The sequence below is a fragment of the Flavobacterium sp. SM15 genome (genome assembly GCF_022012335.1).
Taxonomy (GTDB): Bacteria; Bacteroidota; Bacteroidia; order Flavobacteriales; family Flavobacteriaceae; genus Flavobacterium.
On sequence record NZ_JAKLTO010000007.1, the window covers coordinates 1 to 115,343 of the forward strand.

At 39.7% G+C, this 115,343-nt stretch carries 96 protein-coding genes and 3 tRNA genes (1 of these 99 running past the window's edge); 40 read left to right on the forward strand and 59 right to left on the reverse strand.

Going from position 1 to position 115,343, the window contains the following annotated elements:
- Positions 1–2,542, reverse strand: a 2,542-nt coding sequence (locus tag LZZ90_RS11660; RefSeq protein WP_237790876.1) for a PKD domain-containing protein, incomplete at its 3' end; no start/stop codon positions are given.
- An 11-nt stretch (positions 2,543–2,553) separates the two neighbouring features.
- Positions 2,554–2,862, reverse strand: coding sequence for a hypothetical protein (locus tag LZZ90_RS11665; RefSeq protein ID WP_237790877.1), 309 nt, complete (start codon positions 2,860–2,862; stop codon positions 2,554–2,556).
- A 518-nt stretch (positions 2,863–3,380) separates the two neighbouring features.
- Here LZZ90_RS11665 and LZZ90_RS11670 point away from each other — a divergent pair.
- Positions 3,381–4,139: a UDP-2,3-diacylglucosamine diphosphatase gene (locus tag LZZ90_RS11670; RefSeq protein WP_237790878.1), complete on the forward strand. Its 759-nt coding sequence runs from the start codon at positions 3,381–3,383 to the stop codon at positions 4,137–4,139.
- Here LZZ90_RS11670 and LZZ90_RS11675 read toward each other — a convergent pair.
- From LZZ90_RS11675 to LZZ90_RS11685, 3 genes are all read right to left on the reverse strand, one after another.
- Positions 4,136–4,591, reverse strand: coding sequence for a hypothetical protein (locus tag LZZ90_RS11675; protein ID WP_237790879.1), 456 nt, complete (start codon positions 4,589–4,591; stop codon positions 4,136–4,138). The genes LZZ90_RS11670 and LZZ90_RS11675 overlap by 4 nt on opposite strands.
- Before the next feature lie 164 nt (positions 4,592–4,755).
- Entirely contained in the window at positions 4,756–6,066 is a 1,311-nt protein-coding gene (locus LZZ90_RS11680) for an HTTM domain-containing protein (RefSeq protein ID WP_237790880.1), read from the reverse strand.
- Positions 6,059–7,000 carry a bifunctional riboflavin kinase/FAD synthetase gene (locus LZZ90_RS11685; RefSeq protein ID WP_237790881.1) on the reverse strand — a complete coding sequence of 314 codons (942 nt, stop codon included), beginning with the start codon at positions 6,998–7,000 and terminating at the stop codon, positions 6,059–6,061. The genes LZZ90_RS11680 and LZZ90_RS11685 overlap by 8 nt, the downstream gene beginning before the upstream one ends.
- Before the next feature lie 149 nt (positions 7,001–7,149).
- Between LZZ90_RS11685 and LZZ90_RS11690 the strand changes: the two genes are divergently transcribed.
- Positions 7,150–10,518, forward strand: coding sequence for a reprolysin-like metallopeptidase (locus tag LZZ90_RS11690; protein WP_237790882.1), 3,369 nt, complete (start codon positions 7,150–7,152; stop codon positions 10,516–10,518).
- 128 nt (positions 10,519–10,646) lie between these two features.
- Entirely contained in the window at positions 10,647–13,340 is a 2,694-nt protein-coding gene (locus LZZ90_RS11695) for a reprolysin-like metallopeptidase (protein WP_237790883.1), read from the forward strand.
- A 48-nt stretch (positions 13,341–13,388) separates the two neighbouring features.
- Here the strand turns inward: LZZ90_RS11695 and LZZ90_RS11700 are convergent, their stop codons facing one another.
- From LZZ90_RS11700 to LZZ90_RS11715, 4 genes are all read right to left on the reverse strand, one after another.
- A complete protein-coding gene (locus LZZ90_RS11700) occupies positions 13,389–13,916 on the reverse strand; it encodes a hypothetical protein (RefSeq protein ID WP_237790884.1) in 528 nt (175 codons plus the stop codon).
- A 40-nt stretch (positions 13,917–13,956) separates the two neighbouring features.
- A complete protein-coding gene (gene pth, locus LZZ90_RS11705; protein WP_237790885.1) occupies positions 13,957–14,631 on the reverse strand; it encodes an aminoacyl-tRNA hydrolase in 675 nt (224 codons plus the stop codon).
- 216 nt (positions 14,632–14,847) lie between these two features.
- The gene (locus tag LZZ90_RS11710; RefSeq protein ID WP_237790886.1) at positions 14,848–15,456 is read right to left on the reverse strand and encodes a 50S ribosomal protein L25/general stress protein Ctc; all 609 of its coding nucleotides are present in this window, start codon (positions 15,454–15,456) and stop codon (positions 14,848–14,850) included.
- Between the two features lie 29 nt (positions 15,457–15,485).
- On the reverse strand, positions 15,486–16,427 hold the full coding sequence (locus LZZ90_RS11715; RefSeq protein WP_237790887.1) for a ribose-phosphate pyrophosphokinase: 942 nt from the start codon (positions 16,425–16,427) through the stop codon (positions 15,486–15,488).
- A gap of 192 nt (positions 16,428–16,619) precedes the next feature.
- Here LZZ90_RS11715 and LZZ90_RS11720 point away from each other — a divergent pair.
- From LZZ90_RS11720 to LZZ90_RS11730, 3 genes are all read left to right on the forward strand, one after another.
- A tRNA-Leu gene (locus LZZ90_RS11720) sits at positions 16,620–16,699 on the forward strand.
- 373 nt (positions 16,700–17,072) lie between these two features.
- A complete protein-coding gene (gene bioB / locus LZZ90_RS11725) occupies positions 17,073–18,170 on the forward strand; it encodes a biotin synthase BioB (protein WP_237790888.1) in 1,098 nt (365 codons plus the stop codon).
- A gap of 113 nt (positions 18,171–18,283) precedes the next feature.
- Positions 18,284–19,156, forward strand: a complete 873-nt coding sequence (locus LZZ90_RS11730) for a cupin-like domain-containing protein (protein WP_237790889.1) — start codon at positions 18,284–18,286, stop codon at positions 19,154–19,156.
- A gap of 47 nt (positions 19,157–19,203) precedes the next feature.
- On the opposite strand, the gene LZZ90_RS11735 is transcribed toward LZZ90_RS11730, so the two are convergent.
- A complete protein-coding gene (locus LZZ90_RS11735; RefSeq protein WP_237790890.1) occupies positions 19,204–23,322 on the reverse strand; it encodes a reprolysin-like metallopeptidase in 4,119 nt (1,372 codons plus the stop codon).
- 141 nt (positions 23,323–23,463) lie between these two features.
- Positions 23,464–28,923, reverse strand: a complete 5,460-nt coding sequence (locus LZZ90_RS11740; RefSeq protein ID WP_237790891.1) for a YDG domain-containing protein — start codon at positions 28,921–28,923, stop codon at positions 23,464–23,466.
- A gap of 143 nt (positions 28,924–29,066) precedes the next feature.
- Here LZZ90_RS11740 and LZZ90_RS11745 point away from each other — a divergent pair, with 143 nt between their 5' ends.
- The gene (locus tag LZZ90_RS11745; RefSeq protein ID WP_237790892.1) at positions 29,067–29,546 is read left to right on the forward strand and encodes a regulatory protein RecX; all 480 of its coding nucleotides are present in this window, start codon (positions 29,067–29,069) and stop codon (positions 29,544–29,546) included.
- Between the two features lie 267 nt (positions 29,547–29,813).
- Here the strand turns inward: LZZ90_RS11745 and LZZ90_RS11750 are convergent, their stop codons facing one another.
- The 10 genes from LZZ90_RS11750 to LZZ90_RS11795 form a co-directional block, all read right to left on the reverse strand.
- Entirely contained in the window at positions 29,814–30,974 is a 1,161-nt protein-coding gene (locus LZZ90_RS11750; protein WP_237790893.1) for a beta-ketoacyl synthase N-terminal-like domain-containing protein, read from the reverse strand.
- Positions 30,975–30,987: 13 nt separating this feature from the next.
- Complete coding sequence (gene bioA / locus LZZ90_RS11755; RefSeq protein WP_237790894.1) at positions 30,988–32,259, reverse strand: adenosylmethionine--8-amino-7-oxononanoate transaminase; 1,272 nt, start codon at positions 32,257–32,259, stop codon at positions 30,988–30,990.
- Between the two features lie 26 nt (positions 32,260–32,285).
- The gene (gene bioD, locus LZZ90_RS11760; protein WP_237790895.1) at positions 32,286–32,906 is read right to left on the reverse strand and encodes a dethiobiotin synthase; all 621 of its coding nucleotides are present in this window, start codon (positions 32,904–32,906) and stop codon (positions 32,286–32,288) included.
- Positions 32,903–33,319 (reverse strand): DUF2007 domain-containing protein, encoded by a 417-nt coding sequence (locus tag LZZ90_RS11765; RefSeq protein ID WP_237790896.1) that lies wholly within the window; start codon positions 33,317–33,319, stop codon positions 32,903–32,905. The genes bioD and LZZ90_RS11765 overlap by 4 nt, the downstream gene beginning before the upstream one ends.
- Positions 33,320–33,405: 86 nt before the next feature.
- Entirely contained in the window at positions 33,406–34,023 is a 618-nt protein-coding gene (locus LZZ90_RS11770) for a hypothetical protein (protein WP_237790897.1), read from the reverse strand.
- On the reverse strand, positions 34,013–34,516 hold the full coding sequence (locus LZZ90_RS11775; protein WP_237790898.1) for an RNA polymerase sigma factor: 504 nt from the start codon (positions 34,514–34,516) through the stop codon (positions 34,013–34,015). The genes LZZ90_RS11770 and LZZ90_RS11775 overlap by 11 nt, the downstream gene beginning before the upstream one ends.
- 9 nt (positions 34,517–34,525) lie before the next feature.
- On the reverse strand, positions 34,526–35,380 hold the full coding sequence (locus tag LZZ90_RS11780) for a TraB/GumN family protein (protein ID WP_237790899.1): 855 nt from the start codon (positions 35,378–35,380) through the stop codon (positions 34,526–34,528).
- Between the two features lie 119 nt (positions 35,381–35,499).
- Positions 35,500–35,697, reverse strand: a complete 198-nt coding sequence (locus LZZ90_RS11785) for a hypothetical protein (RefSeq protein WP_237790900.1) — start codon at positions 35,695–35,697, stop codon at positions 35,500–35,502.
- A 75-nt stretch (positions 35,698–35,772) separates the two neighbouring features.
- Positions 35,773–36,909 carry an 8-amino-7-oxononanoate synthase gene (locus LZZ90_RS11790; protein ID WP_237790901.1) on the reverse strand — a complete coding sequence of 379 codons (1,137 nt, stop codon included), beginning with the start codon at positions 36,907–36,909 and terminating at the stop codon, positions 35,773–35,775.
- A gap of 150 nt (positions 36,910–37,059) precedes the next feature.
- Positions 37,060–38,238 (reverse strand): T9SS type A sorting domain-containing protein, encoded by a 1,179-nt coding sequence (locus LZZ90_RS11795; RefSeq protein WP_237790902.1) that lies wholly within the window; start codon positions 38,236–38,238, stop codon positions 37,060–37,062.
- 296 nt (positions 38,239–38,534) lie between these two features.
- On the opposite strand from LZZ90_RS11795, the gene LZZ90_RS11800 reads away from it, so the two are divergent.
- A complete protein-coding gene (locus LZZ90_RS11800; RefSeq protein ID WP_237790903.1) occupies positions 38,535–39,053 on the forward strand; it encodes a DUF2975 domain-containing protein in 519 nt (172 codons plus the stop codon).
- Positions 39,054–39,055: 2 nt separating this feature from the next.
- Complete coding sequence (locus LZZ90_RS11805; RefSeq protein ID WP_237790904.1) at positions 39,056–39,268, forward strand: helix-turn-helix transcriptional regulator; 213 nt, start codon at positions 39,056–39,058, stop codon at positions 39,266–39,268.
- 150 nt (positions 39,269–39,418) lie between these two features.
- Here LZZ90_RS11805 and LZZ90_RS11810 read toward each other — a convergent pair whose 3' ends face one another.
- From LZZ90_RS11810 to LZZ90_RS11830, 5 genes are all read right to left on the reverse strand, one after another.
- A complete protein-coding gene (locus LZZ90_RS11810) occupies positions 39,419–39,700 on the reverse strand; it encodes a F0F1 ATP synthase subunit epsilon (RefSeq protein ID WP_237790905.1) in 282 nt (93 codons plus the stop codon).
- Positions 39,701–39,747: 47 nt separating this feature from the next.
- On the reverse strand, positions 39,748–41,259 hold the full coding sequence (gene atpD, locus LZZ90_RS11815; protein WP_237790906.1) for a F0F1 ATP synthase subunit beta: 1,512 nt from the start codon (positions 41,257–41,259) through the stop codon (positions 39,748–39,750).
- 150 nt (positions 41,260–41,409) lie between these two features.
- Positions 41,410–43,257 carry a glutamine--fructose-6-phosphate transaminase (isomerizing) gene (glmS, locus tag LZZ90_RS11820; protein WP_237790907.1) on the reverse strand — a complete coding sequence of 616 codons (1,848 nt, stop codon included), beginning with the start codon at positions 43,255–43,257 and terminating at the stop codon, positions 41,410–41,412.
- 2 nt (positions 43,258–43,259) lie between these two features.
- Entirely contained in the window at positions 43,260–45,020 is a 1,761-nt protein-coding gene (locus LZZ90_RS11825) for a DUF4270 domain-containing protein (RefSeq protein WP_237790908.1), read from the reverse strand.
- 12 nt (positions 45,021–45,032) lie between these two features.
- A complete protein-coding gene (locus tag LZZ90_RS11830) occupies positions 45,033–45,839 on the reverse strand; it encodes a glycogen/starch synthase (RefSeq protein ID WP_237790909.1) in 807 nt (268 codons plus the stop codon).
- 109 nt (positions 45,840–45,948) lie between these two features.
- Between LZZ90_RS11830 and panC the strand changes: the two genes are divergently transcribed.
- The 8 genes from panC to LZZ90_RS11870 are packed head-to-tail and all read left to right on the forward strand — an operon-like array spanning position 45,949 to position 53,786.
- Positions 45,949–46,797, forward strand: coding sequence for a pantoate--beta-alanine ligase (gene panC / locus LZZ90_RS11835; protein ID WP_237790910.1), 849 nt, complete (start codon positions 45,949–45,951; stop codon positions 46,795–46,797).
- Positions 46,798–46,811: 14 nt separating this feature from the next.
- A complete protein-coding gene (gene panD, locus LZZ90_RS11840) occupies positions 46,812–47,162 on the forward strand; it encodes an aspartate 1-decarboxylase (protein WP_237790911.1) in 351 nt (116 codons plus the stop codon).
- Positions 47,163–47,164: 2 nt separating this feature from the next.
- Entirely contained in the window at positions 47,165–48,127 is a 963-nt protein-coding gene (locus LZZ90_RS11845) for a lysylphosphatidylglycerol synthase transmembrane domain-containing protein (RefSeq protein ID WP_237790912.1), read from the forward strand.
- 47 nt (positions 48,128–48,174) lie between these two features.
- Complete coding sequence (locus tag LZZ90_RS11850) at positions 48,175–49,434, forward strand: alpha/beta hydrolase (RefSeq protein ID WP_237790913.1); 1,260 nt, start codon at positions 48,175–48,177, stop codon at positions 49,432–49,434.
- A gap of 1 nt (position 49,435) precedes the next feature.
- Entirely contained in the window at positions 49,436–50,797 is a 1,362-nt protein-coding gene (radA, locus tag LZZ90_RS11855) for a DNA repair protein RadA (protein WP_237790914.1), read from the forward strand.
- A gap of 20 nt (positions 50,798–50,817) precedes the next feature.
- A complete protein-coding gene (locus LZZ90_RS11860) occupies positions 50,818–51,282 on the forward strand; it encodes a hypothetical protein (protein ID WP_237790915.1) in 465 nt (154 codons plus the stop codon).
- 7 nt (positions 51,283–51,289) lie between these two features.
- A complete protein-coding gene (locus LZZ90_RS11865) occupies positions 51,290–51,802 on the forward strand; it encodes a hypothetical protein (RefSeq protein WP_237790916.1) in 513 nt (170 codons plus the stop codon).
- Between the two features lie 19 nt (positions 51,803–51,821).
- A complete protein-coding gene (locus LZZ90_RS11870) occupies positions 51,822–53,786 on the forward strand; it encodes a transglycosylase domain-containing protein (protein ID WP_237790917.1) in 1,965 nt (654 codons plus the stop codon).
- Between the two features lie 13 nt (positions 53,787–53,799).
- Here the strand turns inward: LZZ90_RS11870 and LZZ90_RS11875 are convergent, their stop codons facing one another.
- The 3 genes from LZZ90_RS11875 to LZZ90_RS11885 are packed head-to-tail and all read right to left on the reverse strand — an operon-like array spanning position 53,800 to position 56,854.
- Positions 53,800–54,255, reverse strand: coding sequence for a GNAT family N-acetyltransferase (locus tag LZZ90_RS11875; protein ID WP_237790918.1), 456 nt, complete (start codon positions 54,253–54,255; stop codon positions 53,800–53,802).
- Between the two features lie 23 nt (positions 54,256–54,278).
- Positions 54,279–55,028, reverse strand: a complete 750-nt coding sequence (locus tag LZZ90_RS11880) for a LytTR family DNA-binding domain-containing protein (protein WP_237790919.1) — start codon at positions 55,026–55,028, stop codon at positions 54,279–54,281.
- Positions 55,025–56,854 (reverse strand): histidine kinase, encoded by a 1,830-nt coding sequence (locus tag LZZ90_RS11885; RefSeq protein WP_237790920.1) that lies wholly within the window; start codon positions 56,852–56,854, stop codon positions 55,025–55,027. The genes LZZ90_RS11880 and LZZ90_RS11885 overlap by 4 nt, the downstream gene beginning before the upstream one ends.
- A 150-nt stretch (positions 56,855–57,004) precedes the next feature.
- Between LZZ90_RS11885 and LZZ90_RS11890 the strand changes: the two genes are divergently transcribed.
- The 4 genes from LZZ90_RS11890 to LZZ90_RS11905 all read left to right on the forward strand — a co-directional run bounded on the left by LZZ90_RS11890 (position 57,005) and on the right by LZZ90_RS11905 (position 62,623).
- Positions 57,005–58,327 carry a prenyltransferase/squalene oxidase repeat-containing protein gene (locus tag LZZ90_RS11890; protein WP_237790921.1) on the forward strand — a complete coding sequence of 441 codons (1,323 nt, stop codon included), beginning with the start codon at positions 57,005–57,007 and terminating at the stop codon, positions 58,325–58,327.
- A 21-nt stretch (positions 58,328–58,348) separates the two neighbouring features.
- Positions 58,349–59,524 carry a VWA domain-containing protein gene (locus tag LZZ90_RS11895; RefSeq protein WP_237790922.1) on the forward strand — a complete coding sequence of 392 codons (1,176 nt, stop codon included), beginning with the start codon at positions 58,349–58,351 and terminating at the stop codon, positions 59,522–59,524.
- A 40-nt stretch (positions 59,525–59,564) separates the two neighbouring features.
- Positions 59,565–61,181, forward strand: coding sequence for a DUF4139 domain-containing protein (locus LZZ90_RS11900; RefSeq protein WP_237790923.1), 1,617 nt, complete (start codon positions 59,565–59,567; stop codon positions 61,179–61,181).
- Between the two features lie 62 nt (positions 61,182–61,243).
- A complete protein-coding gene (locus LZZ90_RS11905) occupies positions 61,244–62,623 on the forward strand; it encodes a sorbosone dehydrogenase family protein (RefSeq protein WP_237790924.1) in 1,380 nt (459 codons plus the stop codon).
- On the opposite strand, the gene LZZ90_RS11910 is transcribed toward LZZ90_RS11905, so the two are convergent.
- The 3 genes from LZZ90_RS11910 to LZZ90_RS11920 form a co-directional block, all read right to left on the reverse strand.
- Positions 62,620–63,657 carry an aldo/keto reductase gene (locus tag LZZ90_RS11910; protein ID WP_237790925.1) on the reverse strand — a complete coding sequence of 346 codons (1,038 nt, stop codon included), beginning with the start codon at positions 63,655–63,657 and terminating at the stop codon, positions 62,620–62,622. The genes LZZ90_RS11905 and LZZ90_RS11910 overlap by 4 nt on opposite strands.
- A gap of 106 nt (positions 63,658–63,763) precedes the next feature.
- Positions 63,764–64,729: an OmpA family protein gene (locus tag LZZ90_RS11915; RefSeq protein WP_237790926.1), complete on the reverse strand. Its 966-nt coding sequence runs from the start codon at positions 64,727–64,729 to the stop codon at positions 63,764–63,766.
- Between the two features lie 58 nt (positions 64,730–64,787).
- Positions 64,788–65,549 (reverse strand): exodeoxyribonuclease III, encoded by a 762-nt coding sequence (locus tag LZZ90_RS11920; RefSeq protein WP_237790927.1) that lies wholly within the window; start codon positions 65,547–65,549, stop codon positions 64,788–64,790.
- A 193-nt stretch (positions 65,550–65,742) separates the two neighbouring features.
- On the opposite strand from LZZ90_RS11920, the gene LZZ90_RS11925 reads away from it, so the two are divergent.
- On the forward strand, positions 65,743–67,545 hold the full coding sequence (locus LZZ90_RS11925; RefSeq protein ID WP_237790928.1) for a GNAT family N-acyltransferase: 1,803 nt from the start codon (positions 65,743–65,745) through the stop codon (positions 67,543–67,545).
- A gap of 50 nt (positions 67,546–67,595) precedes the next feature.
- Here the strand turns inward: LZZ90_RS11925 and LZZ90_RS11930 are convergent, their stop codons facing one another.
- From LZZ90_RS11930 to LZZ90_RS11940, 3 genes are read right to left on the reverse strand one after another with little or no spacing between them, the layout of a single operon-like run.
- Positions 67,596–67,880: a TM2 domain-containing protein gene (locus LZZ90_RS11930; protein ID WP_237790929.1), complete on the reverse strand. Its 285-nt coding sequence runs from the start codon at positions 67,878–67,880 to the stop codon at positions 67,596–67,598.
- An 18-nt stretch (positions 67,881–67,898) separates the two neighbouring features.
- Positions 67,899–68,297, reverse strand: a complete 399-nt coding sequence (locus tag LZZ90_RS11935) for a VOC family protein (protein ID WP_370640691.1) — start codon at positions 68,295–68,297, stop codon at positions 67,899–67,901.
- Positions 68,294–68,692 (reverse strand): hypothetical protein, encoded by a 399-nt coding sequence (locus LZZ90_RS11940; protein WP_237790930.1) that lies wholly within the window; start codon positions 68,690–68,692, stop codon positions 68,294–68,296. The genes LZZ90_RS11935 and LZZ90_RS11940 overlap by 4 nt, the downstream gene beginning before the upstream one ends.
- Positions 68,693–68,812: 120 nt before the next feature.
- Here LZZ90_RS11940 and LZZ90_RS11945 point away from each other — a divergent pair, with 120 nt between their 5' ends.
- Complete coding sequence (locus tag LZZ90_RS11945) at positions 68,813–69,304, forward strand: GyrI-like domain-containing protein (protein WP_237790931.1); 492 nt, start codon at positions 68,813–68,815, stop codon at positions 69,302–69,304.
- Here LZZ90_RS11945 and LZZ90_RS11950 read toward each other — a convergent pair.
- From LZZ90_RS11950 to LZZ90_RS11980, 7 genes are all read right to left on the reverse strand, one after another.
- Positions 69,301–70,203, reverse strand: coding sequence for a thiopeptide-type bacteriocin biosynthesis protein (locus tag LZZ90_RS11950; protein ID WP_237790932.1), 903 nt, complete (start codon positions 70,201–70,203; stop codon positions 69,301–69,303). The two genes, LZZ90_RS11945 and LZZ90_RS11950, sit on opposite strands and share 4 nt — an antisense overlap.
- 6 nt (positions 70,204–70,209) lie before the next feature.
- On the reverse strand, positions 70,210–72,420 hold the full coding sequence (locus LZZ90_RS11955; protein ID WP_237790933.1) for a lantibiotic dehydratase family protein: 2,211 nt from the start codon (positions 72,418–72,420) through the stop codon (positions 70,210–70,212).
- Complete coding sequence (locus LZZ90_RS11960) at positions 72,401–73,204, reverse strand: S8 family serine peptidase (RefSeq protein WP_237790934.1); 804 nt, start codon at positions 73,202–73,204, stop codon at positions 72,401–72,403. The genes LZZ90_RS11955 and LZZ90_RS11960 overlap by 20 nt, the downstream gene beginning before the upstream one ends.
- Before the next feature lie 9 nt (positions 73,205–73,213).
- Entirely contained in the window at positions 73,214–74,080 is an 867-nt protein-coding gene (locus LZZ90_RS11965; RefSeq protein WP_237790935.1) for a S8 family serine peptidase, read from the reverse strand.
- On the reverse strand, positions 74,077–74,280 hold the full coding sequence (locus tag LZZ90_RS11970) for a hypothetical protein (protein ID WP_237790936.1): 204 nt from the start codon (positions 74,278–74,280) through the stop codon (positions 74,077–74,079). The genes LZZ90_RS11965 and LZZ90_RS11970 overlap by 4 nt, the downstream gene beginning before the upstream one ends.
- 143 nt (positions 74,281–74,423) lie before the next feature.
- Entirely contained in the window at positions 74,424–76,130 is a 1,707-nt protein-coding gene (locus LZZ90_RS11975) for an AraC family transcriptional regulator (RefSeq protein WP_237790937.1), read from the reverse strand.
- Positions 76,131–76,803: 673 nt separating this feature from the next.
- A complete protein-coding gene (locus tag LZZ90_RS11980; RefSeq protein ID WP_237790938.1) occupies positions 76,804–77,754 on the reverse strand; it encodes a 2-hydroxyacid dehydrogenase in 951 nt (316 codons plus the stop codon).
- Between the two features lie 213 nt (positions 77,755–77,967).
- Between LZZ90_RS11980 and LZZ90_RS11985 the strand changes: the two genes are divergently transcribed.
- On the forward strand, positions 77,968–78,897 hold the full coding sequence (locus LZZ90_RS11985; RefSeq protein ID WP_237790939.1) for a magnesium transporter CorA family protein: 930 nt from the start codon (positions 77,968–77,970) through the stop codon (positions 78,895–78,897).
- On the opposite strand, the gene mgtE is transcribed toward LZZ90_RS11985, so the two are convergent.
- From mgtE to serS, 6 genes are all read right to left on the reverse strand, one after another.
- Positions 78,894–80,246 carry a magnesium transporter gene (gene mgtE, locus LZZ90_RS11990; RefSeq protein ID WP_237790940.1) on the reverse strand — a complete coding sequence of 451 codons (1,353 nt, stop codon included), beginning with the start codon at positions 80,244–80,246 and terminating at the stop codon, positions 78,894–78,896. The two genes, LZZ90_RS11985 and mgtE, sit on opposite strands and share 4 nt — an antisense overlap.
- Positions 80,236–81,015, reverse strand: a complete 780-nt coding sequence (gene rsmA, locus LZZ90_RS11995) for a 16S rRNA (adenine(1518)-N(6)/adenine(1519)-N(6))-dimethyltransferase RsmA (RefSeq protein ID WP_237790941.1) — start codon at positions 81,013–81,015, stop codon at positions 80,236–80,238. Before rsmA ends, mgtE begins: the two co-directional genes overlap by 11 nt.
- Positions 81,016–81,027: 12 nt before the next feature.
- Positions 81,028–81,339 carry a DUF4286 family protein gene (locus LZZ90_RS12000; protein ID WP_237790942.1) on the reverse strand — a complete coding sequence of 104 codons (312 nt, stop codon included), beginning with the start codon at positions 81,337–81,339 and terminating at the stop codon, positions 81,028–81,030.
- Between the two features lie 56 nt (positions 81,340–81,395).
- A complete protein-coding gene (locus tag LZZ90_RS12005; protein ID WP_237790943.1) occupies positions 81,396–83,174 on the reverse strand; it encodes a tetratricopeptide repeat protein in 1,779 nt (592 codons plus the stop codon).
- An 89-nt stretch (positions 83,175–83,263) separates the two neighbouring features.
- Entirely contained in the window at positions 83,264–83,749 is a 486-nt protein-coding gene (locus LZZ90_RS12010; protein ID WP_237790944.1) for a hypothetical protein, read from the reverse strand.
- Between the two features lie 68 nt (positions 83,750–83,817).
- A complete protein-coding gene (serS, locus tag LZZ90_RS12015; protein ID WP_237790945.1) occupies positions 83,818–85,089 on the reverse strand; it encodes a serine--tRNA ligase in 1,272 nt (423 codons plus the stop codon).
- A gap of 184 nt (positions 85,090–85,273) precedes the next feature.
- On the opposite strand from serS, the gene LZZ90_RS12020 reads away from it, so the two are divergent.
- From LZZ90_RS12020 to LZZ90_RS12065, 10 genes are all read left to right on the forward strand, one after another.
- Positions 85,274–87,217 (forward strand): M1 family aminopeptidase, encoded by a 1,944-nt coding sequence (locus tag LZZ90_RS12020; protein ID WP_237790946.1) that lies wholly within the window; start codon positions 85,274–85,276, stop codon positions 87,215–87,217.
- Positions 87,218–87,293: 76 nt separating this feature from the next.
- On the forward strand, positions 87,294–88,619 hold the full coding sequence (rseP, locus tag LZZ90_RS12025) for an RIP metalloprotease RseP (RefSeq protein WP_237790947.1): 1,326 nt from the start codon (positions 87,294–87,296) through the stop codon (positions 88,617–88,619).
- Positions 88,620–88,691: 72 nt separating this feature from the next.
- Positions 88,692–88,765, forward strand: a tRNA-Asn gene (locus tag LZZ90_RS12030).
- A gap of 37 nt (positions 88,766–88,802) precedes the next feature.
- Positions 88,803–88,876 (forward strand) — tRNA-Asn (locus LZZ90_RS12035).
- A gap of 117 nt (positions 88,877–88,993) precedes the next feature.
- Entirely contained in the window at positions 88,994–89,191 is a 198-nt protein-coding gene (locus LZZ90_RS12040; protein WP_237790948.1) for a hypothetical protein, read from the forward strand.
- Positions 89,188–89,484, forward strand: coding sequence for a thioredoxin (gene trxA / locus LZZ90_RS12045; RefSeq protein WP_255702400.1), 297 nt, complete (start codon positions 89,188–89,190; stop codon positions 89,482–89,484). The genes LZZ90_RS12040 and trxA overlap by 4 nt, the downstream gene beginning before the upstream one ends.
- Positions 89,485–89,669: 185 nt before the next feature.
- Positions 89,670–90,956 carry an NAD-dependent succinate-semialdehyde dehydrogenase gene (locus LZZ90_RS12050; RefSeq protein ID WP_237790949.1) on the forward strand — a complete coding sequence of 429 codons (1,287 nt, stop codon included), beginning with the start codon at positions 89,670–89,672 and terminating at the stop codon, positions 90,954–90,956.
- A gap of 9 nt (positions 90,957–90,965) precedes the next feature.
- Positions 90,966–91,469 (forward strand): nuclear transport factor 2 family protein, encoded by a 504-nt coding sequence (locus LZZ90_RS12055; RefSeq protein ID WP_237790950.1) that lies wholly within the window; start codon positions 90,966–90,968, stop codon positions 91,467–91,469.
- Between the two features lie 114 nt (positions 91,470–91,583).
- A complete protein-coding gene (locus LZZ90_RS12060; RefSeq protein ID WP_237790951.1) occupies positions 91,584–92,021 on the forward strand; it encodes a hypothetical protein in 438 nt (145 codons plus the stop codon).
- 18 nt (positions 92,022–92,039) lie between these two features.
- Positions 92,040–92,624 (forward strand): hypothetical protein, encoded by a 585-nt coding sequence (locus LZZ90_RS12065; RefSeq protein WP_237790952.1) that lies wholly within the window; start codon positions 92,040–92,042, stop codon positions 92,622–92,624.
- Between the two features lie 52 nt (positions 92,625–92,676).
- On the opposite strand, the gene LZZ90_RS12070 is transcribed toward LZZ90_RS12065, so the two are convergent.
- Positions 92,677–93,621 carry an L-threonine 3-dehydrogenase gene (locus LZZ90_RS12070; RefSeq protein ID WP_237790953.1) on the reverse strand — a complete coding sequence of 315 codons (945 nt, stop codon included), beginning with the start codon at positions 93,619–93,621 and terminating at the stop codon, positions 92,677–92,679.
- A gap of 166 nt (positions 93,622–93,787) precedes the next feature.
- Here LZZ90_RS12070 and LZZ90_RS12075 point away from each other — a divergent pair, with 166 nt between their 5' ends.
- Positions 93,788–94,387 (forward strand): hypothetical protein, encoded by a 600-nt coding sequence (locus LZZ90_RS12075; RefSeq protein ID WP_237790954.1) that lies wholly within the window; start codon positions 93,788–93,790, stop codon positions 94,385–94,387.
- 6 nt (positions 94,388–94,393) lie between these two features.
- A complete protein-coding gene (gene mfd, locus LZZ90_RS12080) occupies positions 94,394–97,747 on the forward strand; it encodes a transcription-repair coupling factor (RefSeq protein ID WP_237790955.1) in 3,354 nt (1,117 codons plus the stop codon).
- A gap of 185 nt (positions 97,748–97,932) precedes the next feature.
- Here the strand turns inward: mfd and pgi are convergent, their stop codons facing one another.
- From pgi to LZZ90_RS12130, 10 genes are all read right to left on the reverse strand, one after another.
- Positions 97,933–99,546, reverse strand: coding sequence for a glucose-6-phosphate isomerase (gene pgi, locus LZZ90_RS12085; RefSeq protein ID WP_237790956.1), 1,614 nt, complete (start codon positions 99,544–99,546; stop codon positions 97,933–97,935).
- Positions 99,547–100,782 (reverse strand): peptidoglycan DD-metalloendopeptidase family protein, encoded by a 1,236-nt coding sequence (locus LZZ90_RS12090; protein ID WP_237790957.1) that lies wholly within the window; start codon positions 100,780–100,782, stop codon positions 99,547–99,549.
- Between the two features lie 28 nt (positions 100,783–100,810).
- A complete protein-coding gene (locus tag LZZ90_RS12095; protein WP_237790958.1) occupies positions 100,811–101,737 on the reverse strand; it encodes a tryptophan 2,3-dioxygenase family protein in 927 nt (308 codons plus the stop codon).
- On the reverse strand, positions 101,737–102,513 hold the full coding sequence (locus LZZ90_RS12100; RefSeq protein WP_237790959.1) for a DUF3108 domain-containing protein: 777 nt from the start codon (positions 102,511–102,513) through the stop codon (positions 101,737–101,739). The genes LZZ90_RS12095 and LZZ90_RS12100 overlap by 1 nt, the downstream gene beginning before the upstream one ends.
- Before the next feature lie 293 nt (positions 102,514–102,806).
- The gene (gene hppD, locus LZZ90_RS12105; protein ID WP_237790960.1) at positions 102,807–103,970 is read right to left on the reverse strand and encodes a 4-hydroxyphenylpyruvate dioxygenase; all 1,164 of its coding nucleotides are present in this window, start codon (positions 103,968–103,970) and stop codon (positions 102,807–102,809) included.
- Positions 103,971–104,024: 54 nt separating this feature from the next.
- Positions 104,025–105,182, reverse strand: coding sequence for a homogentisate 1,2-dioxygenase (locus LZZ90_RS12110; protein ID WP_237790961.1), 1,158 nt, complete (start codon positions 105,180–105,182; stop codon positions 104,025–104,027).
- Between the two features lie 226 nt (positions 105,183–105,408).
- Entirely contained in the window at positions 105,409–107,046 is a 1,638-nt protein-coding gene (locus LZZ90_RS12115; RefSeq protein ID WP_237790962.1) for an amino acid permease, read from the reverse strand.
- A gap of 106 nt (positions 107,047–107,152) precedes the next feature.
- The gene (locus LZZ90_RS12120; protein WP_237790963.1) at positions 107,153–109,363 is read right to left on the reverse strand and encodes a patatin-like phospholipase family protein; all 2,211 of its coding nucleotides are present in this window, start codon (positions 109,361–109,363) and stop codon (positions 107,153–107,155) included.
- A 1-nt stretch (position 109,364) separates the two neighbouring features.
- The gene (gene uvrC / locus LZZ90_RS12125) at positions 109,365–111,170 is read right to left on the reverse strand and encodes an excinuclease ABC subunit UvrC (protein ID WP_237790964.1); all 1,806 of its coding nucleotides are present in this window, start codon (positions 111,168–111,170) and stop codon (positions 109,365–109,367) included.
- Between the two features lie 113 nt (positions 111,171–111,283).
- Positions 111,284–111,781 (reverse strand): hypothetical protein, encoded by a 498-nt coding sequence (locus LZZ90_RS12130; protein ID WP_237790965.1) that lies wholly within the window; start codon positions 111,779–111,781, stop codon positions 111,284–111,286.
- A 350-nt stretch (positions 111,782–112,131) separates the two neighbouring features.
- Between LZZ90_RS12130 and LZZ90_RS12135 the strand changes: the two genes are divergently transcribed.
- From LZZ90_RS12135 to LZZ90_RS12150, 4 genes are all read left to right on the forward strand, one after another.
- A complete protein-coding gene (locus tag LZZ90_RS12135; RefSeq protein ID WP_237790966.1) occupies positions 112,132–112,608 on the forward strand; it encodes a hypothetical protein in 477 nt (158 codons plus the stop codon).
- A gap of 66 nt (positions 112,609–112,674) precedes the next feature.
- The gene (locus tag LZZ90_RS12140) at positions 112,675–113,649 is read left to right on the forward strand and encodes a succinylglutamate desuccinylase/aspartoacylase family protein (RefSeq protein WP_237790967.1); all 975 of its coding nucleotides are present in this window, start codon (positions 112,675–112,677) and stop codon (positions 113,647–113,649) included.
- Between the two features lie 56 nt (positions 113,650–113,705).
- Positions 113,706–114,968, forward strand: coding sequence for a pyridoxal-dependent decarboxylase (locus tag LZZ90_RS12145; protein WP_237790968.1), 1,263 nt, complete (start codon positions 113,706–113,708; stop codon positions 114,966–114,968).
- A protein-coding gene (locus LZZ90_RS12150) for a 5-formyltetrahydrofolate cyclo-ligase (protein WP_237790969.1) crosses the window boundary here: on the forward strand, positions 114,937–115,343 show its 5' portion. It continues 163 nt past the right edge of the window; 407 of the gene's 570 nt are visible here — the first part of the coding sequence; it begins with the start codon at positions 114,937–114,939; its stop codon lies off the right edge, out of view. The genes LZZ90_RS12145 and LZZ90_RS12150 overlap by 32 nt, the downstream gene beginning before the upstream one ends.

Sequence of the window (115,343 nt, forward strand, 5' to 3'; positions counted from 1 at the left end):
TTAAAGGTGTAGCCGAAGAAACACAACCCGTAGCCGTATCGCGAACAGTTACATTGTATCCTCCTGGGGTAAGTCCTGTAAAAGTAGTTGAAACCTGATAAGTTACTCCGTTTACACTATATTGTAAAGTAGCTCCGCTTGGACCCGTTACAACAATTGTTCCCGTTGGAGTGGTACACGTTGGTTGAACTGTCACACTCGCAGTCGGTGCTGCCGGGTTAGCCGGAATCGGATTTACGGTTACTGAAGAAGCAGCTGAGCAACCAGTTCCTGTATCGCGAACAGTTACGTTATAAATTCCAGGTGCTACACTAGAAAATGTAGTTCCGGCCTGAAAAGTTACTCCGTTGATACTATATTCCAAAGTAGCTCCTGTTGGCGCAGTCACTACGATTGTCCCTGTTGGAGTGGTACACGTGGGCTGAACCGTTACACTAGCGGTCGGTGCTGCTGGGGCTCCTGCCGCAGGATTTATTACTACCGGAGTTGCTAAAGAAGCACACCCAGTAGCCGTATTTCTCACAGTAACATTGTAGGTACCTGGAGCCAATCCTGCAAAAGTTGTCGATGCTTGATAAGTTGCACCATTAATACTGTATTCCAAACCTGCACCTACCGGAGCTGTTACTACTATCGTTCCGGTTGGACTCATACACGAAGGTTGAACCGTAGCACTTGCTGTTGGAGTTGCCGGAATTGCATTAACGGTGATCGGTACATTAAAAGTGGAACTACATCCGAAGCGGTCCGTTGCAGTTAAAGCATAGGTAATATTACTTGTTGGAGAAACCGTTGGAGTTAATGTAGTACTGTTAGCCATGTTGGTTGTCGGACTCCAAGAATAACTCACAATTGCATTAGTGTCTCTTAAAATAACATCCCATGAAACTAAACTTCCGGTTCCTCCACCACCGCCTCTATTATCTGCAACTTTAAGTGTCCAAGTTGTATTGGAATTTCCTCCCGCTGCATTAATTGCATCTAAAACAGTCTGAGGAAAGCAATAAGTTCTTGTTCCACTGAAAGTGGCCAATGGAAGCGGAGTGAAATTATACGTATTTCCATTCACGGTTATCGTTACCGCATTTGGTGTTGGACCTCTACCAATGTCTGAATGTTCGGTATGGTTTATTGTAAAACAAATGGATTGCAACATTCCTGCTGTTAAGGTAGTATTTGCCATACCAGAGGAAGTAATGTTATCGGTTAAACCTGCTGCGTTATTATTAGGAATGGCCGTATTTACAGTTCTAGAAAACTGTCTGTCGTTATAAGGCGTTCCAAGTGACACCACTCCATTCAGGTTAACGCTTTGCCCATTACATATTGAAGCACTTGCTGGGTTAACCACAATAACCGGCCCAGCATTTAAATTAACACGCTGTGAAGACACACTGGTACATCCGTTTCCGGTCACCACTAATGAAATTAGATAATCTCCCGTGGCTGTATAAGTATGTGTTCCCGGATTTGGACTGTTAGAAGTTGTTCCATCACCAAAATTCCAAGCATAAGTAGATGCCCCAATAGAGTTATTGGTAATGGTCACTACTTGCGGAACCGTACAAGAAGACTGTGGACTAACTGTAAAAGAGGATAAAGTTCCCATCTGGAACGTCCCTCCCCAATCTAAGGTAAATCCGTTATTGGTTTGACTAAAGTTATCAATCAGCAAGGCATATGTTTGACCTGCCGTCACTGTTATTGGAGCATTGAATTCTGCAGGACACGTCTGACCTGTTGTATTGGTCAACATCCCGAAATTGGATCCCGGACTGGCACAACCGCCCATGGCTACTTGGGTTGCATAGTTGTAATTACACGACACCAAAGTACCTAAACATCCTGAGGTAACGTTATAAAGTGCCCAATCGTATTCGTCGGCAGCAATAGGATTTCCCATAAATTCAAGGGTTCCAGTTACTCCAACTGTAAATTGAATCCAAACGTCTTTTCTAACGGCGGCAAAAAAACAAGAAGGCTGCACACCACTTGCCGTAAAACCTGCTAAACTAGGAAACGACATACTGGCTTTATTACAAACATTTGTTGCCGATGCACAACCGTCTCCTGGGCTGCTGCTTGGAGGGGTAGAATTAATACAAACTTCAAAAGTTCCGGTACCGCTACCGTTGGACTCTACCGAAACCCACACCTGTGTCCCTGGAACTAATCCAACCGTTGCCGAAGCGGCCGCTGATCCTGTTGCCGCATTACAAACATCATAGGTACCAGTAGCACAATTCGATGTCTTTATCGTTACAACAGCATTGGTAATCGGGGAAGCTCCATTTGGAGTAACAATCACCGTGTTGTTTGCATTTGTGGCAATGAATGTGTACCAAACTTCCTTACCCGGACCAGCGGTATCACAGGTAATGCTGTTATCACTGGTAGCATTCAGGTTGGAAGAATTAAAACAAATTGAACCCGAAGCAGGTAAAGCCACCGCTTGGGCATTTCCACAGGTATCGTTGGAAGGCACCTGCGCCATTGCCTGTAGGGACAATAAGGTTAAGAATAAAAAGTATAGTTTTTTCATAAGAATTTATTCTAATAGGTTGAAATCAGTTCGAGTTTTACATTCTTCTGAATACCTTTTTTGGGTAAAATCATCAACCGTACTTCGGTTCCCAATTGAACATATTTCACTTGGTTTTCAGATCGGTTTTGTTCGATGATTTCATCAATGTTGTAAGGAATAGCCGGTTTACTTCTCGGGTTTTTCACCTGGATTTGAAAAGTTCCTTCGTATTTTTTCAACTTTTCATCAATACTCAAACCGTTGCTTTTATTCTTTTCCTGAGCAAAAAGACTCAGTGTAAGCATTAAAAAACACAGCAATTGGAATACTTTTTTCATTAGTTAGAAAGGTTTAATTAGTTATTTCATGTAATTATTTAGCATAGAAAATCCGACAACAACAGTACATACTGATGAAATCAGGAGAGATTAGTTTAGCAAAACCGTAAAATGAAGATTACTTAAACAACTGATGAATCTTGAAAAGCGCAGGCTGTTGCTTTTCATTTGTTCGAACGTTATAGAATGCTGAAATGTAATTTTGTTTCATAAATAATTTTACTATTTAAGTTATTTTAACACAATTTTTACAAGAATTTAAAAATTGGTCTAATATACATTTTTATAACATATTTTATATTTTTTATTAATTTTTTTTTAAACTGTAAAGAATTCAGTGTTTACAAGTGTTTTAAAAGATTATTTAACAAAAAAGAATGGTTTATTAATAATTTCAGAAGTTTAAAAAAGTCAAAAAACGACAAAAAGGGTGTTTAATCGAAAAAAAAAAGCTGTAAAAACTGTGCGCAAAAGAAATTCCTGTGAATTTCATATATTTGAACCTAAATCTGCAATTGATGAAATTACCGAACGCTAAAAAAGTCTATTTTGCATCCGATCAACACTTTGGAGCACCAACAGCAGAAAAAAGTGCTCCCCGAGAGCAAAAGTTTGTGGTTTGGTTGGACGAAATAAAACACGATGCCGATGCTTTATTCCTCTTAGGTGATCTTTTTGACTTCTGGTTTGAATACAAAACCGTAGTTCCCAAAGGCTTTGTAAGGGTCCTTGGAAAATTAGCAGAATTAAGAGACAGCGGAATACCCATCTTCTTTTTTGTAGGAAACCACGATTTATGGATGTATGATTATTTTGAAAAAGAACTCAACATTCCGGTTTATCACAAACCAAAGCACTTCACCATTTGCGAAAAAGAATTTTTTATCGGACACGGAGATGGTTTAGGCCCCGGAGACAAAGGATATAAGCGCATGAAAAGAGTATTCACAAACCCTTTATCCAAAACATTGTTCCGATGGCTGCATCCCGATATCGGAGTGAAATTAGCACAATACCTTTCGGTAAAAAACAAATTGATTTCCGGAAAAGAAGACGTAAAATATCTGGGAGAGGAAGGCGAATGGTTAGTTCAGTATTCGAAAAAAAAATTGACTGAAAAACACTATGATTACTTTATTTTCGGACACAGACACCTACCCCTCGAGATTATGCTCAAAGACAACTCGAGGTATTTTAATTTAGGTGACTGGATTGGATATTTTACTTATGGGGTATTCGATGGAAAAGATTTCGAACTAAAAAAATACAACCATTAATGATGGCTTAAATGCCCGTCGGTATAGGTTTTACCTTTCCAATACTGCATTAACGCAAAAGCCCCTATTGCCGAAGAAGCCAAGCCTTCAAAAAGCAAACCGGCACAGTATTGGTAAATTGAAGGGCTGCCTCCGAAAAGAAATGCCTCGGAAAGAGTCTTAATGTATTCTGCACCTCCACGTAAATGGATGTAAATATTAAGCCCTATCACACTTAAAATCACCCCAATAAAAGCCGTCATTGCTCCCGAGGTAAGATTATAAAGATAATTGGTTTCTCCATCGTGAATGTTGGCTTTAATGGTGCGGTTAATTCCTAAAAGCACAATAAAAATGTTTAAGATTCTCAGATAAAAAATGTTGGACAAGCCCATAAGCTCCATGGCAAGAAAGTACACACCAATACCAACAAAGATTATTAAACCGTTTCTAAATTCTCTTGACTTAATCATAGCATTACAAATTTAACAGTTAAACACGATTTAAATAACGAAAATACCAATAAATCAAACAATAGTCTGATAAAAAATAGCATCTGTTAACAAATGTAAAGAATATTTTTCAATACTCGGTTTACCGGCACGCTAATTATTAGTTAAATAGAATTTAAAACCGATTAACGGTAAAGAAGCACCCAGCTAGAATGAGAAAACCAATCCCATTTTACGGAAGCTAAGTCCACATTCGGATCAATGAGTTGTTTGGAAGGTTTGCGATTTACCGAAACCGAACAATCCGCAAAAACAGCAACCTCGATACCTTTACTAAAATAGTATTCTTTGATTCGTTGAGCCGTCTGCCAAATCATATCGGGCTTTGTAGCCATTTCACTCCATTGAATATGAGTAAGATGCTCTTCAAAAGAATCGGAAATTAAGGTTTTATTCTTTTTATCAAGGATTCTAAAATGCAGGGTTCCGCTTCGTTCACGCAACATCATGCGCCAACTGAGTCGGTGCCCTTCTTCGGTCCATAAAACATCTCCTTTTATAAACCAATGTCGTAAAGGCAAAAGAAACTGTAAGATAAAATAAGGGATAAAAAAAAGATATACGATTTTTCTACCTTGATTAAGAAGCAGAGCATTTTCCGTGTTAAAAACCGGTTTGTTTTTAAAAAACAATGCACGAATGGTTTCCGGAGGATAAAAGAAAAGCGCAAAACTTAAAGCGAAATAAGGAAAAATTCCAATTTTTAGAAAAACCGAATTGAACAGATGAAAAAACAATGCCGCAACAACTGCAAGCGTTCTTGTTCTCTTCCAAAGCAGCATCGGAACAATTAATCCGTCAAAAGCGATACCCGCATAAGCAATAAAAAGACTGAACCAATGCTGTCTGAAAACAACATTAATCCAACTGTTTTCGGCTATGTTAAAAAACAAAATCCGTGTATAGGTTCCATCGAGCCAGTCGGGGTAAAATTTGGCAAGAGTGGCAAAAAAATAAACGATAGCCATTTGAAAAATCATCACAAAAGCACACCAGGAAGGCATTGAAAGCTGTTCCACAACCCTTTTTTGCTTTACATCCAAAGAAGCATACCTGTTGGCTGGAAGAAAAAACAGAATCAAACCAACCAGCATCAACAAGTAATAATGGTTATTGTATGAGGTTTTCTGCATGAAATAAGTTCCCGACCAAAGCAGGGTAAGCAAGCCAACACTCCATCGGTAACGATAGCCCAGCATTACTGCAATCGAGAGCATTCCCATTGCAAAATAATACCCATACATTCCGTAACCAGGCAAGGGTTGCAGCCACTCAAAACCAATAAACGAAAAGGTAAATTCCGGAAGCAGAAAATTATGCTTGACCCAACCCGTTAAAACAGCTCCAAAAGCTTCACAGGCAAAAAGAAAGCCGAACAGCATCCGAAAAAGAATCAGCGCACTGTTGTCTATTTGCCGAAACAAGCTGTTATTCATCCAACAAATGTTTTTGAATATACTCGATTGTAGTTTGCTGATCCTGATGCAATTGCTCCTTTAAAGCCTCAACCGAAGGAAATCTAACCTCATCTCGAATACGTTGGTGAAGGGCAACCTGAATTTGCTTTCCGTACAAATCTCCATCAAAATTCAAGAAATGAACCTCTACAGAAGGAACCGTTCCACCCACAGTAGGATTAACGCCTATGTTCATCATCCCAAACACCTTCTTACCATCAATCTTAGAAGAAACAACATAAACTCCTTTTTGAGGAACCAACTTATACTCTTGATCAATTTTAATATTAGCGGTTGGAAAACCGATGGTGCGTCCTAATTTTTTCCCTTCTACAACCTGTCCGGAAAGAAAATAGTTATAGCCCAAGTATTGATTGGCCAAAGCGATGTTTCCACTATCGAGCGCATTCCTGATTTTGGTCGAACTGATGGAAACCTGATCAATTTCCTGAGCCGAGATTTGTTCCACCTCAAAACCGTATTTTTTACCAAAAAAAATCAAATCGTCCAGGGTTGCCGAACGATTTTTACCAAAACGATGGTCGTAGCCAATAATGATTTTGGCTATTTTGAATTTATCAACAAGAATTTCTTTTACGAACTCTTCAGCAGAAAGATTAGAAAAAGCTGCATCAAAAGGATGAACCACTAAATTATCCACTCCACATCTGGAAAGCAAATGCGATTTTTCCTCAATAGTATTCAATAACTTAATATCGGAATGCTGCTGCAACACCATCCGGGGATGTGGAAAAAACGTAAGCACTAAACTCTCACAACCAAGTTCTTTGCTGCCTGATATGATTTTATCTAATATGGATTTATGCCCAAGATGTACACCATCAAAGGTACCTAGTGTTACCACCGTAGGTGATGACGCATTAAATTCTGGTATGGAGTTAAAAATTTTCAAAAGAATACATTTGGGCAAAGGTAATTAATGCTGATTATTTTAGAAAATTAAATACATTTTTACAACCTTTATCAATTTGTTAAGAAAAATTTAAAAAAAATCAAAAATAAATGTATTTTTGAAGCCTTAACTATCTAATAACTAAAAAAATGAAACGAATTTTACTGTTTTCGTTTGTGGCCGCAATGAGTTTTTCCGCTCAGGCACAAACTGAAAAGGCCTGGAGCCCCGCCAAAGGCCGTAATTTCGAGACTGCTAAAGGTGTAAAACGCCAAGCATTTCCGAAAAAGTACGATTTGTACCAACTGGACATCAACCCGATTAAACAGGCGTTGTTTTCAGCGGTAGACAAAACGTCAAGACAAAGTGTTATTATTTCACTACCAACTGCAAAAGGAGGTATTGAACAGTTCGAAATGTATGAAGCTTCAAACTTCGAGGCGGATTTACAAGCGCAATTCCCTGAAATCAGAGCGTTTTCCGGAAGAGGTATCACTGACCGTTATGCGACCGTTAAATTAAGTATTTCTCCACAAGGAATCCAAACCATGATTTTCAGAGCCGACAAGGAAAGTGAATTCATGGAACCGTATTCTAAAGACCGTACCGTTTACGCTGTTTACAACTCTCAAAGAGAAAAAGGGAAATACGGATGGGCGTGTTCAACAGACGACAAACACATGATGGAAAACCTTGACCGTCAAATCCCAAACACTAACAAATCAGATGCTGGTCAGTTAAAAACCATGCGTTTAGCTCAGTCATGTAACGGAGAATACGCAAACTACCACGGCGCTTCTACAGCTGGAACTGCTGCAGACAAAGCAATGGTTTTAGCTGCTTTCAATGCAACATTAACCCGTTGTAACGGTGTTTATGAAAAAGATTTGGCTTTACACTTAAATCTTGTAGCAAGTACAACAAACGTAATTTACTGTAATCCGGCTACTGACCCTTACTCAACCACACTAAGCCAGTGGAACGCTCAATTACAGAACGCATTAAGCTCTTCATTGACTGGACCTTCTACTTCATTAGCTGCAAACAATGCCGCTTATGACATCGGACACATGTTTGGTGCTTCTGGAGGTGGTGGAAACGCCGGATGTATTGGATGTGTTTGTGTTAACGACACTTCAAGCACAACAGACAACAACAAAGGATCAGGTATTACTTCTCCTGCAGACGGAATTCCGGAAGGAGATAACTTCGACATCGATTACGTTGTTCACGAAGTTGGTCACCAATTAGGAGGAAACCACACCTTCTCAAACAGCAACGAGGGTTCTGGTGTTAACAAAGAAGTAGGTTCTGGTGTAACCATCATGGGTTATGCGGGTATTACTTCTCAAGATGTGGCACCTCACTCTATAGACATTTATCACGAAGCTACAATTGCTCAAATTCAAGCAAACTTAGCCACAAAAACATGTCCGGTTACTACTCCAATCAGCGCTAACAATGTGGCTCCGGTAGTAAGTGCTGTTGCAAACTTTTCAATTCCGATCAACACTCCGTTTGTACTTACAGGAGCTGCAACAGACGCTAACAACGATCCTCTAACTTATTGTTGGGAACAAAACGACGATGGTGGAGCTCAAACAGGAGCTAGCAGTGGTGCAAGAGCAAACAAACCTGTTGGACCAAACTTTATTTCTTGGCTTCCAACGGCTTCTCCTTCAAGATATTTCCCTAAAATCGAATCAATTGTTGCAAACTCTGCTACAACATCACAAGTAGGTGGAGACGCAGGAATGTTATCAGAAGCATTAAGCTCTGTAGCTCGTGATTTGAATTTCAGATTAACAGTTAGAGATAACGCACCGTACAGCTCAACAGCTCCGGTTACTGTAGGACAGACCTCTTTTACAGACATGAAAATTACAACAGTTGCAACTGCTGGTCCTTTTACAGTAACAGGTCCAAACACTGCGGTTTCTTGGGCAGCTGGAACCAACCAAACCATTACTTGGAATGTAGCTAATACAGATATAGCTCCAATCAACGCTAAATATGTAGACATTTATTTATCTACAGACGGAGGTTATACTTACCCAACATTATTAGCGAGCAGAGTTCCTAATGATGGTAGTGAAACCATCACTGTTCCTAACAATTTAGGTTCTGCAAACCGTTATATGGTAAAAGCTAACGGCAACGTTTTCTTCGATATTTCCAATATTAACTCTTTAGTACCTGCTGGAGGAACTACTTTCTCGGTAGCTTTCAACGGAACTGACGGAGGACAAAACAAGTCAGCTTGTCAAGGAACGGATGTATCTTATGATATTGTTTACAAAGCGCTTAATGGTTTCTCAGGAACTACTTCATTCTCTGCTACTGGAAACCCTGCAGGTTCAACAGTAACGTTTTCACCAAGTACAATTTCAGCAGACGGAACAGTAACTATGACAATCAGCAATACTGCAACTGCTACACCTGGAATTTACAACATTATGGTAACGGCTACTTCTGGAGCAACTTCAAAAACAGTACCTTACTATTTTGAATTGTTCAACTCAAGTTTCACAGCAATGTCTTTGACAACACCGGCAGATAATGCAAACGGACAAGGATTAGCTGTTAACCTTACTTGGGCTGCAAACGGAAATGCTACAAATTATGATGTACAAGTTGCTACTGATAATGCTTTCACTAACATCATCAGTTCAGGAAACTCAGCTTCAACAAACTATAGCGTGAGTGGATTAAACCAAGCTACAGATTATTTCTGGAGAGTATTGCCTAAAAACTCATCTTGTAGTGGAGTTTACAGTACTGCTTATAAATTCACAACGGGAACTGTGACTTGCGCAAACGCTTCGTCTACAAACATCCCATTAACGATTTCAGCTTCCGGTACTCCAACAATTAACTCAACGTTAAGCATTCCTGCTGGAGGAACTATTAGTGATGTTAACCTTACAATGAACGTTACCCACTCTTGGATTAACGACTTGACGGCTACTTTAATCAGTCCAACCGGAACTCAGGTTCAATTATACGCAAGACCTTGTACCAACACACTTATCCAAAACATAAACGCTACGTTTGACGATTCAGGAATAGCGGTAGTTTGTGGAACCAACCCTGGTATCAGCGGAACTGTAAAATCAACTCAGGCTCTTTCAGCATTTAACGGGGAAAACTCTACCGGAACTTGGACTTTAAGAATTAGTGATGCTGCTAATCAAGATGGTGGTTCATTAAATTCATGGAGCTTAAACATCTGTACTGTTACTGCTTTAGGAACTCAAGAAAACAACCAACTTGACGGATTCACAATTTACCCGAATCCAAATAACGGAGCTTTCAACATTCGTTTAAACTCAACTTCAGGAAATGATATCAAAATTAATGTTCATGATATCAGCGGAAGACTTGTATTTGACAAATCATACAGCAATACAGGAGCTTTCGACCAGAATTTACAATTAAACAACGTTCAGGCTGGAATTTACATTGTTACCGTTCAAGACGGAGACAAAAAAGAAGCAAAACGAATTGCTATCCAATAATTCTATTTTGAGATAAATTCAAAAAAAGGCGTCAATTATTGACGCCTTTTTTATTTAAGTGATTGAAATTTGCAGTTTTACAAAAAAAAATTAACTTTGACAAAACTTAACATTAACTAACATTAAAAATGAAAAAAACATTACTTGTTTCTATTTTAGCACTAAGCTGCTGGAATGGTTTTTCCCAAAGTAAACTTTGGAACAAAACCTCAGAAGAAAAAGTTGCTGTTTTATCCAAATTTGAAAGGATGTCAAATCCAGACAAGTTTGAATTGTTTTCAGTAAATTTTTCAGAACTTAAAAACGCCTTATCTACAGCACCTTTAGATACTTCAGGCATTACTTCAAACACTGTTGTTTCTTTCCCGGACTACACTGGAAAGATTTCAAACTACGTGATTTACGAAGCACCGGTTATGGAAAAAGGACTTTCCGACAAATATCCAGACATCAAATCTTATGTAGGTAAAGGTATCGAAGATAAAACCGCCACCATTCGTTTCAGTACTTCTCTTTTTGGTTTACATGTAATGATGACTTCAGGTGAAGCCGGAACCTATTATATTGACACCTACACAAAAGACTTGAACAATTACATCGTTTACAGCAGAAAAGACATCAAAAATACCAGAACTTTCAGCTGTATGGTGGAAGATTCTCCTGAAGAAGTTGCTTCTGAGATAAACACCGGTCTTTTAAAAGCAACCGATGGAAAATTCAGACAATACCGTTTGGCTATGGCGTGTACCATTGAGTATGCAGCTTACCATGTTAACGCTTCTCCACAAACTGAAACTACAGACGCTGAAAAAAAAGCAACGGTTTTGGCTGCCATGAACACTACAATGACACGTGTTAACGGTATTTACGAGAAAGACATGTCCTTAAGAATGAACTTAATTGCTAACAACGACGCAATTATCTTCATCAGTACAGACAATTTCAGTAACTCAACAGCTACCAGCTTAATCAACGAAAGTCAAACTGAAATTGATGCTGCTATCGGATCGGCAAACTATGACATCGGACACACTGTAAGTACAGGCGGTGGAGGTCTAGCTCAATTAAACTCACCATGTTCTTCTAGCAAAGCAAGAGGAATTACAGGATCTCCTGCGCCGGTTGGAGACCCTTATGATGTGGACTATGTTGCACACGAGATGGGCCACCAGTTTGGAGGACCTCACACGTTTAGCGGAACCGGAGGATCATGTACCGGAAACGCAAGTGCTGCAGATGCAGTAGAACCAGGAAGCGGAACAACCATTATGGCTTATGCCGGTATTTGTACTAACAATGTACAGTCGAACTCCGACCCATATTTCCATGCGGTAAGTATTGCTAAAATGACTGCTTTCATGACCGGAGCAGGAAACTGCGCAACACAAGCGGCTAATAGCAACACACCTCCAGTTATTGCCTCTTTAACAAATTACACTATTCCTAACGGAACTCCTTTCGTTTTAACCGGAAGCGCGACAGATGCAAATCCTTCAGCGGCTCTTACTTATTGCTGGGAGCAAACCAATGCAGCTAACGGAATCGACATTCCAAGCCCAACGCAAACATCTGGACCAAACTTCAGATCACTTAACCCTACAACTTCTCCAAGCAGATCATTCCCTAATGCTCAGAGTGTATTATCAGGACAGCCATCAACTTGGGAAGTATTACCAACTGTAGCCCGCACCATGAACTTTGCTTTAGTAGTACGTGACAACCAAACACCAACAGGTGGTCAAACAGCAAGAGCCAACATGACTGTTACAACTGTTGCAGGAACTCCTTTTGCAATTACCTCTCCAAATGTTGAGAACACCTCATGGAACCAAGGTTCTACACAAACTATTACTTGGAACGTAGGACCAACCAATGCAGCACCAATCAATACTACAAACGTTAACATCATGTTATCTACAGATGGCGGAACAACCTACTCAACTTTAGTAGCAAACACTGCAAATGATGGTACGGAAACAATTACCGTTCCTAACATCGCAGCTCCATATTGTAGAATCAAAATTGAACCTGTAGGAAACATTTACTATACCGTTTCAAAAAGCCTTTCAATCGGTTATACAGTAGTTACTCAAACAATTTGTACCGATTACACCAGAACTGTATTTGCAAACCCTAACCTTCAGACTTCTTGGGCTGCATTCAATTTACCAGCGCCTCCGGGAGTAACCGACAGCTATACAATTACTGACGCTAACGTAACTGTAGTTGCTAATGCTGCAAGAACTAACCAAGTATCGTTTGGACTTGTAAAACCAGGATCTAGCGTTGTTGATTTTGTATTATTTGACGGACCTACATCAGGTTGCGGAAATGCTGTTGCAAACCTTAATGTGAAATTTGACGATGAAGGCGCTGCTTTCGCTTGCGGAAATGCTAATAGCGGTCAAAGTTACAAGCCACTTACCAGCTTAACAGGTGTTGACGGAATGAACTCTGCCGGTCAATGGTTATTAGCTGCAAAAAGTACTGTGGCAGGAAACACTATCTCTAGTATTACTTTAAATTTATGCCGTACTGAAACTACGATAACCTTAAATTCGGAATCATTCGGCTTACAAAACTTCTCAATCTATCCAAACCCGAACAACGGTAACTTTACAGTTCAGTTTGATTCACAATCAAGCAACACCATTAAAGTTGGGGTTCACGATTTAAGAGGACGTTTAGTATTCGAGAAAGACTACCAAAACACTGGAGCGTTTAACCAAAATTTACAATTGAACAATGTTCAGTCTGGAATTTACATGGTAACCGTTCAGGATGGTGACAAAAAAGAAGTGAAGAAAATTGTAATCAACTAATTCACTAAGTATATTAAATTAAAAAGCTCCTTTAAAAAGGAGCTTTTTTTATTGTTTAAACGAACCTTTCAGTTGCGTGAGTGTTTGCGGTACTTCTTTAATTTTATAGTCAAGGGCAAAGTCGAGCACGCCTTTTTCATTATTCAGATGAAGTGTTCCTTGCACAACTCTGAAATAACCGGCCTGCCCTCTACAGAAACAATGACGTCCGAAAAGCATTTTGGTTTGCTGCAATTCACCATTGTTTAAATCGAGCCTGGAAGCATTGTTTTCAATTTCAAAAACAATTTCTTCTCGATGACTGGCATCCTGGAGCGCTGGATCGGTAGTGCGCTTGTATTGGTAATAAACAACCGAAGTGTTCGGGTTGTCTTGCAGTTTGTAGGACATGGTTCCAATACCGTCTTTAACGATAACCATCTCCTTGTTTTTATAAAACTCCAACGTACAGGTTCCATCATCCGGGCAAACCGTTTCTATTTTACTCTGAACAGGCGCCGAACTTGTACTGGTTGTTAGTTTGGTGCAATTACAGGAAAAGCAGAACAAAAGGGGCAACAAGAATAACTTTTTCATCTTTATTTGTTTTGTATAAATATACCAAAAAGTTGGCCAACTATTTTCCGTTGTATTCGCTCATGGTATTTCCTAATCCGGAAAGAGCAAACGAATTAATAGCCTGAAGTGCTAGATCCATACGTTCGGCAAGTTTGGTTTTTTCTTCCTCATCCCATTCTCCCAATACGTAATCTACCTGTTTTCCCTTTTTAAAATCATCGCTGATCCCAAAACGAAAACGCGGATAGTCTGAAGAATTCAAAACCAATTGAATGTTTTTAAGTCCGTTATGGCCACCATCGCTTCCTTTGGGTTTGATACGGATGGTACCGAAAGGCAAATTCAAATCATCGGTAATCACCAAAATGTTTTCTTTGGCGATTTTTTCCTTCTCCATCCAATACTGAACCGCTTTTCCGCTAAGGTTCATGTAGGTATTAGGTTTTAAAAGGATAAGCGTTCTGCCTTTGATTTTGTATTCACATACCGTTCCAAGTTTGGCGGTTTCAAAATTCAGTCCTTCTTTTTTGGCCAAATGATCCAATACCTTAAAGCCGATGTTGTGGCGTGTGTTCACATACTCCGCTCCGATATTGCCTAAACCTACGATTAAAAATTTTTTACTCACTTCGTTACTATTTTTATTGTGGAGTTCGAGAAGCTCCGATTTCACGGGATCGATTGCTTCATTTGGGGAATTTTCTTTTTTGAAGATGTTTTTAAGCCATTTCATAACACAAAAGTAGTGGAATTTCAAAAGGTTTCCAAAAGCACCTTAAAGCCGCTCTAATAGCCCCGATGGAAGTGACAGCTTCGCAGCGCAGCGGAGAACTATAACAAACAGCGGGAAGTGCCATTACTGAAACAGCCCAAGCCAATCGCTTCAAAAAATAAATAAAAAAAGTCCCGATAAAAACCGGGACTCTTTGATATGGATCGAATCGAAAAATTATTTTTTCTTTCCTTTTGCTCCTTTTTCTGCTTTTGCAGCTTCCTGAGCAGCTTTCATCGCCGCACGAGAAATTCTCACTTGACACACAACCGTGTTGTCTGGGTGTAACAATTTGAAGTTGTTTGTAGCCAATTTAGTTACATACAATTTGTTACCCATTTCAAGTGGAGTGATGTCTGCTTCTACGAAGTCAGGTAGGTTAGCAGGCAAAGCTCTAACTTTTAATTTACGTTGGTTCAAACGTAAAACACCTCCTAATAATACACCTGGAGAAGTTCCAACCACTTTTACCGGTACTTCCATAGTGATTTCCTTTTTAGGATCTAACTGGTAGAAGTCGATGTGTAAAATTTTGTCTGAAACTGGGTCCATTTGGATGTCCTGAAGGATCGCCTCGTATGATTTACCACCTGCCAAATCAAGTACTACTGTGTGTACGTTTGGAGTGTAAACTAAACTTTTAAACGCTTTTTCCTCAGCGATAAAATGTACTGGTTGATCTCCTCCGTATAACACGCAAGGTACCATTCCAGCATTACGTGCTGCTTTCGTTGCCGATTTGCCCACGCTTTCTCTTTCAGATCCTTTGATCGTAATTGATTTCATTGTGAAATATTTAAATAATTAATAAAATTCTAAACTATAAACTTCCCGCTAATGGAAGTGTTGTTTTGTACCATGTGCATTACCTCTGCAAATAATGGGGCGCAAGATACAACTTTTATTTTAGCGCTCTCTCTTTTTAATGGAATTGAATCCGTTACGATTAACTCCAGAATTTGAGAATTTTCAATTTTTTCGTAGGCTCCTCCCGATAAAATGGCGTGCGTACAAATTGCTCTAACACTTAAAGCCCCACGCTCCATCATCATGTCTGCCGCTTTGGCTAAGGTTCCTCCGGTGTCGATCATGTCGTCTACCAAAATTACATTGCGTCCGCGCACATCTCCAATCAGTTCCATGGTATCGATTACGTTGGCCGCTTTACGCTGTTTGTAGCAGATTACCACATCCGACTCCAAAAACTTGGAATACGCATACGCTCTTTTCGAACCTCCCATGTCCGGGGATGCAATAGTCAGATTATCTAAATTCAGACTTCTTACATACGGCAAGAAAATAGTTGAAGCGAACAAGTGGTCTACCGGTTTTTCGAAGAACCCCTGAATCTGATCGGCATGTAAATCCATGGTCATGATTCTTGTAGCTCCTGCCGATTCCAATAATTTAGCTACCAGTTTCGCTCCTATCGGAACTCTCGGCTTGTCTTTACGGTCCTGACGCGCCCATCCAAAATATGGGATTACTGCGGTAATGTGTCTTGCCGAAGCTCTTTTCGCCGCATCGATCATTAACAGAAGTTCCATTAAATTATCGGCACTTGGAAAAGTCGAACACACCAAAAATACGCGCAATCCGCGGATAGACTCTTCAAAAGACGGCTGAAACTCGCCATCACTATATTTAGAGAACGTTACCTTGCCCAGCTCTGCACCGTAATGCGCTGCAATTTTTTCAGCAAGATAGACACTTTGAGAACATGCAAAAATTTTTGCTTCCGGTTCAATGTGTGACATTTAATTTGTTGTTTTGTAGTTAGTTGAGTGTTGTGTTGCTCTAACGCGGTGCAAATTTAGAAATTAAATTCAACTCTGAAAGCAATTTTTTCTTTTATTTTTTGATTATATCTCGAATTTTTAGTTACATTTGCACCCACAAATTGAAACAATCAATTTCTAGAGATGCTTTAAAAACATCTCAGCCCGCAAGCCGCGGTGGCGGAATTGGTAGACGCGCACGACTCAAACTCGTGTACTTAGGTGTGTGGGTTCGATTCCCACCCGCGGTACAAAACCTCTCAGCAATGAGAGGTTTTTTTTATTTCCATTGTTTCCTCTCCCTCAATCAAGATAAGCCCCAACACCAAATTAATAGAACCAAAAACTATATCCATTGAAAAAACAACTCAAAAAATACAGTTATGTTCTTAATTTTTACTTGAGCAGTAACAAAAATTCATTAGCTCAATTCAATTTTTACAATCTGTTTCTTAAAACATTAACTAATTTCTTCAATACTTTAAGTTTCCTTTTATAAAAATAGCATGGCCCTATCAATTAAGCTCCTAAAACCATGACACAAAGCCGTTTAAAAACACTCCTAACAAAATTTTTTACTTCGTACCGAATTGCCTATTTTTGAGCCGAACAAACTAATGACGTATGAGCACACCAACTAGACACAACTGGACTAAGGAAGAAATCATTGCGATATACAACAAACCGTTAATGGATTTGCTTTTCGAAGCCGCTTCCATTCACCGCGAACACCATGACCCGAATGTGGTTCAGGTTTCCACTTTATTATCAATTAAAACCGGAGGTTGCCCGGAAGATTGTGGGTATTGCCCACAAGCTGCCCGTTACCACACTGATATCGAAGGCAACGATTTAATGTCGGTTTCTCAGGTAAAAGCACAAGCTTTACGCGCAAAATCAAGCGGTTCTTCCCGCGTTTGCATGGGCGCTGCCTGGAGAAACGTGAAAGACGGGCCGGAATTCGATCAGGTATTGGAAATGGTGCGTACTATCAACAAACTGGATATGGAGGTTTGCTGTACTTTGGGAATGTTAACCGAAAATCAGGCCGCTCGTTTGGCAGAAGCCGGATTGTACGCTTACAACCACAATTTAGACACTTCCGAAGAATACTATAAAGAAGTAATTTCCACACGCGGTTTCGAAGACCGTTTGCAAACCATCGAGAACGTGCGCAAAACCAACGTAACGGTTTGTAGCGGCGGAATTATCGGAATGGGAGAACGCATCGAAGACAGAGCCGGAATGTTAGTGGCTTTATCAACGTTAAACCCTCAACCGGAATCCGTGCCGATTAATGCTTTGGTTGCTGTGGAAGGAACACCAATGGAAGACGAAAAACCAGTGGAGATCTGGGAAATGATCCGTATGGTAGCCACCACAAGAATTGTGATGCCGGAAACCCAAGTGCGTTTGTCTGCCGGAAGAACCCAAATGTCCAGAGAAGGACAGGCGATGTGTTTCTTTGCCGGAGCGAATTCGATTTTTGCCGGAGACAAATTGTTAACGACTCCAAACCCGGATGTAAACGAAGACATGAAAATGTTTGAATTACTAGGATTGCAACCACAAAAACCCTTCATCAAATTAATGCAGCCGGAAACCGTGGAGGCAGAAGATTCGAAGTTTCAGGCGTTGGGTGAAAAACCAAAATGGTCACGACCAGGGCACACCATCGAAAGAAACCTAGAAGCACAGGAAAAAGGTAAAGAGTGCTGCTAATTCTTTAATTTTCTCACAAAAATATATTTACGGTAACGTAAAGCTTTCTTAACTTTGCTCTTAGCCCCTTTCGCTGAGAGCATTTTTTTTGCAAAAAATTTTAATCGCCGTATATGAAGTTACATCTAACCGAGATTGAGCGTGTAAAAACCATTTCAAAAGAGGAGTTTTACAACAATTATGTAAAAAAACAAAAACCATTGGTAATAGAACAGCTAACTTCCGATTGGCCGGCCTTTGAAAAATGGAATTTAAATTACATCAAAGACCTTGCGGGTGAAAAAACAGTTCCTTTGTATGACGACCGCCCGGTTTCCCACAAAGACGGTTTTAACGAGGCCCATGCCGAAATGAAAATGAGCGAGTACATCGACTTGTTGCAATCCAAACCCACCAATTACCGTATTTTTCTCTACAACCTGATGAAACAGGTGCCGCAACTGCAAAACGACTTTAAATGGCCCGATATCGGCTTAAAACTCATCAAACAATTACCGATGTTGTTCTTTGGCGGAGAAAATTCAAAAGTGTTCATCCATTACGACATCGATTACTCCAACATACTGCATTTTCATTTCCACGGAAAAAAACAGTGCATCCTTTTCGCGCCGAACCAAACACCTTATCTGTACAAAGTGCCTCATGCTTTAATTTCTAGGGAAGACATCGATTTTGACAACCCCGATTTTGAAAAATGGCCCGCTTTAAAACAAGCCAAAGGATTAATCTGTAATTTAAATCATGGCGAAATGCTCTACATGCCTGAAGGTTATTGGCATTACATGAAATATCTTACTCCGGGATTTTCAATGAGCCTTAGGGCTTACCCGAGAAAACTAAGCAGTTTGTATTATGCCGTGTACAACATTTTTGTAATGCGTCATTTCGACGGGCTGATGCGCAAGTGGAAAGGCCAACAATGGATTGACTACAAAAATGAGCAGGCAGTGATCAGAACACACAAAAATTTAAACATCGTTAAATAAAAAAGTCCCGAGTTAACTCGGGACTTTTATTTGAACATAACTTTCGATTAATAAAGTATCTTTTTATCTACCGTTTGACCACTTTCTAAAGTTACCTTAACAATTAAAGCACTTTGTGTTTTTCTTATCGTAGAAAATGAAGTCGAATTGCTGTTAACATTTTTCTTTTCTGCCAGTAAACGTCCTAAAACATCATAAACCGCAACTTCACGAATTTGCCCTAAACCGGAAGCAATATTTACTTCTGAGTTTGTATAAACCGTTACCGCATTACTTAGGGTTTCAAAATCAGTATTCCCTAAAGTTGTATTGGTAAATCTAAGCACAAATCGATTGTTGAATTCTCCAGCCGGCGTACTGAACACATAGTTAGAATCTTTTAAATTGTGTACGATGTTCAACTGTAAATCTTCAAGGAAAACATTTTGAGAACGTAAAACACCTTCGATATCGCCAATAGAAACCGTATAAGTCTTTTCATAAGCGGAACGGAATCCTAACGGCACCACATCATTTACATCGAAAGCGCCTCTGCCCTGAATTTTATAAGCCGTATCATTAATCATCGAATAAAAGGCAGCATACGTATCGGATTTCACATAAAAACCGTCGTAGGCTTCATCAACACCGGAAGTAGCCTGAGGGAAGAAACCAATCAATTGCTGACTGTAAATCCCTTCCGGATTGGTCAGGTTCAACCAAAGTCGGTCTTTTTCAACCGGTGCTGAAGCTGTTCGATAAAAATTCGCATTAGAATACGTAGCACTACGCATACTGTTATTGAAAACCGCATTCGCATTGGCCGAAGCATCCACCTGAAACCCCTGACCCGAAGCAATATATCCGTTTGGCACGTTTCCGTTTCCGTTTCCGGTAAGCAACCCTCCACGAGTGGAAGTTCCCCCACTCAGATTATAATAGGCAAAATCATCAGCACTAAAATTCATCCCCATCGGCCCAGGGTTTACAGCGGCAACCTGAATATTACCTTCATGAGTCCAGAAATAAAGCGTTCCGGAAATAACACCAGCATTGGCCGTTATAAAATCATCCGCTTTAATAGCAGAAGGATATGGATTCCCGATTAAATTGAAATCGTCGGAGTTTTTGGTACCGTCCTGACTCAAACTCAATGGCGTATTTACCACTCCATTGTTTACACGTCCGGTAAACACCACATTCTGCTGCTTTGGAAATGTTCCTGAGGTATTCCCCATTACCGCATACCCTCTTCCGGAGGTCATTACTTCTGCTTGAGGAGTGAATACCCACGCATCCTGATTATCATCGTGAGAATCATTGTTATCATCACGGAAATTGGCCGTATTCAACTTATAAATATAATTTTGCTGCCATGCAGAAAAAGCACTTCCTATAGTTGCATTTACAACGGGCGGCGACCAAAACGTATAATCATACATATCAAACATTGAAGACGTTTTACGCACGTTCATCGTTCCATTGTTGGTTACCACACCAGCATCATTTGTCATAACCAACGAACCTTGATCCAGCACATCTACCACAGCCGTAGCATTCACCGTTAAATCATTGGTGATTTGCGCATAGGTATTGGCTGCAATAGTTAAGGTGAAACCTGAATTTACCGTTACTCTACAGGCCTCAAGGTTCCCATGCGTAGCAGTATTGTAATTTCCATTAATCGTTACGGCAACATTTTTATTAGGAACTCCATTGGACCAAGCCGATCCGTTCCAAGTTGAAGTTATCGTTCCACAAGCTACCACAAGCTCAGTAATTACCTGTCGGCACAATTCAACAGAAAAACTATTTAAAGTTCCTGAGTTAGAAGGACCTCCGGTCGTTACAACATCGGCCACTCTAAACCTCCAGGTTCCTGCCGAATTTTTACCGTTGAACGCTGCCAATGGGCTTGCAGGTTGATAGGAATTTCCAGTGCCTGCACCTGCGCAAGAAAAAACAGCGCCGGAATCATCAAATGTTGTAATTAATGGATTGACGGCGTTTCCACAGTTATAATCGTCGCTTCTGTACAACTGCACAAAGCTTAAATCTGGGTGATTTACCCCTAAATAAACCTGATTCGCCCTGTGTGAAAGATTCGTGCTTACATTCACATCGGAAATCACAAAACTATCCGGTACGTTCACTGAAAAAGTCTGATAAGCCAATGGATTTTGTTCCACTATGTTTGCATTCGGACTTGAAGTATAGGTAGTACAAACGGTCGCTACCGTATAACCGATGGCAAAATCTGTGGTATTAATAGCGTAATAGTCGTTACCGGTTGGCTCAATTAAAAGACGACAATACGGTGCTGAAACGTTCGGAACCGTAATGGTTTGTGTACCGTCGTTTGGAGTATTAGCAATTAGGGTAGTTGGAAAAGTCAGTCCTCCATCAGTGGAAAGCAAAATGTTTACGTTAGCAGAACCCGCCAAAGCCGTTGTATTATTTACCGACCAGGTTACGGTTTGGGTACTCCCCTGATTCCAACTAATTCCGGAGGTACTTTGAGAGGTAATTGCAAAAGGCCCGTAGGCATTATCAACGGTAACGGTCATGTTATCACTTTCATTACAAGCACCACCCGCTCTATTGTCTCTTACCGTTAATCTAAAATTAAAAACACGATCAACTCCTGAGGGAATCTCCCACATGTTTCCATTAACACCGTTTGCAACGTGACCGGCTAAATTCGGAAGACGGCGTGTAGGACTAGCCGTTGGGGTAAACGAACGGTAATTTGGCCCCGAAGTTTTGGTTGTACTTGGATAGGTAGTGGTTGCGTCTCCAATATCCATCTGCTCCCAACAATAGGTTAAGGTCCCGTTTCCATTGGCATCGGTTCCTGATCCTGTTAATTTAAAGGCCGTTCCTATCGGAAATAATTTATCAGCCCCCGCATTGGCAGTAGGAACAGCATTCCCTGTTGGAATTACCACAGCACAGGCTTTTCCCTTAATATTATTAGTTACCTGCTGAATACTGATGGCATGAAAATAAGCATCACTGTGCGCCTGAACATCGGTTGCCCCGGTAATTCCGGCATAACCCATAATGGTACTTCCGCTTCCCGGTTCTAATTGTGCAACGGCAACCTGAGTAGAATGGGTAAAGGTATGATTCGCACCAAATTGATGTCCTATTTCGTGCGCCACATAATCAATATCAAAATTATCTCCTTGCGGAATTCCGTCTGCCGGAGAAGTATAGCCGCTTCCTTTTTGTCCGTTAACACAAACACAGCCGATACAGCCCGCATTACCTCCACCTCCGGTAGCTCCGAACAGGTGACCAACATCGTAATTTGCCTCACCGATTACTGCAGTCAGGTTGGCCTGCAATTCGGCATTCCAGTTAGACAATTGAGCAGCTGGTGAATAAGGATCGGTAGCTGCGTTGGTATACACAACATTCGAGTTGGTGGCAATGAGCACCATCGTGGCATTAAAATCATTTTCAAACACGCCGTTAACCCGCGTAACAGTTGTGTTGATAGCCGCCATAGCTCCTGCCACAGTACCACCGTGATACGAGGTGTATTCTCCGGTACAAGACATTGCCAAACGGAAACGTCTTAGTTGGCTGTCGTCGGCATTGTTCAGGATTTCATTTTCAAAGCCTTTCCCGGAAAGCATACTCTCAGGTGTTGAACAATCAAAAGGGAGTTTACTTCCCGAATTATTGGATCTTCGGAAAACAATATATTTTTTAAGATCTTTGGTTAAAGGATCAATAATTAAAGTTCCTTTTTCTGCCGTTCGTATAATGGCACTGAACCCTTTCTGGGGCGAAACACTAAAACGAATTGTTGTTGAAGGATGTTCCATACTTTGTCCCGCATAGGAACGAATTTCCGGAAAACGCGCCTGTAATTCAGGTTCCATTACAGAAGCCTCTACAATGGTGAAACGTTCCAAAACCCCCTCATCGTTAGGAATGGTTATAACAGAACCAGTTGCGGCAGAAGCAACTTCTCTACTTGGTGCATTTTTTAATTCTTGCTGAATTGCGCTTAAATCTAAAGTGAAGATTTTGAATTGTTTAGGCTGAACTGTTCTTTGCAAAAGATATTCCGTTGGTAATTCAGAACCTGCTTGCTCGGCCCATAACGCTTTTTTTTGAGCGCACAAAGACAACGCCATTAATTGCAAGAAAGCAATTAGTAGGATTTTTTTCATTTTTTTGGGTTGGTTAGTTAAGTTATCGCAATATTATATATTTTTCACAACAATTCCTTAACAATTCCTTAAAAAAATAACAAAAACAAAAAAAGCGTCAAGAATTTAATCCTGACGCTTTTTGTAAAAGAGTATACTGTTTTAGTAAATTACCTTTTTGTCTACAATTTGACCATTTTCCAAAGTAACTTTAACAATTAGAGTACTTTGTGTTTTGGACAGATTCGCAAAATCCGTTGCACTTGCATTTACGTTTTTCTTCTGAGCTATTACGCGTCCTAAAATATCGTAAACCACAACTTCTTTGATCGGTTCTAGAGAAGAAGCCACATGAAGCACATCGTTTGCATAAACCATAACCGCATTACTGTTGGCTTCAAAATCAGTAGCTCCTAAAGTTTCACTGTTGAAACGCAATACAAAACGGTTGTTGAATTCACCCGCAGGAGTTGAAAACACATAATTGGAAGCTTTCAAATCATGAATAATGTTCAATTGCTTGTCTTCTAGGTATACATTCTCCGTACGTAAGACCCCTTGAATATCACCAATGGAAACCGTATAGGTTTTCTCGTACGCTGAGCGGAATCCTAAAGCTACTTTTGCATTTACGTCATACGCTTCTCGTCCCTGAATTTTGAACTGCGTATCGCCAATTAACGAGTAGAATGCCGCATAGGTATTCGATTTTACGTAATAACCATCATAACCACGATCCAACTCCGGAGTAGCTTCTGGAAAGAAACCGATTAACTGTTGGTTGAAAATACCTTCCGGATTGGTAAGGTTTAACCAAATACGGTCTTTCTCCTGAGTTCCGTTTGCACTACGATAGAAATTCGTGTTCAAATGATTTTTGTTTCGCATACTGTTGTTGAACACAACATTGGTTGCTGCATTCGCATCAACCTCGAAACCTTGACCTGAGGCAATAAAGCCATTTGGCACGTTACTGTTTCCGTTTCCAGAAAGCAATCCCGCTCTTGTTCCAGTTCCTCCAGCCAAGTTATAGTAGGCAAAATCGTCCGGACTGTAATTGTAAGCCATTGGACCAGGATTAATTGCTGCTACCTGAATATCTCCTTCGTGGGTCCAGAAATAAAGGGTTCCTGAAATATCGGCATTGTCTGTAATAAACTTATCGGCACTAATTGCAGACGGATAAGGGTTTCCTACTAAGTTGAAATCGTCGTTTGCATTAGCCGGATCCAAACTCATTCCGATAGGCTGAGTGATTACTCCGTTATTTACCGGTCCGGTAAACACCACACCTTGTTGAGCCGGATAGGTCTGAGTTATTTTACCCATCACTCCATAAGCTCTACCCGGAGACATTGCTTCAGTTTGAGGCGTGAATACCCAAGCATCCTGGTTGTCGTCGTGTGAATCGTTATTGGCATCCAAGAATTTAGTGGCATCCAATTTAAAGATGTAATTCGTTTGCCACTGACTAAACACACTAATCAACGCATTAGAGATTGGCGAAGACCAGAAGGTATAATCATAACGGTCAAACGTTGAAGACATTTTTCTCACATTAGTCGTTCCGTTGTTAGTTACCACACCTGTATCGCTTACCATTACCAAAGAACCTTGGTTTTGAACCTCTAGTGTCCCGTTAACCGTTAAATCATTTTGGATCAATACATAATCCGTATCCTTAATATCAAGAGTAAAACCGTTATTGATCGTTAAACTACAACATTCGAAATCACCGTTTGCCGTAGTATCGTAATTACCATTGATGATGGCTAGTTTGGTTAAATCCGGGTTTCCGTTAGACCAAGCCGAGCCGTTCCAAGTAGTGGAATTTACTTTTAATTGGGCTGCATCGGAAGCCACCGAACAAGTCCCCGCTTGAGTAACCTGACAATAGAATTGGTATCCATTCAAAGTACCAATAGCTCCATTCAATCCCAAAGTATTAGAAGTAAAACCAGATGCAGTCACACCGGCAAACGATCCAGCCGCTACAGTAGTCCATCCAGCCGAAACTCCATTATTATAATACCATTGATACGTTAAAACTCCAGCTCCGGCAGGTGTAGCGGCAATTGTAAAACTTGCAGTAGTACCACAACCACTAACATCAGACGGATTTGTATTTACCGTAGGTAAGTTATTTGTATAAGCAAAAGGAACAATACCAAGGTTGGCACAGGTTTCTGTTGTAAGCAAAGTCCAATCTGCAGCATTATAAGTAGCCGTTGGACCAACAGCCGCAGCGTTTCTTCGAATTACATATCCTTTTTCATTTGGACAATATACTATATCAACTGTAACATCATTTTTAGTAAGACGAATTTCGTCGTTTTCGTTGATTCCATTTCCTTTGTTGGTATAATTGTAGGTCATTGGATCGCAAGAAGTATCGGAACCCAAATCCGCAACATAAACTCCTCCAGGAGCAATGGTTCCTGAAATATCAACACTACGCAAACCTACAGTAATACCAATATCTCCATAACGAACTAATTTATAATTCGCACCCGCTGCATCCAAATTGATTGGGCTACCGGTTGGATTGTACAATTCCATATACCATGAGTTACCTGCAGCTGAGTCATAAACCTCCGAAATAATCAAATCATTAAGATTATTACCCGTTGAACAAGTACCTGTTTGTTTAATTTCAGTAAAATTAGATACAGTATTCACCTTACAACCTCCTTCAGTTACCGTAATCTGCCCCGTGGTTAAACCAGAAGGAACCGTTGCAATAATTGTAGTTGCATTAACATAAGTAACCACAGCAGAAATTCCATTGAACATTACCGTAGTTCCAGCTGTAAAACCTGAACCGGTAATGGTTACATCTGTTCCTGTTGGGCCCGATGCAGGTGCAAAACTTGTAACCGCGTGGGTAGGCACACAAGCAGCAATAATATTAATAGTGTAATCTTCCACTTCCCCATCAAAACCGGATAAACACGGAGACGAGTCACCATCATAGGTTGCAATTACACGCATTCTCGTTGCTCCGATAGCAGCCGTCAACGGAATATTAATCGAAAGCGGTGAAGAACTTGAAAGGCCACTAGCCACATTGGTTGCCGATCCTAAATCGAAAGCCTCACCCGGATCATTAAAATCCAAATCGTGGTTGAAATCAATCCATGCAAAAGCCAAAACAGTGAAATTACCATCGGTATTGATTCTTGAAGACAATGAATAACTGTTACCCTGTTGCACCGTTGTAGAAATCCCAGTATAATCGGAATAACCTGAAGGCTTCCCACTAGTATTGTTTATTGTATTGAAAGTAACGTTGGTTACTGAAGTTTGAAAAGATGTATTACCACTTGAAGCACAATAAGCTGCAACCGTTGTAACTGAATTTGACAACGGAGTTGCTGTATTATAAGCTATAGCACAAGATCCTGTGTTATATGAAAAAACGAAAACATAATAGGTTGTTCCTGAAGTCAACCCAGTAACAGAAAAAGAATTACCTGCACCTGAATATGCAACTGTTCCATCCCCTAAAGTATTACCGGCTGTATAACTTGTACCATCTACTGGCAAATCAGCAGCAGCCAAAGTTGCGCTTGTACTGTAAACCACCAAATATCCAGAAGGTGCTGGTGAAGCTGCAGTAAAAGAACCATTGAAAGCAGAAGTAGTTATTGCTGAAAACGACAAAGCTGTTGGTTGAGCAGTAGGTGTTGTACATGACGCCGGTGGCGGACCACATATAATAACGACATCATCCAAGTACCAAGTATTAAAAGAAGAATTGAATCTGAAAGTCACATTGCTTTGTACTGAAAGATCTACCCCACTAATATTTGTCAAATTGACATTCTCGTTTGCTCCAGCACTATTAGTTACAAAAGTATAACACGGAAGCCATGGTCCAGCTCCAATTCTATAATCTACTGTACCGCTTCCCGGATTACTATTGTCTTGATGAAACTGTAATGTTGTAGGAAAATTAACGGATGGAGTGATTAAATAATCACTAATACCAAGGGCTCTACACGGCGCAGCAGCTCCGTAATGTGAAGCTACAGCATCACTTGCCGTTCCATTATCCGTCCAATCCGTAAAACTGACAAAATCTTCATTAACACACGGCGCAGTAGTAACAACCTGATTTTGATTTACACTTGTAGCAGCTGCATAATTAGCATTACCCGCTTGTGATGCAGTAATAACAGTTGTCCCTACCCCTACAATAGTCACAGTGTTCCCTGAAACCGTAGCAACAGCAGGGTTTGAACTCACATAAGTTATAGCTAATCCCGAACTTGAAGTAGCGGTAAGATTAAAGTTTGGCGCACCTACATATTGCACAGGAAGCGGATTGAATGTTATCGTTTGTGAAGCCTGAGTAATATCTGCCGATAAACCTACAGGTTGAGTTAAAGTATAATTTCCTGAAGCAGCTCCTGAAATTGTACTAGTAGAGGTAACCGCAATTCCAACCCCTACGTTTGCCGTTGCAAATGTTCCTGATGGATTAAGTGTTACCGCATCAGGAGCAATAACCCCTACTAATGTAGCTCCAGAAATGGTAGCTGTTGTTGTCCCATCATATACCTTATTATTTGCTACTGCACCAGATACCGTTAAAGGCTTTGCCGTAATATTAGCAGTCAACCCAGTCGGTTGAGTAAGCGTATAATTTCCTGATTGAGCTCCAGAAAGTGTATAACCTGAAACTGTAACCGGTTTAGCAACTCCTACAGTAAAGGTCGCAAAAGAAGCTGTCGGAACGCCAGACAAGGAAACCACATCCGAACCAACAACTCCAACCAAAGAAGGCGTTCCAGACAGAGTGGCTGTTGTTGTCCTATCATACACTTTATTATCTGCCGTTAAACCGGAAATAGTCAGATTCTTAGCTGTAATTGTTAAAACTAAGGTTTTAGTATCCGTACCACTTCCATTAGTTGCTGATATATCAATATTATATGAACCAACACCAACAGTTGGTGTCCCAGTAATTGCACCAGTCGTTGTATTTATAGACAAGCCGGAAGGCAAACCAGTTGCATTATAACTAGTTGGCACACCAGAAGCCGTAATATTATAAGAATAAGCACTACCATAAACCGAAGATGATGTGAGTGAACTTGTAATAGATGGAACCCCTCCAACAGGAACCCCTCTAATAATAAGGTCATCAATCCTCATCGTTGCTGTCCCACTTCCCGTAGCAGTAATCCTTAACCTAATTGAAGCTTTATTATCATATCCCCCACCTAGAGAAAACGGAGTCAAACTTGCAAATGAACCATTTGGACATGCTAATGAAGTCACTGCAGCGAATGCAACCCCTCCAGTAGGATCTCCAGTAACCACCCAAGAAGTACCTGCTGCCGATGATCTACCTGCAAAAGAAATATCAACACCTGTATAACCAGTTGTAGAAATTGTCAATTCAAAATACTTCCCAGCAGAACTAGCAAAAGAAGCTGCCTGACCAGTAACTCCTGCAAAATAACTTACCGCAGAACTTGCAGACAACGCAGGCGTCCCAATAGCACCAGCCTCAACTGTCAAATTATTTTCAAATTTATAATTTGCCAAAACAGTCTGCCCCCATCCATAAGTAGCAGCCATCAAAAAAGACAGTAATAGTAATTTAAATTTCATACGTGTTTGTTAAAATTTTAAATAATTTCCTATTTTTAAACCGCCTTTTCGACCAAATGTTAAAAAGCGGGTGTCAAAGGTACGAAATTTTGGAATATTTTCAATCACTTATGATTAATTTATTGTTAAGTTATGAGTAATTTATGAACACTAACCCTCTGAAAACCTATACAGTAGACCAAGCCAAACAAAAACTGGAATACTATTGCAGCTACCAGGAGCGCTGTCATGCCGAGGTGGAAGAGAAATTGCGCTCCATGAAAATGATTCCGCAAGCGATCGACATCATTATTGTTCACCTGATTGAAAATAATTTTTTAAACGAAGAACGCTTTGCCTTAAGTTTTGCCCGCGGAAAACACAACATTAAAAAATGGGGAAAAGTCCGAATTATCAACGAGTTGAAATTCAGAAACATTTCCAAATACAATATCGACAAGGCACTTAAAGAAATTTCCACAACAGAGTACCACACAACCTTTCATGAATTGGCCGAAAAACAGTGGGAAAGCATCACCGAGAAAAACCTTCCGAAAAAGAAAAAAAAATTTTGCGATTTTTTACTACGTAAGGGCTATGAAAGCAATTTGGTATTTGAAAAACTGAACGAATTGTCGGCTTAAATCTTTTATAAAAACTCAGGCATTATCCAATTTCAAAGGTTGCAACACTAAACACAATCCTTAAAAAATAATCGCAAACAAAAATTGTGATCAATTTAAATTAAAAAATAAAAGTTCACAAAACTGTGATCGAAAAAAATTTTAAAAGAAAATGATTACAATTTTGTGATCAAAAAACAATATGATATAAAAAAAATCACATTTTTGATGAAAAATAATTTTCAAAAAAATGTCAAAAGTAAATAAACAAAAAGATTTGCAGAGGATTTAGGAAAGTCCAATCAAAACACTCACCGCGTTACCGCCAAAACCTACGGCGTTCACCAACACTTTTCTAATGGAAGTGCGTTCTGTTTGTTTTTCGGCAAAAGGCACCGGAACAAATTGTTGGTGCTGCAACATCATTACTGCCAGTTCTACACTCAAAATTCCGGAAGACCCGAAGGTATGCCCGATTTTCCATTTGTTGGTGGTTAGCATTGGTAGATTGGTTCCAAACACTTTTTCAATCGCCTGAATTTCCGAGGAATCTCCTTTAACCGTTCCCGGTGCGTGCATTACAACAGCATCCACTTGGTCTAAAGAAACATTTTCAAGAGCCATTTTCATCGATTGCTGAAAGCATACCGCATCGGTAGAAATGGAAATTCCGTGTTCTAAAATATCGGTTGCATACCCAACACCTTGTATGTACCCCAAGGCTTTCTCCGTAGTCCCATTTTCCATGCAAAGCATTCCGGCCCCTTCTCCTAAAACCATGGTATTTTTAGTTTTCTCCCTATCAAAAGCTCGACACGGAAATTCCGAAACTTCCGAAGAATAAATCTTAAGCGCCTGCATTTGCGCAAGGGTAAACGGGGTTAAAGACGCTTCGCTTCCCCCTACCAAAAATTTATCGGCCATTCCCGAGCGCAGCCATGCCACACCGTTTAAAAGTGCATGTAAAGCAGTGGAGCAAGTAATCGAATGGGAAATTTCAGGACCCCGCGCCTTCAAATCATGCGCAATCCAGGAGGAAATATTCCCCATAGTGGTGGTTGGCGAGGCTAAAGTTGAAGCTCTTCCGGTAGTGATGAACTCCTGATGGTAATTCTCAAAAAGTTCGGTCGCCCCCCGTGAAGAACCAATGTTGATACCAAAGACGTCGTTTTCATTCCATCCGGCTTGTTTTACCGCTTCACGAGAAGCAAGCATTGCATACAAAACGGAATTGTCCAACGCTTTATATTTGTGATCCGATAAGCGCAAAACCTTTACTTCTTCTAAAAGAGTTTCGGATAAAGCGGCTACGTTTACTTTTTGCTTTCCGATTGTTTTTTCCGCTATCAAAGTGGTTGGTTTCAGGTATTCTGCCCAAATGGCTTCGGGTTGGTTTCCCAAGGGTGAAAAAGATGATAAGGCGGTAATAGCAATCGGTTTCAAATTCAAAATTTTTGCAAAGTTAGCATTCTATTAATGCTTCTTCTATAGTTTGGTAGATTTTTTCCAGTTGTGCATCGGTAATCACATACGGAGGCAAAACATAAACAATATTTCCCACCGGACGCAGGATAATTCCTTTATCAATAAAAAAGTTGTACAATCTATTGCGGAAACTCCCGTAATAACTCTGCGCACCGTCGGTTTTAATTTCCAAAGCAAAGATTACTCCCAAAACTCGAGTTGTTGCAACCCGGGAATGATTCTTAATCTTATTTTCAAATCTAAGATGATTCTCGTGAATCCGCTGAATATTTTGCTGCATTACTTCAGTAGTTAAGAGCTCCATACTGGCCAAAGCCGCTGCACAACCAGTTGGATTGGCAGTAAACGTATGCCCGTGAAACAAGGCTTTATTCACATCCTGATCATAAAAACCATCGAACAACTCTTGTGTAAAAGTGGTAATTGCCATTGGAATCGTCCCTCCAGTGAGCGCTTTGGACAAACACATCATATCAGGTTGTTCACTCAAATAATCGCAGGCAAAGGTTTTTCCGGTTTTTCCGAAGCCGGTCATCACTTCATCAGCTATAGTAAAGACATTATGTTTTTTGCAGAGCGCGATCAGTTTATCCAACTCGGAAGCATCATACATTACCATTCCCGCCGCACCTTGCACTAACGGTTCGAAAATAAATCCGGCAAACTCATTGGTTTTTAAAAGCGTTTCCAATGCTTCGTAACTTGCTAATTCATTGCCTTTACTTGGAACGGGAATTCGAACCACTTCCAATAATGATCCTTTAAACGCTTCGGTAAAAAAAGAAATCCCGCTGGCAGCCATCGCTGCAAACGTATCGCCGTGAAAGGCATTTTCAAACGCGATTATCTTTGTGCGTCGTTCTCCTTTGTTATAAAAATACTGAAGCGCCACTTTAATCGCGATTTCCACCGCCGTAGAACCGTTATCGGAATAGAACAGTTTTTTTTGATTGGACGGAAGCAGCTGCGTCAGTTTTTCAGCGACCAAAACGGCAGGTTCGTGTGTAAAACCTCCGAACAACACATGTTCTAAAGTAGTAAGTTGTTTGTAAATCGCATCAGCAATAAACTTGTTGGAATGCCCGTACGGGTTGACCCACCACGAAGCAATCGCATCGATGTATTCTTTCCCGTTTTCATCCCATAACAACGCACCTTCCCCTTTGGTAATGGCAATATGTGGTGCAGCAGTCTTGTGTTGGGTATACGGATGCCAGTTGTGTTGTATATCTCTTTCGGAAAGGTTCATTTCAATTATGAGTTATGAATTATGAGTTAGTACAACTCAACAAGTGTTGTCCTGAATTTATCGGCATAATAACAGATTACATTTTGATCGAAGTAGGGCTCGTTTTCGATGCATCCGAGCATTTTTAGTCCGGTTTTTTTCAGGATGATTTCTTCTGAAGCCGCATTTTCGTCTCCATTGAAGATAATTCCGGCTAGGTTTAACTTTCTATTCTGCAAGGCTTCAATGGTTAAAAGCGTATGGTTAATGCTTCCCAGATAATGACGGGACACCACCACTACTTTATAATCCGGCTGAATCAAATCGATCACACAATCAGTTTCATTTAACGGGACAAAAACACCGCCGGCACCTTCCACCACCAAATGGTTTTTGGTTTTCGGTTCTATAATTTTTTTTAGGTCGATCGTTAGGCCATCCAATTCGGCTGCCAAATGCGGACTTGCAGGTGTTTGCAACGCATAAGCATTCTCAAAAATCTTTGTTTTAGAATTGGAAAGGTAGTTTTGGATTTTATGGGAATCGGAATTGTGCAAATCACCTGCCTGCACTGGTTTCCAGTAATCGGCTTGCAAAGCTTCCGTGATGATGGCCGAGGCGATGGTTTTACCCACGTCGGTTCCTATTCCGGTGATAAAAAGTTTCATGATTGGTCAAATTCAAAGTTACAGGTTTCACATTTGTACTTGTGTTTGGCGTAGAAAGGCAACAGCAGCAGCAACAGCGAAAATAAAAAACTGAATAAGGATTTTATATCTCTTACCGTCGTGAAATAATCAACCTTTGCACTTCCGCATTTGGGACATTCTATGGCGCTTCCATTATCGTCTAACGAATATTTGCTGATGCTTTCTAAGATTTCAACCGCATTTGTCTGATCTTCCTGTTTCACAAAAAGCTTAACTCCTCCAATGGCATTGCTCACCATGGGATCGGTATCAATGGTCAGGTTATCCCGTAAAAAAACCTCCACACCTTCAGACTCCAACTTTCCCTTGACAATTAAGGCTTCCGAGGTAAATTGAAACGTCGCTAGTTTAACAAACTGATCGGTACTCATCTTTTTTTTGCAAACTTACTGCCTAAAAAACAAACGACAACCTTTTTTACTGAAAAAACCCATCGGTAAGGATGGGTTTCTTTTTACTATTCTTTTAATTCATCGATGACTTTGCGGATGTCTTTGGCGTATTTTCCGTAGAAATGATTCACCCACCATTCGGTCGCAAAGGCAATGGATGCGGTCATCGCGACAAAAACCCCTATCAGCACCCAAATAAAAGTAGTTCCGGATTTTGTATTGAGAAAAACCGTCAATTGTTCCATACTGTAATCGTTCATGAAAATCATGCCCACAAAAACCAAGGCAAAAGGCACCAGCGAATAACTGAACGACTTGTAAAGTTCCATATTCAACCGAATATCATAATACGTCTCGTATAAATTGTCTTTCGTAGTCGCACTGGCTTTGTTTAGGCGTTTGAAAAACAAATACAGTTTTACCAAAAAGTAAGCACAAATGACCACAAAAAGGGTGTAAAGTGCGTAAAAACCGGTTTTCATTAGCATTGAAAAATGAAACTGAAAAGGAAGCAGCCCCATAAAAACGATGGCCAGAATCTGGTAAATGAATTCGTTTTTAAGATTTTTTCGAATCTTGTCCAGCGGCGTGTTGGCCGATTGTAATTTTTCAAGATTGCTGGGAAGTTTGACCTCGTTATTCTGGTCGTTATTCCATGCAGATTGTATATCGTTAAAGTCCATAACCTTGTTGTTTTATAATTTCTTTTAATTTTTCTTTCGCGCGATTGAGTTTTACCCTGGCATTCCCTTCCGAGATCCCCAAGTTATCCCCGATTTCCTTGTGGGAAAAGCCTTCGAGCTGGTAGAAGATGATCGCCTTGTCGATTTTGTCCAGCTTTTGCACCGCACGATAAAAATGCTCGATCTGGCTTTCTTTGATGTGGGCATCACTTTCTTCTTCCTTGATGTTCTCCGAGGCGATTTCGTACTTATCCACCTTTCGTTTTTCTTTTTTCAGAAAGACAATCGAAGTATTGATCGCCACGCGGTACATCCAGGTCGAAAACTGACTTTCTCCTTTAAAAGTATCGTAGGCTTTCCAGAGCTGACAGACAATCTCCTGAAACAGATCGTCCTGATCGTCCCGATTGTCCATGTACATCTTGGAAACCTTGTGCAGGATCCCTTTGTGGGCCTCAATCCGGTTTAAAAATTCTTTTTCTTTTGATTCCAAAATGCTTGTTTAGTTCATTACAGGTTTTACAGTATAACCGGCATTTTTCAGAAGCTGAAGCACGCCTTGCTCACCCGGTAAATGTGCTGCTCCTACGGCAAAGAAAACACTTTCTTTTTTCATTAAGTCGGGCATTTTCTTCGCCCAATTATTGTTACGAATGTCTAACATGTATTTTTTGTCTTCCGCATCCATGTATTTAGGGCTAATGGTCAATTGATAAAGTTTGTAAATTTGCTCTGAAGTATACACCGGAATCAAGGCTTTGAAATACTCCGAACCGTACAGCTTGATCTGATCAATCATCTCATGATCTGAGTAGGCTTTCCCAAGAAAATCCAATTGCTCGCTGAGTTTTTCCAAGCCAATGGTTTCCATCTTTCTATCGGTTGCCATTTTCATAAACTCCATTTCGTACATTTTTGGAGGACAATTTAACGATTTGAACATTACCACACTCATAATGGTCGTTAAGGTATAATTTTCAAACGTTTTGGCGTCTTTCCCTAGTTTTTCCTTTAAAAAAGCATCGAGTTTTTGATAATCTTCCGGATTTAAAGTCTTGCTAAGCGGCTCTTTGCCCATTGCAGATTGTTGCATCAGGTTCAGTTCGGCAGGATCGTCCATATCAATTTCCAAAGCCAATTTGTCCGTTTTTGCAAAAGCTTTTAAGGTCTTATCGGTCATTTTAAAGTCGGATTCGCACATCATGTGTACCGTTCCGTAAAGATACGACGACTTAGAAAGCCCATTCCCTGAGATTTCCCAAAGCAAGCTATTTTCTGAAGTTTTTGTTTGAGCGTTTGCAGTTCCTCCAATTACAGAGGCTAAAAGTAAAAGCGAAGATTGAATTAGTTTTTTCATTTTTTTGATTTTAAAGATTGATGATGATTTTGATTTTTTCCGCTGCGCTCCAAACAATTCGGCTGTGCTTCGGGTGATGATATTGATGATTTTTATTGATTGATGATTGAAACGTCCTTTTATTTAGTTCTCATTTGCTGCATTGCCATCATACTTTTGCCAAAAACAACAGCTGAAATAATCAGTACTGCTGCAGAAACATCTTTCCCAAACACTAAATAGCTTACAAGAGAATAGCTTAATAAAAAGGAAGACAATAGAACTAATAAAATAGTGGCACTCGCTTTTACGTTGTTTGTATTGATTACTGTTTTCATAATGATTTTGTTTTTTTGGTTTACCACACGTAAGTAACCCAAAACACAAAACGTTACAAAAATTCTTAAACTTTTTTACAAAAGCCCGTAAATACTAGCTAAAACAGCCGAAATTTCTTCTTTGGAATTATAACTGTGCAAACAAAAACGAAGGCGTTCCTGCCCTTGAGGCACTGTGGGAGAAAGTATCGCTTTTACATCAAAGCCTTTTGCCTGAAGCTGTTGTGCCATCGCTTTTACTTTTTCGTTTCCGGGAACAATGGCTGAATGGATGGCCGATTTGCTGTATACAAACATCGGTTGCAAACCCAAGCGGTTTTTTTCCTGATTGAAGTGAACCACATTTTCCCTAAGCGCACGTACTTTATCTGCAGACAACAACCCGTAAGCCGCTAAGATTGTAGCTAAGGAATGAGGAGAAAGCCCGGTTGTATAAATAAAACTACGCGAAAAATTGACCAGATAACTTTTCAGTTCAGAGCTTCCCAAAACGGCGGCTCCGTGACAACCCAAGCCTTTTCCAAAGGTCATGATGCGGGCAAAAACCTTATTGTGAAGTTGCATACTTTGCGTTAATCCTTCGCCATTTTCCCCAAAGACTCCTAAAGCATGAGCTTCGTCTATAACCAGGTAAGCCTTGTATTTTTCGGTAAGAGCCGTCAATTCTTCCAGGTTCGGAGAATCGCCATCCATGGAAAAAACGCTCTCCGTTACTACATAAATTTCTGCAGCCTCATCTTTAAACCGCAAAAGCAACCGCTGTAAATCTTCAAAATCATTGTGTTGAAACTTGTAGTTTTTCGCGTTAGACAATTGCATCCCATCGCGAATGGAGGCATGGATGAGTTCGTCGTACAGAATGACATCGCCCCGCTGCGGAACCGAACTAAAAAAGCCCACATTGGCATCGTAACCGGAATTGAAAACCAGTGCGCTTTCCGCATGGTGAAACTCGGCTATGAATACTTCCGCTTCCTTGTATAAAGAGTGATTTCCCGACAACAACCTTGATCCGGTCGCACCATTGATTTTTAGATTTCTTTCGATTAGTAAATCATGCGTTGCTTCAAACAATTCTGCCGAGCGGGCAAACCCCAAATAATCATTGGAAGAAAAATCGATTAAAGCAGTCGACTCCGGAAGTTTTCGCAAAGAATGCGCCTCGCTGCGCTGTTCCAATTTTTGGGATAATGCCTTGGGAAATCGTTTCATAACCCAAAGATAATCATCTTTTTGTTTTTTGGCTTGCAGAAACTATGACTGATGTGGTTGTCTTTTATAAATCTTGAAAATTTTAAAAGTGAAGCAATAAAAAAGACCGCTCTTTTGAACGGCCTTTTCTTAAATTATAACTTAAAGCAATTATTGTTTTATCACTTTTAAAGTTTGATTTTTTCCTTGTCCTACTTGGATAAAATAAATCCCTTTGGCAAGGTGATTAATATTTACAGTAGTTTCCTCTCCGTTTAATGCACCTCTTACCACTGGTCTTCCGAATTGGTCAAAAACTGCATAAGCCTTATTCTCTGCAAAGTTTTTGGTTTGAATTCTGATCATATCAGACGCCGGATTTGGGTAAACCGCTATACCGTTTGCAAAAACAAGATCATTAACCCCCATCGTGGGCTGATAGGTATAGGTTACTCTTTGTTGATTTTCCCAGATGCTTGAGTTTTCGTTCCAGGTTTGTGAAATCTGCTGTTCAAGATATCCGTTGGCATTGTTTGTCATATTATATTGAGAGCTACTTTTCCATGCACTTAAAGCCTCATCCCAACCCTGAAACAAATAATGGATCAAGTGATTGTTACCGTCGTAAGTATTGATTTGTTTTGATGAATTTTTCCAATCAGTACCAACCCAATCTTCCGTAACTTTTGACTGAATGTTATTAGCGCCATCGTAATTAAAGGTTACTCTTTTGGAATTGATCCAAGTAGTGGTTTGTTCGTCCCAATTTTGATCAATGTAGAAATTAATTGTCCCGTCAGGATTATTGGTATAGTTATATTGAAATAAATTTTCCCAGGAATTAGCAGAGCTATTCCAAAGTTGAAACAAATAGTTAACCAAATAATTGTTCGCATCATAAGTCTGTACGGTACGTGATGCATTTGCCCAGTTGTTACCACCCAGATTATTTTCCACAATGATTTCAGTGATTGACCCTTGTGGATTGTAGCTATAGACAGCTCTATTAGCATCCAGCCAAACCGAATTAGCTTCATCCCAATTTTGAGAAATATAAGAACTTAAAGTTCCATTTGGATTGTTAGTATGATTGTATTGAACTAAATTTTTCCAATTACTGGAAGGGGTATCCCAAATTTGGTATTGGTAATTGATCATGTAATTATTGGCATCGTAAGCATAAGTGGTTTTTCCCATATTTTGCCAATTGTTGTTGGTCCAGCTTTCAATGAGCTGCGTCTGAAAATTTTGCCCGAAAGAGTTTAGTCCGATCACCAAACTGGTCATCAACATAACTTTTGAAAGGGATTTACCTGATGCTTTTAATACTTTACGTAGTTCTTTTTTCATATATAATTCACTAATGTTTACTTATTTATCCCTCACAAATTGACAAACCTTACAGTAATGCTTCTTTTGTGAACCTTTAAAATTCACGAGCTAAATTAATACAAAAATTCTTATTCTTTAAAGAAAGACTTGGAACAACTTTTTTAAAACCACAAAAAGGACTGTTTATCAAACACTTAGAGGTTCATGCCTCGTTATTTTTAAATACAAGCTGTAAAATTTTATTGTTTTTCATATTTTTATTATTGTTTTTCGATAATTTTTATACATTTGCTGAAACCAATAATAAAATAATCATGAGAAAATTAAATTTATTAAAAAGCTTTATTTCCATCTTCTTTCTTTTACAATGCATCGGTATAATGGCCGTGCTTATTTTTGCAGTTGTAATTTTATGTCAAAAGGGAGATTTAGACTTCCCTATTAATATTAACGGAAATAAAGTGGAAATTATAGATTTTCCGACTAAAATAGCTATTATTTTTGTTTGCTTTGGATATGCAGCCTTTGTTTATGGCATCTATCTTTTTAAACAAATCTTAGAATTATTTGCCTTAAGAATTATTTTTGACGACCGTATTATTAACAATTTTAATAAGATTGGTAAGGCGTTTGTAGTTGCGACGGTATTAACCCAAATTCCAATTTTCATTTTAAAAATTAATGGTCAAAAAAGGGATGCTGATTTCAATTTTACTTCAGGAGGATTTGATTCTTTTTTATTCACTACCGGTTTGGCCCTGTTTTTTATGGTGCTAAGCGAAGTATTCAAAATAGCCAAAAACATGAAAGAAGAAAACGAATTAACTGTATAACTATGCCTATTATAGTAAATCTAGATGTGATGCTGGCTAAGCGCAAGATGCGCTCCAACGAATTGGCGGAACAAATCGGCATCACTACCGCAAATTTATCCATTTTAAAGACCGGAAAAGCAAAAGCGATCCGGTTTTCCACCTTAGAGTCCATTTGTGAAATTTTGGAATGCCAGCCAGGCGATATTATGGAATATGTGAAGGAAGAGCAATAAATACAGTTCCCAATTTAGAAGCGAACCAATCAAATAATTAAACCGGTCAAACCATATAAGACATATTCGTTTTTCTGAGACTCATTATTTATCACGAAAAAACAAAAAAGCCCAGCATAAATGCTGGGCTTTTCTTTATATCCAATTGTCTTAGTCGGCTAAAACAATTATCTTATTGTCGTTCATTTCGATCGTTCCCGAAGTGATAGGCAACCAATACGTTTGTTCGTTAAGTTTATTGAATTTGTCTGCAAATTCTTTAGCAATCTTAATGTTTGAACCCACGATTTTCACGTTACCTTTTGTTAACAACGACACTATGGGCGCGTGGTTGTTCAACATCTGGAACTCACCATTTACTCCTGGAACCGCTACTGAAGTAACTTCTCCTTTAAATAAAGTGGCTTCCGGTGATACAATTTCTACAATCATTTTATACTTGCTTTATACTTTAAGCTTTAGGCTTTAAGCAATTAAAATTATGCTTCTGCTAACATTTTTTGTCCAGCTTCGATCACATCTTCGATGGTACCTTTCAAGTTGAACGCTGCCTCAGGTAAGTGGTCTAACTCACCGTCGATAATCATGTTAAATCCTTTGATAGTATCTTTGATATCAACCAATACTCCCGGGATACCTGTAAACTGCTCTGCAACGTGGAACGGCTGAGACAAGAAACGTTGTACACGACGAGCTCTTGATACCGATAATTTGTCTTCTTCTGACAACTCTTCCATACCTAAGATCGCGATGATATCCTGTAATTGTTTGTATTTCTGTAGAATTTCTTTTACTCTTTGTGCTGTATTGTAGTGCTCATCACCTAAAATTTGAGGTGTTAAGATACGAGAAGTAGAATCTAGTGGATCTACCGCTGGATAAATACCTAACTCGGCAATTTTACGAGACAATACCGTTGTAGCATCCAAGTGCGCGAAGGTTGTAGCCGGCGCTGGATCCGTTAAGTCATCCGCAGGTACATAAACCGCCTGTACTGAAGTAATGGAACCTGTTTTTGTTGATGTAATACGCTCTTGCATCACACCCATCTCCGTTGCTAACGTTGGTTGGTAACCTACCGCAGAAGGCATACGTCCTAATAACGCAGACACCTCAGAACCCGCCTGTGTAAAACGGAAGATGTTGTCTACGAAGAAAAGTACGTCTTTACCTTGACCTTCACCAGCTCCATCACGGAAATATTCTGCAATAGAAAGACCTGATAAAGCTACACGAGCACGAGCACCAGGTGGCTCATTCATCTGACCGAATACGAAAGTAGCTTTAGACTCTCTCATTCCCGGTTTGTCTACTTTGGATAAATCCCATCCACCGTTTTCCATTGAATGCATGAAATCATCACCATACTTGATAATTCCAGACTCCAACATCTCACGAAGTAAGTCATTTCCTTCACGTGTTCTTTCCCCTACTCCTGCGAATACTGAAAGACCTCCGTGACCTTTTGCAATATTGTTGATCAACTCCTGAATAAGTACCGTTTTACCTACTCCAGCACCACCGAACAATCCAATTTTACCTCCTTTTGCGTAAGGCTCGATCAAATCGATTACTTTGATACCTGTAAACAAAACTTCTGACGACGTTGATAAATCTTCAAATTTTGGCGCCGATCTGTGAATTGGCAAACCGTTCTCACCGTCTTTTGGCAAATCGCCAAGACCGTCAATAGCATCACCGATTACATTGAAAAGACGTCCGTAAATATCTTTACCAATCGGCATTTGGATTGGTGTACCCAATGCTACTACCTCGTGACCTCTAGACAAACCGTCTGTAGAGTCCATGGAGATTGTACGAACAGTATCTTCACCAATGTGAGACTGTACCTCAAGTACCAATTTTGAACCATCATTTTTTGTAATTTCCAAAGAATCATAAATCTTAGGAAGCTCGGCGTTTTGTGTGTTGAAAACCACGTCAACAACAGGTCCGATAATTTGTGCAACTTTACCTGTAACTTTAGACATTGCTTATGTATTTATTAAACAGCTATTTACGTTTTATGAAAAAACCTCTTTTTTCAGAGCGCAAAGATAGTTTTTTATCGCTTAATAATCCAACTTAATTTTTGAATTTTTTGCAATAAAAAAGCGGACTGTTAAAATCCGCTTTTGATATTATTCCACAGTAACTGATTTTGCAAGGTTTCTGGGCTGATCGACGTTACATTGGCGCATTACCGCAATATGGTACGACAACAACTGCAACGGAATAGTCGTTAACAACGGAGTAAGCGCTTCGGCCGTGTCCGGAATTTCAATGATATGATCGGCCAATTCCTTTACCTGAACATCACCTTTGGTAACTACTGCAATAATTTTTCCGCTACGCGCTTTGATCTCCTGAATGTTACTCACTACTTTATCGTAATGATTTTGTTTTGGCGCAATAACCACTACCGGCATTTGCTCGTCGATAAGTGCAATTGGTCCGTGTTTCATCTCAGCAGCGGGGTATCCTTCGGCATGGATATAAGAGATCTCTTTTAACTTAAGCGCTCCTTCCAAAGCAACAGGGAAATTATAACCACGTCCTAAATAAAGACAGTTTGGCGCACTTTTATAAATCGACGCGATGGTTTTAGCCACTTCGTTGGTTTGCAACGCTTCTTCCACTTTTTCAGGAATCAACTCCAACTCCAACAAATAACGCTGGTAATCAGACTGACTCATCGTTCCTTTAGCCTTAGCCAAACGAAGCGAAATCAAAGTCAATATAGTAATTTGTGTTGTAAATGCTTTTGTAGAAGCCACTCCAATTTCAGGCCCTGCGTGGGTATAAGCGCCCGCATGCGTTTCACGCGAAATTGAAGACCCCACCACATTACACACTCCAAAAACAAACGCTCCTTTTTCTTTAGCCAATTTAATCGCGGCTAAAGTATCGGCTGTTTCTCCGGATTGGGAAATCGCGATGACCACATCGTTCGGGTAAATAATTGGATTTCGGTATCGGAATTCGGAAGCATATTCCACTTCTACCGGAATTCTTGCAAATTCTTCGAAGATGTATTCTGCTACCAAACCGGCATGCCATGAAGTACCACAAGCCACAATTAAAATTCGGCTCGCGTTGGTGAATTTTTCAATATTATCCTCCACGCCCGCCATTTGGATAATTCCTTTGTTGGCAAGCAAACGCCCGCGGTAGGTATCTTTAATCACATTGGGCTGTTCGTAGATTTCCTTTAACATGAAATGATCGTATCCTCCCTTTTCAATCTGCTCCAAATTCATCTGAAGCTGCTGAATGTAAGGATCTACCAATGAGTCGTCTTTAATTTTACGCACTTTCATTGGTTTACCTAAACGGATAATTGCCATTTCTTCATCTTCCAGATAAATCGCATTATTCGTATATTCGATAAACGGAGAAGCATCAGAAGCGACAAAATATTCGTCTTCCCCGATTCCGATTGCTAACGGGCTACCCAAACGGGCTGCTACGATTTCATCCGGTTTTTTGGTATCCATCACAGCAATAGCATAAGCTCCAACCACTTGGTTTAAAGCCACCTGCACTGCTTTTCCTAGTTTAAGGTTTTCTTTTTTCTGAACTTCCTCAATAAGGTTAATCAACACTTCGGTATCCGTATCGGATTTAAAAGTATACCCTCTATTGATAAGCTCTTTTTTCAAAGGCTCATAATTTTCGATGATCCCGTTGTGGATAATTACCAACTCTCCAGAATTGGAAAAATGCGGATGCGAGTTCACATCGTTAGGCACTCCGTGTGTTGCCCAGCGCGTATGTCCCATTCCCATAGTTCCGGTAAGGGTAATTTCTTTTTCAGCTCTGGCTTCCAAATCGGAAACTTTTCCTTTGGTTTTAGCTAGTTTAAAGCCTCCATTTTCACACAAAACCACACCGGCACTGTCGTAACCACGGTACTCTAATCTTTTCAAACCTTTAATGATCACAGGATAAGCCTCTCTGTGACCTATATATCCAACAATTCCACACATATTTAGTCGGGTTTTGTATAATAAATCTCTAATTTAACTCTTTTTTCCGGATAAAGCGTTTCAGTCTGCCCATATAAAATTGTCCCTAACGGACTCATTACCGAAGCCGCTGGCAAATACTTAGTGCTTGGTGTTCCGTTTGGAGTTTTATAGTATACATTATTAGTATTTGCAATACTTTCCGTAGCAGAAAGGCGAAGTCTGTAATTGGTACTATCTTTATTAATACACCTCTTAACATATTCCGTAATTCGGAATTGGTATTTCAATCCTTTAGGCTCTTCAGTACTCGATTGTCTCGGTTGTGACTGTAAAACCCCATTATAAATCGCTTTTTGGAATTTTGGCCCTAACATACTGGTAGTTCCATCACTCAGGTAATCATAAATTGGGCTGTTATTTTTAGAATCATAAAGATACAGTCGCAGTGGCTCTGATTGCCCGGGTTTATGCATTTGTTGTTCATCCACATAAAAGGTAAGGTGCGCTTCGTTAATTAACCAGCCTTTGGTTCTCAATTGCTGCAAATAATCCGGCACGTCTCCGTCATCTGGCCCATCAGGTCCAAAAACATCGATGTAAGAAACCGCTCCATCTCCGTTTCCGTTTGACCCTTTACCGCCACCAGAAACGAAAAGTCTATCCGTTAAATTCAGAGACGGGCTTGCATAATTATCGTAAAAATTTGCAGTCTCTCCACTTAAACTAAGTCTGGTAGAAGTTCTTTTATTTTCAATAGTATCCGGGGTACTTGGGTTATTGTCGTGATCCCCCAATTCACCATAAGAGTATTCGATCTTAATATACCCTTTTGCAAAATCAAGCATTGCCATGGCTCCATATCCATCCGAATTGGCTTCAGCCTCAAAGTAAAGCCCTCTGAAATATTCGGTAAACACATTATTGTTTACAAGACTTGAAGCAGGTGCATTTAAAATCTTTTTGCGGAAGTATTCCTTATTAAGGTTAATCCAAATCCCTGGTGTAAAACGCTCTACAACAGTACGTTTTGTAATATCATTTTGATCTGCCAAAGCAGTATTACCTGAAGCCTCAAGATATTCCCCATTCTGATTTCTTCTGAAAAGAATTCTCTCGGAAGCATCAAAAAAGAACTGGTCGTATTCTGAAGCGGAAGCATTTTTATTAAGCGGATCACCATTCACTACAACATTTCCGGCAGCATCGGTTCCTCTTTTATAAGGATCCATTTTTGTTGTTTTTTCGTTGGAATAGTGCCTTAACACTCCATCGGAAGCTCCCGGGTCAAAAGTCTGTAAATTATACCCGTTTTCGTAAACGCGCAACTTGAATTTTGTCGGATTATAAGCATCTGGCTGTGTAGTACGGTCTAAAAAATCATCAATAGAATCCAAAACGAACTTACGTCGAACCCCATCCGACTCCATACCGTCCTGATGACTAAAATAAGGAATGTACACCCAAACCGAATCGACCTGAGGGTTCAATCCAAAATCAGGTGCATCAACAGGAAGTTTAGCCTGAGTCACAAAATGAGAAACTCTTGTTCCCAAAGCCGGGTTATAACTTACCCCTAATGAATTTACGGGTAAATTACTGGTTTGAACAGCGCCAGTTAATTCGTAACCGGCTGTAGGCTCAAACGTTTCTCTATCCATAGTAAGGTAATCTTCCCCAACTATATCTGAACCTATGGTATTAAAGTCTTTATCACAAGAAATTAAAGAAAAAGCCGCTGCAAAAAACAGAATGCTTTTCTTTATCAATGAGTGTTTATTCATCTTAAAATTTAATTATAAAACGTAGTTTTTATAGAAATCGGTATACGCCTGAGCGAACTTCTCCTTAGGCACGAAAGGTAAAAAAGGTTTGCCTGAAGTTTCTATAAATTTTGTTAAACTTGACGACACCTCATTTGAAGCCACAATTACAGCATCCGAATGCAATATGGAAGCCTTCATGATGTTTTCAAAATTAGGCTCAGCCAAATCTTTTACCGCTTCTTGCGGCACGTTATCAAAAACAACTTTATTAATCATTGCTGTATCCAGATTCTCATCAAAAGACTGACTGTAAACCGAAGTTACGATTTTTGTGTCCGCAAAAAGCGCTTCGTTTTTATAAAAATGCTTCATATAGATCGGAAGCATCGCTGCCATCCAGCCGTGAACATGAATAATGTCGGGAACCCAGTTCAGCTTCTTAACGGTCTCCACCACCCCTTTTGCAAAGAATATGGCGCGCTCGTCGTTGTCCGGATACAAAACCCCTTCCTCATCGGTAAAAGTAGCTTTGCGTTTGAAATATTCGTCGTTATCGATAAAATAAACCTGAATACGCTCCTTCGGAATGGAAGCAACCTTAATAATCAGAGGCATGTCCATATCATTCACCACCAAATTCATCCCTGATAAACGGATCACCTCATGTAACTGATGTCTTCGCTCGTTGATATTTCCATATCGCGGCATAAAAATTCGTATTTGCCCGCCCTGATCGTTGATCATTTTTGGAACGTCATACGACATTAAAGAAACTTCATTTTCAGCCAAATAAGGCACTACTTCAGATGATACGTACAATATCCTCTTATCTTCCATTTGTAATATTTATTTTAGTAATAGGTACAAAAAACATGCAAAATTACAAAAATTTATGCAGTTGTTTAACAAAATAGTAAGTTTGCATACAATTTAAATTCAGAAGAAAATGTTCATCTTCACTAAAAAGTCTGATTTAACGGCGCATTTAAAGCAAATTTGCACCCCAAAAACCAAAATCGGATTTGTCCCAACCATGGGCGCTTTGCATCAGGGACACCTTTCACTTATGAAAGAATCCCTTAAAAACAACAGCTATACCGTAGTGAGTATTTTTGTAAACCCAACGCAGTTCAATAATGCGGAAGATTTGGAAAAATACCCAAGAACTTTAGAGCGCGATGTTGAAAAAATAACTGAACTTTCCAAAGACATTCTGGTTTTTGCCCCATCGGTAGAAGATATGTATGAAGGAAACACCAAATCGATACCGTTCAATTACGACGGATTGGAATTTCAAATGGAAGGCGCCCACCGTCCCGGCCACTTTGACGGGGTAGGCACTATTGTAAAAAAACTTTTTGAAATTGTACAGCCAACCAATGCCTATTTTGGTGAAAAAGATTTCCAACAGCTTCAAATTGTAAAAAAGATGGTGGAAAAACACAAGCTTCCTGTCTCAGTTCATGGTTGCCCAATTCATCGGGAAACCAACGGGCTGGCAATGAGCTCCAGAAACGAACGCCTTTCTGAAGAAGCCCGAAACGAAGCGGCTCTCATTTATAAAACCTTAAAAGCCGCGAAATCAAAATTTACCAAACACAGCGCCAAAGAAGTCATTGCTTTTGTAGAAGACACTTTTAAAAAACGCCCAAATTTTCAGTTGGAGTATTTTGAAATTGCCGATGAAGCCACTTTGCTGCCGTGTAAACGAAAAAGTAAAACCAAGAAATACCGCGGTTTTATTGCAGTTTTCATAAACAACGTGCGATTAATTGACAATATTTCATTAAATTGATATAACTTTGCATCATGCAGATTCAAGTTGTTAAATCCAAGATTCACCGCGTTAAGGTGACTGGAGCTGATTTAAACTACATCGGTAGTATTACCATTGACGAGGCTTTAATGGAAGCTTCCAACATTTATGAAGGCGAAAAAGTATCCATCGTAAACTTAAATAACGGGGAACGTTTGGAAACTTACGCAATTACCGGACCCAGAAACAGCGGTGAGATCACCCTAAACGGACCCGCAGCGCGAAAAGTCCATAAAGGCGACATCATCATCATCATTGCTTACGGAATCCTTACTTGTGAAGAAGCAAAAACCTTCAAACCATCATTAGTGTTCCCTAATGAAGAAGACAACTCCTTAAAATAATTTTGAAAGAAAAAATAAAGAAAATATTAGGCATTGTACTCCCGCTTTTGTTGGGAGTTTTTTTAGTTTTTTACACCTATAACAAGTTCACACCCGAGCAGATCGAAGAAATGAAAGGGTATTTCAAAAATGCCGACTACAGCTATATTGTAATATCTTCTGTTTTCTCGATTGTAAGTTTGGCTGCTCGCGGTTACCGTTGGCGCTTCAGCCTGGAACACATGGGCTATTTTTCCGATTTCAAAACCAATTTTGCAGCGGTAAACATTGGTTATATGATGAACTACACGGTTCCGCGCTCAGGAGAAGTTTCCAGAGCTTTAGTTCTGAACAAATACAACAACACACCGTTTGACAAAGCTTTCGGAACCATCATCGCAGAAAGGGTTATTGATTTGTTCATCTTAATCGGATTTATTTTAACCGCTTTGGTTTTACAGTTTGACCAACTGAAATCCTTTCTGATTAAAACCATCCCTTTTGAAAAGTTAATACAACTTGCAATTGTTGGAGGAATTGGATTTATTACCGTTTTGCTGCTTTTTATCTATTCAAAATGGAAACCTATACTGCTTATTAAAGAAAAAGTTGCCGGATTAATCGAAGGGCTTTTAAGTACTTTTAAAATGCCTAAACGCATCCCGTTTCTTAGTTATACAGCTGTAATCTGGATTTCCTATGTACTTACTTTTTATTCTGCAATTTATGCTTTACCGGAAACCAGCAGCATAAGTTTCGGAACAATAGTAACGGCATTTGTAGTAGGAAGTTTGGCGGTAACTTTTACCAATGGAGGTTTTGGTGCTTTTCCACTGATGATTTCCCAAATCCTACTCCTTTATAACATTCCTGAAACCGCCGGAACTGCTTTTGGATGGATTTTATGGAGCTCGCAAACAGCATTGGTTGTACTATTAGGTGGACTTTCGTTTTTACTTTTACCGATTCTTCACCGCAAAAAATAATTTACTATATTGCTGTTTCAATTTCAACAGCTTAATTCGTAAATTATATGAAGACCAAATTACTGTTACTGTTCACCTTTGTAACGAGTTCCCTTTTTGCACAACGCTACGACGAACCTTTTGAATCTCAAAAATTAGGAGGACCGCGCGACATTACCATTGTCCTTCCAGCTTCCTACGAAAACAATAAAGACAAAAAATATCCTGTTTTTGTAGTGTTGGACAGCGAATATTTACTGGATCCTATTATGGGAACCGTGAAATACGGAGCGTATTGGGATGATCTTCCGGAAATGATTCTTGTAGGCATCAACCAAAACAAAAACAGTGAACGCGACAACGACAGTCAATTTGACGAAAACGGCCTTCCGACAGAACAAGGCGCTAAGTTTTTCGAATTCATTGGAATAGAACTGTTGCCTTACATTGAGAAAAAATTCCGTGCGGCACCTTATCGTTTAATTGCCGGTCATGACGCAACAGCAGGTTTTTTGAACGCTTACTTGTATAAAGACAATCCGGTTTTTAATGCATATTTATGTTTAAGCCCGGATCTACCTGCAGAGATGGAAACCCGCATTCCAGACCGTTTAAAAATTACTCAAAAACCGATTTTCTTCTATTTGGCCACCGCGGATGGTGATTTGAAAAAAGACCGCGAACACATCTTAGCGCTTAATGAAAACGCCAAAAACATTAAATCGGATTTTGTAAAATACAGTTTTGATGATTTCAAAAATTCTTCCCATTATTCATTGGTTCCTTTTGCCATTAACAATGCTATTTACGCCATTTTTGACGGGTACCAACCAATTTCAATGAACGAATTTCATGAAAAAATCGGTTCCTTGGAAAAAGGCCACACGCAGTATTTAGTAGACAAATACAACGGAATCCAGAAAAAATTAGGTTTCACTCCAAAAATCAGGCTGAGCGATTTCAAAGCTATTGAGGCAGCCATCATGAAAAACAAAAACTTTGAAGATTTCATGACCCTTTCCGACTTGGCTAAGAAAAATTATCCGAAATCGATGTTAAGTGAATACCACAAAGCCATGTATTATGACAACATGGGGGAACCGGCTAAAGCTCAAAAAGCGTTCATGTCTGCTTTTAACATGGAGCCAATCCGTGATTTAACCAAAGACATGATGCTGGAACGTGCCGACGCTATTAAAGGACAGTTGAAAAAAGGAAAAGACAACCGTAAAAAAGCGCAGGAAGAAATCCAACAAACCACTGACACTCCTGCAGAAACCCCAACAGAAACACCAGCCGAAACGCCAAAAGAAGAACCAAAACAATAAAATGGCCAAAATAAAAACTTCCTTTTTTTGCCAGAGCTGCGGCACCCAGTTTGCCAAATGGCAAGGGCAATGCACGGCCTGCAAAGAATGGAATACCATAGTTGAAGAAATTATCCAAAAAGAGGAGAAAGTCGCTTGGAAAACCGAAACTTCCGCGGTAAAAAAAGCATCCAAACCTCTTAGAATAAAAGAAATTGATTCTGCCGAAGAAATCCGGATGGACACCACCGATGGGGAGCTCAACCGGGTTTTAGGCGGTGGATTGGTACCGGGTTCCTTAACCCTTTTAGGCGGCGAACCGGGTATCGGAAAAAGTACGTTGCTACTTCAGATTTCACTAAAACTTCCTTACAAAACCCTTTATGTTTCCGGGGAAGAAAGTCAGAAGCAGATCAAAATGCGTGCAGAACGCATCACGGCCGATACCGATAATTGCTACATTTTAACCGAAACCAAAACCCAGAACATCTTCCGACAGATTGAAGAAATTGAACCGGAAATCGTGATTATCGATTCAATTCAAACCTTACATACGGATTACATCGAGTCTTCGGCCGGAAGCATCTCTCAAATTCGTGAATGTACCGCGGAGCTTATCAAATTTGCCAAAGAAACCAATGTTCCGGTTATCTTAATCGGGCACATCACTAAAGACGGTAACATTGCGGGTCCAAAAATTCTGGAACATATGGTGGATACTGTTTTGCAGTTTGAAGGCGACCGCAACCACATTTACCGCATTTTGCGCTCGCTGAAAAATCGTTTTGGCTCCACAGCCGAATTGGGTATTTACGAAATGCAAGGTTCGGGTTTAAGAGAAGTGGCCAATCCATCAGAAATTCTGATTTCTCATAAAGACGAAGAACTTTCAGGAACCGCTATCGCTACAACTTTGGAAGGCATGCGCCCCTTGATGATTGAAATTCAGGCTCTAGTTTCTACAGCTGTTTACGGAACGCCACAACGAAGCACCACAGGCTACAACGCCAAACGTCTGAACATGATTTTAGCCGTCTTGGAAAAACGTGCCGGTTTCAGATTAGGCGCCAAAGATGTATTTCTAAATGTAACCGGAGGAATTTCCGTAGACGATCCTGCGATTGATTTAGCGGTAGTCGCTGCAATTTTGTCCTCGAATGAAGATATTCCGGTGGGCAAAAATTTTTGTTTTGCAGGGGAAGTCGGCCTATCGGGAGAAATCCGTCCGGTAAACCGTGTGGAACAGCGCATACAGGAAGCGGAAAAGCTTGGTTTTTCAACCATTTTCGTTTCCAAATACAATAAAATTTCATTGAAAGACACTTTGATTGACGTTAAAATGGTCGCAAAGATTGAAGATGTGGTGGAACAGCTTTTTGGATAAAATCTCTAAAAAAACACAATATGAAAACTAGATTATTTTTGCTTTTGGGAATCTTTACCATGTTTATTTCCTGTGATAAAAATAAAGTGTACAGCAAACTAGATACTGATTTCGAAAACAATCGTTGGAGCTCCGATCAGGAAAAGATTTTTGACTTCAGCATTGAAGACGATTCCAAAACCTACACCCTTAATCTGAAATTCAGTCATATATACGATTATCAGTATGAAAGCATACCATTGCTTATAAAAATAACCAGCCCCGACGAAAAAGAAGAACAAATTCCTTTCGATTTAAAAATAAAAGATGCTACCGGTAAACAATTAGCTGAATGCAGTGGCGATGTTTGCGATTTACTTGTTCCTCTTAAAGAAAACGCTAAATTTTTAAAAGGCGCTTACAAGATCAGTATCACAAACCAGCATAAAGGCCCATATCTTCCTAATGTTCTTGGAATAGGACTGGAAGTAATAACGGTAAAATAAAACCTAAATGAAATCTCAAGCCGAAATCCTGCAAATCATCAACAGTTTTCATGAACTGGGCGAAACTGCGCAGGCCGGCGAGTTTTTGATTCGGGAATTTGGCTTAGAGCAGCCCAACTTCAAAGGTTTTGAATACCGAGAAGCAGCCAAACCCGATTTCATTTTAATGACTACCGAAGGCACTTTTGGCGAACCTCAAATCATTCGACTACCCGAAAACGCTTTCGAATTTCCTTTCGAGATGATCATGAACCTGATTGCCCACGAAATGGTACACGTGATTCAGAAATCAAAGGAGCATATGGTCATGGACAAAAACGAGCGCGAATGGCAGGCCTATTACGAAATGCTGTTCCATAAAATCTTCCCAAAGATTCCAGAATGCTCTAATTTCCATAAAAAATTCTTTGGTGAAAAAGCACTGGACTACTACAAACGGATGGGAGAAGGTTCGGAATTGCAACAAAAATACGCCTCACAGAAATTAGAAGTAGAAAATTTAGTAGCTTCGCTCTTGTAAACACAACATTTCCATTGGGATGAGAACCAAAAAGCAAAAATTTTTTCTGTTTCTTAAAATTTCAGCAGTACTTTTAGTATTGTTGTTGGGAGGATTGTATTTCTTCCGTGACACTTTGTTGCAGAAAGCGATTGCCAAGGCCGAATCCAAATTTAAAACCGATTACAACTGCACTTTTTCGGTTAAAAAAGCCAATTTCAATGGAGTTTCGGAAGTAGAAATGCACCAAATCATCTTAGTTCCAAATAATGCCGACACCCTGTTAGCCGTTCAGAAAATCAAAACCAGTTACAGCCTTCTAGAACTATTTACCGGCGATTTACAGCTGAAAAACCTGGAAATGAACAACGGTTTCATCCAACTGGTCAAAAATAAAAACGGACGCAATTTTGACGCTTTTCTAAAACGGGACAAACAAGAAAAATCAAACGAGAAACGCAATTACGCAAAACTCGCCTATCGCCTCTTAAATAAAGTTTTAAATTTGGTGCCTTCGGAAATGCAGCTCAAAAACCTTTCACTACGCATGGACGATATGGGACGCAAAGTGGTTTTACAAATGAACGATTTGCGTTTGGAGGACCATCAACTGCAATCCGAAATTCAGGTAAAAACCAATACGTTTGCTCAAAACTGGAAGATCAGCGGTTTTGCCGATCCGCGCGATAAGAAAGCCGATTTAAAATTTTTCAGCGCAGACACCTCTAAAATCCAATTGCCCTATATCGATGAACGTTTCGGATTAAAATCAAGCTTTGACAACATCCAAATAAAGCTGGACAAACTTGAAATGGAAAGCGGTGAACTGCATATTGACGGGTTTACTTCGATCGAAAACTTTACCCTCAACCATCCGAAAATTGCAAAAAAAGACGTGGTCATTCAAAACGCCCGTTTTGATTACCGTTTTCTTTTGGGTCGTGATTTTATTTCGATTGACAGTAGTTCATCGGCACAGCTTAACCACATAAAAGTCAAGCCGTTTGCAGAATACAGTACTGAACAAGACACAATTTACAAACTAAAAGTTGATATCCCGAAAATGAAAGCTCAGGATTTCATCACCTCATTGCCCAAAGGTCTTTTCACCAATTTTGAAGGCATGGAAGCGGAAGGCAATTTTGATTACAAACTCGATTTTGAATACAACAAAAACAAACCTCATAAATTAATTTTTGACAGTAAATTAAATAAAGAGAACCTGCGCATTACCAAATATGGAGCGGCCAATTTAGCCAAACTCAACGGCGAATTCACCTATCGTGCCATAGAAAACGGTGTGGAGCAACGCCCTATTTTAGTGGGAGCAGCCAATCCGAACTATACGCCTTTGGATCAGATTTCACCTTATTTGGAAAAAGCGGTTTTGACCAATGAAGACCCGTCATTTTTCCGCCATCGTGGCTTTATCAATGAAGCCTTCAAACAGTCAATCGTCAAGAACATCCGCACCAAGAAATTTGCACGCGGAGCCAGTACCATCAGCATGCAGCTGGTGAAAAACGTCTTCCTGACCCGTGAAAAAACCTTATCTCGAAAACTGGAAGAAATCCTTTTGGTTTACATTTTAGAAAACAACCGAATTGCTACAAAATCCCGAATGCTGGAAGTGTATTTCAACGTAATTGAATGGGGCCCAAATGTATACGGTATTGGGGAAGCTTCGCACTTCTATTTCCAGAAAAGTCCAAGCGCTTTGTCCTTAAACGAATGTTTGTATCTGGCTTCGATCGTCCCGAAACCCAAAAAATTCATGTGGCAGTTTGACGATCAGGGAAATCAGAAACCCTATGCGCAAAAAAACCAGAAATACATTAAAAATCTGATGCTGCGCCGCGCACTAATTACCGATCAAGACACTATTGGGCAATCCGTGCCGATTTACATCTCAGGAAGGGCACGTTCGTTCTTGAAACTGAAAACCGTTGTGGATTCTACCGCTACCGATTCCATAAGTTTTGATCCGGACGAATTTGATTTTTAAGTTCTAAAAAAAATCAGGCTTTTTTGTATTCCATCCGATACAAATCAAAACCTTTCGCCCAATAATCTTTAATGGTTTCAAGTAAGACAAATCCGTTTTTCTGGTAAAAAGGATAGGCAAATTGAGAAGTTCGCACCAAAATCACCTTAACTTCTTCCATAGTTTGTAAAATCGACAGTCGATGCGTTAACAATTTCGTACCAATACCGGCCTTATGGTAATCGGGATGAATGAAATCCCAACTGATTTTGGCTACGCTACGGCTTTCTTCAAAGTTGATTCCTCCGGCTCCAACGATTTGATTCTCGAATGAAGCAACGTAATAGAGTTCCAATTCGTGTTCCAGATAAAGGTTAAAATCTTCAATTTCTTCCTGAGCAAAATACTTAGGAACATTCAGTGAGAGCAATTCCAACAATTTTGGCTTGTCTGCAATGGAATACGGTTTTATACTGATTTCAGGGTTCATCTTGTTATTTAAAGGATTTCAAATCATTTGAAATTTCTTAAAAACTCTTCTTTATAAGTTGGTGAAATTTCGATTTCCGCGCCGTCGTTCAGCATGATGTAACCGCCTTTGTTGTAGGATTTTACAAAATTAATATTGATGATATGCGATTTATGTACACGTAAAAAAGGAAACGGTAAAATCTCTGAAAAATGCTTGAGAAAACGGCACACCATTTTTTTACTGCCATCGGCTAAGTGTAAATCGGTAAAGTTCCCGTTGCCTCGTAGGCGGACGATGTCTTCCATTTTCACCACTTCAAAACCTTCCAAAGTAGGTAAAATCACCTGCTTTTTCTCCGGCTGGGTTTCACGGAAATTCTCCACGATGATTTTGTTCCGGTTGAAAAGCTCGTTATTGAGAATATGCTGTTGCACTTTATTGACCGCCACAATCAATTCTTCAATACTGATGGGTTTTAACAGATAATAGGCGGCGCTTTGGTTGAGGGCTTTAAGTGAATATTCGGAAAAAGCGGTCACAAAAATCGTCTCAAACTGCAAATCCTTGCAGGCTTCCAACACATCAAAAGCATTTCCGAAAGGCATTTCCACATCCAAAAACACCAATTTCGGCGTCACTTCGTGCAATAACGGAACGGCTTCCTTGATGTTTTGGGCTTCTCCAATTACTTCTACCTGTGGGCAATATTTCCCAAGATAATTCTTGAGCACTTCACGCGCAGCAGTTTCGTCTTCAACAATTACGGCTTTTATTTTCTGTAAGGTCATCATAATTTATCAAGCAAGGGAAAGGTAAGGGTTACTAAAGTTCCTGTGGTTCCGCTGTTTTTTTCGGTAATGGAGAAATCGATGTTGGTTTTATACAATTCATTCAGAAGACTGATACGCTCTTTAGTGTTGGTCACACCGCGCGACTGATGTACTTTCTGGTTGCGGGTTTTCAAGGCGGCACTTTCGGTCAGGCCGATCCCGTTATCGTCTACTAGTACCGAAACTTTTCCACGGTTGAGTTCGAATTTCAAGAGCAGTAATCCTTTGGTATCCCGATAGCGCAAACCGTGCCAGATTGCATTTTCCAGATGCGGTTGAATGAGCATGTTCGGGACTAGAGTCGTTTCGGTATCCAAAGCATCGTCTACCACAATCTGATAGTCAAATTTGTCCTGAAAACGCAAATGTTCCAGATCCAGATACTTCTTGAGCTGTTCGATTTCGTTACTCAGGCTGATGAAATCCTTGTTGGAATTTTCCATCATGTTGCGCATAAGGTGCGAATACGAAGTCAGGTACTTGTTGGCTTCCAGCTCTTTATTTTGCGAAATGAACTGGTTGACACTGTTCAAACTGTTGAAAATAAAATGCGGATTCATTTCCCGTCGTAACGACTGTAACGCGATTTCCTTATTCTTGATTTTGATGGAATACAGCGCTTTTACAATCAATCCCACCAACAAAAGAAGCAACAACAACGATCCCAAAAGCACATAATTGAACGTATTTTTCTTGGCAATGAGTTCGTCTTTCAATATCTTTTCCTTTTCCAGCTGACGGATTTTCTCCTCCGTGACCTGAAAGGTTTTTTCATCAATTAAAGAACTGTCGTTGCGGATGAGTTTGTCGAAATTCTGAAAAAAATCATCATACAAAGCAATGCTTTCTTTGTCTTTACCATGGGTTTTATAATATTGAAGCAATTGCAACAGGCTGTTTTTCACTTCGTCGGTTTTACCTTGTTGCAGCGCCAATTGATAGGCTTGTTGTAAACACTGAATCGCTTTTTCCGGTTCGTTTTTTTTGAAATAAATGGTCGCTAGGGTTTGCAGTTGCTTAATTTGGGTATCAAAATCATTTTTGGTTTTAGCCTCGGCCAACAATTTTTCACTGATGCCCAAAGCCTTGTCAAACTGATTGTCGGAAGCATACACTTTGGCAATTTCCGTTCTCAGTTTAGCGACTTCTTCCGGTTTATCTTTTACATAAGAAATCGCTTTTTCATAACTCTGAATGGCTACTTCCTTGTTTTTTTGCTGCAGGTTCATCTGTGCTTGTTGTACATAAGCATCGGCTACTTCTTCTTTTTTATCCGCTTTTTCAAGAATTTGAATATTGTATTTGGAATACCCCATTTGAGCCGCCGGGTTGTTGGCATTTCGCAAACGATTAGCATCATTGAAGTTCAATTGCTCGTAATTCTTATCTGGGGCAACTGCTCCGGCCGCTTCATAATTCTGTATTGCTGAAGTGATTTTATTTTGCGACTCCTGTACTTTGGCTAAGCTTCGATTAACTCTGGTTTGATCCCGGTTACGTTTCAATTTCGTATAAGTGCCCAGCGCTTTTTTCAGGTATTCTTCCGCTTTGGCGTTGTCCCCTTTTTCGATGAATCCATCGGCCAGGTTCTCATAGTTTTTGGCAATTTGAACCTCATCGTTGGCGTCTAATGATTCTTTCAAATCGTCCGCAGCTCTGCTTATTTTATAGCTTGCAGCCTTTTTGCTTTTGGTTGCGGCAGGCTGAATACTATCCTGCGCGGAAACCTCAAGACCAAGGTTTAGCGTAAAAAAAATAAAAGCAAAAAAGGCCTGTTTTAGTGACATACTACTGTGTTTCTATGTAAATGTAAAGTAAATATTTTAAAAACGGTGCGGCAAGCGGTTTCACCAAGTCGAAACCTGGTTTCACCCATTCTGCAAAAAACGTGCAAATTCTCAAGATAATTTTGGGATAGAATCATAAACCAAAAAACTATGAAAACGGAAAATTTAATTGCAGTCTTGAGCGCTTCGGTATTAGTTACAGGGGCTGCTCTTACCTCAAAAATCTCTTCTGAAAAAAATCCTGTTGTCCAATACAAACCCTCTGTTGCAATTGAAAAGCCCGAAACCGAAGAAAAACCTTGTGTTTTTATGTCGATGATGGGCGAACAATCGGTAACCGATTATGCTAAGTACAAAAATGATTCCAAAACGACCACAACGATCAATAAAGGCGAAAAATGGCTAGCAGAAGCCCAAAACAAAGACGGAGGCTGGGGAGCCGGTTCCCACAGCAATCAGGGAGAAATGAACCCGCACGCCGTAAGTTCCGATCCGGCAACAACTGCGATGGCTTCGATGGCATTATACAGAATGGGTTATTCCATTGAAAAAGGGAAATACAAAACCCAACTTAAAAATGCTCTGGAATTTCTTTTATCCGAAGTGGAGAAAAACAAAAACAACGAGTTCATTACCCAAGTGCGCGGTACCCAGATTCAAACCAAACTCGGGCAAAACATTGATGCTGCCTTGACCTTGCAATTCTTAAACCAAGTCATACCAACCTTATCCGAGGGAACACTTAGAAAAAGAGTAGAAAACGCCATTCAGATTTGTGTAGATAAAATCGAAAAATCGTACGACGGAAACGGAAAAGTGAGTGGTGCCGGTTGGGCCGGTGTGTTGCAATCCTCATTTGCCAATGCCGGATTAGAACAAGCATCCAAAAACAAAAACATCAAAGTAAGTAAAGACAAAATTGACGCCGCAAGAAACTATCAGAAAGGCAATTACGATGCGGATAACAATCGTGCAAAAACAGAAGACGGCGCAGGAATTATGCTTTATGCGGTAAGCAGCTCGGTTCGTGGCAGTGCCACAGAAGCCAAAGAAGCCGAAGAACTCTTCGAAAAAGCCAAATCCGAAGGAAAAATCGATCGAAAAGCCGAAATGAGCAAGGAAAATTTAGAAAAAATAGGCGTTACCCGTGAAAAAGCCGCTTCCTATGATGTTGCTACCAAAGTTTACAAAGCCGCCAAAGTACAGGCCATGGACAACAACGTTATGAACGGTTTCGGGAACAACGGCGGAGAAGAATTCATGAGCTTTCTGCAAACCGGCGAATCTTTAATGGTAAAAAAAGACAACGACTGGAAACACTGGTACGACAATGTGAGCGGAAAAATCATCAAAATCCAGAATGAGAACGGTAGTTGGAACGGACATCATTGCATTACCAGTCCGGTGTTCTGCACCGCAACCTGCCTACTGATTTTAACCATCGAAAACGACATCAAAACCTTACAACAATAATTTTTTAAAAAGACAAATACCATGAAATCAACATTCATCATCACAGCCCTTTTTGCAACCGCTTTTACTTTTGCAAACTGCACGAATTCCAACCATAAGGAAACTTCAAAAACGTTAACTTCTGCTTCAACAATTGAGAAACCGATCAAAGTTGAAAACACCAAAATTCAAGTAGCCATTTTGCTGGACACTTCCAACAGCATGGACGGTTTGATCGAACAGGCGAAATCCCGTTTGTGGAACATCGTCAATACCTTAACCACACTAAAATACCACGGAAAAACACCGGATATTGAAATCGGGTTGTACGAATATGGAAACGACGGTTTGTCTCAAGAATCGAATTACATTCGTCAAGTCGCGCCACTTACTACCGATTTGGACCTGATTTCCGAAAAACTGTTTTCACTTCGCACCAATGGTGGCTCTGAATATTGCGGTGCTGTAATTGCCGATGCCACCAAACAACTGAACTGGGGCAAAGACGCTTCGAATATGAAACTGGTCTACATTGCCGGAAACGAAGCGTTCAACCAAGGCGGCGTCAACTATAAAGAAGCGATTAGCGATGCGCTCAAAAAAGACATTTACATCAACACGATTTTCTGTGGTAATCAGGAAGAAGGCATCCGCACGTTCTGGAAAGACGGCGCCGATGCGGGAAAAGGCAAGTATTTCAACATTGATTCCAACAAAGCGGTGATTTATATTGCTACGCCTTACGATGTGCGCATCTCCGAATGCAATACCAGAATCAACACGACTTACATCAGTTATGGCAGTATGGGCTATGAAAAGAAAATGAATCAGGCAGCACAGGATTCCAATGCACAAGGCGTTTCAGCAGCCAATTTTGCAGAGCGTACGGTGAGTAAATCTAAAGCGGTTTATAAAAATGACAGCTGGGATTTAGTCGACAAAGTTAAAGACGACAAAGGAGCCATCGACAAACTCAAAAAAGAAGAATTGCCAAAAGAACTGCAAAACAAGTCCAAAGCAGAAATTAAAGTTTATGTGGATCAGAAATCTAAAGAACGCGAAGCCATTCAGAAGGAAATTGGCGAATTAGGTAAAAAACGTCAGGCCTTTATCGATGCTGAAATGAAAAAAACCAACAGCCAGGACGATTTGGGCGGTGCAATTAACAGTTCCGTTATTGCTTTTGCTAAAACTAAAGGTTATACGGTTGAAAAATAAAAAGCAATTTCTTACTTTTAAACCTCTAAACCCTTTTTCTATGAAACAGTTTTTTTTTGCCATTCTTTTTTTAATTTCCGGTTTGCTTTTTGCCCAGAAACCCATTTTTACACAGGCTAAAGTAAAATCAGCAACGGTTTATTTTAATGCTGCCGAACTTTCACAAAATGCAAATGTAACCTTACCGGCCGGAACCAGTGAAATTGTAATTAAAAATGTAGCCAATTACCTGAATGAGAATTCCGTTCAAATTGGAGCTCCGGCTTCCGTAACGGTGCTTTCGGTGCAATTCACAAACGATTATATTTCCGAATACGAGGTGGATGAAAATTCGCCGGCGATAAAAAAAGTAAAAGATAGTATCATTTTGGTACAAAAAGAACTTGAGAAACTCATCAATACCAAAAATTCGGAAACCAAAACCATCGAGCTTCTGGACAAGAACCAACAGGTTTTTGGTCAAAATTCAGGATTGAGTGTGGCGGAACTGATGAAAATGGTCGAGTACTACAAAACCAAGCGCACAGAAATGAGCAACAATGTAAACACGCTTACCGAAAAGGAAAAGAAACTGAATGAAACGCTGAAGCGCCTGAACACCAAACTGGAAATCAACACCGAAAAGGAAGAAAAAACCTCAACGGGAAAATTGGTGTTACAAGTCATGAATACTGCTGCCGGGAATGTTCCTCTGGAAATTTCCTATCTGACCAATAGGGCAAGTTGGGCACCCTTTTACGATTTGAGAGCAGACAATGTGACCTCGCCCATCAACATGATGTACAAAGCACAAGTAACTCAGAATACCGGTATAGACTGGAAGAAAGTAAAATTGACGTTGTCCTCGGGAAATCCGAACCAGAGCAATCAGGCGCCAACGGTAAATCCTTGGTTTTTAAGATATAGAAATGCCTATGGTTACGAAGCAGATGATGCTTCTCCAGCCTTACAGGAAGTTGTGGTAAGTGGTTATAGCGCAAAAAAAGATTCGAATATTAAAATAAGAGGCGCTAATTCTATTTCAGCACATACAACGATCAACGAAAACCAATTGAACATTTCTTTCGACATCGACATTCCGTACGACATTTTATCCAACGGAAAGAAACACAGTGTGGCGCTGAAAGAAATCAAATTACCGGCTTCCTACAAGTATTATGCGGCTCCGAAACTGGACAAAGAGGCGTTTCTTCTGGCAGAAATTACCGATTATGGCAAGTACAATTTGTTAAAAGGCGAAGCAAACATCATTTTTGAAGGCATGTACGTTGGAAAAACTTTGGTAAACCCGGGGCAAACTTCGGATACTTTAAATTTGAGTATGGGGCGTGATAAAAAGGTTTCCATCAAACGTGAAAAAATCGTTGAAAAATCGGGAACGAAATTCTTATCTTCGAAAAAGGAGCAAACCTTCACTTACGACATTGTTATTCGCAACAATAAAAAAGAAGCGGTAAGCATTAAATTAGACGACCAGATTCCATTAAGCACCGATAAGGAAATCGAAATCGAACTAAAAGAAAAAGACGGCGCAAAACTCAATGCCGAAACCGGATTGCTCAGCTGGGAAATCAATTTAAAACCTAACGAAACGAAAAAGCTCCGCTTAAGTTATATGGTGAAATCCCCTAAAGACAAAACCATCGATAATCTATAACATATTTCCCGGCCTTTGTGTCGGGATTTTTTTATAATTTTATGACAACCAAATATTTACCCATGAAATACTTCGGTTTTATAATCGCTTTGGTTTTCATCAGCTGTGAAGGTCAATCACAAACCGGTATAGTAGGCCTGCAAACGTTTGCTTCAGGTTTTACTTCCCCGGTTGACCTGGAACATTGCGGTGACAGTCGTTTGTTTGTTGTAGAACAGGACGGAATCATCAAAATCCTGAACAGCAACGGAAGCGTAAATGCAACGCCCTTTCTCAACATTACTTCGTTAACCAATCAAAGTGGTGAACAGGGATTACTTGGTTTGGCCTTCCATCCGAATTATGCTTCCAACGGTCTTTTTTACATCAATTACACCCGAACTAGTGATGGAGCTACGGTAATTGCGCGTTATTCGGTAAATCCCAGTAATCCAAACCTCGCCAATCCTACAGGAACGATACTTTTAACCATTCCACAACCTTTTTCCAATCATAACGGAGGAACGTTGAAATTCGGTCCTGATGGTTATCTGTACATTGGAATGGGTGATGGTGGTAGCGGAGGCGATCCAGGCAACCGAGCGCAAAACATCGACGAATTGTTAGGCAAAATGCTTCGAATTGATGTGAATTCCGGTTCTCCTTATGACATCCCTCCTACGAACCCTTATGTAGGTGTGGCTGGTGCCGATGAAATCTGGGCGATTGGCTTACGCAATCCCTGGAAATTTTCGTTCGACCGACAAACAGGAGATTTATGGATCGCCGATGTGGGTCAGGGTTTGTACGAAGAAGTGAATCGAGCGGCTTCCACCGAAAGCGGACTGAATTACGGTTGGCGCTGTTATGAAGGCAACACCGTTTATAATAATACGGGCTGTCCTGTGCAAAATACTTTGAAGTTTCCGCTACTGATAACCAACCATGCCGACGGGTTCTGCTCCATTACAGGCGGTTATGTTTATCGAGGCACACAATTCCCAAATTTTCAGGGCAAGTATTTTTTTTCCGATTATTGCAAAGCGCAAATTGGAATGAGCGATGCTTCAGGAAATGCAACATTTTCCCCTACTTTTTCCGGCAATAATTTTGTGAGTTTTGGAGAAGACAGTAGCGGAGAATTATATGTAGTTTCCATCAGCAATGGAACGATTTATAAGATTCTGGACAGCTCATTGGGTACCGTTGAAACTAACAAAACAGCGTTCAATCTTTATCCGAATCCTGCAAAATCGGAAGTTTTTATACAGAATTTAGATGCTTCAACCTATGTAAGTTCCGTAGAAATTTTCGATACCAACGGAAAGAAACTATTCGCTAAAAAAACAGAAAACCAACCGATAACTTCTGTAAATACAGAACCACTACCTGCTGGTTTTTATCTTTTAAAGCTCACCGACAATCTGGGATTGACCGTTGCTCATAAATTGCTCAAAAATTAAGGTGCCGGATTCGGTATCTTTTCTTGTATTTTATTGATTTCGGCAATAACCGCATCCGTCAAACGCACCTCAAACGCATTGATATTTTCCTCCAACTGATCCAACGAAGTTGCCCCGATGATGGTCGAAGTCACAAACTGTTGGTGGTGTACAAAAGCGAGAGCCAATTCCGTCAGTGTCAATCCTAAACTGTGTGCTAACTCCTGATACAGCTTGGTTACTTTGAAACAGTTCTCGTTGGTGTATCTTGTAAAATGCGGAAACAAGCCCAAGCGGGATTCCGGCAAAATTCCGTTTAAGTGTTTTCCGGTCAAAAACCCAAAACCAAGGGGTGAATAAGCCAATAAACCAACGTTTTCACGCATACAAATTTCCGACAAACCTACCTCAAACAAACGATTCAATAACGAAAATGGGTTTTGAATGGTCGCGATTCGGGGTAAATTATGCTTTTCCGCTTCGTTTAAAAATTTCATCACTCCCCAAGGATTTTCGTTGGAAACCCCAATATGTTTGATTTTACCTTCTTTAATCAAACCATCAAACGTTGTTAAAACATCTAAAATATTATCCTGCCATATATTGTCAAGTTCCGATACCCCACGTTTGCCAAACATGTTCATCACACGCTCCGGCCAATGCATCTGGTATAAATCGATGTAATCCGTTTGTAGGTTTTTCAAGCTCAATTCCACTGCTTGATGAATGCTTTGCTTGGAAAAATCCAACGGCTGACGAATATAACCCATTCCACGGTTAGGCCCGGCTATTTTTGTAGCTACAACCAAATCCTGACGTTTGTGCTTGTTTTTAGCCAGCCAACTTCCGATAAAACGCTCTGTGCTTCCGAAAATATGCTCGTTACCTCCGATGGGATACATCTCGGCAGTATCGATAAAATTAATTCCTCTTTCGATGGCATAATCCAGTTGGTTGTGCGCTTCGGCTTCGGTGTTTTGGTTGCCAAAAGTCATGGTGCCTAAGCAAATTTCACTGATTTTTAAATCGGTATGGGGTAATGTGGTGTATTTCATTGTACTAGTCTTACAAAGCGGCAAAGATACAAAGTTGCTAAGTTTGAAAAACAAAAAAGCTCAGAGTTTTAATTCTGAGCTTTTCCTATGTATGTTTGAAAATCGATTAGATTTCGTTTAACATTTTGGTGATTTCATCCAATTTTGGAGTCAGGATGATTTCAATACGACGGTTTTTCGCTTTACCTTCTGCAGTTTCATTAGACACCAAAGGAGAGTATTCTCCACGACCTGCAGCAGTTAAATTTTCCTTTCTCACCATTGCATTGGAAGTAAGTAGATTTACGATTGCCGTAGCACGTTTAGTAGACAAATCCCAGTTGCTTTCTACTCCACCACCAATAGCTCCGGTGATTTTGTCGTTGTCGGTGTGCCCTTCAATTAACACCGAAATGTCAGGGTTGTCGCCCAATACTTTTCCAACTAAATCCACTGCTTTCTTTCCTTCCGGGTTCACTACCCAGCTTCCGGATTGGAACAGTAATTTGTTTTCCATGGAAACGTATACTTTTCCGTCTTTTTGCTGTACAGTAAGTCCTTTTCCTTCAAACGCTTTTAACGATTTTGACAAAGTTTCTTTCAGCTTGTTCATGGCAGCTTCTTTAGCAGCTATCATGCTTTCCAATTCGTTTACACGATCCGAACGGTCTTTCAAATCTCTATTCAACTTGTCCAGACGGGCTCTTTCCGCAGCCAATGCTTTTTCTTTAGCTTCCAACTGCGCCAACAATTCACGGTTTTTGTTCATGTTCGACTGTAACGCCTCATCACTGTTTTTCTCTAGCGCGTTGTAAGACGACTGCAACGTTTTTAAATTGTTGCTTGCCGCCGCATAATCAGAGGCCAGTTTGTCTCTTTCCGCTTTTAATTTATCTAACTCCGCCTGTAACGTAGTTTTATCTAACTCTAGTTGGTTTTTACCGGTCTTCAAAGCTTCGTTTTCATCAGCTAAGGAGCGGTTTTCCTTTTTTAAATCGGCAAATTTGGTTTCTAAATCGGTGTACATCTTTTTCGATACACACGAAGTGGTTAAGGCCAAAGCCAAAATTCCTGCAGATACTTGTTTTATCATTTTTTGTGGTATTTAGCGTTACTCAATTATTCTCAATGTTTATGTTCTTTTCTTTTCACTATTCCATTTCCACCAACACCGGACAATGGTCGGAATGTTTGGCTTCTGGCAAAATCACGGCGCGTTTCATCTTATCTTTCAAAGGTTCACTCACCAGATTGTAATCGATCCTCCATCCTTTGTTGTTGCCTCGTGCTCCCGCCCTGTAGCTCCACCAACTGTAATTATGCGGCTCTTTATTGAAATGACGGAAACTGTCTATAAACCCGCTTTTCATAAAAGCATCCAACCACGCACGTTCTTCCGGCAGAAATCCAGAAACTTTGGCGTTGCGAATCGGATCGTGAATATCAATGGCCTGATGGCAAATATTATAATCCCCACCTATAATCAGGTTCGGGATTTCTTTTTTCAGGTTGTCAATATAGATCTGAAAATCGTCCATGTATTGAAACTTGTGATCCAAACGGTCAATGTTCGTTCCCGATGGCAGGTAGAGACTCATCACGGAAAAATTTTCAAAATCGGCGCGTAAATTTCGCCCTTCTTTATCCATATAATCGATTCCGGTTCCGTAAACCACATTTTTGGGTTCCGTCTTCGATAAAATTGCCACTCCGCTGTAACCTTTCTTTTCGGCGGGAAAATAATACTGAAACGGATAGCCCGCCAGCTCGATTTCCATGACCGGAATTTGGTCCTGTGTTGCTTTAATTTCCTGAAGGCAAATCACATCCGGATTCGCACTTTGGAGCCATTCTAAAAATCCTTTGGTAATTGCGGCACGAATACCGTTTACGTTATAGGAGATAATCTTCATTCGTTGTTTAATTTCTTCAAAAGTAGCCAAAAAACATTCACATTTATAACACCCAACGCAAATAGTTATAAACGATTCATTGTCAATTACCTGCGAAATTATTTGGTCCGAAAAACCATAATAATCTCTAAAATCGTTTCCCGCTTTCAGCAGAATTGCTATCTTTGTTTTTATCGCTTAAACCGGAGAATACATGGGGTTAGTTACCGCTAAAGAAGTTGCAAAAGCCATTAAAACTGACAAATACGGAGTCCTAGGCACTTTCTCAGGCTGGTTACTGATGAAAGTCTTGCGAATATCCACACTCAATAAAATTTACAACAGGAACAAACATCTTACCGATTTAGAGTTCCTCAATGCCATATTGGATGAATTTCACATTAAGTTTGAAATTCCTGAAGAAGACTTAAAACGCCTTCCCAAAGAAGGGCCATACATTACCATTTCGAACCATCCGCTGGGAGGAATTGACGGAATTTTACTTTTAAAACTGATGTTGGAAAAAGAGCCAAATTTCAAGATCATCGCCAATTTCTTGTTGCACCGCATCGAGCCGATGAAGCCGTACATTATGCCGGTGAATCCGTTTGAAACTCATAAAGACGCCAAGTCGAGCGTGATCGGACTCAAAGAAACGTTTCGTCATTTGAGCGACGGAAAACCGTTGGGAATGTTCCCGGCAGGAGAAGTATCCACCTATCAAGACGGAAAACTCGTGGTGGACCGTCCTTGGGAAGAAGGTGCCATCAAAGTAATCCGCAAGGCTCAGGTTCCGGTAATTCCGATTTATTTCCACGCGCAGAACAGCAAGTTGTTTTATTTCCTTTCGAAGATGAACGACACGCTGCGTACCGCGAAATTGCCTTCGGAATTATTAACCCAGAAAGACCGCGTGATCAAAGTACGTATCGGAAAACCAATTTCGGTGGCCGAACAGAACGAACACACAACCATTGAAGAGTATTCGGATTTTTTACGCCGAAAAACCTATATGTTGTCCAACGTGTTTGAGGCCGACAACAACAAGCTGTTACAGGCTCCGAGTTTAAAACCGGCCAAAAGCCCGAAACAGATTGCCAAACCGGCCAACCACGAACAGATTTTACAGGAAATTGCCGAACTGCGCAAAGGCAACGAACGTATGCTGCAAAGTAAAAACTATGAAGTTTTCTTTGTAAAGGCCAATAAAATCCCGAATATCCTACACGAGATTGGGCGTTTGCGTGAAATCACTTTCAGAGAAGTAGGTGAAGGCACCAACGAATCACTGGATCTGGACAAGTTCGACAATTACTACTATCATATGTTCCTTTGGGACGAAGACGCACAACTTATTGCCGGAGCGTACCGTATGGGATTAGGAACTGAAATTTTTGCCGACCACGGTATCGATGGCTTTTACCTTCAAGAATTATTCCGATTCGAACCGGAATTGTACGATATGATGAGTAAATCCATTGAAATGGGACGCGCGTTCATTACCAAGGAATACCAGCAAAAACCAATGCCGTTGTTTCTTTTATGGAAGGGAATTGTACACACAACCTTACGTTACCCGGAACACAAGTATTTGATTGGCGGAGTAAGCATCAGTAACCAGTTTTCGGATTTCTCCAAATCACTGATGATTGAGTTCATGAAGTCGCACTATTACGACCCGTATGTGGCGCAATACGTGCATCCTAAATTGGAATACAAAGTAAAACTTAAAGATGCCGATAAAGATTTCGTGTTTAACGAAGCCGAAGCCGATTTGAACAAGTTCGACAAAATTATCGACGAGATCGAACCTTCAAGCTTACGCTTACCGGTCTTGATTAAAAAATACATCAAGCAAAATGCTAAAGTGGTTGCTTTCAACGTAGATCCTTTGTTTAACAATGCTGTGGACGGATTGATGTACATCCGCATTGCCGATTTACCGGAAAGCACCGTGCGCCCAGTTATTGAAGAACTTCAGGCCGAACTGGAACGAAAAGAAAAAAGAATGTCTTAAAAAAAACGAATAAAAAAATCCCGAAGCAGAACTTCGGGATTTTTGTTTTTTTAAAACCAACCGCGTTTTCCCACTTGGTAGGTTTGATAGAAGTCGTTATCCGACATACAAAGGTAGATTACACCTTCAATAATCCCTATCAATGAGGTTACGATTCCGCAGGTAACCAAACTTAATACTAAAGTTATGATCCCTTCGGTCTGATAGCCTAAAAGAAATTTATGAATCCCAAAAGGCCCTAATAATATTGCTAATATACCACAGGAAACTTTCTTGTTATCTTGAGGTGGCTCCGGCGGGCGGTTCCAGTCTTCTCTCGGTCGTGTTACTTCCACTGTTAGTTTGTTTAATAGTTATAGTATCGATTCGTCTTTAGGTTCCCAAAGTTCAATTTTATTTCCTTCCGGATCCAAGATCCAGCCAAAATTCCCATAATCATAGGATTCCATTTCCCCGACAACGGTTACCCCTTCTTCCTTTAAAACTTCCAAAAGAACTGCAAGGTTTTCCACCCTAAAATTCATCATGAATTGTTTTTGACTTGGCTCAAAATACTTGGTATTGGCATCAAAAGGTGACCATTGGGTTAAACAATCATTCCCTTGCTGATCTTTCCATTTAAAAGACCATCCGTATTGATCTACAGGGATTCCTAAATGATTTTTATACCACTCTTTGGTGGCACTTGGATCGTCACACTTGAAGAAAAATCCTCCGATTCCAGTGACGCGTTTCATGTCATTCTTACTCATTTCTTATTTGTATTAAAAAAAACTGTGGTTGCTAAAAGCAATAAAATCCCTTCTATGGTGAAAAAAAACAGGTGATTGAACACTTCCTGCGCGATGTATCCACATAAAGTTCCGAAGATAATAAGGCCAACTGCCAACAGAACGCCCTGCAGTCTTGCAGAATAATTCCCGTTTTTAATCGGTTTGGCCAAAAACAACATCCAGATTCCCGAGAGCAGCATCATGGTGGAAGAATAAATCCAGATCATCTGCATACCTTGGGCGGCGGGTTCTTGAATTTCTCCTTTGTCAATATGCTCCAATACGGCAGGATACCCTAAAAACGCATGGGGAATAAACTGCAAACAGGTAAGCACTCCCACAAAAACAGTTAAATAATAGGCAACCTTATTCATATTTTTGATTTTTGGTTTTTTAAATATAGTAAAATATCGGATGAATTTACAAGGAGTATTAGTACAAAACACAATTTATTTATCTTCGCAATACAACTTTCACAAACTCATAAAATAAACTTGATACGACCAACCCCAAAAATCGTTCAGCTTACCCAAAAGAAACTCGTTGGCAAACGACTCTTCATGTCCTTTGCCAACAACAAAACAGCTGAACTTTGGAGAAGTTTTATGCCAGAACGAAAGCAAATTTTGAATACCCTTACAAACCAGTTGTATTCGTTACAAGACTATCCCTTTAATTTTTTTAGCGAATTTTCACCTGAAACTGTTTTTGAAAAATGGGCCGCCATAGAAGTTACGGACTTTGAAAATTTGCCTCAAGACATGGAGTCTTTACTTCTTCCCGCTGGGTTGTATGCGGTTTTTCAGTACAAAGGAAAGCCGGAGGAAGCGACCGATTTTTTTAATTATATTTTTCAAGAATGGCTTCCCGCTTCTGAATATTTGCTGGATGAGCGACCCCATTTTGAAGTATTGGGAGAAAAGTACCGCAACGACAGTCCGGATTCGGAAGAGGAGGTTTGGATTCCGGTTAGGAATAAGGGTTAAGCTCTACTTACTTCCAAAGACGGTTCAATCTCAAGAGATAATTCTGAATCGACCTTGGAATGATAACACCTTGTCTTGTAGAAACGGAACAGGTGATCGTACACTATCAGTTCGTAATAGCGCTGTCGGGAAGTAAATTGACGGTTAAGCATCATGTGAATATGACTTGAAAGAAAATCGTTTAGCGGAATTTCCAACGAATTCAAAACAGAATCGGCCAAGCATTTAACCTTAATATTGCGCTGCACAATAGGACCGTTAAGTTCCTGAAAACCGATTAATTTCTTATTGTAAAGACATTCTTCCGCCTTAACTTTAATGCTGCGGTAATTTTGATCCAGTTCTTTTTTTAAGGTTTTATCCGCCTGAAATTCTGTTTTGAAAGCCTCTTGTAATTTTTCAAGTAACGATAATTTTTGTGTATCACAAAGCAAAAAAGCATCTAAAAAACCATCAATAGCCACAAAACTGAACAACAACTGCTCCTGGTCTCTGGAAAAAGAAGGCTTAACCATTAAATAATTCATGAACAAATCACTGTCGTAAGAAAAAATCGACTCCGAAGCTTCCATAGTGGCAATTCCATAACGTTCCAGTTCCCTTTGGTAGGTATCAATTTGTACTTTCCAAATTACATCTTCTGACAACAATGCATCAAAAATCAAATGTAACCGCTCAACAACCTGAAAAATACCTGAAGGACTCGCACAATGAAACCGGAGCCGCAAATGTTCATGCGGGTCGCGATAACGGATAAAAAACCATTTATCAATTAACGTCTCCTCTTTAAAGGCATGAATATAGGGTGTTAAATCTTTTAGCAGAGCATCCGCACTTTTTACTCCAAGATAAACCTTAAAATACAGCCATTCGCTTCCAACGCAAAAACTCCGTTTCATCTCTCCTTATGCGGTTTGCTTATAATAGGAAAACACGAATTGATTGGTAAACCCTTGACCCTGAGAATTTTTCACAACAGCATCATCTGAAAACAAAAACTCCTCCAATACAATTTTAGAATACTTTCCTACAGATTTAAGAAGCAGTTCTACAGAGATCAACTGCTCCAAATCCAATAAAAGTGTATTGTCAGAAGGCACCCAATTTACATACCTTGAAACTTGTCTTTCTCGCCTCCAGTTCGAAAAATGCTCTAACAGCGCAACGCCATTCAACATATAAAAGTGCTGTAATTCTTCTTTATCAATTATCCATCTGGCTTTGGCCAAGACCACCTCTTTGTAAACCACTCTTGGAAAAAAACGATGATGGTGTTCCAAAACTCCCCAACTGAAATTATAAATAGGTTTACTGTACTGGAACTGTAAATCGCATAAAAAATGATAGACCGGCAAAACTGTACCGGAGTAGTTGTGTGCCGTAGACAAGCAAGGGTGTACTTCTTTATTGTGCTTTTTAGAGCGTAAGACCACAACATCGTTCCTAACACTTACCATCAAATCGTCTAAGCCAATTACACGATCGGATGTCACACCCGGGTTGCAGAGGTACGGAATTTCAAAAGTTCTTAAAACCGGTCTACGCAAAACATTACAGGTTCGGGCTTCGGGGATATGAACGATTTCCGCAAAAATTACATCGTTTTTATGCGTTTCTTCTGCCACAACAATTGACTGAGTCAGATCATGAATCGCCTTGTTTCCACTACAAAACCTCCCTAAAAGTTTAGCCGCACTCGTGTTTCCGGATGACTCAAGCACAACCGTTTCAACACCCTTATTTTTCACGAGTTCAACCATAACCGAAAAGCTAGCGGGAGTTGCCTCCCAGTCAGAATTAAAGTCTGGAAAATCTTTCTCCGAAAGGTACAGGATTGCTTGGTTTTTATTTTGACACCCTTTTAGCTTTTCTTCCAAGAGATAATCATAAGAAGACCATGCTTGTAAAACCTTTGGTCCACTTTTTTCCTTAAAAGAAAAACGATCCAAAAGCGGATGCGCATCGTTAATTTTAGCCTGCTGCAGGTAGCCTATCCCTGTTTCATTGTCCAATACGATTGCCAATGGCATTTCTCTGGTTTCATAACGCTCCTGAAAAGCTATAACAAAATCCCTCAGGCTTGTTGGGCTGTTTTGGGGACGAATTCCATTTAAAAAACGAAGGGCTTCCAAAGTTTTAACAGAAAAAGAAGCATCGAGTTTATTTTCACGAGTTGAAAGACTTAAATCCGTCTGAAGCAAGTATTTTCGATCAACTGCTACTTCAATTTTTTCAATCAAAGCATCTAATTCTCGATAATTATCAGACGCAGGAATTATATTGTGATCCAGCAGTTCAAGCCTTAATTTCAGTTCATAAAAAACCTGAAGCTCCTCCTTAGGCAGATCTGTTCGGTTAAGAATTGCAAAGAAAGCATCCCACACCTCATTGCCTGTCACCCGAGGATCCAACTCGCTAATTAACAACTGAGTTTCAATTAAATGATTAACATACGCTCTAGCTTCGTTTATTTCCGACTCATTTTCAACAAGATGTTCAATTAACTCATCAATCGTTGCACCATTTTGGGCTTTGTCTAAAAGCTTTTCCAAGGTTGGACTTTTTCTCAGTGCCGAAATTTTATGCTCCCGTTTCAATTTCAAAGAAGTAAATTCAACGTACCTGTAAAAATCGCCTAAAACATAAAGAGAAGTGTTTGGAAAATAGCGTAAACCAGATCTAACCAATTGATTATTGGTCAATTTTTCCAGTAAAAGCATCCAAAAGCACATGTCAAATTGGGAAAACCTAATATACTGGTCCTTTGTTGTTAGCTCAACAGAATTTGTAGTCCCGAAGTTTCCGACAGCGCAGCCAGCAAACAATCCAAAAGGGGTGCATCGGGAAGAACTACGAGCCAAATACTTTAAAAACGTGAGCTCAAGGCTCTTTTGCTTTCCTTTGGTTAAAGCCTTCGGGTTTTCAATGTATTTTTTTAAAAAATGGACTAAATCGGGAGAAGCAATATGGATCGCTTCTTCAAAATAAGGATCCTGAATAATTTCTCGCAATCGCATTTCAGAATAATCCTCTAACAATTCCAAATAAACTGATAACGGGAAGGCGGGCGTTCGTAAAACGTAATTTGAAAACGATTTAATTTGATAACGAGGCATTCTTTTTTCGTTTACTTATTTTTTTAGCAAGCTTCATCGCATTATATACATTCAAAACCTTACCTGATTTAGACAGTTCTGAAAAATGGGCTTTAACTCCTTTTTTTCCCGGTACTAAAACTTCCAAATCATAAGCAGTTCCGGAGTTCATGATAATTTGTTTGACTTCTTTAGCAGATAAATTAGGATAGTACAACCAGATTAAAGCTGCTGTTCCTGAAACCATAGGTGCGGCAAGAGATGTTCCTGAATCGAAAACGTATTTATTACCGGGTGCAGTGGTATAAATTTCTTCTCCGGGAGCAAATAGGTCTACGTTTTGCTTGCCGTAGTTGGAGAAACCGGAAACAAACGTACTATCTAATCTACGAGATGTAGAGCCTACGTTGATGAAGTTTGTACTAATTTCAACACTTTCTCCATCATATCCAATATCATTAGGAAAAAAAGGATTAAAATCAATATTGTAGCTATTATTTCCTGCCGAATGAACAATTAAAACCTCATGCTTTTCTGCGTATTTAATAGCATCCAAAACCAATTCTTTTTCAGCTGAAAAGCCTTTACCAAACGACATATTTATCACTTTTGCACCATTATCAACAGCATAACAAATTGCTTTGGCAATATCTTTATCATGCTCGTCACCTATAGGAGAAATATTTAATGGCATAATTTTTATTTTGACTGAAAAACCTATCGCGCCAATTTTATTAAATCTATTCGAAGAGATAACACCTGCAACTTTAGTACTATGATGTTGTAACTTTATAAAATCATTCACTTTATTATTTCAATAATTAATACTATTTTTTAAATCAAAATTCATGATATCTACCCTTTCATTGTAATCAAAATCTAAACACTTTTTCAAGATAAAATTTTGTTGATCAGCTTTATCAATCAAATAGTCAATTGAATTAATATTCAATTCTTTATTTACCATCATTGAATGAATTAAAGCTGCAAAATCTTTATCACCTGCATCTCTCTTTTCCCAAAAACTTTTTCCATTTCCATAAATTTTATACAAGCTATCTAATTTACTATAAGTGTAATCTTCTTTTGGAAAATAATGTTTAAGAGTATCTTTTGCCAATGGAAAAAGAACAATTCCATACTCTAATGACTTCAAATAATTTTGATAATAGTTTTTCTCTTTTTTAAAAAATGCAATTGCTCTTTTGTATTCTTTAAAATCTTTTGGGCTGTTTAGAGTATCCAATTCAAACTTTTCTTTTGATTTACGAATCAATCTTATATAATCAAAATTACTCCATATTAGATTTTGTCCGTTTTTTCCACCTAAAAAACTCCATCCATTTACATCATCCACATAGCCATTTTGATCATCATCTATCCCGTTGTCCGGAATTTCACCTTTATTTATCCATATTTGACTTTTAAGATCTTCATGATTAATATCTAGCTGACTATCTAATATTGCGACTGTGATATTTTGCTGCGTATTGTTTTTCCCAACATTTTTATCACACCATTTATCCAAAGATATCCCAGGAATCTCATTGTTGTGAATATCTTTATGAAACCATCCGTAGAGATTATCTTTAGGATTTGATGCCGTTATATTATTACTAACTTTACTATTAGCACATTTTACTAAAAAAAGACAAAGAGCAATCCTGAAAAAAAGTTTCATTGAAGAGTTTTATTTGTCTTATCTGTTGTTGTCTTACTTGTAGTATCCTGACCTCCACAATAATTTGTTGATTGATTTACTGTCACTGTTACTGTATCTTGATCACCAGTTCCATCTCCTGCTTTTATTGATTTCAAATTTTTCAACCTTACTACTTCAAATTTTTCTAATTCGAATTTTCGATTTTTACTCTTTTCCATAAACAATTAATTGTGATTTTTTAACGTGGCAAATATATTTTCGTTTTGAAATTTATATCCATAAAAAATATTTGTAATTATTAAAATTCATGAATTTCGTGTTTTTAACACTACTATTCCACTATAAATCAAATAAATAAAAATTAAAAACTATTTTTCTTAATCAATTCTTTAATAAAATAACTTGGCTTAATTCCTGTTTTCTTATTAAAAGCATTAGAAAAAGACTCTGCATTATTAAATCCAAACTCTAGAGCTAGGGCAGAAATCGTATACTTAGTTAACTTATTATCCTGTTGAAGCAACCTAATTGCATTATCAACTCTTAAATCATTAATATATTGGCTAAAAGAAACGCCTTTATGAGTATTAACAATTTTAGAAACATATTTGCTGTTAGTTTCAAATTCTTGAGAAAGCAATTGAATTGTAATATTGGAATTTAAATACCCTTTATCTTTCTCGAATTGGTTGAGTTTCTTTAATATTTGACCTATTATTTCATCTGAAATTCCAATTTCTTCAGTTTTATCTCTAATTACAGATTCAACATTTTTCCCCTCGTTTAAAACTCCAATAAGTTCAATTTCATTTTTATTAATAATTTTTTCAAATCTATTTCTAAAGATTCTTTTTTGATTTTCTTGATAAATGCCGAAACAACTTAAACCAATGGTGAGAAAGATAAGACCTCCAATATAATAAGTCGAAGCTTGCTTGTCTTTTCTTAAATTATCAATAAGATTTTCTTTGTTCTCCACCAAATGTGGGATGTCGTATTCTTTATTAAGAAGCTTATAAAAATGCTTATAATTTCTTTGTAAAACACTGTCAATGCCCATAAGTCTTTGTAGATAATTCAACTGATTTTTACTATCTCCATTCTCTTTATAATAATTGATTAGAAAATTATATCCCCCTAAGAATTCAGGTGTTATATTATTGGTAACTTTATACATTGAGTCAACTTTAATATAATTCTTTAAAGCCATTTTTTTTTGATTCATACCTTCATACGCTTTTCCTAAGTAATAATAGGAGGCCAATGTATTCATCTTATCATCATACTCTTTCATTTTTGGCAAGGCTTTATTTATACTGTCAAGAGCAACCGTAAAATTTTTTCTTAAAACCTGATTGGCTCCTTCATTTAAAACAAACAAATACTTATTCCTTTCGATATCCGTCGCAATTGCTTCCCTATGTCCCCATTCATTATAATAGGTCGCTGAATCTGTTTGTTTAAGTGCTTTGTGCGCATCGGCAATAGCAAATAAAATAGTTTGAAAAAGATTTGAAAACTGATAACCTCTGATATCCTTTTTTATATAAAAAGACAAACATTCACGATACATTATCAATGCTTCTTTTACCTCTCCTAAATCTTCGGACTTTAACACCCCAATAAAAAACTTAACTTTGTGATAATCCTCTTTCTTATTTTTTAAAGCATATTTTTCAGCAATTAAATAATTATTCATTGCTTCTCTAAATTTAAATTGTTTCTTAAGGATGTAAGCCTTTTCACAATATGCAGATATAGGAAAGAAATCATCATTGGTATTGATTGAGTATTTAACTACACTGTCTAAATATTTTATAGCAGTATCTTCTTTATTCATTAAAGAAAACAAATAATAAGCTCTAGCCTTAAAAATCGGATCTGTATCGCTCTTTGCTTTTTTCAAATACATACTCGCATAATACTCTTTTTTTGAAACATTTTTAACGTTATCAAAATAGGCACTCCACAAATCTTGATAGGAATAATTCTTTTTAGGACTTTGCCCTGATAAAAACAAAGGGAAAAGCATTATGTAGAATAATTTTACATATACAAATCGGTTCATTGTTTAATTTTTCACAAAAATAACACATATACAATTTATTTTAACATAAAAAATAAAACTTATCTTACTTTTTTATTGTTTTGGAAATCAACGATATAGATAAAACCTCCCACTCAATTCATGAATATAATGCCGAAATTCATGAATCTAGACTTAACTAATTTGCCTACCCTAATTCTTGTCTCTAGTTTTGTCTCAGAAATCAAAAACAAATTTTCTTTTTGGGTTTCAAAAAAATTGATCAATTATCAGGGATTGCTTCAGCTGTAGTGTAACCCTGAAAAAAAAACAGAGCAAGAAGGGATTGATGAGCTAGTGGTAACCCTAAAAAAACCAAGCAGAAAAACAAATCAACCGTTTTTCAAAAGAACTCTACGGATGCTTTTCTAATTTTTAGAGTTTTGGAATATGTTTTTAGTAGTAATTTAGAAAGGTACTGTTTGTCTGTGGATTCCTCGAACAGTATCAAAATCCACAAAAGCAGCCTTACCACAACTAAGGCTGCTTTAAAATTAATTTATTGAGTTAGTTATAAAGAAAACGATAATGGGGGCTCTTAAGAAGGCCAAAATTCATTTTTGAAACTTAAATGCAGTTATTTTTTATAAAAGCCAGACAGAACAATTATTTACAACACTGGTCGCACTTAAAGTTCCCGATTTATCGTTTAAACTTAACTATACAGTTTAATAATCTTATCCACAATAACCTGAGCCAATCCAACCTTACTCTCTATGGTCCAGCCGGCAATATGTGGTGTAAGCAATACATTTTTTGCATTTAAAAGGTATTCGAAAGCATCCGGCTTCTCCCCTTCAAACAAATGTTCAAAGGATAGTTTTTCATATTCTAAAACATCTAGTCCAGCACCTAAAATCTGTTTTGAATTAAGAGCTGTAACCAAATCAGCCGTAACCACACTGTTGCCTCTCGCGGTATTAATAAACCAGAACGGTTTTGCAAATCCTGAAATAAAATCAGCATTGATCATTTTATCGGTTTGTGGCGTCCATGGAGTGTGAAGGCTTACCACATCCGCTTTTTGCTGAAATTCTAAAAGCGAAACCTGTCTTGCATCATCATTGCCAACCCCATCTAAAATATCGTAACACAAAACCTCAACATCGAAACCACGCAGCTTTTTAGCAAATGATTTCCCCATATTTCCGTAACCGATAATCCCAACGGTTTTGCCGTCCAGTTCGTGGCCGCGGTTGCTTTCCCTGTTCCAATGCCCGGCGCGTACCTCATCGTCGGCTTTGTTTAAGTTGTTCATTAAGGTGAGTAGCATTCCCAAAGTGTGCTCTCCAACGGCATTACGGTTTCCTTCCGGCGCTGCAATAAGCTCAATGCCTTTACTTTGAGCATGTTCACAATCGATGCTCTCCAAACCGGCACCTACACGCGCGATAAACTGTAAATTGGTAGCTTTATCCAAGAAATCCCTATCGATTTTAAAACGACTTCGAATTACAATCCCGTGATACTCCTGAATTTTATCCTCAACCGCATCTTTAGAGGAAGAAAAATCTTCAAAATTCTGAAAACCAGCCCCTTGCAATTGATCCCATAACAGCGGATGGTTGCTGTCCAGATGCAGTATTTTTACGTCTTGTTTTGTCATATTTTAATGGAAAGTGCTTCAAAGTTACCTAATTCAGACAAAAAATAAGTTTCAAATTAAGGTATTTTTAAGACAAGCGTATATATGAATGATTTACTTTTGTCGAAAATTTATACAAATCACCAAAAATGGAAGGTTCCCATAGGAAATACATTTAAACCTGAATAAAGACATTCTTTGCTCTTTATTCCATTAATTACGAAAGAGTAAAGCATGAAAAACTTTTACAAAAATGGTCTTTCAGGGCTAGTGCCTGCTGAAAACCAAAAGGACACTCTCTGGATCGCGGTTGAAAACCCAACTTTAGAAGACCGCAATTTTCTCCTTAACGAATTACAGATTCCCGAATCTTTTTACAACGATATTGAAGACATCGATGAGCGTCCGCGTATTGAAGAAGAAAACGGCTGGAACCTGATCATCATGAGAATCCCTTTCAAAAACAACGATTCCAAGCTACCGTTTACTACCGTTCCGTTGGGAATTGTCTTTAACAAAGATTATTTTGTTTCGCTGTGTTTCCACAAAACGGAACTGCTGGAAGATTTTGTTGCCTACACCCAACGCAAAAGCATCGGTATTAAAAACCAGTACGATTTGGTGCTGAAATTACTTTTATCTTCCAGCATTTGGTACCTGAAATACCTTAAACAGATCAATCAGCGTATCAAACTAGCCGAAGACAACTTGGAAAAATCCATCAAAAATGAAGAGTTACAAGCGCTTTTAGAACTGGAAAAATGTTTGGTGTTCTTCATTACTTCCATTAAAGGGAACGATATTTTATTCCATCGCCTGAAAAACAATAAGACCGAGCGCGAACATTTTGATCCGGATTTGTTAGAAGATGTAGATATCGAACTTAAACAGGCACAGGAAATGTCAAACATTTACAGCAACATCCTCTCCGGGATGATGGACGCGTATGCTTCTGTGATTTCCAACAATTTGAATGTAATTATGAAACGATTAACTTCGATTTCCATTATACTGATGATCCCAACTTTAATTGCAAGTTTGTACGGGATGAATGTTCCCAATGCGCTGGAAAACAATCCGAACGGACTGGCAATCATTATTTTGGTGTCCGGAGTATTGGCTATAATTGGCGCGTTGTTATTTAAAAAGAAGAATCTTTTTTAAAACCCTAAAATCAAACGGGCAATAGTAAAATAGATAAGAATCCCGCAAATATCATTGCTGGTAGTGATAAACGGCCCGGTAGCCAATGCCGGGTCAATGCCGAAGCGGTTAAGCAACAACGGAATAGAAGTCCCAATTAATGAAGCGATGATGATTACGGAAATAAGGGCAGTGGTGACCACAATTCCGATGATAAATTCTACGCCCAGCAGGAAATGACTTCCAACAAACAAGATACTGGCCAGGATAACGCCATTTAACAAACTCAGCGATACTTCTTTCATCAATCGATTAATCAATGAACCGCTTAACGTGTTGTTGGCCAAACCCTGCACAATAATAGCAGAAGATTGCACCCCCACATTCCCTGCCATCGCAGCAATAAGCGGAGTAAAGAAAAATAAATTCCCGTGCTGCAGCATCGCGCCTTCAAAAAGCCCTAATACCCGAACACTGATAAATCCTCCTAAAAGCGCTAAAACCAGCCAAGGCAGACGCGCCCGGGTCAGTTCTAAAATACTGTCGTCCGCCTCAACGTCTTGGGAGATACCGGCCGCTAACTGGTAATCTTTGTCGGCTTCGTCCTTAATTACGTCGATGATGTCGTCGATGGTAATACGCCCTACCAAACGTCCCATTTCATCTACTACCGGAATGGCTTCCAAGTCGTATTTTTGCATGATACGGGCCACCTCAACGTCTTTGGTATCTACTTTTACGAAATCCACTTTTTTGATGTACACCTCGCTAATCGGGGTTTTGGTGGAAGTGGTCAATAAATCTTTTAACGACAAACGTCCTTTTAGACGGTCTTCGTCGTCCACTACGTAAATGGAATGCACACGGGTTACGTGTTCGGCCTGCTGACGCATTTCTTTCACGCAGGTAAGCACGTTCCAGTTTTCGTTTACTTTTACAAGCTCTTTCCCCATCAAACCTCCGGCAGTATCTTCGTCGTAGCGCAACAAATCCACAATGTCTTTGGCGTGCTCCACGTCTTCTAATTCGGAAATTACCTCTTCTTTTTTGGATTGTGGTAATTCGTTGATGATGTCGGCCGCGTCGTCGGTATCCAATTCGTCCAACTCTTCCGCAATTTCTTTAGCAGAAAGGCCACGAAGGATGTTCTCACGGGCTTCTTCATCCAATTCCAGAAGGATTTCAGCCGTCTTTTCGGAGTCAAGGGAGTTAAAAATATAGCGTGCCTGAGCATCATCGAGTTGCTCCATGATCTCGGCAATATCAGCAAAGTGAATGTCCTGCAAAAGCGTTTCCAGCTCCTGCTCTCGGTTTTCACGAATAAGTTGCTCTATCTGAGCAATAAAGTCTTTGCTGATTTTAAACTCCATCGGCAGCTATTTTTTGGGTAAGGGTAATGAATTCTTCTACCGAAAGTTGTTCCGGACGCAGGCCAAAGATACTATCTTCTCGTAAATTATCCGACAAATTAAGGGATTTTAGACTATTACGAAGTGTTTTTCTACGCTGATTAAACGCCGTTTTTACCACATTGAAAAACAACTTCTCATCGCAAGGCAACTTGTAATTCTCTTTTCGGCGCATGCGCATAACCCCCGATTTCACTTTGGGTGGCGGAGTAAAAACGTGTTCCGAAACGGTAAAAAGATATTCGGTATCGTAAAATGCCTGAGTCAAAACCGACAGAATTCCATAGGTTTTGCTTCCTTTTTTCTCGCAAATACGCTCGGCTACTTCTTTTTGGAACATCCCTGAAAACTCCGGAATCTGATCGCGCAATTCCAAAGTTTTAAACACGATTTGCGAAGAAATATTATACGGAAAATTTCCGATGATCGCGTAAGGTTCTTCCCCAAAAACTTCCTTAAGGTTGTATTTCAAGAAGTCTTTAGAGATGATTTTTTCGTGCAGTTTCGAGTAATGTGCGTTAAGGTACTCTACCGACTCCGTATCGATTTCAATCACATAGGTTTCGATGGGCTTCTCCAACAAATATTTGGTTAAAACACCCATACCGGGACCAATTTCCAAAACGCGCTTATAACCTTCTAAGGTTAAGGAATCGGCAATTTTTTGCGCAATGTTCTCATCGTTCAGAAAATGCTGTCCGAGGTGCTTTTTTGCTTTTACTTTATCCATTATCAAAAGGAATTAATGCTCGGAAATCAATTCAAGTTCCGTTCTGAATGCCAACATTTTGTCGCCAAACAAACGGTGTCCTTCCTCGCGCAGTCTTGGCGCGTCTTCATCGTAATAACGCTGTAGGGTTTCTTTACAATCGGTAGTATATTGTACCGAATACGTAACGCCACCCATTTCCTCTTCCACCAAAACCCTTACCATGCGTGCCGAAGTGAATTTTCCGGTCGCCAAAACATCGGCTATGTGTTTGTTCTGCATCCAATCCATCCACTGATCGTGAACGCTTTCGTGTATATTGATCGTAACGTTGTAAATAATCATAATTGTAATTCTTTATTAAATGTTTATTGAAAACTGTGACCGCGATTTATTCCTTTTTAAAGATTCGTATCGCCCCGAAGTTTTCTGAAATTCAGTCGGGCCTCCACAAAATAAATGCTGTCCTGATGGTTGAAAATCACTTTCTCATAAAGCGCTTTGGCTTTTTCATTGTCCTGAAGCTGCTTTCTGTAAATTTCCGCAGAAAAGAATAAAGCCTCATCGGTATAAATGCTTTCTTTGTGTTTGTCGAGTATTTGCTGGTAATAATTTATGGCCTGCTGATAATCGTTTTGTTTCTCGTAAAGCTTCCCGATTTTTAGCAGCGTTTCATCTTCAATGGATTGACCTTTGTGTTGTTCTAAAATTGTTTTGAACTGACTCAATGCCTCGCTGGTTTTATTCTGAAACATCAAAAAATCAGCTCTGGAGAATTTTTTCAAAGCGACTTGCGTGCTGTCTTCCACCGTATTGTCGCTAATCAGTAGAAAAAGTTCCAGCGCATCGTTGGCAATTAATTGAGACGAAGACGATTTCAATACTTTGAACTGCTTTTGCGCCCAATCAAAATCGCCTTTAAAATAGCTCGCTTTGGCCATTTTTAAACTTGCCTGATGCCCGATTTCGTCGTTCTTTAAATCTTCCTCAATCTGACCGTAATAAATAATGGCCTGATTGAATTTTTCGTTCAGCAGTAAAATATCGGCCAATTCGTCTTTTACTTCCGCTTTTTGGTAATTGTTTAAAGGAAGTTCGAGTGCTTTGTCCAAAATTGCTTTGGCTGGGTCAAACTGTTTCAGATTGAACGCGTAAAAATGCGCCGACAAGGTTTGTAAATGCAAGGAATAAGGCGATATTCCGTATTTTTTAAGCAACAAATCCAAACGCTCTTTAATAGCCGGATTTTCTTTTGCGGTTGCCTTTCCGATTTCCATCGACAACAACTGATAATGCGCTTCCATCTGTAATTCCAGATCTTGAGTATTTTCCAGAATGAAGTTCAGGATTTCGGTTGCAGTTGTAGTTTCGTCTTCATCTACCGCCAATTTCGCCAAATTGATAATAGTAAAAAAATTATCCGGACTGCGTTTAAAAATAGCCTTCTCTTGTATAAAGGCCTTGCCGTATTCTTTTTGCTGCACGTAAAACCAACTTAAAAACTGGTTCCAGAAAATATCCTGCGTTTTTTGAGTGCGCGAAAGCAAGGCTTTTTTCAGGTAATTATTGAAGTTCTCCTGCGTATCTTCGGTCATGAAACGGGTCAGCTGGTTTTGTACCAGCGGCAAATTCATCTGATTGGAAAAGGCAAAATCCAGTAGCTTGTCGGTCATCAGTTCCATATTTCCTAACTGTCCCTGCAACAAAGCGAGTTGATAGTCAAAATTGAAGTTTGGATTACCTGCTTTCCCCAATTCATAAGCCTGAATCGCTTTTTCCACTAACACTTTCTGTTCAAAAGCCACAGCAATTCCGTAAACATTATTTGGGTTTTCCTTAATCTTATCAAGCGCGATTTGGTAGTTCTTATCGGCCTTGGTTTGATTTTTTTGCAGTTGATAATTATAACCGAGTTCTACGTAGAGGTTGTCTTGTTTGTACTTGTCGATGCGCGACTGGATCAGTGTTTCGGCTTTTTCGTATTGCTTTAACTGCTGATAACAGGCAACGGCTTTTTGAAATGCCTGATAATTATGAGGTTGTGCTTTAAGTACATCTTCATAAACCACGATGGCTTTGTCGAATTCACCTCGGTCAAAATAATTCTGCGCCAACTGTTCGTTCTGGGAAAAAACGGTTAGGGATAACAGAAAAGTTATGTAGGTGAAGAGGTTTTTCATCGATTTTAAAACAAGTTACAAAATAACGATTATTTTACCATATTGCCCTCAATTTTAAGAGTTATATAAGCTTTTTTAAACGACTTGGGCTAATCTTTATAAACCACAGGACTGCACTGGGCAAAATTTTCCTGAGCCGTAACCCCAAACTTATAGTCACGGATAAATGAATTCAAAAGGCGTTTGAAATTTCTCATTTGTTCTGAAGTGAGATTTTTTTCAGGTTCGTGTTCATTAACGTTAAAATGATAAAGAAAGTAGTCAATCTTACCCTCTTTACTAATGTAAATCCTGTTAAAACAACGGTGTGGTTTTTCCCAGACAAAATCGTTTTTCTTTAAGAAAACTCCAAAATCCTGAAGCAATTTGGTATAGGCAGCTATTAACTGCTCCTGATCTTTTTCTGTTTTAAAAACTGCAAGCTGCTCATCGCTGTGTAAAGCGCTCTTATATTTTTTATCTAAAACATCAGCGGAAAACAAAGTTTTTTTTGCTTCATCAAAAGACATTGCCTTTGGTTGAGCGTAGCAAAAAAAAGAAAAAAGCAATACCAGAAAAACGTAAAATCTTTTCATATCGGTTTATTGTAAAAAAAACACCAATCTACTACGTAAATTGGTGTCTTAAAAGTAGGCTATTTTTTTTAATTGATAATATCGAATCCGGTGTATTTTCTTAGCACTTCCGGTATTACGATTCCCTCCGGCGTTTGGTAGTTCTCTAAAATTCCGGCTAATACACGTGGTAAAGCTAAAGAACTTCCGTTTAAGGTGTGCGCTAATTGAGTTTTTCCGTCTTTTCCTTTGAAACGCAATTTCAAACGGTTCGCCTGGAAGGTTTCAAAATTTGATACGGAAGAAATCTCCAACCAACGATCCTGCGCCGTTGAAAACACTTCAAAATCATAGGTTAAGGCCGAAGCAAAACCCATATCGCCACCACACAAACGTAAAATTCTAAACGGTAAGCCTAATTCACGCATGATGCCCTTAACGTGTTCTACCATACCGTCCAAAGCTTCGTGGGATTTCTCCGGATGCTCGATGCGTACAATTTCCACTTTGTCAAATTGGTGTAAACGGTTTAATCCACGAACATGCGCTCCCCAAGAACCTGCTTCACGACGGAAACAAGGGGTATATCCTGTAGCCAACACCGGCAATTCGCTTTCCTGAAGAATTACATCTCTGTAAATGTTCGTTACCGGAACTTCCGCCGTTGGGATTAGGTACAAATCGTCTTTAGCGTCATGGTACATTTGACCGTCTTTGTCTGGTAATTGTCCGGTTCCGTATGCTGAAGCTTCGTTTACAAGGTGTGGCACCTGAACCTCTTGATAACCGGCATCGGTATTTTTATCCAAGAAATAAGAAATTAATGCACGTTGCAATTTTGCTCCTTTTCCTTTGTATACCGGAAATCCTGGCGCTGTGATTTTAGTTCCTAATTCAAAATCGATGATGTCGTATTTTTTGATCAGTTCCCAATGTGGCAAAGCGCCTTCATGCAAAACAGGAATGGCTCCTTCTTCAAAAATATTCACATTGTCGTCGGCCGTTTTTCCTTGCGGAACAATCTCTGCCGGAGTATTAGGCAATTTATACAGTTCCTGAGTTAAGGTTTCAGTCACTTCGTTTAAAACCTCATTAAGCTCTTTTCCTTTTTCGCGGAACTGCGTTGATTTTTCTTTTAAAATTTCGGCTTTGGCTTTCTCGCCACTTTTCATCAGTTCGCCAATATCTTTGGACAGCTTGTTGGATTCGGCTAAAATGTTGTCCAATTCCACTTGCGTTGCACGACGTTTTTCGTCTAATGCCACCACGGTCGCAACCAATTCTTTGACGTCCAAATTTCGTTTGGCCAAAGCTTGGATCACCTTTTCCTGGTTCTCTCTGATATAAGCTATCTGTAACATAGTTAAATGATTTAAAAGTGAGCAAATTTAAGGATTTGTTTGATACAATTTCCCCCAATTAAAGAAACTTAAAGTCTTTTGAAACAATTGGTTCTTTTTCCAATTCTTAAAACTTGCTAAAATTCAACGAATAACAAACTTTTTGTTAGATATTTTTCTACATTTGATAAATTTTTTAAAAACTATGAAAAAGTTAGCCCTACTTTTTGCATTATCGTTAAGCATTTCTTGTTTTTCTCAAGATCATGAAGACGAACATCATAAAATGGTAGAAGCCGAAATGAAATCTGCCTCTTCCTTAATGAATTTCAAGGTTAATGCCAACACCCAGAATTACGACATCAAATACCATAAGCTTGAATTTACGGTAAACCCGTCCTCAACAAATATTTCAGGAAAAGTAACCACTACGTTTACTGCATTAAGCAACATGTCTACGGTCACTTTCGATTTATACAAAAGAAGCACCAGTCCTTTTACTATTACTTCTGTAAAAAAAGACGGAGTAAACTTAACGTTTTCACACAACAGCACTCACGAACTGGCAATTACGCTTCCTTCGGTACTTGCAACCGGAAATTCCGCTACCGTTGAAATCACTTACAACGGAGGCGTTTATTCGCCAGATCAGGCTTTTGTAGTAGCCAGCCACAACGGAACACCAATATTATGGACGTTATCTGAGCCCTTTGGAGCCAGAGATTGGTGGCCATGCAAACAGGATTTGAACGACAAAGTTGATAACGGTTTTGATATTTACATCACAGCACCTTCTCAGTATACCAGTGTTTCCAACGGTATCGAACCGGAAGCTCCTGTTGTTGTAGGCGCAAACAAAACCACGCATTTCAGACACAGTTACCCAATTGCTGCTTATTTAATTGCTATGGCAGTAACCAACTATCAAACTTATAATCAACAAGCAGGTTTAGGCACCCCGGAAAGTCCATTTTTCCCAATTATCAATTATTTGTATCCTGAAAGTAATACAGCCAGTACTCAAGCAGCACTAGATGTAACACCAGACATCATTAATTTATATGAATCCATTTATGGTAAGTATGCCTTCCGGAATGAAAAATACGGTCATGCCCAGTTTGGATGGGGAGGCGGAATGGAACACACTACCGTTTCTTTTATGGTAGGCTGGTCCAGAAGTTTAATAGCCCACGAACTAGGACACCACTGGTTTGGCGATAACGTGACTTGTGGTTCTTGGAAAGACATTTGGCTCAACGAAGGCTTAACCGAATACATGGCCGGGGTAGTGGTAGAAAATTTTGACGGTAACGACAGTTTTACCATATGGAAAGACAGTAAAATCAACAGCATTACTTCACAACCGGGCGGTAATTTATACCTAACAGATACTCAAGCCACTAATATAAACACCATTTTTAGCTCCCGAATAACGTACAACAAAGGATCAATGGTAGCCCACATGCTTCGTTTTAAATTAGGAGACGAGTATTTTTTTCAAGGCCTTAATAATTACCTGAACGATCCTGCTTTACGTTACGGTTACGCTGTTACGCCACAATTACAGAACCACTTAGAGAATGCTTCGGGCATGGATTTGGATGAATTTTTCAATGATTGGGTATACATGCAGGGTTATCCTTCCTACAGCATCACGGCGGCGAATTTCGGCGCGGGGCAGGCAAAAATTACGATAAACCAAACTACCTCTCATTCCTCAGTGCCTTTCTTTGAAATGCCGTTACCCATCCGATTGTTGGGAGCCGGAGGACAAACCCACGATGTAGTGGTAAACAATACGGTGAATGGTGAAGAATTTGTAGTATCAGTTCCTTTTACGGTTACCGGTGTACAATTCGATCCAAACAAAGACATTGTATCCAATTCCAACACAGCCACTTTAGGAAGTTCAGAATTCGATTTAGACCAAAACGTGGTACTTTATCCAAATCCTTCCAAAGACCGTTTAAATATTCAATTACCGAGCAACATTCAATTCGAAAAGGCTGAGATTTACAATCCGTTAGGACAGTTAGTAGCCACAAAAACAATAAATAATTTTCAAATCAGCGAGCTTGCCAGCGGAACCCACATAATAAAAATCACCACTTCGGAAGGAGTAATTCATAAAAATTTTATAAAAAAATAAGCAAACCCAAAGAACATGATAAAAAGTAAGGCGAAAACCTTACTTTTGTCGTTTATTATAAAACCGTTACACAAAAATGATTCAGTTTGGTCAAATCCTTTTCATACTATCAGTACTAGTTATTCTTCACGAATTCGGTCACTATATTGCCGCCAAAATCTTCAAAGTTAGGGTAGAGAAATTTTACCTTTTCATGGATGCCGGCTTTTCGCTTTTAAAGAAAAAAATCGGGGAAACGGAATGGGGAATCGGCTGGTTACCAATCGGTGGATACGTAAAACTTTCCGGAATGATCGATGAGAGCATGGACACCGAACAAATGAAAGGTGAACCCCAACCTTGGGAATTCCGTTCCAAACCGGCTTGGCAACGTTTGATTATCATGCTAGGTGGTATCATCGTTAATATTCTTTTGGCTTGGTTTATCTACACCATGGTATATTCTACTTACGGTCAGAAGTACATTTCCATGGAGAAATTTCAGGAAAATGGTTTGGCCTTTGGAGAAATCGGACAAAAAGTTGGGTTTCGCAACGGGGATAAAATTATTTCGGTTGATGGAATTTCCCAACCACGCTACAACCGTACCGTTCTCAATGCTCTTTTAGGCGATAAAATCGAGATTGACCGTAACGGAGAAAAGAAAATCCTAGTACTTTCTGATGCCGATAAAGCCGAAATTTTAGGCACTGAAGGGAAAGATTTCATCAACCCACGTATTAAAACGGTTATTGTGGATTCTGTAGCTCCAAATTCTACAGCAGCAAAGGCGGGTCTAACAAAAGGAGATCATCTGCTGGCTTTAAACGGAAAACGTTTCGACTTTTTTGACCAGTTAAAAGAGGAGCTTAAACTAAACAAAAACAAAAACGTTGCCCTTACCGTAGACCGAAATGGTCAAGAGACAACCCTTACCACTCAAGTAGACAAAGACGGTAAAATTGGCTTTTTCCCAACTACCAAAGACAAAATGGATTACGAAATTGTAAACAAACTAAGCATCGGACAAGCCTTACCTGAAGCAGTAAAAGAATCATGGCAGCTTTTAGTTTACAATGTGAAGCAATTCAAATTGATTTTGCGTCCAGCAACAGAAGCCTACAAACACGTTAAGAGCCCGGTTGGAATTGCACGCATCTTACCGGATACTTGGAACTGGGAATTCATCTGGAATTTTACAGCCTTATTTTCCATTGGATTGGCTTTTATGAACCTTTTACCGATTCCAGGATTAGACGGTGGACATGCACTTTTCACCATTGTAGAGATGATTACCGGAAAAACTTTAAGCGAAAAAGCGATGGGTTATGTTCAGACCGGCGGGATGATTATCTTGCTGAGCTTAATGGCCTTAACCTTCGGAAAAGACATTTACCAGCTCATCGCCGATAAACTTTTATAAATTTTTTTGAATTTTTTATTTGCGAATATAAAATTTCAGCTATATTTGCACTCGCTAAAAAGATATTAATCTTCCTCCTTAGCTCAGTTGGTTAGAGCATCTGACTGTTAATCAGAGGGTCCTTGGTTCGAGCCCAAGAGGGGGAGCAACTTTTTAGCAAACATATTTACCTTTTTAGGTGATTCCTCCTTAGCTCAGTTGGTTAGAGCATCTGACTGTTAATCAGAGGGTCCTTGGTTCGAGCCCAAGAGGGGGAGCAAAACTGGAAAAGCCATTCTTCGGAGTGGCTTTTTTATTTTCCCTTGTTTCCATGACAACAAAAGTTACAAAGCGCTCCCTTATATTTTGTAATTTTACCTCAATAAAAAACCATTATGAATTCATTTAAGGCTAATTGGCATTTTATGCGCATTTTCAGGCTGGCTTTAGCCTTGTTTTCCATTTGGCAGGCTCTTGACACCGACCGATGGTTCTTTTGGCTTTTTGCGGCATTCTTTTTAATTCAGGCAGTGTTTAATTTAGGTTGTACGCCCAACGGCTGTAATCTTCCCAATCAAAAAAGGCAATCATGAGTACATTTTCCGAAATCGTAAACAAAGAACTTCCGGTACTGGTAGATTTTTCCGCCGCTTGGTGTGGCCCCTGCCAAACTCTAGCTCCAATTTTAAAACAGGTAAAAGACGAATTGGGCGCTACCGTTTCCATCATCAAAATCGATATTGATAAAAACCAAGCACTCGCAGCTCAATTTCACGTGCGTAGTGTTCCCACCATGCTGCTTTTCAAAAACGGGCAACAGGTGTGGCGCCAGTCCGGCCTGCTTTCCAAAAACGATCTTGTGTCGGTAATCAAAAAGCACAGCTAGAAAAAACAATTCTTTTTTCATTTTTGAGCAACCGCATACTTATCCCTATTAAAGCCACGCCAAAGTCATGGTTAGGTCACACATAAGCCGTAGATGACCCGAACAAAACTCACTAATTAAACAAAGAAAACCCGAAGCATTTCTCACACAAATCCCGTAACTTTACTTTTCCTATTGTTACGTTTATGCAAACTAAATTAAATACCGCAGAGGAAGCCTTCAACTACTGGAAGACCACTCCGCTAACAAAGCGAATCCAATTTGTACTGGAACTTAAAAAACTGCTCCAGCTGCACCGTCAAGACTGTGCGGAACGCATCACCAAAGAAATGGGCAAACCCATCACACAATCTTTAGCCGAAGTTGACAAATGCGCTTGGCTTTGCGACTATTATGCTGAAAATGCCTCAACATATTTAGAACCAAAGAAAAGTTCAACAGAAACCTACCAAAGTCTTGTAATCTACGAACCCCTAGGAACCATCTTAGGAGTAATGCCCTGGAATTTTCCCTATTGGCAGGTATTCCGCTTTGCTATACCTACGATTCTTGCCGGAAATACCGTGGTGGTAAAACATGCCAGTAACGTACCGCAATCGGCCGAAAGCATCGAAGCTTTGTTTTTGGAAAGCGGTTTCCCAATCGGAGTATACCAAAACCTGCATCTTTCCAGTGATAAAGTAGCCGAGGTCATTGCGCATCCCCAAATCAAAGCCATTTCCCTTACCGGAAGCGAGAAAGCAGGAATTTCAGTAGCTACTGAAGCAGGAAAACATCTAAAAAAGTTGGTCTTGGAATTGGGAGGAAGCAACGCCTTCATTGTCTGCAAAGATGCCGATTTAGACAAAGCCGTAGCCATAGCCGTAAACGCACGTATGCAAAACGCTGGGCAAAGTTGCATCGCTGCTAAACGATTTTTAATTCAAAGTTCGATTTTCGATGTTTTTGTTAAAAAATACAAAGAAACCATCAGCAAGCTGGTTTGTGGTGATCCTATGCTGGAAGAAACTCAAGTAGGTCCTTTGGCCCGGGTAGATTTAGCCGAAGAACTGGAAAAACAAATTCAAAAATCTGTAAGCATGGGAGCGAAAATCATTCTCGGAGGCAACCGAAACCAAGCTTTTTTTGAACCTACCCTCCTAATTAAAGTCACTCCCGAAATGCCGGTCTTCAAAGAAGAAACTTTTGGACCTGTAGCAGCTTTACTGTCTTTTGAAACTTTAGAAGAAGCTGTTGAGCTTAGCAACCAATCCGAGTTTGGGTTAGGAGTTTCAGTATTCACACAAGATATTGAAACCATTAAAAAATACATCCCAAATTTCAACGAAGGCGCCGTTTTCATCAACGAAATGGTCAAATCCGATCCGCGTTTACCGTTTGGAGGCATCAAAAGATCAGGTTACGGAAGGGAATTAGCCGAAGAAGGCATCAAAGAGTTCGTCAACATTAAAACTATAGTCATCAACAAATAAACCAGCATTATGAAAGAACTGTTTTTATTACTCATAACCCTATCGCAAATCTCATTGACGAGTTTGACACAAAAACAAACTTCAGAAAAACAAGCAGTTGCAACTATTTTAGACAATTGGCACAAAGCAGCTTCCGAAGCCAATTTCGAGAAGTACTTCGGCTATTTATCCGACGAATCCATTTTTATCGGTACCGATGCCACGGAAAACTGGGACAAAAAAGCCTTTCAGAAATTTGCCAAACCGTATTTTGACCGAGGACGCGCCTGGAATTTCAAAGCTTTAGAGCGCAATATTTATTTCAGCAAAGACGGAAAAACCGCTTGGTTCGACGAATTGCTCGACACCCAAATGAAAATTTGTCGCGGTTCCGGTGTTTTAGTAAAGGAAAACAAGGTTTGGAAAATCAAACATTATGTACTTTCGATGACCGTTCCGAATGATAATGTTGACGATGTGGTTAAGATCAAAACCCCTATTGAAGATACCTTGATTCAAAAATTAAAAAAATAAGCCTTTATAAAAACCTGTTCGAGTGGAACAGGTTTTTTTTATTCCTTTCGATTTTAAAAAACCAACCTTTCCTTTTTCTCGTAAGTATCCTTACAAACACAAAATTGAAAGGTTATGAAAGTCAGCAAAACCCTAAAATGGATCCTCGGCAGTATCCTCGGAACCTTTATCCTACTTTTCATTATTTTGATAGTGCATATCGCCACAGCAAAACCGATTGCTTACGACAACGCTACGTTACAAATCAGCCGAATTGACTTTAAAGAGACTATCGACTCGGTTAAAGCCAAAGAAATTCACCGCAACTTAAAAGCCATTCCTGGCGTAAAAAACGACCGCTTAAACATCAAAACAGGCGTATTGGTCTATTTTCACGACAACCGCATTGTTGATTCCAAAACTGTTTACGAACAACTAATAGTCAAAGGACCTTACAAAGCCGAACGTTATGTGATTTCTGAAGAACTCGCAACAAAAAAAGTATGCCCGATAATGAACACTAATAGCTTCAGTTATAAATTTTCAAGGGGCATCCAACGCATCTTTAATTAACCAATAAATTCAAATAGTATGAAAACATTTCCAAAAATTGTTCTAGGAGTATTTCTCTTTGCAGCGGTACTTTTTATTTCTTGTAATGATAACGACGATATGGCACCCACACCGGCTCAGATGTCACTTTATGAAAAATTAGGCGGAACTGCTAAAGTAGCAGATCCCAACAACCCGGGCACCATGATCGAAAAAGGACGATTGGCTTACCGCTCGGTGGTTGACAGTACTATCACCCTGATCGTCGCAGATATCGTCGCAGGCAGCAGCGGAAATTTCGGAGCCCATTTTGCCCCATTAGTGGCAGAAGTTTCTGCAGGAAACACCACCAATGTTGCTGTGTTAAGTAAAAATCTAACGGATTTCTTCTCGGCCAACACCGGAGGAGGAGCCACCAATACGTATTCGGGGTTAAGCATGACCGCCGCACACAATCCAGCAACTAATCCAAGGATGGGTGTAAAAGCGACCAATGCAAATTATGACAAATTCATAGGTTATGTAGGAACCGCTGCCGGATTGAACGGAGTAACCGATCCGGTAATAATTAACGAAGTGGTGGCTGTTTTGGAGTCTTTGAGAACTCAAGTAGTACAGCCTTAATTTGTGTTTGCTTTAAAAAAGAAACGCTACCCTTATTGAGTAGCGTTTTTTATTATTTTTTGGATAAATTTTCAAGCATTACCGAAGTCATGCGTTCCATATCAAAATCGTGCTGCCAGCCCCAATCCTTACGTGCTACCGAGTCATCAATGCTCGCTGGCCATGAATCGGCAATGGCCTGACGAAAATCCGGTGCGTAGTCGATAGTAAACTCAGGGATGTGCTTTTTGATCGAATCCGCAATTTCTTTCGGAGTAAAACTGATGGCCGATAAATTGTACGAAGAACGCACTTTAATGCTTTCTGCCGGAGCCTGCATGATGCTGATGGTTGCTTTGATGGCATCGTCCATATACATCATCGGAAGCCCGGTATTTTCAGAAAGAAAACAAGTATATTTTTTATCGGATAAAGCTTTATAATAAATGTCTACTGCATAATCTGTAGTTCCGCCTCCCGGTGGTGTTGTCCAGGAAATAAGTCCCGGATAACGGATGCTTCGCACATCTACCCCATACTGTTTGTTGTAGTATTCGCACCAACGCTCTCCCGATTGTTTGGAAATCCCATAAACGGTAGATGGTTCCATAACCGTGTACTGCGGGGTGTTGTCTCTTGGTGTAGTTGGCCCGAAAACCGCAATACTCGAAGGCCAAAAGATTTTTTTGATTTTTCCGGCTTTGGCCAGATTTAGCACGTGAAACAAAGAATTCATGTTCAAATCCCAGGCAAAGGCAGGGTTTTTTTCCGCGGTAGCCGAAAGCAAGGCAGCCATAAGATACACATCGGTAATATTGTATTTTTCGATTAAATTTTCAATCTGATTGTAATCAAGGGCATTCACCACTTCAAAAATTCCGTTTTGAACCACCTCGTTCTCCAGTTTCCGAATATCGGAAGCGATTACATTCTCTACTCCGTAAGTGGCTCTTAGTTTTGCCGTAAGTTCGGTACCAATCTGACCGCAGGCGCCAATGATTAAGATTTTCGTACTCATCTGTGTTAGTTTGTTGCTTACAAAGATACTGTTTTGCCAAAATTTAAAATCCGATTTTAAACCGAAAATTCAGAATTCACAAAAAACGTAATTTTAGTTAACATATTCCTATGAAAAAAAACAGATTCACAGAACATTTGTACATTTGCTTTCATAAATTCATACTATGAAAAACATCTTTTCATTTTTACTGTTCGCTGCACTGGTTTTGATCTCCTGCAACAACAAGGAAGAACGTTTGGCCGACAGTGCAAAAGCAGCCGAATACAATGATTCCGTTTTTGCCATCATCAACCAAAACTGGAACTTTAATATTGCTCAGATTAATCCCAAAGTAGAAGGTCGTATTCAGCGTTGGAACCAATGGCGTGCTTTTAATAAAGAGCTGAAGGAAAAGCCTAAAAGCACTCTGAACGCCTTCAAGATCAAAGCAAAAAACCTGGTTACCAAATCGGATTCCCTGACCAATCAGATTCCCTATATTTTTGATAAACCTGCGGTAAAAAGCCGTATTTCCACTTTAAACACCAAATTAAAATCACTGGAAACCTACATCATGTTGGATTATATCCCGACCCAAAAAGTAATCGGAATCATCCAGGATGTGGCCACAGAGGTGAATGCCATTCAGAACCAGATGAATGAAATCATTGTAAAGAGTGAAATCCCTAAAGAAGAAGGCGAACTCATTATGCTGCAGGCCTTAGACACAGCCCGACATGCCCGTCGTGAAATTCAAGAAGCCAAATCGGAAGAAAAAAAATAACCTGCTTTGAAACTCGATATTCAAAATATTTATCATCAATCGGCTAAAATCAGTCAGATTGCCCAGCAACTGCAAAAGCGCGAATCAAAAACCCAACTTAAAGGACTAATTGGTTCCTCATTGTCTTTTGTGCTGGAAGCCCTTTTCAGCAAAACCGACTTGCCGTATTTGCTGATTTTTCAAGATAAGGAAGAAGCGGCCTACTATTTAAACGATTTGGAAAACCTGATTAACGATCAGGACGTGTTATTTTATCCGGGTTCTTACCGTCGTCCGTACCAGATTGAAGAAACCGATAACGCCAATGTGTTGTTGCGTGCCGAAGTACTGAACCGCATCAATTCGCGTAAAAAACCGGCCATCATTGTGACCTATCCCGATGCCCTTTTTGAAAAAGTGGTTACCCGAAAAGAGCTTGACAAAAACACTTTAAAAGTAGCCGTCGGCGATTCCATTTCTATTGATTTCATCAACGAAGTTTTGTTTGAATACAACTTCAAACGCGTGGATTTTGTGTCCGAACCGGGAGAATTTTCTGTGCGCGGTGGAATCATCGACGTGTTTTCGTTTTCCAATGACAATCCTTACCGTATCGAGTTTTTCGGAAATGAAGTGGATTCCATACGAACCTTCGACGTAGAAACCCAGCTATCGGTAGAAAAACAGAAAAAAATTACCATCATTCCCAATGTGGAAAACAAATTTCTGAAAGAAAACCGCGAAAGCTTTTTAGAATACATCAGCCCGCAAACCGTTTTGTTTGTCCAGAACACCGATTTACTGCTGAGCCAGTTAGACAAATTGTTCGGTAAAGCAACGGAAGCTTTTGAAAAACTATCGAAAGATATTCAACACGCTTCACCACAGGCCATGTTTGTAAACCAGCAAACTTTTGTTAAAAAAGCACTGGATTTTACTTTGGTGGAATTAGCTTCCAAACCGATTTTCCGTACTGAAAAAACCTTTGAGTTTCATACACAGCCACAACCTTCGTTCAATAAACAATTCGATTTACTGCTCAACAACCTGAACGACAATCATTTTAACGGCTTCAAAAATTATTTATTTTGTTCTAATGATGGGCAAGCTAAACGTTTTCACGATATTTTCGAAAGTTTGGACGAGGCAAACCACGAAAACCTTCGCAAACAATACAATACGGTGGTGTTTCCGCTCTTTCAGGGTTTCATCGACGAAGAACTGCAAATTGCCTGTTATACCGACCATCAGATTTTTGAGCGTTATCATAAATTCAACCTGAAAAACGGCTATTCCAAGAAACAGACCATTACACTGAAGGAACTCAACACACTTTCCGTAGGCGATTACGTAACGCACATCGATCACGGAATCGGAAAATTTGGCGGTTTACAGAAAATTCAGGTGGAGGGTAAAACTCAGGAAGCCATCAAATTAGTGTATGCAGATAACGATATAGTCTATGTAAGCATCCATTCATTACACAAAATCTCAAAATACAATGGAAAAGACGGGGCTCCGCCAAAAATATACAAACTGGGTTCGAGCGCTTGGAAAACCTTAAAGCAAAAAACCAAAGCGCGCGTTAAACACATTGCCTTCAACCTGATTCAATTGTACGCTAAACGTCGTTTGGACAAAGGGTATGCTTTTGCTCCCGACAGTTATTTACAAGCGGAACTGGAATCGTCTTTTATTTATGAAGATACTCCGGATCAGTTAAAAGCGACCCAAGAAGTCAAAGCCGATATGGAAAACGACCGCCCAATGGATCGTTTGGTATGTGGTGACGTAGGTTTCGGAAAAACGGAAGTAGCCATTCGCGCCGCGTTTAAAGCGGTAGACAATGGCAAACAGGTTGCCGTTTTGGTGCCAACCACGATTTTGGCCTTCCAACATTATAAAACCTTCCGTGAGCGTTTGAAAGACATGCCGGTTTCTGTGGGTTATGTAAACCGTTTCCGTTCTGCTAAACAAAAATCGGAAACCCTGAAGCAACTGGAAGAAGGTAAACTCGACATCTTAATCGGCACCCATCAATTGGTGAATAAAAATGTGGTTTTTAAAGATTTAGGGCTGCTAATTGTAGACGAAGAGCAAAAATTCGGCGTAAACGTAAAAGACAAACTGAAAACCATCGCGCATAACGTCGATACCTTAACCTTAACCGCCACCCCGATTCCGAGAACGTTACAGTTTTCATTAATGGCGGCTCGTGATTTATCGGTAATTACTACGCCACCACCCAATCGTTATCCCATCGAAACCCAAGTGGTCGGCTTTAATGAAGAAGTCATTCGCGATGCCATTTCGTATGAGATTGAACGCGGCGGACAGGTGTATTTCATCAACAACCGCATTGAAAACATCAAAGAGATTGCGGGAATGATCCAGCGCTTGGTTCCCGGAACCAAAGTGGGCGTTGGTCACGGACAGATGGACGGCAAAAAACTGGAAGAGCTGATGCTGGCCTTCATGGATGGGGAATTCGACGTTTTGGTAGCCACTACAATCATCGAAAGTGGTTTGGATGTACCGAATGCCAACACGATTTTCATCAACAATGCCAACAATTTCGGATTGTCGGATCTGCACCAGATGCGTGGGCGTGTAGGACGAAGCAATAAAAAGGCGTTCTGTTATTTTATCTGTCCTCCGTATTCGGTCATGACCGAAGAAGCCCGAAAACGTATTCAGGCCTTGGAACAGTTCAGTGAATTGGGCAGCGGGTTTAACATCGCCATGAAAGATCTGGAAATTCGTGGTGCCGGAGATTTATTGGGCGGAGAACAAAGTGGTTTTATCAATGATATCGGCTTTGATACCTATCAGAAAATCATGAACGAAGCCATTGAGGAACTGAAAGAAAACGAGTTTAAAGAATTATATCCCGAAGAAAACGACATTGAAACCAAAGAATACGTCAAAGACATACAGATCGATACGGATTTCGAGCTTTTGTTTCCCGACGAATACATCAACAATATTTCAGAACGTTTGAATTTATACAACGAACTGAGTCTGATTAAAACCGAAGAAGCGCTACAACAATACGAACAAAAACTCATTGACCGATTTGGTGCCCTACCCAAACAGGCTGTTGCCTTACTGAACAGCATTCGCATCAAGTGGAAAGCCACCCACATCGGAATTGAGAAACTGGTTCTGAAGCAAGGAAAAATGGTTGGTTATTTTGTCTCGGATCAACAATCCGATTACTACCAATCGGGCAAATTCATGAAAGTGCTCCAATTCGTCCAAAAAAACGGAAATCTTTGCAAAATGAAGGAGAAAGAAACCAAAAACGGTTTGCGTTTACTGCTTACTTTTGAAAACGTAAAATCTGTGAAACGTGCGCTGGAACTCATCGAAATGATTTAAAAAATAAAGCCTCCCTTTCTTGCGACAGGGAGGCTTTTGAATTAACACACTACTTAATTTCTTAAGTTTCTAAGGGCAAAATTGCGTTTTTTAAGCGCCACTCATGTTACTAAAGCTTTATGAATTTGTTAAGCAGATTAAGCCAATGTTATATTAAAGAAAAAGCCTCCATAAAGAGGCTTTTCTTATTTAAGAAAGTGTTTTAAAAGAAAAGTTGTCGAACTGTCGTGCGGTTTCATTTGCCCGGTGTTCATCTCCTCCAAAATTGAATTGGCAAGCTGTTTACCGTATTCCACCCCAAACTGATCGTAACTAAAGATGTTCCAAACCACCCCTTGCACAAAAATTTTGTGCTCGTACATGGCAATAAGCGAACCAAGCGATTTAGGCGTTAGTTTTTCAATCAGCAAGGTATTTGTAGGCTTATTTCCAGAAAAGACTTTAAACGACGTTAAAAAATCATTATCACCGCTTTCTGCAATTACTTTCGCTTGATTTTTCCCTAAAAGGAGCGCTTCGGTTTGCGCAAAGAAATTGGACATTAATTTGTCATGGTGTTCTTTGTTTTGGTGAAGTGATTCTTTAAAACCAATAAAATCACAAGGAATAAGTTTGGTTCCCTGATGAATTAACTGAAAAAATGCATGTTGTGAATTACTTCCCGGTTCGCCCCAAACCACATTCCCGGTTTGATAGTTAACCGGTTTCCCTTCACGATCGGTACTTTTTCCATTGCTTTCCATGATGGCCTGTTGCAAATAAGGCGCCAGTTTTTTTAGATACTGCGAATATGGAATGACTGCTTCGGTCTCAGCTTCAAAAAAGTTATTGTACCAGATGCTCAGCATTGCTAAAACCACAGGAATATTTTTATCGAAAGCTTCCGTTTGAAAATGCTGGTCCATTTCATGAGCACCTTGCAGTAATTCTTCGAAAGCATCAAAACCGACCGCTAAAGCAATAGAAAGACCAACCGCACTCCACAACGAAAAACGTCCGCCTACCCAATCCCACATCGGGAAAATGTTTTCAGCACTGATTCCAAATTCGGTTACTTTTTCACTGTTGGTAGAAACCGCCGCAAAATGTTTGGCGATGTTTTCTTCCGAAGTATGTTGTAAGAACCACTTTTTAATCGTGGTCGCGTTAGTAATGGTTTCCTGAGTAGTAAAGGTTTTGGATACCACCACAAAAAGCGTGGTTTCCGGATTGAGTTTTTTGAGTACCTCGTTTACGTGATCGCCGTCGATATTGGAAACGAAATGCACGTTAAGATGATTTTTATAGAACTGCAGTGCTTCCACGACCATATCGGGGCCTAAATCGGAACCGCCGATCCCAATATTGACTACATCAGTAAACGCTTTTCCGGTATATCCTCTTGACGACCCTGAGATAATTGCCTCTGAGAAAAGACGTACTTTTTGTTTTACCGCATTGATTTGAGGAACCACATTATTTCCATCCACCAAAATGTTGGTTTCAGAAGAACGTAAAGCGGTGTGAAGCACAGCTCTGTTTTCCGTTACGTTAAGGATGTCTCCTGAAAAATATTTTGAAATGGCTTCTTTCAAATCTAGCGCTTGAGCCAATTCCATAAGAAGGCTAACCGTTTGATCGGTAATGCGGTTCTTGGAGAAATCCAAAAGAAAAGTGTTCCAGCTGATGTGCATTTTTTCAGTTCGCGACGGGTCTTGTGCGAAGAGCTCCTGCATGGAAACTTCTTTTAGTTTGGTAAAATGTTTTTCTAACTTCTGCCAAGCAACCGTAGTGGTCGGACTTGTATTGTTTAACGCCATCTATTCTTCAAATTTAACCGATGAAACCTTGTCTAATTCTTGTTTTAACGGAGCGATATAAGCCAGATATTTTGACTTGTACTTCGCCTCCAACGGTTCGGAGTTTGGAAGTTTCTGTCTTAAAGGATCCACTTGGATTCCATTTTTCCAAAAACGATAACAAACGTGTGGTCCGGTAGCTAAACCTGTACTTCCCACCTTCCCGATGACCTGCCCCTGCTGCACGTGCTGACCGCGGCGCACCAGGATTTTGGACATGTGAAGATACTGTGTTGTGTATGTAGAATTGTGTCGCACTTTAACAAAATTACCGTTACCTCCCGTATAACCGGTTTGCTCTACGGTTCCGGAAGCGGTAGTCATAATTGGGGTTCCGGTCGGTGCGGCATAATCGGTACCGTTGTGGGCTTTCCAGATCTTTTGCACCGGATGGAAACGGCTTCGGGTATAACGCGAGGTGATGTTCACGAATTTTAAAGGGGCTTTGAGGAACATGTTTTTCAACACTTTTCCTTCTTCGTCGTAATAATCAGTTTTTTTGGAATTTTCCTCTCGTTTAAAAGGAAAGGCATAAATCTTCTTGCCTTTGTATTCAAAATAAGACGCTTCAATGCTTTCCACACCAAGGTACTCCCCGTTTTCAAGGTATTTTTCATTGATGATCATAGCAAACTTATCGCCTTTTTTAATCTTGAAGAAGTCTATGGACCAGGCGTAGATTTTAGACAATTCGGGTGCTAAAGCAGTTGAAACGCCTTCACGGCTTAACGTACTGGATACCGAACCGTCGATTTCCGCAGCAATAGCCCTGCGTTTAACCACTACCGGACGCTCTTTTTTATAAGCTACCGGAATCGAATCACGTAAATCCACAACGTAGTAGCTCATTTTATCGGGCTGATAAATGAACGCCTGTAAGCTATTTGGGGCTTTTTTATCCTGAAGTAAGGTAAAGGCTTTTCCTATGCGGATATCGCGAACATCGAAAGAATCTTTTACCGTTTCATTGATCTGATGCACTTTTGCCGCATCGAAACCTTGTTCAGATAAAATTTTACCAAAACTGTCGCCCGATTGGATGGTATCGTGAATTACCTTGAAATCGTTTAGTTTGAAACCGAATTCGACCACGATTTTTTCCTTCGGAGCTGCATTTTTTTTGGCGTTTTCTTTCTCTTCTTTAGTGTTACAAGCAAATAGTATTAAGGATAATAATATGATTGCGGTGTATCTCAATGTAACTGCTTTAGTTTGGTTAATTAGTTTATTCTCCCCATCGCTCCAATTCCTCTGCAGTCCAAAGTTCGGGAAAAAATATTCTTCTTTGGTATTTTGGCAGCATGTATTTTTTCCAATCACTGCCTCCGGTAGCTTCGTGGTTGCCCGGAACGCTTTCGATGTACTTCACCGCAGCGTTGTAATGTCCCATAACCCAAGTAATGTTTACCGTCTTATCATAATGACGCATCGCAGCAATTAATTCCTTGTTTTGTTGATCCTGCTCAGGGAGTTGCTTGAATTTTTGCCAAAGATTAGTGGTATTGTACTCCTCCATCAAGCAAAGGAATTCTTTTTTATATTTTCTTTCGAACTCTTTTAACAAGTATGATTTTTCACCGGTAGTATAATCTTTTCCAGCCGCTTGCCAATACAAATGCTCGAAAGCATTTTCAAAAGATGAATTTCGGTCAATAGTAGCACGGAAACGTCTATCGATAAGATTAATCAAATCTGTGGAAGCAAATTCAATCAAACGGTATTGCGCGCTTTGAAAACCACTTGCCGGCGTTAAGGTATTGCGGAATTTCAGGTACTGTTCCACTTCCATCCCATCGCCCATAATATCAAACGAAGTAGTCAGCATATCAAAGTATCGGCTGATGCGCATTAAACGTTCCGTAAAAAACGCCGTAGAAGGCTTTTCGGTTTGAGCCACCTGATTAATTTCCCACAAAATCATTTTAAACAGCAACTCATTGACCTGATGGTACATGATAAAAACCATTTCATCGGGCAAAGTCGTGCGCTGAATTTGAAGATTCAAAAGCGCATCGGTTTGGATATAATCCCAATAGGTAATTGGTTTGGACCACAAAAGGCCTTCTAAATGAGTTTCTGTTTTTTGATTGATCGCCTTATACTTGTCTTCAATCTGTTTGATTTTATCTTTTACTTCTGCGGTAATTTCCATTATTTTTTTACTTTAACTTTAAAAGAATTTTGCAATCCTTTAAAACCTTCCAAATCGGCCTTGAGTGATCCTACGGCCAAGCTGGCTTTAATTCGTACGGGCACTTTGTTGTCGTCGTCGGAAATCCAGACCGTTAAACTTTCCTGCTCCTTGAACACTCTTCCGGACTGCACGTAAGGCCTGAAAATCAAGGTTGGAACGGTTCCGAATTTTGTACTGATGTCTTCGCGCCCTAAAAATTTCAGCTTGAACTTGTAGACTTCATCATCGAAAAACATATCGATGACAATGGCCTCACCCACGCTCATTTTGTTAATTTTCGGATGATTTCTCAAATAATAAAACGAAGATACAATATCCTGAACATTTTCGGTAACAGAAAGTGTTTTTTCGGTTTTATTTTTATAGTCTTTAACAAGAACCGTGTTTTTTGTTTGATTAAAAAAGCCTTCCTGGTTTTTGGTATAACCCCCTTCGTCAATTTTACGCAAAAACTGATACGGTTTACCGGTTTCTTTATCGAACATACTTTGGTAATCGTCTTCCACTTTAAAGAAAAGTTTGGCCATACCTACTGTATAACCGTGACCCACCACATGATGCACTTTTTTGTTGTTGCGAACCGCTTCTTTCACTTCTAAAGTAGCATAGCCGGCATTAACCAAACCATAATGAATACGAAATTTGAAAAACTCCCCAGTAGTAAAGGCAGAATCTTGTTGAGCAAATAAAAATAAGGTAACGAAGAAAAATAATATCGTGAATGTTTTTTTCATCTTTTATTGTTTTTTTCAACAAGAAATACAATTTTCATTCCAAAGTTATAAAAACAAAAAAACCCAGTCAAAAGAATGACTGAGTTTTTATGCTATTAACCAACCAAAAAACTATAAATTATGAAAAATTTACTTGCTCAATGAGGCGTTATGAGTACCTCATTTTTGCGAGTGCAAATGTACGTTGTTTTTTTATCGATTTCCAATCAAAAATTCAACTTTAACACATTTTTAGCAAATTTTGTGTTTTTTGAAACTTGGTTTTTACATTATTCTCAATAAAAACAGGTTTTTTACAAAGTTCCTCGCAATTGTTGCTCTCTTTCTATAGACTCAAAAAGCGCTTTAAAGTTCCCTGCACCGAAGCCGCGGGCACCCATTCGCTGAATAATCTCAAAGAAAAGCGTCGGACGGTCTTCCACCGGCTTGGTGAAAATCTGTAACAAATACCCTTCTTCATCGGCATCAATCATGATACCCAACTTCTGCAATTCGTTGATGTCTTCTTTAAATTTAGACATATGATCTTTCAAACGCTCCGGAATAGCATCATAATAAGCTTGCGGCGGTGTGCTTAAAAATTCCACTCCGCGTGAACGCATATCGGCAACGGTTTTGATAATATCATCTGTGGCTACTGCAATATGCTGAACTCCTTCATCTTCATAGAAATCCAAATACTCTTCAATCTGCGAACGTTTTTTACCGTTTGCCGGCTCATTGATCGGGAATTTGATACGTCCGTTTCCGTTGGACATAACTTTAGACATCAATGCGGAATACTCCGTAGTAATCTGTTTATCATCAAAAGAAAGGAAATTCACAAATCCCATCACGTCTTCAAACCATTTTACCGCTTCATTCATTCGGTTCCATCCCGTATTTCCAACCATATGGTCGATGTATTTTAACCCAACTGGCTCTGGATTGTAATCCGATTTCCACTCACTGTATCCCGGTAAAAAGATTCCGTTGTAATTTTTACGCTCTACAAAAATAAAAACTGTTTCTCCGTAGGCACCATAGATACCCGCACGCACTACTTCACCGTTCTCATCTTTTTCAACTACTGGTTCAAAATAAGGTTTTGCTCCTCTTTTTGTAGTTTCTTCAAAAGCAGAACGCGCATCTTCTACCCAAAGTGCAATAACTTTAACACCGTCTCCGTGTTTTTTTACGTGTTCCCCGATTGGCGAACTACTATTTAAAGCAGTTGTTAAAACTAAACGAATTTTATCTTGCTTTAATACATAAGAGGCTCTGTCTTTTACACCGGTTTCCAAACCTGCATACGCTAACGACTGAAAACCAAATGCTGTTTTGTAAAAATGAGCGGCTTGCTTGGCATTACCCACGTAAAACTCTACATAATCGGTTCCTAATAACGGAAGGAAGTCCTGAGCTCCTTCAAAAATTTTTTCTAATCCGTATTCTACTGATTTTATTTCTTGTGACATGATATTCAATATTTTATACGACAAATCTATTGCCTAAAGTTGTGTTTAATTAATTTAATCTAACCAGGATTGGTAATACTGCTCATCGGCAATTTTCATCGCTTCCTCGGTAACCATTAAAGGCTTGAAGGTATCCACCATTACGGCTAACTCCTGCGTATCTACTTTACCGATACTTCTTTCGGTAGCTCCCGGGTGCGGTCCGTGCGGAATTCCTGCTGGGTGCAAGGAAATATGCCCCGCTTCGATATCGTTACGGCTCATGAAATCCCCATCCACATAATACAACACTTCATCACTGTCGATGTTACTGTGATTATAAGGTGCAGGAATCGACTCCGGATGGTAATCGTACAAACGCGGCACAAACGAACATACCACAAACGCATCGGTTTCGAAAGTTTGGTGTACGGGAGGCGGTTGGTGGATTCTACCGGTAATCGGCTCAAAATCATGGATTGACAAGGCATATGGATAGTTAAAACCATCATAACCAACCACATCAAACGGATGGGTAGCATAAACCATCTCAAAAATTTCGTCTTTCTTTTTTACTTTGATGACAAAATCCCCTTTTTCGTTATAAGTTTCCAATTCCTGAGGCTGACGGATGTCGCGCTCGCAAAACGGAGAATGTTCTAACAATTGTCCGAACCAGTTTCTATAACGTTTCGGGGTATAAATCGGACGACGGGATTCTACAATAAACAAACGATTATCATCGGTATCGAAATCGATTTTATAGATCATTCCTCGCGGAACAATTAAGTAATCCCCGTATTTGAAATCCAGATTCCCTAACATGGTGCGCAATTTTCCGGTTCCTCTGTGGATGAAAATCATTTCGTCTGCATCGGTATTTTTATAGAAATAATCGCGGGTGGATTCTTTTGGAGCAGCCAAAATAATGGTACAATCGCTGTTGGTTAAAACGGCTTTTCTGCTTTCTAGGTAGTCGTTTTCCGGTGTTACCTGAAATCCGCGCAGACGGTAGGATTGAATATTATTTGCTTTGGCAATTTTTGGCGCAACACTGTATTGTTTACGAATTTCCTTTACCTGAGTAGGTCGGTGTTCGTGGTACATATTGGTGGACATTCCGTCAAAACCAATGGTTCCGAACAACTGCTCGTAATACAAACCTCCATTTTCCTTACGGAACTGAATGTGTCTTTTATGAGGGATTTTCCCTAATTTATGATAAAATGGCATTTTTTATTTGTTTAATGTTTAACGTTCGTTTATAAAAACTCGCTCATACCAAATAAAAACAGCTCATTCAGGATTTCTCTTGATGAGGAATTTTAAATGTGCCAATAAACCGGTCCAATGTTTATTCATAACACTACAAATATCGGAAATTTTCTTGGAAAAAAAGATAAAATAAAAAATCCCAAAAAAACTGTTTTTTTGGGATTTTGTGATATATAGAAAAATTTTATTTCGCTCTTCTGAAACTGATAAAATAAATGATTGCATGAACAGCAGAAAACAACAATGAGAAATAGTACAAGAATTTATCATCTATTGTCGGGTCGGAATGATGCACGATCGCTACAGCAATTAACGCCACAACCATTCCAAGTCCTGAGAGTGCAACAACTCTGTAGCTACTCTTGTCAAAACCGTCTTTGTTTAAGATACTGTTTTTCATTCCGTAGAAAATATACAGGTCAAACCCTATCATCATCCAAACGATCAAACGGATCCAAGTATCCAGCGGTAAGAATACCATCATAAACAAACAAACCAAAATACCCAACACCGGAACCACAGGAACTAAAGGTGTTCTGAAAGCTCTTGGCGCCTCAGGCATTTTCTTACGCATTACCAAAACGCCCAAGCATACTAAAATAAACGCGAACAACGTTCCGATACTTGTCATTTCACCAACTACTCTTGCAGGAACAAACGCCGCGAACAAACTTACGATCATCATAAACAATAAGTTGTTTTTTGCAGGTGTTCTGAATTTAGGGTGTACTTCCGAGAAAACTTTCGGCATTAACCCGTCTTTACTCATCGAGAAAAACACACGGCTTTGTCCCATTAACATTACTAAAATAACCGAAGCATATCCTGCCAAAATAGCCAAAATAATAGCCTTGTTCAACCAAGGATAAGCCGGAGTGATCATTCCAGCTGCATTTACCGTTCCCATATTATCAATGGCAATGGCTACCGGAGCGATTCCGTCTGCACCGGCAAAAGCGGTATAATTCACAACACCGGTCATAACGTGAGCAAACAATATATACAAAAGCGTACAGATTCCTAAAGACAAAAGGATTCCGATTGGCATGTCTCTTTTTGGATTTTTAGCCTCTTGCGCAGCTGTTGAAACCGCGTCAAAACCAATATAAGCAAAGAAAACAATAGCGGCAGCACGAATAATTCCGCTGAAGCCAAACTCCCCGAAAGTACCAGTATTTGCAGGAATGTATGGTGTATAATTTTCAGGACGGATGTATTGCCATCCCAGAGCAATGAATACTAATACAACTGTTACTTTCAGCAAAACGATAATTCCGTTTACGAAAGCCGATTCTTTAGTCCCGCGAATCAATATTAAGGACATGATCATTACAATGAATACTGCCGGCACATTTATAATCCCTCCTTCAAAAGGGGAAAGCATATAAGCATCGTCTATATGGATACCGTAGCCACTGAGGAACTTTCCGAGATACCTGGACCAACTAATCGATACGGTCGCCGCTCCTACTGCATATTCTAAAACCAAATCCCAACCGATAATCCAAGCCACGAATTCTCCCATAGTAGCAAAAGAATACGTATAGGCGCTTCCGGCTACAGGAATCATGGAGGAAAATTCCGCATAACATAACCCTGCAAACACACAGCCGATTGCTGCTACTATAAATGAAATTGTTATGGCTGGTCCTGCATTAGTTGCTGCCGCCATTCCGGTAATGGAAAACAATCCTGCACCAATGATAGCACCAACACCTAAAGCGGTTAAGCCAGATGCGGTTAATGTTTTCTTTAATCCTTTTTCAGACTCTGAAGCTTCTTCAAGCAACAAATTCAGAGGTTTTCTTTTCCAAATAGACATATATATAGTTTTGGTATTTTAGCCCAAAAATAGACTTTTTTAAAAACATTCGCATAAAAAAAGAAAAAATTAAAAAGAAATCAAAAAAAACAGGCGAATTCTAAGACTAAAACACAAAGCCAACACTAAACCAAGTGTGGTGGTCATGGGTTTCCGGTGACCAACTGTGTTTGATTTCGATAGGACCTATAAAAGTTTCCAATCCGTAGCCAAAAGCATAGCCGGAATATTTCGGTCTTGAAATCCAGGCGTCGCTTTCAAAAATATTGTTGCCGATATTAGAAAAATTTGCCGCAAAATTAAAGTGGTTCTTTTTGTAAAATTCGTAATCAATACCCGCTTCCCCCTTCACATAACTGTCTCCGGAAATACTCAGGAAATCATAGCCGTAAAAGTGACGGAAATTATTAATCATGGTGTAACCGTAGCCTCCCAGCACAAAATCATGAAAAGGGATGGTGCGCTCTCCAAGGGCAAAACCACCTTCCGATTGAAGCTTGATCGTAATTTTTTTAAAGAAGGTTTGTACTAACTGCATGTTGGCTTTTGCAATTGAAAACGGTTCAAAAGTATGGGTATAATCCGATGAATACATAAACGATTTAAAATCCCCCACAAACTGAAACCCCTTTTTTGGGAAGTAATTTTTGTCCAACGAATCAAATTTCACATACCCATAAGGCGCAAAATAAGAACTGTTTTCTAGTGTCGGTGTGGTGTTTTCTAAAGTAGCCGATTGAATTTTCAGGTGCTTGTACTCCAATCCGCCGCCGATTAAAAACCGTTGAATAAAAACCGTCTGGGCATAAATCTGATTGGTAAAATCGGAATAATTAATGTTGATGGAATTCACATCAAGTGAACTCAGGGCGCTTCCATTACTGAAATCGGTAAGAATGTTTTTATCGAATTGATTGAATCGGGAATTGAAACCAAAACTCCAATAAAAACCGTTGTCCAAATAATAATTTAAATTAAAGCGCGTATTATCCCCCAGAATTAAATCAAGGGAAGCCACATCGTTTTTAAAAAGTAATTTTTTTTGGGTTAGGTTGACCAAAACCGCACTCTTGTAAAGACCGTCGTAATGCAGTCCGAAGCGAAGGTATCGGTTTACGGGATTTTCTTTCAGATCCAACACTAAGCGGTCTCCATCGCCTTTATCTTCTTTTTCAAACCAATAGGAAATCGCACTGAAATTTTGAGTAGAGTTCAAATTGCTGATTCCCTGATTCAATTTCTCATAGGTGATTTTTTTTCCGCTTCGAAAACGAAGTTTTCCCAAAATATACGGTCGGGTAAAGCTTTGCAGCGGATTAATTTTTACTTCCGAAATTTTTAGGGTATCGGTTAACTGATTGTTCTTTTTTATCGAAATCGTATCGTGAAAACCTCCCAGTTTTACCAGTTTTTCATAAACCGTAAAGGCTGCCTCCTCGCCTTTTTTAATAATCTCATGCCCCAGGTCAAAAGAAATAACCGAATAACCTTTAATGTCCGGCTTAATATAAATGTCGGTCAGTTTGCGCTTGGCTTCCATTTTTTCGATCATACTGAAATTGGTAATCTGAACCAAAACCCCCGAAGCTCCTCCAATGGTTTCCCGGTCTTTCAATCCGTCCTGAACATCTACCCCGATAACAATGTCGGCCCCCATTTTTCGCACTTCTTCCACAGGATAGTTATTGGTTACTCCACCGTCTATGAGCAGTTTTCCATCAATTTCAATCGGGGTATACAAAGAGGGAAAAGCACCGCTGGCCAAAATTGCTTTAGGTAAAACCCCTTCCCGTAACACCATTTCCTGACCCGTTTCGATATCAGTGGCAATACAGACAAAAGGAATCGGCAGTTTGCTGAAATCCCGGGTATAACGCACATGGCTGGTCAACCTGCTGAGTAAATTATAATTGTAAAGTCCTTTGGAAAGTGCGGTAGGCACCCCAACTTTATAATTTTTGAAAGGAAGGGTTACAGCGTACACCTCGTCGTTGCGTTTCTCGAAGAAATTTTTAGACGAGCGCGGAATGTAGTCCTGCAAAAGCGCATCAGAATCTACCACTTTAAAAATCGAATCCAGTTGTCGCGCATTGTAACCCGAAGCATACAACCCGCCTACAATGGCCCCCATACTGGTCCCTCCGATATAATCCACTTTAATCCCTGCTTCTTCAAGCACTTTCAAAACGCCAATATGCGCTAATCCTTTCGCACCACCACCACTTAAAACCACACCAATTTTGGGTTTCTTTTGATCTTGGGCAAAGACAGAAAAAACTAGGCTAAAGAGTAAAATCAGCGGGAGAAGTTTCTTCATGTTATTGTTCGGGATTGGATTTCTTGTAAAATTCGACAATTTTTTTGGCTTTTGAAAGCCCAACGACGTCAGAAATTTCTTTTTCGGTCGCATTTGATAATCTTTTTACAGATTTGAACTGTTTTATTAACGCAATCATGGTTTTTTCACCAATTCCGGGAATGGTTTCCATCGAAGTTTGAATCGCCGCCTTGCTGCGTTTGTCGCGGTGAAACGTAATTCCGAAACGGTGCGCTTCGTTGCGCAAATGCTGAATGGTTTTCAGGGTTTCCGATTTCTTGTCCAGATAAAGCGGCACCGAATCTCCCGGATAATAAATTTCTTCCAGACGTTTGGCAATCCCGATGATGGCAATTTTTCCGCGCAAGCCCAAATCTTCCAGACTTTTCAACGCTGAGGACAACTGCCCTTTTCCACCGTCAATGATGATCAGCTGCGGCAACGGTTCGTTTTCCTCCAGCAAACGCTTGTAACGCCTATAAACAACTTCTTCCATAGAGGCAAAATCGTTCGGGCCTTCCACGGTTTTGATGTTGAAATGACGGTAATCTTTCTTGCTCGGTTTGCCGTCCTTAAACACTACACAGGCCGCAACCGGATTGGCTCCCTGAATATTAGAATTATCAAAACATTCAATGTGACGCGGTTCCACCGACAAGCGCAAATCCTTCTGCATCTGCGCCATAATACGGTTAGTATGCCGGTCCGGATCGACGATTTTGATTTGTTTGAGTTGATCCAAGCGGTAGTATTTTGCATTGCGCTCGGACAAATCAAGAATTTGCTTTTTATCACCCAGTTTAGGGACAGTCACTTTTATTTTATCGCCGAAATCAAGTTCGAACGGCAGGATGATTTCTTTGGACAGCAGATGAAAACGCTCACGGAGTTCCACAACAGCCAATTCTAAAAGTTCTTCGTTGGTTTCTTCGAGTTTCTTTTTGAGTTCCATGGTATGAGAACGCACAATCGCGCCGTGGGAAATCTGAAGGAAATTCACATACGCCATGCTTTCATCGGACACAATGGAAAACACATCGATATTGGAAATCTTCGGGTTCAAAATGGTCGATTTCGCCTGATAATTTTCCAGCACTTCGATCTTTTCCTTGATTTTTTGGGCTTCTTCGAACTTCATGTCCAGCGCCAAATCGGTCATGTGTTTTTTGAAGTCTTTCAAACTCTCTTTAAAATTCCCTTTTAAGATTTCGCGGATAGCCTGCACCTGTTTCTCATAATTAGTAATGCTTTCCAAACCTTCGCACGGCCCTTTACAGTTCCCGATGTGGTACTCCAAACAGACTTTGAACTTCCCGCTGTCAATGTTCGCCTTGCTCAAATCATAGTTGCAGGTGCGCAGCGGATACAATTCTTTAATTAAATCCAAAATCGTATGCACGGTCTTAAAACTGGTGTACGGGCCAAAGTATTCCGAGCCGTCTTTAATCATTTTCCGGGTGGAAAAAATTCTGGGGAACCGCTCGTTTTTGATGCAGATCCACGGATAGGTCTTATCATCACGGAGCAACACATTATAGCGCGGCTGAAGCGTTTTGATCAGGTTGTTTTCCAGCAGCAGCGCATCGGTTTCCGTAGGTACAACGATGTGCTTAATGGCTACAATCTTCTTAACCAGCACATTGGTTTTGGCGTTGTCGTGCACTTTATTGAAGTAGGACGAAACGCGTTTTTTTAAATTCTTGGCTTTCCCCACATAAAGGATCTTGCCGTCTTTATCGTAATACTGATAGACGCCGGGACTGTCCGGTAAGGTTTGAATTTGGAGTTCTAAAGCGGAGAGCGACATTTTGAGGATTTGTTCTTAGCTAGTTTCAAAGTTACGAATTAGTTCCACTAAAAACAGTTCGATTCAAAATTTATAACGCATCACTCCTAATGGACAATTATGGCTTGTCTCCGTCATTCTTTCATTAAGTTCCAGGTGTAATCAAAAAGTTTCAAAAAATTTTCCAGTTCAGGAAGCCTTTCGTTTTCATCGGCCAAATTAGTTCCAATATTTACAGTATAGGCTCCATCCCCAAAACTCAGAGAATACGATATCCCATCGGCTATATTGAAATCGTAATTGATTTTATCAATATCAATTTTTTTAATCATCCTCACAATTGTATCGAACTGTTCAGTGTTCATTTCATCACCTATGGTTAAGGAATTTGCCCTATTCATATCATCGGTAGTGTAAATTTTCTTTACATAACATCCCTTTTTGCTGTCCCGAAAAAAGGACAACCCAATAAGTTTCTTTTCAACTTTACTGCGGTACAAATGAGGCGCGCTTCTGTGGAGCGTAATCGACACAACCTTTATTTCTTTGTCAAGCTTGTACGTGTTCACCTCTTGTGCCAAAGAAGTTAAAAAACAAAAGCTAAAAGCAAGCAATAGAAAGAGTTGTTTCATTTAGTATTCTTTTTGGAAGTTCGGCTATTTTGGCCATGTAACGACACGTGCTTTTAGATGTACCAAGGCAGCCCTGTTCCAAAGTTACAAATTAATTGCTACTTCGCCACGGTTGCTTCAATAATCAGTTCAATTGAAAAACAAACTATAAACATTGCAACTTTCAATCAAAAAATACAGTTGTTTTCTTAATTTTTACAGTTCTTCTTTCAATAGATTACAATACATATTCAATTTTTATACTAAGTTGTTCTATACATTGACAAATGCTATTGATTTTTTCAGTTATTAAATCAATTTTATAAGAATTTATTTATATAATTGTACATAAATTCATAAAAAATACTTCTATGCCCATCGACAATTTAGGAAAAAGCCATTTTACGCCTGCCGAAATCACTACCCTTACCCAAAACCTGCAACAGATTCGAGCTATTCTCAGCCGAATGAGCGTTAATCTTACCCCTGCGGAACGCCGTCAATACGCCAAAGTAGGTGAACAGAACAAGCTTTTGGTGAATAAGGTGCGCGACTACCATCAAAGCCAACCCCAATTACAATCCCCTGAAATTGACTGGAACGAATTTGAAAAAGACTATGCGGACCGAACCGTCACTGGCGCACTTCTTTCCCAAGTACGAGAGTTGGAACGCGAGCTACTGAGCATTAAAATACTCCGTGATTTCGACAACTACACCGATGCCCTGCGCGATTACAAATACGCAAAATACAAAAACAGTTTTGCCAATCAAATTGGTTATGCCGCTAAAATTGAAAGCCTGAAAGTATTCTTCCCAAAAACAGGAAAGACCAAGAAGAAAAAATGATCCCTATAACTCATAATTCATAACTTATAATTTATAATTATTACTATTTTAGCGTTTTAACCCGCTATGAACTACCGCAATAACATCCTGAAAATCCTAAAAGAAGAAATCCTGCCAGGAGAAAGCAAAACCATCAACATGGAAATTGCCAAACTTCACACGATGACCAAACTGAAAATCCCCATCATCGTGGAGCGTTCCAAGCTTCCGGGACCGACCGTATTGTTATCGGCAGGACTGCACGGCGACGAAATCAACGGGATTGAAATTGTCCGTCAGCTCATTGTGAAAAAAATCAACAAACCCAAAACGGGAACGATCATTTGCATTCCGATCATCAATGTATTCGGTTTTGTGAACCAAACCCGCGAATTTCCAGACGGTCGCGACCTGAACCGCGTATTCCCGGGAAGTAAAAACGGTTCGTTGGCCAGTCGTTTTGCCTATTATCTTTTAAAAGAAGTGATCCCGTTTGTGGATTATGCCATTGATTTTCATGCCGGTGGTGCGGCACGGTTTAATGCGGCTCAAATTCGAATCGCGCCCAACAATGCGGAACTTAGGGACTTGGCAGAAATTTTCAATGCGCCCTTTACGTTGTATTCCAACAACATTACCGGCTCCTTCCGAAATTCCTGCGATAAATTAGGAGTGAAAATGCTCTTGTTTGAAGGCGGAAAATCCATCGACATCAACGAAGACATTACCCAACAGGGCATTGAAGGTGCCAAACGGGTTTTGGAACACCTGAACATGCTCAACCACCGTAAAAAAGCAACACCCGCCGAAAACAACAGCATCTATATTGAAAAATCAAGTTGGATTCGCGCACGCTATTCCGGAATGTTCCACGGGTACACCCAAATTGGGAGTTATGTTGAAAAAGGACAACTTTTGGCCACCATTTCTGACCCGTACGGAAAAGTGGAACACAAAATGAAAGCGCCGAACAAAGGGTACATCATCAACGTAAACGAAGCGCCGATTGTGTATCAAGGTGATGCGATTTATCATATTTCTACCGAACTGGAACAAACCTAACAATTATCATATTTTATTGTTAGAGAAGCCCTTAGTTTTGATTAAAATTCAAGACTATGATTTTGTGGAAAAAACTATCGCAACAGGAACGTCAGGCGCGAATTGAACGGGCCTTGCAGGAAAACGTAAATTTTGCACACGACGCCTCCTTGGGCTATCCGGCTTCCAAACTGGACAGCAAAGTGTTCAACAGCGACATGCCTTTTTTGAAGGATGCGCCAACCCTGCAAACTTATGTGGCCAACCCGAACCATATCGGCTGTCATACCTTTGGCACTTCTGAAAAAGCCTTCAGCGGAACGCAGGAAATGGAACGTGAAGTCTTGAAAGTGCTGGCGGAAGATATTTTTAAAGCCCAGCCCCATTCCTACGACGGTTATATTGCACCCGGCGGTACCGAGGCCAACCTTCAGGCCATTTGGATGTACCGCAATTTCTTTATGAATTATTGCGAGGCCTTGCCGGAGGAAATTGCAATTCTGGCCTCTGAAGACACACACTATTCCATCCCAAAAGCTTCCAATTTACTGATGATCGAACGCTATGCGGTTCCCGTAGATTTTGAAACCCGAAAGCTGGATAAAATCGCTTTGGACAAGATTGTTTTGGCTGCAAAACATAAAGGCAAAAAATACTTCATCGTGATTGCCAATATGGGCACTACCATGTTTGGCGCCATTGATGAGCCTAATGACTATTGTGAACTCTTGGAGCGTCATAATTTATTATACAAACTACATATTGATGCGGCGTATGGTGGGTTTGTGTATCCGTTCAGCAATTCAGAAAGCACCATCAACTTTGAAAACCCTAAAATCAGTTCGATAACCATTGATGCGCACAAAATGCTTCAGGCACCTTACGGAACCGGAGTTTTTCTATGCCGAAAAGGATTAATTGAAAATGTACTTACCCAAGAAGCCGAATACGTCGAAGGCATGGATTTGACCTTATGTGGAAGTCGAAGCGGAGCCAATGCCATCGCGGTTTGGATGATCCTTTTTACCTACGGGCCGTTTGGCTGGTGCGAAAAAATCCGGGTGTTGCAGATGCGCACCGATTGGCTTTGCAATCAATTGGATGTTTTGCAAGTGAAGTACTTCCGTGATCCGTTTATGAATATCGTGACGGTGCAATCGGAATACATTACAGCGGAACTGGAAGAAAAATACGATTTGGTGCCGCAAAAGCACGGAGAAGGCAACAAATGGTATAAAATTGTGATTATGGATCATGTGGAAGTCGATCATTTGAGTACTTTTATAACCGATTTGAAACGCACCATCCATGTTAAAGAAAGAACTCCGCTTAAAGTATAAAAACGAGCGTAAAAAACTCACTTTTGATGAAATTCAATTGATGAGTCTCGAAATTGCCAATCACAGCTTAAGTCTTCCGGTTTGGGACAAAACCTATTTTCATTTGTTTCTGCCCATTGAAGCACAGAACGAAATCAACACGGAATACCTGTTACAGATTTTATCCGGACGCGATAAGGAAATTGTCGTTTCAAAAGCCGATTTCGAAAGCCGAAAAATGACGCATTTCCTCTTAACGGACAACACCAAAATTAAAAACAACGAATACGGGATTCCGGAACCGGTAGACGGACTTGAAGTTCCTTCCTCCAAAATTGATGTAGTATTTGTTCCTTTACTGGCTTACGATAAAACCGGACATCGCGTGGGCTATGG

What these genes read in the sequence shown, in the direction of transcription:
- LZZ90_RS11665 (WP_237790877.1), bottom strand. Translation starts at nt 2,862, where the DNA reads ATGAAAAAAGTATTCCAATTGCTGTGTTTTTTAATGCTTACACTGAGT.
- LZZ90_RS11670 (WP_237790878.1), top strand. Translation starts at nt 3,381, where the DNA reads ATGAAATTACCGAACGCTAAAAAAGTCTATTTTGCATCCGATCAACAC.
- LZZ90_RS11675 (WP_237790879.1), bottom strand. Translation starts at nt 4,591, where the DNA reads ATGATTAAGTCAAGAGAATTTAGAAACGGTTTAATAATCTTTGTTGGT.
- LZZ90_RS11680 (WP_237790880.1), bottom strand. Translation starts at nt 6,066, where the DNA reads ATGAATAACAGCTTGTTTCGGCAAATAGACAACAGTGCGCTGATTCTT.
- LZZ90_RS11690 (WP_237790882.1), top strand. Translation starts at nt 7,150, where the DNA reads ATGAAACGAATTTTACTGTTTTCGTTTGTGGCCGCAATGAGTTTTTCC.
- LZZ90_RS11695 (WP_237790883.1), top strand. Translation starts at nt 10,647, where the DNA reads ATGAAAAAAACATTACTTGTTTCTATTTTAGCACTAAGCTGCTGGAAT.
- LZZ90_RS11700 (WP_237790884.1), bottom strand. Translation starts at nt 13,916, where the DNA reads ATGAAAAAGTTATTCTTGTTGCCCCTTTTGTTCTGCTTTTCCTGTAAT.
- pth (WP_237790885.1), bottom strand. Translation starts at nt 14,631, where the DNA reads ATGAAATGGCTTAAAAACATCTTCAAAAAAGAAAATTCCCCAAATGAA.
- LZZ90_RS11710 (WP_237790886.1), bottom strand. Translation starts at nt 15,456, where the DNA reads ATGAAATCAATTACGATCAAAGGATCTGAAAGAGAAAGCGTGGGCAAA.
- LZZ90_RS11715 (WP_237790887.1), bottom strand. Translation starts at nt 16,427, where the DNA reads ATGTCACACATTGAACCGGAAGCAAAAATTTTTGCATGTTCTCAAAGT.
- bioB (WP_237790888.1), top strand. Translation starts at nt 17,073, where the DNA reads ATGAGCACACCAACTAGACACAACTGGACTAAGGAAGAAATCATTGCG.
- LZZ90_RS11730 (WP_237790889.1), top strand. Translation starts at nt 18,284, where the DNA reads ATGAAGTTACATCTAACCGAGATTGAGCGTGTAAAAACCATTTCAAAA.
- LZZ90_RS11735 (WP_237790890.1), bottom strand. Translation starts at nt 23,322, where the DNA reads ATGAAAAAAATCCTACTAATTGCTTTCTTGCAATTAATGGCGTTGTCT.
- LZZ90_RS11740 (WP_237790891.1), bottom strand. Translation starts at nt 28,923, where the DNA reads ATGAAATTTAAATTACTATTACTGTCTTTTTTGATGGCTGCTACTTAT.
- LZZ90_RS11745 (WP_237790892.1), top strand. Translation starts at nt 29,067, where the DNA reads ATGAACACTAACCCTCTGAAAACCTATACAGTAGACCAAGCCAAACAA.
- bioA (WP_237790894.1), bottom strand. Translation starts at nt 32,259, where the DNA reads ATGAACCTTTCCGAAAGAGATATACAACACAACTGGCATCCGTATACC.
- bioD (WP_237790895.1), bottom strand. Translation starts at nt 32,906, where the DNA reads ATGAAACTTTTTATCACCGGAATAGGAACCGACGTGGGTAAAACCATC.
- LZZ90_RS11765 (WP_237790896.1), bottom strand. Translation starts at nt 33,319, where the DNA reads ATGAGTACCGATCAGTTTGTTAAACTAGCGACGTTTCAATTTACCTCG.
- LZZ90_RS11770 (WP_237790897.1), bottom strand. Translation starts at nt 34,023, where the DNA reads ATGGACTTTAACGATATACAATCTGCATGGAATAACGACCAGAATAAC.
- LZZ90_RS11780 (WP_237790899.1), bottom strand. Translation starts at nt 35,380, where the DNA reads ATGAAAAAACTAATTCAATCTTCGCTTTTACTTTTAGCCTCTGTAATT.
- LZZ90_RS11785 (WP_237790900.1), bottom strand. Translation starts at nt 35,697, where the DNA reads ATGAAAACAGTAATCAATACAAACAACGTAAAAGCGAGTGCCACTATT.
- LZZ90_RS11790 (WP_237790901.1), bottom strand. Translation starts at nt 36,909, where the DNA reads ATGAAACGATTTCCCAAGGCATTATCCCAAAAATTGGAACAGCGCAGC.
- LZZ90_RS11795 (WP_237790902.1), bottom strand. Translation starts at nt 38,238, where the DNA reads ATGAAAAAAGAACTACGTAAAGTATTAAAAGCATCAGGTAAATCCCTT.
- LZZ90_RS11800 (WP_237790903.1), top strand. Translation starts at nt 38,535, where the DNA reads ATGAGAAAATTAAATTTATTAAAAAGCTTTATTTCCATCTTCTTTCTT.
- LZZ90_RS11805 (WP_237790904.1), top strand. Translation starts at nt 39,056, where the DNA reads ATGCCTATTATAGTAAATCTAGATGTGATGCTGGCTAAGCGCAAGATG.
- LZZ90_RS11810 (WP_237790905.1), bottom strand. Translation starts at nt 39,700, where the DNA reads ATGATTGTAGAAATTGTATCACCGGAAGCCACTTTATTTAAAGGAGAA.
- atpD (WP_237790906.1), bottom strand. Translation starts at nt 41,259, where the DNA reads ATGTCTAAAGTTACAGGTAAAGTTGCACAAATTATCGGACCTGTTGTT.
- glmS (WP_237790907.1), bottom strand. Translation starts at nt 43,257, where the DNA reads ATGTGTGGAATTGTTGGATATATAGGTCACAGAGAGGCTTATCCTGTG.
- LZZ90_RS11825 (WP_237790908.1), bottom strand. Translation starts at nt 45,020, where the DNA reads ATGAATAAACACTCATTGATAAAGAAAAGCATTCTGTTTTTTGCAGCG.
- LZZ90_RS11830 (WP_237790909.1), bottom strand. Translation starts at nt 45,839, where the DNA reads ATGGAAGATAAGAGGATATTGTACGTATCATCTGAAGTAGTGCCTTAT.
- panC (WP_237790910.1), top strand. Translation starts at nt 45,949, where the DNA reads ATGTTCATCTTCACTAAAAAGTCTGATTTAACGGCGCATTTAAAGCAA.
- panD (WP_237790911.1), top strand. Translation starts at nt 46,812, where the DNA reads ATGCAGATTCAAGTTGTTAAATCCAAGATTCACCGCGTTAAGGTGACT.
- LZZ90_RS11850 (WP_237790913.1), top strand. Translation starts at nt 48,175, where the DNA reads ATGAAGACCAAATTACTGTTACTGTTCACCTTTGTAACGAGTTCCCTT.
- radA (WP_237790914.1), top strand. Translation starts at nt 49,436, where the DNA reads ATGGCCAAAATAAAAACTTCCTTTTTTTGCCAGAGCTGCGGCACCCAG.
- LZZ90_RS11860 (WP_237790915.1), top strand. Translation starts at nt 50,818, where the DNA reads ATGAAAACTAGATTATTTTTGCTTTTGGGAATCTTTACCATGTTTATT.
- LZZ90_RS11865 (WP_237790916.1), top strand. Translation starts at nt 51,290, where the DNA reads ATGAAATCTCAAGCCGAAATCCTGCAAATCATCAACAGTTTTCATGAA.
- LZZ90_RS11870 (WP_237790917.1), top strand. Translation starts at nt 51,822, where the DNA reads ATGAGAACCAAAAAGCAAAAATTTTTTCTGTTTCTTAAAATTTCAGCA.
- LZZ90_RS11875 (WP_237790918.1), bottom strand. Translation starts at nt 54,255, where the DNA reads ATGAACCCTGAAATCAGTATAAAACCGTATTCCATTGCAGACAAGCCA.
- LZZ90_RS11880 (WP_237790919.1), bottom strand. Translation starts at nt 55,028, where the DNA reads ATGATGACCTTACAGAAAATAAAAGCCGTAATTGTTGAAGACGAAACT.
- LZZ90_RS11885 (WP_237790920.1), bottom strand. Translation starts at nt 56,854, where the DNA reads ATGTCACTAAAACAGGCCTTTTTTGCTTTTATTTTTTTTACGCTAAAC.
- LZZ90_RS11890 (WP_237790921.1), top strand. Translation starts at nt 57,005, where the DNA reads ATGAAAACGGAAAATTTAATTGCAGTCTTGAGCGCTTCGGTATTAGTT.
- LZZ90_RS11895 (WP_237790922.1), top strand. Translation starts at nt 58,349, where the DNA reads ATGAAATCAACATTCATCATCACAGCCCTTTTTGCAACCGCTTTTACT.
- LZZ90_RS11900 (WP_237790923.1), top strand. Translation starts at nt 59,565, where the DNA reads ATGAAACAGTTTTTTTTTGCCATTCTTTTTTTAATTTCCGGTTTGCTT.
- LZZ90_RS11905 (WP_237790924.1), top strand. Translation starts at nt 61,244, where the DNA reads ATGAAATACTTCGGTTTTATAATCGCTTTGGTTTTCATCAGCTGTGAA.
- LZZ90_RS11910 (WP_237790925.1), bottom strand. Translation starts at nt 63,657, where the DNA reads ATGAAATACACCACATTACCCCATACCGATTTAAAAATCAGTGAAATT.
- LZZ90_RS11915 (WP_237790926.1), bottom strand. Translation starts at nt 64,729, where the DNA reads ATGATAAAACAAGTATCTGCAGGAATTTTGGCTTTGGCCTTAACCACT.
- LZZ90_RS11920 (WP_237790927.1), bottom strand. Translation starts at nt 65,549, where the DNA reads ATGAAGATTATCTCCTATAACGTAAACGGTATTCGTGCCGCAATTACC.
- LZZ90_RS11925 (WP_237790928.1), top strand. Translation starts at nt 65,743, where the DNA reads ATGGGGTTAGTTACCGCTAAAGAAGTTGCAAAAGCCATTAAAACTGAC.
- LZZ90_RS11935 (WP_370640691.1), bottom strand. Translation starts at nt 68,297, where the DNA reads ATGAGTAAGAATGACATGAAACGCGTCACTGGAATCGGAGGATTTTTC.
- LZZ90_RS11940 (WP_237790930.1), bottom strand. Translation starts at nt 68,692, where the DNA reads ATGAATAAGGTTGCCTATTATTTAACTGTTTTTGTGGGAGTGCTTACC.
- LZZ90_RS11950 (WP_237790932.1), bottom strand. Translation starts at nt 70,203, where the DNA reads ATGAAACGGAGTTTTTGCGTTGGAAGCGAATGGCTGTATTTTAAGGTT.
- LZZ90_RS11955 (WP_237790933.1), bottom strand. Translation starts at nt 72,420, where the DNA reads ATGCCTCGTTATCAAATTAAATCGTTTTCAAATTACGTTTTACGAACG.
- LZZ90_RS11965 (WP_237790935.1), bottom strand. Translation starts at nt 74,080, where the DNA reads ATGAAACTTTTTTTCAGGATTGCTCTTTGTCTTTTTTTAGTAAAATGT.
- LZZ90_RS11970 (WP_237790936.1), bottom strand. Translation starts at nt 74,280, where the DNA reads ATGGAAAAGAGTAAAAATCGAAAATTCGAATTAGAAAAATTTGAAGTA.
- LZZ90_RS11975 (WP_237790937.1), bottom strand. Translation starts at nt 76,130, where the DNA reads ATGAACCGATTTGTATATGTAAAATTATTCTACATAATGCTTTTCCCT.
- LZZ90_RS11980 (WP_237790938.1), bottom strand. Translation starts at nt 77,754, where the DNA reads ATGACAAAACAAGACGTAAAAATACTGCATCTGGACAGCAACCATCCG.
- LZZ90_RS11985 (WP_237790939.1), top strand. Translation starts at nt 77,968, where the DNA reads ATGAAAAACTTTTACAAAAATGGTCTTTCAGGGCTAGTGCCTGCTGAA.
- mgtE (WP_237790940.1), bottom strand. Translation starts at nt 80,246, where the DNA reads ATGGAGTTTAAAATCAGCAAAGACTTTATTGCTCAGATAGAGCAACTT.
- rsmA (WP_237790941.1), bottom strand. Translation starts at nt 81,015, where the DNA reads ATGGATAAAGTAAAAGCAAAAAAGCACCTCGGACAGCATTTTCTGAAC.
- LZZ90_RS12000 (WP_237790942.1), bottom strand. Translation starts at nt 81,339, where the DNA reads ATGATTATTTACAACGTTACGATCAATATACACGAAAGCGTTCACGAT.
- LZZ90_RS12005 (WP_237790943.1), bottom strand. Translation starts at nt 83,174, where the DNA reads ATGAAAAACCTCTTCACCTACATAACTTTTCTGTTATCCCTAACCGTT.
- LZZ90_RS12010 (WP_237790944.1), bottom strand. Translation starts at nt 83,749, where the DNA reads ATGAAAAGATTTTACGTTTTTCTGGTATTGCTTTTTTCTTTTTTTTGC.
- serS (WP_237790945.1), bottom strand. Translation starts at nt 85,089, where the DNA reads ATGTTACAGATAGCTTATATCAGAGAGAACCAGGAAAAGGTGATCCAA.
- LZZ90_RS12020 (WP_237790946.1), top strand. Translation starts at nt 85,274, where the DNA reads ATGAAAAAGTTAGCCCTACTTTTTGCATTATCGTTAAGCATTTCTTGT.
- rseP (WP_237790947.1), top strand. Translation starts at nt 87,294, where the DNA reads ATGATTCAGTTTGGTCAAATCCTTTTCATACTATCAGTACTAGTTATT.
- LZZ90_RS12040 (WP_237790948.1), top strand. Translation starts at nt 88,994, where the DNA reads ATGAATTCATTTAAGGCTAATTGGCATTTTATGCGCATTTTCAGGCTG.
- trxA (WP_255702400.1), top strand. Translation starts at nt 89,188, where the DNA reads ATGAGTACATTTTCCGAAATCGTAAACAAAGAACTTCCGGTACTGGTA.
- LZZ90_RS12050 (WP_237790949.1), top strand. Translation starts at nt 89,670, where the DNA reads ATGCAAACTAAATTAAATACCGCAGAGGAAGCCTTCAACTACTGGAAG.
- LZZ90_RS12055 (WP_237790950.1), top strand. Translation starts at nt 90,966, where the DNA reads ATGAAAGAACTGTTTTTATTACTCATAACCCTATCGCAAATCTCATTG.
- LZZ90_RS12060 (WP_237790951.1), top strand. Translation starts at nt 91,584, where the DNA reads ATGAAAGTCAGCAAAACCCTAAAATGGATCCTCGGCAGTATCCTCGGA.
- LZZ90_RS12065 (WP_237790952.1), top strand. Translation starts at nt 92,040, where the DNA reads ATGAAAACATTTCCAAAAATTGTTCTAGGAGTATTTCTCTTTGCAGCG.
- LZZ90_RS12070 (WP_237790953.1), bottom strand. Translation starts at nt 93,621, where the DNA reads ATGAGTACGAAAATCTTAATCATTGGCGCCTGCGGTCAGATTGGTACC.
- LZZ90_RS12075 (WP_237790954.1), top strand. Translation starts at nt 93,788, where the DNA reads ATGAAAAACATCTTTTCATTTTTACTGTTCGCTGCACTGGTTTTGATC.
- pgi (WP_237790956.1), bottom strand. Translation starts at nt 99,546, where the DNA reads ATGGCGTTAAACAATACAAGTCCGACCACTACGGTTGCTTGGCAGAAG.
- LZZ90_RS12095 (WP_237790958.1), bottom strand. Translation starts at nt 101,737, where the DNA reads ATGGAAATTACCGCAGAAGTAAAAGATAAAATCAAACAGATTGAAGAC.
- LZZ90_RS12100 (WP_237790959.1), bottom strand. Translation starts at nt 102,513, where the DNA reads ATGAAAAAAACATTCACGATATTATTTTTCTTCGTTACCTTATTTTTA.
- hppD (WP_237790960.1), bottom strand. Translation starts at nt 103,970, where the DNA reads ATGTCACAAGAAATAAAATCAGTAGAATACGGATTAGAAAAAATTTTT.
- LZZ90_RS12110 (WP_237790961.1), bottom strand. Translation starts at nt 105,182, where the DNA reads ATGCCATTTTATCATAAATTAGGGAAAATCCCTCATAAAAGACACATT.
- LZZ90_RS12115 (WP_237790962.1), bottom strand. Translation starts at nt 107,046, where the DNA reads ATGTCTATTTGGAAAAGAAAACCTCTGAATTTGTTGCTTGAAGAAGCT.
- LZZ90_RS12120 (WP_237790963.1), bottom strand. Translation starts at nt 109,363, where the DNA reads ATGAAGAAACTTCTCCCGCTGATTTTACTCTTTAGCCTAGTTTTTTCT.
- uvrC (WP_237790964.1), bottom strand. Translation starts at nt 111,170, where the DNA reads ATGTCGCTCTCCGCTTTAGAACTCCAAATTCAAACCTTACCGGACAGT.
- LZZ90_RS12130 (WP_237790965.1), bottom strand. Translation starts at nt 111,781, where the DNA reads ATGAAACAACTCTTTCTATTGCTTGCTTTTAGCTTTTGTTTTTTAACT.
- LZZ90_RS12135 (WP_237790966.1), top strand. Translation starts at nt 112,132, where the DNA reads ATGCCCATCGACAATTTAGGAAAAAGCCATTTTACGCCTGCCGAAATC.
- LZZ90_RS12140 (WP_237790967.1), top strand. Translation starts at nt 112,675, where the DNA reads ATGAACTACCGCAATAACATCCTGAAAATCCTAAAAGAAGAAATCCTG.
- LZZ90_RS12145 (WP_237790968.1), top strand. Translation starts at nt 113,706, where the DNA reads ATGATTTTGTGGAAAAAACTATCGCAACAGGAACGTCAGGCGCGAATT.